The sequence below is a fragment of the Janthinobacterium sp. 1_2014MBL_MicDiv genome, from assembly GCF_001865675.1.
Classification (GTDB): domain Bacteria; phylum Pseudomonadota; class Gammaproteobacteria; order Burkholderiales; family Burkholderiaceae_D; genus Janthinobacterium.
In genome coordinates, this window is sequence record NZ_CP011319.1 from 6,153,211 (window position 1) to 6,268,553 (window position 115,343).

Annotated in this window: 91 protein-coding genes, 5 tRNA genes and 6 rRNA genes; 49 read left to right on the top strand and 53 right to left on the bottom strand. The window is 62.6% G+C overall.

Annotated features, from left to right (window positions below):
• The first annotated feature begins 29 nt into the window (after positions 1–29).
• Together YQ44_RS26735 and YQ44_RS26740 are read left to right on the top strand one after the other, a co-directional pair.
• The gene (locus tag YQ44_RS26735; RefSeq protein ID WP_071326776.1) at positions 30–920 is read left to right on the top strand and encodes a helix-turn-helix transcriptional regulator; all 891 of its coding nucleotides are present in this window, start codon (positions 30–32) and stop codon (positions 918–920) included.
• 55 nt (positions 921–975) lie between these two features.
• Positions 976–1,380, top strand: a complete 405-nt coding sequence (locus YQ44_RS26740) for a VOC family protein (RefSeq protein WP_071326777.1) — start codon at positions 976–978, stop codon at positions 1,378–1,380.
• 60 nt (positions 1,381–1,440) lie between these two features.
• Here the strand turns inward: YQ44_RS26740 and YQ44_RS26745 are convergent, their stop codons facing one another.
• Positions 1,441–4,311: an insulinase family protein gene (locus YQ44_RS26745; RefSeq protein WP_071325960.1), complete on the bottom strand. Its 2,871-nt coding sequence runs from the start codon at positions 4,309–4,311 to the stop codon at positions 1,441–1,443.
• A 292-nt stretch (positions 4,312–4,603) separates the two neighbouring features.
• Here YQ44_RS26745 and YQ44_RS26750 point away from each other — a divergent pair, with 292 nt between their 5' ends.
• The 5 genes from YQ44_RS26750 (at position 4,604) to YQ44_RS26770 (ending at position 9,783) form a co-directional block, all read left to right on the top strand.
• Positions 4,604–6,016, top strand: coding sequence for a HAMP domain-containing sensor histidine kinase (locus YQ44_RS26750; RefSeq protein ID WP_071326778.1), 1,413 nt, complete (start codon positions 4,604–4,606; stop codon positions 6,014–6,016).
• Positions 6,013–6,555, top strand: a complete 543-nt coding sequence (locus YQ44_RS26755; RefSeq protein WP_071325961.1) for a hypothetical protein — start codon at positions 6,013–6,015, stop codon at positions 6,553–6,555. The genes YQ44_RS26750 and YQ44_RS26755 overlap by 4 nt, the downstream gene beginning before the upstream one ends.
• Entirely contained in the window at positions 6,552–7,925 is a 1,374-nt protein-coding gene (locus tag YQ44_RS26760; protein ID WP_071325962.1) for a sigma 54-interacting transcriptional regulator, read from the top strand. Before YQ44_RS26755 ends, YQ44_RS26760 begins: the two co-directional genes overlap by 4 nt.
• A gap of 267 nt (positions 7,926–8,192) precedes the next feature.
• Positions 8,193–8,555: a BON domain-containing protein gene (locus tag YQ44_RS26765; protein ID WP_034752546.1), complete on the top strand. Its 363-nt coding sequence runs from the start codon at positions 8,193–8,195 to the stop codon at positions 8,553–8,555.
• 214 nt (positions 8,556–8,769) lie between these two features.
• Positions 8,770–9,783, top strand: coding sequence for a bile acid:sodium symporter family protein (locus YQ44_RS26770; RefSeq protein ID WP_071325963.1), 1,014 nt, complete (start codon positions 8,770–8,772; stop codon positions 9,781–9,783).
• On the opposite strand, the gene YQ44_RS26775 is transcribed toward YQ44_RS26770, so the two are convergent.
• Both YQ44_RS26775 and YQ44_RS26780 read right to left on the bottom strand, forming a co-directional pair.
• Positions 9,735–11,204, bottom strand: a complete 1,470-nt coding sequence (locus YQ44_RS26775; RefSeq protein WP_071325964.1) for a UdgX family uracil-DNA binding protein — start codon at positions 11,202–11,204, stop codon at positions 9,735–9,737. The two genes, YQ44_RS26770 and YQ44_RS26775, sit on opposite strands and share 49 nt — an antisense overlap.
• On the bottom strand, positions 11,201–12,433 hold the full coding sequence (locus tag YQ44_RS26780) for a putative DNA modification/repair radical SAM protein (protein ID WP_071325965.1): 1,233 nt from the start codon (positions 12,431–12,433) through the stop codon (positions 11,201–11,203). The genes YQ44_RS26775 and YQ44_RS26780 overlap by 4 nt, the downstream gene beginning before the upstream one ends.
• 141 nt (positions 12,434–12,574) lie before the next feature.
• Between YQ44_RS26780 and modA the strand changes: the two genes are divergently transcribed.
• The 4 genes from modA to YQ44_RS26800 are packed head-to-tail and all read left to right on the top strand — an operon-like array spanning position 12,575 to position 15,530.
• Positions 12,575–13,333: a molybdate ABC transporter substrate-binding protein gene (gene modA / locus YQ44_RS26785; RefSeq protein ID WP_071325966.1), complete on the top strand. Its 759-nt coding sequence runs from the start codon at positions 12,575–12,577 to the stop codon at positions 13,331–13,333.
• 16 nt (positions 13,334–13,349) lie between these two features.
• Positions 13,350–14,021: a molybdate ABC transporter permease subunit gene (gene modB, locus YQ44_RS26790; RefSeq protein WP_071325967.1), complete on the top strand. Its 672-nt coding sequence runs from the start codon at positions 13,350–13,352 to the stop codon at positions 14,019–14,021.
• 5 nt (positions 14,022–14,026) lie between these two features.
• The gene (locus YQ44_RS26795; protein ID WP_071326779.1) at positions 14,027–14,722 is read left to right on the top strand and encodes a sulfate/molybdate ABC transporter ATP-binding protein; all 696 of its coding nucleotides are present in this window, start codon (positions 14,027–14,029) and stop codon (positions 14,720–14,722) included.
• Between the two features lie 40 nt (positions 14,723–14,762).
• Complete coding sequence (locus YQ44_RS26800; protein WP_071326780.1) at positions 14,763–15,530, top strand: TOBE domain-containing protein; 768 nt, start codon at positions 14,763–14,765, stop codon at positions 15,528–15,530.
• A 95-nt stretch (positions 15,531–15,625) separates the two neighbouring features.
• Here YQ44_RS26800 and YQ44_RS26805 read toward each other — a convergent pair whose 3' ends face one another.
• On the bottom strand, positions 15,626–18,700 hold the full coding sequence (locus tag YQ44_RS26805) for a response regulator (protein WP_071325968.1): 3,075 nt from the start codon (positions 18,698–18,700) through the stop codon (positions 15,626–15,628).
• A gap of 250 nt (positions 18,701–18,950) precedes the next feature.
• On the opposite strand from YQ44_RS26805, the gene fnr reads away from it, so the two are divergent.
• Entirely contained in the window at positions 18,951–19,709 is a 759-nt protein-coding gene (fnr, locus tag YQ44_RS26810; protein WP_071325969.1) for a fumarate/nitrate reduction transcriptional regulator Fnr, read from the top strand.
• A gap of 125 nt (positions 19,710–19,834) precedes the next feature.
• On the opposite strand, the gene YQ44_RS26815 is transcribed toward fnr, so the two are convergent.
• The 11 genes from YQ44_RS26815 to YQ44_RS26865 all read right to left on the bottom strand — a co-directional run bounded on the left by YQ44_RS26815 (position 19,835) and on the right by YQ44_RS26865 (position 31,732).
• Positions 19,835–20,359 (bottom strand): FixH family protein, encoded by a 525-nt coding sequence (locus YQ44_RS26815; protein WP_071325970.1) that lies wholly within the window; start codon positions 20,357–20,359, stop codon positions 19,835–19,837.
• A gap of 55 nt (positions 20,360–20,414) precedes the next feature.
• Positions 20,415–21,797: a cytochrome c oxidase accessory protein CcoG gene (gene ccoG, locus YQ44_RS26820; protein ID WP_083412060.1), complete on the bottom strand. Its 1,383-nt coding sequence runs from the start codon at positions 21,795–21,797 to the stop codon at positions 20,415–20,417.
• A 3-nt stretch (positions 21,798–21,800) separates the two neighbouring features.
• On the bottom strand, positions 21,801–22,721 hold the full coding sequence (ccoP, locus tag YQ44_RS26825; RefSeq protein ID WP_071325971.1) for a cytochrome-c oxidase, cbb3-type subunit III: 921 nt from the start codon (positions 22,719–22,721) through the stop codon (positions 21,801–21,803).
• Positions 22,714–22,914: a cbb3-type cytochrome oxidase subunit 3 gene (locus YQ44_RS26830; RefSeq protein ID WP_071325972.1), complete on the bottom strand. Its 201-nt coding sequence runs from the start codon at positions 22,912–22,914 to the stop codon at positions 22,714–22,716. The genes ccoP and YQ44_RS26830 overlap by 8 nt, the downstream gene beginning before the upstream one ends.
• Before the next feature lies 1 nt (position 22,915).
• Positions 22,916–23,530, bottom strand: coding sequence for a cytochrome-c oxidase, cbb3-type subunit II (ccoO, locus tag YQ44_RS26835; RefSeq protein ID WP_071325973.1), 615 nt, complete (start codon positions 23,528–23,530; stop codon positions 22,916–22,918).
• Positions 23,531–23,545: 15 nt separating this feature from the next.
• On the bottom strand, positions 23,546–24,973 hold the full coding sequence (ccoN, locus tag YQ44_RS26840; protein ID WP_071325974.1) for a cytochrome-c oxidase, cbb3-type subunit I: 1,428 nt from the start codon (positions 24,971–24,973) through the stop codon (positions 23,546–23,548).
• A 214-nt stretch (positions 24,974–25,187) separates the two neighbouring features.
• Positions 25,188–25,367 carry a cbb3-type cytochrome oxidase assembly protein CcoS gene (ccoS, locus tag YQ44_RS26845; protein ID WP_071325975.1) on the bottom strand — a complete coding sequence of 60 codons (180 nt, stop codon included), beginning with the start codon at positions 25,365–25,367 and terminating at the stop codon, positions 25,188–25,190.
• 3 nt (positions 25,368–25,370) lie between these two features.
• Positions 25,371–27,797: a heavy metal translocating P-type ATPase gene (locus YQ44_RS26850; protein ID WP_071325976.1), complete on the bottom strand. Its 2,427-nt coding sequence runs from the start codon at positions 27,795–27,797 to the stop codon at positions 25,371–25,373.
• Between the two features lie 10 nt (positions 27,798–27,807).
• On the bottom strand, positions 27,808–28,578 hold the full coding sequence (locus YQ44_RS26855; RefSeq protein WP_071325977.1) for a sulfite exporter TauE/SafE family protein: 771 nt from the start codon (positions 28,576–28,578) through the stop codon (positions 27,808–27,810).
• Between the two features lie 10 nt (positions 28,579–28,588).
• On the bottom strand, positions 28,589–30,037 hold the full coding sequence (hemN, locus tag YQ44_RS26860; protein ID WP_071325978.1) for an oxygen-independent coproporphyrinogen III oxidase: 1,449 nt from the start codon (positions 30,035–30,037) through the stop codon (positions 28,589–28,591).
• A 24-nt stretch (positions 30,038–30,061) separates the two neighbouring features.
• On the bottom strand, positions 30,062–31,732 hold the full coding sequence (locus YQ44_RS26865; RefSeq protein ID WP_071325979.1) for a methyl-accepting chemotaxis protein: 1,671 nt from the start codon (positions 31,730–31,732) through the stop codon (positions 30,062–30,064).
• 256 nt (positions 31,733–31,988) lie between these two features.
• Between YQ44_RS26865 and YQ44_RS26870 the strand changes: the two genes are divergently transcribed.
• Positions 31,989–33,206 (top strand): hypothetical protein, encoded by a 1,218-nt coding sequence (locus tag YQ44_RS26870; RefSeq protein WP_071325980.1) that lies wholly within the window; start codon positions 31,989–31,991, stop codon positions 33,204–33,206.
• A gap of 12 nt (positions 33,207–33,218) precedes the next feature.
• Here the strand turns inward: YQ44_RS26870 and YQ44_RS26875 are convergent, their stop codons facing one another.
• The 3 genes from YQ44_RS26875 to YQ44_RS26885 all read right to left on the bottom strand — a co-directional run bounded on the left by YQ44_RS26875 (position 33,219) and on the right by YQ44_RS26885 (position 36,842).
• On the bottom strand, positions 33,219–35,327 hold the full coding sequence (locus YQ44_RS26875) for an EAL domain-containing protein (protein ID WP_071325981.1): 2,109 nt from the start codon (positions 35,325–35,327) through the stop codon (positions 33,219–33,221).
• Between the two features lie 50 nt (positions 35,328–35,377).
• Positions 35,378–35,809 carry an inner membrane protein YiaA gene (gene yiaA, locus YQ44_RS26880; protein WP_071325982.1) on the bottom strand — a complete coding sequence of 144 codons (432 nt, stop codon included), beginning with the start codon at positions 35,807–35,809 and terminating at the stop codon, positions 35,378–35,380.
• A gap of 85 nt (positions 35,810–35,894) precedes the next feature.
• The gene (locus YQ44_RS26885) at positions 35,895–36,842 is read right to left on the bottom strand and encodes a DUF808 domain-containing protein (protein WP_071325983.1); all 948 of its coding nucleotides are present in this window, start codon (positions 36,840–36,842) and stop codon (positions 35,895–35,897) included.
• 192 nt (positions 36,843–37,034) lie between these two features.
• Between YQ44_RS26885 and YQ44_RS26890 the strand changes: the two genes are divergently transcribed.
• The 3 genes from YQ44_RS26890 to YQ44_RS26900 all read left to right on the top strand — a co-directional run bounded on the left by YQ44_RS26890 (position 37,035) and on the right by YQ44_RS26900 (position 40,288).
• Positions 37,035–37,676 carry a LysE family transporter gene (locus YQ44_RS26890; RefSeq protein ID WP_071325984.1) on the top strand — a complete coding sequence of 214 codons (642 nt, stop codon included), beginning with the start codon at positions 37,035–37,037 and terminating at the stop codon, positions 37,674–37,676.
• Between the two features lie 103 nt (positions 37,677–37,779).
• Entirely contained in the window at positions 37,780–39,627 is a 1,848-nt protein-coding gene (locus YQ44_RS26895) for a DUF6600 domain-containing protein (protein WP_071325985.1), read from the top strand.
• Positions 39,628–39,991: 364 nt separating this feature from the next.
• Positions 39,992–40,288 carry a DUF493 family protein gene (locus YQ44_RS26900; RefSeq protein ID WP_034752493.1) on the top strand — a complete coding sequence of 99 codons (297 nt, stop codon included), beginning with the start codon at positions 39,992–39,994 and terminating at the stop codon, positions 40,286–40,288.
• Here YQ44_RS26900 and YQ44_RS26905 read toward each other — a convergent pair.
• The gene (locus tag YQ44_RS26905) at positions 40,281–41,486 is read right to left on the bottom strand and encodes a multidrug effflux MFS transporter (protein ID WP_071325986.1); all 1,206 of its coding nucleotides are present in this window, start codon (positions 41,484–41,486) and stop codon (positions 40,281–40,283) included. The two genes, YQ44_RS26900 and YQ44_RS26905, sit on opposite strands and share 8 nt — an antisense overlap.
• A gap of 129 nt (positions 41,487–41,615) precedes the next feature.
• Between YQ44_RS26905 and pdxR the strand changes: the two genes are divergently transcribed.
• The 4 genes from pdxR to ung all read left to right on the top strand — a co-directional run bounded on the left by pdxR (position 41,616) and on the right by ung (position 45,736).
• Positions 41,616–43,085 carry a MocR-like pyridoxine biosynthesis transcription factor PdxR gene (pdxR, locus tag YQ44_RS26910; RefSeq protein WP_071325987.1) on the top strand — a complete coding sequence of 490 codons (1,470 nt, stop codon included), beginning with the start codon at positions 41,616–41,618 and terminating at the stop codon, positions 43,083–43,085.
• A 75-nt stretch (positions 43,086–43,160) separates the two neighbouring features.
• Positions 43,161–43,877, top strand: a complete 717-nt coding sequence (gene lipB / locus YQ44_RS26915) for a lipoyl(octanoyl) transferase LipB (RefSeq protein WP_071325988.1) — start codon at positions 43,161–43,163, stop codon at positions 43,875–43,877.
• 37 nt (positions 43,878–43,914) lie between these two features.
• The gene (gene lipA / locus YQ44_RS26920; RefSeq protein WP_034782748.1) at positions 43,915–44,931 is read left to right on the top strand and encodes a lipoyl synthase; all 1,017 of its coding nucleotides are present in this window, start codon (positions 43,915–43,917) and stop codon (positions 44,929–44,931) included.
• Between the two features lie 142 nt (positions 44,932–45,073).
• On the top strand, positions 45,074–45,736 hold the full coding sequence (gene ung, locus YQ44_RS26925) for a uracil-DNA glycosylase (protein WP_071325989.1): 663 nt from the start codon (positions 45,074–45,076) through the stop codon (positions 45,734–45,736).
• Positions 45,737–45,804: 68 nt separating this feature from the next.
• Here ung and YQ44_RS26930 read toward each other — a convergent pair whose 3' ends face one another.
• Both YQ44_RS26930 and YQ44_RS26935 read right to left on the bottom strand, forming a co-directional pair.
• Complete coding sequence (locus YQ44_RS26930; protein ID WP_071325990.1) at positions 45,805–47,967, bottom strand: TonB-dependent receptor; 2,163 nt, start codon at positions 47,965–47,967, stop codon at positions 45,805–45,807.
• Between the two features lie 92 nt (positions 47,968–48,059).
• Positions 48,060–48,404, bottom strand: a complete 345-nt coding sequence (locus YQ44_RS26935) for a hypothetical protein (RefSeq protein WP_071325991.1) — start codon at positions 48,402–48,404, stop codon at positions 48,060–48,062.
• 155 nt (positions 48,405–48,559) lie between these two features.
• Here YQ44_RS26935 and YQ44_RS26940 point away from each other — a divergent pair, with 155 nt between their 5' ends.
• On the top strand, positions 48,560–49,717 hold the full coding sequence (locus YQ44_RS26940; RefSeq protein WP_071325992.1) for a PepSY-associated TM helix domain-containing protein: 1,158 nt from the start codon (positions 48,560–48,562) through the stop codon (positions 49,715–49,717).
• A gap of 90 nt (positions 49,718–49,807) precedes the next feature.
• Positions 49,808–50,230, top strand: coding sequence for a PaaI family thioesterase (locus YQ44_RS26945; RefSeq protein ID WP_071325993.1), 423 nt, complete (start codon positions 49,808–49,810; stop codon positions 50,228–50,230).
• 65 nt (positions 50,231–50,295) lie between these two features.
• Here YQ44_RS26945 and YQ44_RS26950 read toward each other — a convergent pair whose 3' ends face one another.
• From YQ44_RS26950 to YQ44_RS26980, 7 genes are all read right to left on the bottom strand, one after another.
• The gene (locus YQ44_RS26950; RefSeq protein WP_071325994.1) at positions 50,296–50,991 is read right to left on the bottom strand and encodes an anti-sigma factor; all 696 of its coding nucleotides are present in this window, start codon (positions 50,989–50,991) and stop codon (positions 50,296–50,298) included.
• The gene (locus tag YQ44_RS26955; protein ID WP_071325995.1) at positions 50,988–51,578 is read right to left on the bottom strand and encodes a sigma-70 family RNA polymerase sigma factor; all 591 of its coding nucleotides are present in this window, start codon (positions 51,576–51,578) and stop codon (positions 50,988–50,990) included. Before YQ44_RS26955 ends, YQ44_RS26950 begins: the two co-directional genes overlap by 4 nt.
• A 96-nt stretch (positions 51,579–51,674) precedes the next feature.
• Positions 51,675–52,196 carry a peroxiredoxin family protein gene (locus YQ44_RS26960; protein ID WP_071325996.1) on the bottom strand — a complete coding sequence of 174 codons (522 nt, stop codon included), beginning with the start codon at positions 52,194–52,196 and terminating at the stop codon, positions 51,675–51,677.
• Positions 52,197–52,290: 94 nt separating this feature from the next.
• On the bottom strand, positions 52,291–52,977 hold the full coding sequence (locus tag YQ44_RS26965; RefSeq protein ID WP_071325997.1) for a BON domain-containing protein: 687 nt from the start codon (positions 52,975–52,977) through the stop codon (positions 52,291–52,293).
• Positions 52,970–53,566, bottom strand: a complete 597-nt coding sequence (locus YQ44_RS26970; protein ID WP_071325998.1) for a phosphoheptose isomerase — start codon at positions 53,564–53,566, stop codon at positions 52,970–52,972. Before YQ44_RS26970 ends, YQ44_RS26965 begins: the two co-directional genes overlap by 8 nt.
• Before the next feature lie 57 nt (positions 53,567–53,623).
• Positions 53,624–53,998 carry a YraN family protein gene (locus tag YQ44_RS26975; RefSeq protein ID WP_071325999.1) on the bottom strand — a complete coding sequence of 125 codons (375 nt, stop codon included), beginning with the start codon at positions 53,996–53,998 and terminating at the stop codon, positions 53,624–53,626.
• A gap of 12 nt (positions 53,999–54,010) precedes the next feature.
• Positions 54,011–55,225, bottom strand: coding sequence for a penicillin-binding protein activator (locus YQ44_RS26980; RefSeq protein ID WP_083412061.1), 1,215 nt, complete (start codon positions 55,223–55,225; stop codon positions 54,011–54,013).
• Between the two features lie 165 nt (positions 55,226–55,390).
• Here YQ44_RS26980 and rsmI point away from each other — a divergent pair, with 165 nt between their 5' ends.
• Complete coding sequence (gene rsmI, locus YQ44_RS26985; protein WP_071326001.1) at positions 55,391–56,299, top strand: 16S rRNA (cytidine(1402)-2'-O)-methyltransferase; 909 nt, start codon at positions 55,391–55,393, stop codon at positions 56,297–56,299.
• A 39-nt stretch (positions 56,300–56,338) separates the two neighbouring features.
• Here rsmI and YQ44_RS26990 read toward each other — a convergent pair whose 3' ends face one another.
• Positions 56,339–56,980 (bottom strand): hypothetical protein, encoded by a 642-nt coding sequence (locus YQ44_RS26990; RefSeq protein ID WP_156894984.1) that lies wholly within the window; start codon positions 56,978–56,980, stop codon positions 56,339–56,341.
• Between the two features lie 166 nt (positions 56,981–57,146).
• On the opposite strand from YQ44_RS26990, the gene YQ44_RS26995 reads away from it, so the two are divergent.
• Positions 57,147–57,223, top strand: a tRNA-Pro gene (locus YQ44_RS26995).
• 185 nt (positions 57,224–57,408) lie between these two features.
• Here YQ44_RS26995 and YQ44_RS27000 read toward each other — a convergent pair.
• The 12 genes from YQ44_RS27000 to YQ44_RS27055 all read right to left on the bottom strand — a co-directional run bounded on the left by YQ44_RS27000 (position 57,409) and on the right by YQ44_RS27055 (position 71,638).
• The gene (locus YQ44_RS27000; protein ID WP_071326003.1) at positions 57,409–58,332 is read right to left on the bottom strand and encodes a hydroxymethylglutaryl-CoA lyase; all 924 of its coding nucleotides are present in this window, start codon (positions 58,330–58,332) and stop codon (positions 57,409–57,411) included.
• Position 58,333: 1 nt separating this feature from the next.
• Complete coding sequence (locus tag YQ44_RS27005; protein ID WP_071326004.1) at positions 58,334–59,266, bottom strand: 2-hydroxyacid dehydrogenase; 933 nt, start codon at positions 59,264–59,266, stop codon at positions 58,334–58,336.
• 21 nt (positions 59,267–59,287) lie between these two features.
• Complete coding sequence (locus YQ44_RS27010) at positions 59,288–61,315, bottom strand: acetyl/propionyl/methylcrotonyl-CoA carboxylase subunit alpha (RefSeq protein ID WP_071326005.1); 2,028 nt, start codon at positions 61,313–61,315, stop codon at positions 59,288–59,290.
• Positions 61,316–61,471: 156 nt separating this feature from the next.
• Positions 61,472–62,518 (bottom strand): biotin synthase BioB, encoded by a 1,047-nt coding sequence (gene bioB / locus YQ44_RS27015; RefSeq protein ID WP_071326006.1) that lies wholly within the window; start codon positions 62,516–62,518, stop codon positions 61,472–61,474.
• A gap of 44 nt (positions 62,519–62,562) precedes the next feature.
• Positions 62,563–63,354, bottom strand: a complete 792-nt coding sequence (gene bioD / locus YQ44_RS27020) for a dethiobiotin synthase (RefSeq protein WP_071326007.1) — start codon at positions 63,352–63,354, stop codon at positions 62,563–62,565.
• Entirely contained in the window at positions 63,344–64,540 is a 1,197-nt protein-coding gene (gene bioF, locus YQ44_RS27025; protein WP_071326008.1) for an 8-amino-7-oxononanoate synthase, read from the bottom strand. Before bioF ends, bioD begins: the two co-directional genes overlap by 11 nt.
• A gap of 1 nt (position 64,541) precedes the next feature.
• Positions 64,542–65,870: an adenosylmethionine--8-amino-7-oxononanoate transaminase gene (gene bioA / locus YQ44_RS27030; protein ID WP_071326009.1), complete on the bottom strand. Its 1,329-nt coding sequence runs from the start codon at positions 65,868–65,870 to the stop codon at positions 64,542–64,544.
• Between the two features lie 31 nt (positions 65,871–65,901).
• Entirely contained in the window at positions 65,902–66,690 is a 789-nt protein-coding gene (locus tag YQ44_RS27035) for an enoyl-CoA hydratase/isomerase family protein (protein ID WP_071326010.1), read from the bottom strand.
• 22 nt (positions 66,691–66,712) lie between these two features.
• A complete protein-coding gene (locus tag YQ44_RS27040) occupies positions 66,713–68,335 on the bottom strand; it encodes a carboxyl transferase domain-containing protein (protein ID WP_071326011.1) in 1,623 nt (540 codons plus the stop codon).
• 40 nt (positions 68,336–68,375) lie between these two features.
• Complete coding sequence (locus YQ44_RS27045) at positions 68,376–68,825, bottom strand: YchJ family protein (protein WP_071326012.1); 450 nt, start codon at positions 68,823–68,825, stop codon at positions 68,376–68,378.
• A gap of 91 nt (positions 68,826–68,916) precedes the next feature.
• The gene (locus tag YQ44_RS27050) at positions 68,917–70,203 is read right to left on the bottom strand and encodes a D-amino acid dehydrogenase (protein WP_083412062.1); all 1,287 of its coding nucleotides are present in this window, start codon (positions 70,201–70,203) and stop codon (positions 68,917–68,919) included.
• Between the two features lie 91 nt (positions 70,204–70,294).
• The gene (locus YQ44_RS27055; RefSeq protein WP_083412196.1) at positions 70,295–71,638 is read right to left on the bottom strand and encodes a serine hydrolase domain-containing protein; all 1,344 of its coding nucleotides are present in this window, start codon (positions 71,636–71,638) and stop codon (positions 70,295–70,297) included.
• A 222-nt stretch (positions 71,639–71,860) separates the two neighbouring features.
• On the opposite strand from YQ44_RS27055, the gene YQ44_RS27060 reads away from it, so the two are divergent.
• Entirely contained in the window at positions 71,861–72,610 is a 750-nt protein-coding gene (locus YQ44_RS27060; protein WP_071326014.1) for a GntR family transcriptional regulator, read from the top strand.
• Between the two features lie 91 nt (positions 72,611–72,701).
• Here the strand turns inward: YQ44_RS27060 and YQ44_RS27065 are convergent, their stop codons facing one another.
• From YQ44_RS27065 to YQ44_RS27075, 3 genes are all read right to left on the bottom strand, one after another.
• On the bottom strand, positions 72,702–73,835 hold the full coding sequence (locus YQ44_RS27065) for a nuclear transport factor 2 family protein (protein ID WP_083412063.1): 1,134 nt from the start codon (positions 73,833–73,835) through the stop codon (positions 72,702–72,704).
• A gap of 142 nt (positions 73,836–73,977) precedes the next feature.
• Positions 73,978–75,036: a helix-turn-helix transcriptional regulator gene (locus YQ44_RS27070; RefSeq protein WP_071326016.1), complete on the bottom strand. Its 1,059-nt coding sequence runs from the start codon at positions 75,034–75,036 to the stop codon at positions 73,978–73,980.
• 94 nt (positions 75,037–75,130) lie between these two features.
• Entirely contained in the window at positions 75,131–75,388 is a 258-nt protein-coding gene (locus tag YQ44_RS27075) for a hypothetical protein (RefSeq protein WP_156894985.1), read from the bottom strand.
• 11 nt (positions 75,389–75,399) lie between these two features.
• Here YQ44_RS27075 and YQ44_RS27080 point away from each other — a divergent pair, with 11 nt between their 5' ends.
• The 7 genes from YQ44_RS27080 to YQ44_RS27110 all read left to right on the top strand — a co-directional run bounded on the left by YQ44_RS27080 (position 75,400) and on the right by YQ44_RS27110 (position 82,842).
• Positions 75,400–76,281, top strand: coding sequence for an N-acetylmuramic acid 6-phosphate etherase (locus YQ44_RS27080; RefSeq protein ID WP_071326018.1), 882 nt, complete (start codon positions 75,400–75,402; stop codon positions 76,279–76,281).
• A 45-nt stretch (positions 76,282–76,326) separates the two neighbouring features.
• Positions 76,327–77,625, top strand: a complete 1,299-nt coding sequence (locus YQ44_RS27085) for an MFS transporter (RefSeq protein WP_071326019.1) — start codon at positions 76,327–76,329, stop codon at positions 77,623–77,625.
• Between the two features lie 91 nt (positions 77,626–77,716).
• Positions 77,717–79,378 carry a glycoside hydrolase family 10 protein gene (locus YQ44_RS27090; protein WP_071326020.1) on the top strand — a complete coding sequence of 554 codons (1,662 nt, stop codon included), beginning with the start codon at positions 77,717–77,719 and terminating at the stop codon, positions 79,376–79,378.
• A gap of 94 nt (positions 79,379–79,472) precedes the next feature.
• Positions 79,473–80,411: an N-acetylglucosamine kinase gene (locus tag YQ44_RS27095; protein WP_071326021.1), complete on the top strand. Its 939-nt coding sequence runs from the start codon at positions 79,473–79,475 to the stop codon at positions 80,409–80,411.
• Between the two features lie 30 nt (positions 80,412–80,441).
• On the top strand, positions 80,442–81,242 hold the full coding sequence (locus YQ44_RS27100; protein ID WP_071326022.1) for an N-acetylmuramoyl-L-alanine amidase: 801 nt from the start codon (positions 80,442–80,444) through the stop codon (positions 81,240–81,242).
• Between the two features lie 83 nt (positions 81,243–81,325).
• Positions 81,326–82,228 (top strand): LysR family transcriptional regulator, encoded by a 903-nt coding sequence (locus tag YQ44_RS27105; protein ID WP_071326023.1) that lies wholly within the window; start codon positions 81,326–81,328, stop codon positions 82,226–82,228.
• On the top strand, positions 82,228–82,842 hold the full coding sequence (locus tag YQ44_RS27110) for a M15 family metallopeptidase (RefSeq protein WP_071326024.1): 615 nt from the start codon (positions 82,228–82,230) through the stop codon (positions 82,840–82,842). Before YQ44_RS27105 ends, YQ44_RS27110 begins: the two co-directional genes overlap by 1 nt.
• On the opposite strand, the gene YQ44_RS27115 is transcribed toward YQ44_RS27110, so the two are convergent.
• On the bottom strand, positions 82,843–84,222 hold the full coding sequence (locus YQ44_RS27115) for a sodium-dependent transporter (protein WP_071326025.1): 1,380 nt from the start codon (positions 84,220–84,222) through the stop codon (positions 82,843–82,845).
• A 484-nt stretch (positions 84,223–84,706) separates the two neighbouring features.
• Here YQ44_RS27115 and YQ44_RS27120 point away from each other — a divergent pair.
• From YQ44_RS27120 to YQ44_RS27170, 11 genes are all read left to right on the top strand, one after another.
• Positions 84,707–86,237: ribosomal RNA gene (locus YQ44_RS27120) — 16S ribosomal RNA — on the top strand.
• A 98-nt stretch (positions 86,238–86,335) separates the two neighbouring features.
• Positions 86,336–86,412: transfer RNA gene (locus tag YQ44_RS27125), tRNA-Ile, on the top strand.
• Between the two features lie 18 nt (positions 86,413–86,430).
• Positions 86,431–86,506, top strand: a tRNA-Ala gene (locus YQ44_RS27130).
• Positions 86,507–86,759: 253 nt separating this feature from the next.
• Positions 86,760–89,635, top strand: a 23S ribosomal RNA gene (locus tag YQ44_RS27135).
• Positions 89,636–89,784: 149 nt separating this feature from the next.
• Positions 89,785–89,897: ribosomal RNA gene (gene rrf, locus YQ44_RS27140) — 5S ribosomal RNA — on the top strand.
• A 690-nt stretch (positions 89,898–90,587) separates the two neighbouring features.
• Positions 90,588–92,118 (top strand): 16S ribosomal RNA (locus tag YQ44_RS27145).
• Between the two features lie 98 nt (positions 92,119–92,216).
• A tRNA-Ile gene (locus tag YQ44_RS27150) sits at positions 92,217–92,293 on the top strand.
• Positions 92,294–92,303: 10 nt separating this feature from the next.
• Positions 92,304–92,379, top strand: a tRNA-Ala gene (locus YQ44_RS27155).
• Between the two features lie 259 nt (positions 92,380–92,638).
• A 23S ribosomal RNA gene (locus YQ44_RS27160) occupies positions 92,639–95,528 on the top strand.
• Between the two features lie 149 nt (positions 95,529–95,677).
• Positions 95,678–95,790 (top strand): 5S ribosomal RNA (gene rrf / locus YQ44_RS27165).
• Together the 16S, 23S and 5S rRNA genes with 4 tRNA genes alongside form the textbook arrangement of a ribosomal RNA operon.
• Positions 95,791–96,206: 416 nt before the next feature.
• On the top strand, positions 96,207–97,079 hold the full coding sequence (locus tag YQ44_RS27170; protein WP_071326026.1) for a CPBP family intramembrane glutamic endopeptidase: 873 nt from the start codon (positions 96,207–96,209) through the stop codon (positions 97,077–97,079).
• Between the two features lie 11 nt (positions 97,080–97,090).
• Here the strand turns inward: YQ44_RS27170 and dacB are convergent, their stop codons facing one another.
• Together dacB and YQ44_RS27180 are read right to left on the bottom strand one after the other, a co-directional pair.
• The gene (gene dacB / locus YQ44_RS27175) at positions 97,091–98,593 is read right to left on the bottom strand and encodes a D-alanyl-D-alanine carboxypeptidase/D-alanyl-D-alanine endopeptidase (RefSeq protein ID WP_071326027.1); all 1,503 of its coding nucleotides are present in this window, start codon (positions 98,591–98,593) and stop codon (positions 97,091–97,093) included.
• 8 nt (positions 98,594–98,601) lie between these two features.
• Positions 98,602–99,840, bottom strand: coding sequence for a nucleoside recognition domain-containing protein (locus tag YQ44_RS27180; protein WP_034753725.1), 1,239 nt, complete (start codon positions 99,838–99,840; stop codon positions 98,602–98,604).
• A 219-nt stretch (positions 99,841–100,059) separates the two neighbouring features.
• Between YQ44_RS27180 and YQ44_RS27185 the strand changes: the two genes are divergently transcribed.
• The 4 genes from YQ44_RS27185 to YQ44_RS27200 all read left to right on the top strand — a co-directional run bounded on the left by YQ44_RS27185 (position 100,060) and on the right by YQ44_RS27200 (position 107,011).
• Positions 100,060–101,877: an ABC transporter substrate-binding protein gene (locus tag YQ44_RS27185; RefSeq protein ID WP_071326783.1), complete on the top strand. Its 1,818-nt coding sequence runs from the start codon at positions 100,060–100,062 to the stop codon at positions 101,875–101,877.
• A 218-nt stretch (positions 101,878–102,095) separates the two neighbouring features.
• A complete protein-coding gene (locus tag YQ44_RS27190) occupies positions 102,096–104,849 on the top strand; it encodes a TonB-dependent receptor (protein ID WP_071326028.1) in 2,754 nt (917 codons plus the stop codon).
• Between the two features lie 88 nt (positions 104,850–104,937).
• On the top strand, positions 104,938–106,017 hold the full coding sequence (locus YQ44_RS27195; protein ID WP_071326029.1) for a S66 peptidase family protein: 1,080 nt from the start codon (positions 104,938–104,940) through the stop codon (positions 106,015–106,017).
• A 73-nt stretch (positions 106,018–106,090) separates the two neighbouring features.
• A complete protein-coding gene (locus YQ44_RS27200) occupies positions 106,091–107,011 on the top strand; it encodes a YihY/virulence factor BrkB family protein (protein WP_232251004.1) in 921 nt (306 codons plus the stop codon).
• A gap of 477 nt (positions 107,012–107,488) precedes the next feature.
• Here the strand turns inward: YQ44_RS27200 and YQ44_RS27205 are convergent, their stop codons facing one another.
• The 6 genes from YQ44_RS27205 to YQ44_RS27230 form a co-directional block, all read right to left on the bottom strand.
• A complete protein-coding gene (locus tag YQ44_RS27205) occupies positions 107,489–108,616 on the bottom strand; it encodes an acyl-CoA dehydrogenase family protein (RefSeq protein WP_071326030.1) in 1,128 nt (375 codons plus the stop codon).
• A 38-nt stretch (positions 108,617–108,654) separates the two neighbouring features.
• On the bottom strand, positions 108,655–109,323 hold the full coding sequence (locus YQ44_RS27210) for an SDR family oxidoreductase (protein WP_071326031.1): 669 nt from the start codon (positions 109,321–109,323) through the stop codon (positions 108,655–108,657).
• Between the two features lie 72 nt (positions 109,324–109,395).
• Positions 109,396–110,592 (bottom strand): acetyl-CoA C-acyltransferase, encoded by a 1,197-nt coding sequence (locus tag YQ44_RS27215; protein WP_071326032.1) that lies wholly within the window; start codon positions 110,590–110,592, stop codon positions 109,396–109,398.
• Positions 110,585–112,426, bottom strand: coding sequence for a bifunctional isocitrate dehydrogenase kinase/phosphatase (gene aceK, locus YQ44_RS27220; RefSeq protein ID WP_071326033.1), 1,842 nt, complete (start codon positions 112,424–112,426; stop codon positions 110,585–110,587). Before aceK ends, YQ44_RS27215 begins: the two co-directional genes overlap by 8 nt.
• A 54-nt stretch (positions 112,427–112,480) precedes the next feature.
• A complete protein-coding gene (locus tag YQ44_RS27225; RefSeq protein WP_071326034.1) occupies positions 112,481–113,665 on the bottom strand; it encodes an isovaleryl-CoA dehydrogenase in 1,185 nt (394 codons plus the stop codon).
• Positions 113,666–113,800: 135 nt separating this feature from the next.
• Complete coding sequence (locus YQ44_RS27230; RefSeq protein WP_071326035.1) at positions 113,801–114,229, bottom strand: MerR family transcriptional regulator; 429 nt, start codon at positions 114,227–114,229, stop codon at positions 113,801–113,803.
• Between the two features lie 208 nt (positions 114,230–114,437).
• Here YQ44_RS27230 and YQ44_RS29215 point away from each other — a divergent pair, with 208 nt between their 5' ends.
• Together YQ44_RS29215 and YQ44_RS28505 are read left to right on the top strand one after the other, a co-directional pair.
• Positions 114,438–114,833 carry a hypothetical protein gene (locus YQ44_RS29215; RefSeq protein ID WP_156894986.1) on the top strand — a complete coding sequence of 132 codons (396 nt, stop codon included), beginning with the start codon at positions 114,438–114,440 and terminating at the stop codon, positions 114,831–114,833.
• Between the two features lie 88 nt (positions 114,834–114,921).
• A complete protein-coding gene (locus YQ44_RS28505) occupies positions 114,922–115,329 on the top strand; it encodes a hypothetical protein (RefSeq protein ID WP_034753756.1) in 408 nt (135 codons plus the stop codon).
• Positions 115,330–115,343: the final 14 nt, after the last annotated feature.

A 115,343-nucleotide genomic window follows, 5' to 3' on the forward strand; every position in this document is an offset into this window, starting at 1 on the left:
CGACGGCGCACCAGGACAGGGGGGAAGCGATGATGGAACACGACAGGGAAGCGGCTGGCTGGACGCGGCGCCAGCTGGATCCGGGGATGGGTGCCTGCCGCGCCGACCAGCGGCAGGTGGATGACGGCTTGCTGCTCGTGCATTCCGACTACCGTCCGCGCCTGGCGCTCGTCGAACAGTCGAACCATGCCGATGCGGGCGGCCTCGTGATCACCATCGGCCTCGAAGGCGCGTCCGCCTACGCCACGCGCGATGGCGGGCAATTGCGTTTCCAGGGCGGCCATACGACGGTGACGGTGTTTCGCCATACGCGCGGCGAGCGCCGTTTCGAGGCGAAGCACAGGGCGGCGCAATTGCGCGTGCTGGTCGACGAGCACGCGCTGGCGCGCTATTGGCAGCCGGGACTGTCTTCGCTGCTGCCCCACGGCGGCGCGCGCCAGCTGGCGCATGCGGCCACCACGGCTGCCTCCGCACTGCACGCCCGCTCGCTGCTGCGCGCGACGGACCCGCTGGCCGTGCATATCGGCGTGCTCAGTCTGTTGGCGGAGCAGCTGGAAGCCTTGCGCCCGGCGCCCGTGCGCGTGCCGCGCTGGCGCGAGGACGATATCGCCCGGCTCGAGCGCGCATATGCGCTGATGCAGGAGCAGATGGCGCAGGAACTCACGCTCGCTTACCTGTGCGCGCAAGTGGGCCTGAGCTTGTTCAAGCTCAAGCAGGGGTGGCGCTACCGTTACAACGACAGTCCGCAGCGCACCCTGCTGGCGCTGCGCATGCAGCGGGCCAAGTTGCTATTGGAAAATGGTTACCAGGTGGCGCAGGCGGGCTGGCAAACGGGCTATCGCCACCCTGCCAATTTCAGCACCGCCTTTGCGCGCTATTTCGGCTATACGCCGAAGAGCGTGGGACGCGCGGGCACGTAAAAAGCCGGTGTAGAATCGGCGGGCAGCATTTTTCATCTCACCTCAAGGAGACATGATGGCCCGTAAAATCTTTGTCAATCTGCCCGTGCAGTCGCTCGAGCGTTCCGTGGCGTTTTTCACGGCGCTGGGCTTCAGTTTCAACGCCCATTTCACCGATGAAACGGCGACGTGCATGATCGTTGCCGACGATATCTTTGTCATGTTGCTGACAGAAGATAAGTTCAGACAATTCACGCCCAAGCAGCTGTGTGATACCAAGGTGGCGACGGAAGTGCTGGTGTGCCTGTCGGCCGAGAGGCGCGGCGAAGTCGATGAGCTGGTGGCGAAGGCCGTCAAGGCGGGCGGCAGCATCTACAAGGAGCCCATCGATTTCGGCTTCATGTATGGCCACAGCTTCCAGGACCCGGATGGGCACCAGTGGGAACTGATGTACATGGAGCCGAGCGCAATACCGCAATAGCGGCGCAGGTCGGATTAGCGGCGGCGCGCCGCGTAATCCGACATGATTCGCCTGGCCAGTTTAGGACGCCAGCGCCAGCAGGTCGACCACTTCCAGCCCGGCCAGGTCTTGCGTCGTGTTGCCCGCAAACGCGGCGCGGCTAGGCTGGCCGTTTTTCAGCCAGGTGCGTGTGACATCCTTGATCTGGCTCAAGGTGCAGTTCAGCACGCCGCTGCGGAACTGCTGGCGCACGGCTTCCGTCGTGCCCCGTTGCTGCATGTTCCACGCCGTCAGCGCTTCCGCGTAGGGCGAATGCGGCTTGTCGAGGCCCTTGATGACGCAGATGATGGCTTCTTCCACCTGCTCTTGCGAGAAGTCGCCGTCGAGGATCTGTTCCAGGGTCGTGCCGAAGTCGGCGAACGTGCCGGCCAGGCGCGGATCGCGGTAGGAGCTCAGGGTGAACGTGCCGGCGCCGGCCGCATAGCTGGCGCTGCCGCCATATGCGCCGCCTTTTTCGCGCAGGGCCGTATGCAGCACCTGGTTCGTCATCAGTTCGGCCGCGACGGCCAGGGCCGAGGCGTCCGGATTGTGCACGCCGGGCACGGCCCAGGAAACGAAGCAATGGTTGATCTGGCTCGTCGCATGCAGCGCCGTATTGGCCAGCGGCAATGCTGCTGGCGTCGGCACTTCCACTGGCGCGGCCGTGTCGGCAGTGGCGGCCGGCAATTCCAGCAGGCGCGCCAGGACTTCGCCATCCTGCTCCAGTCCCGCACACAGCACGGTCGGCGGCTGGGCGATGATGTGGGCGTGCAAGGTGTCGAGCTCGCGCGCGATTTCCTGCAAGCCCGCCGACGTCTTGCTCAGCTGCTGCAAGCGGCGGTAGAACGGCAACGCGGCCGGGCCGCCGACGATGTCGTCGAAGCGGCGCGTGGCCGACAGCGGCGCCGTCGACGCCAGCATGGCGTAGCGGTTGCCCGATTCGGCCAGGCTCGAGAGTTTGTCCTGCACCAGGCTTTCGATCAGGAAAGCCAGACGTTCTTCTTCATCGAAGCGGGGCTTGGCGATCCACGCCGACAGCACGGCGGCAATCGCCACGTGTTCTTCGCGCAAGCCGCTGGCCGAGAACGACAATTCCACGCGCATCGCCTGTTGCGGGCGGGGAATGGCCTCCAGGCCGATGTGGAACGATGGCACCATGCTCTGGCGCCAGGCGCTGGCGTCGTCGAACGACATGTCGCCCACGCCCAGTTCCGGCGCCAGGTCCGTGTACAGGCGCAGCCATGGCCACGACGCTTCCGGCAGGCCCGACACGTCGTACAGCACGTTGGCGTAGCTGATGCCGTTCGAGGCGATACTGAACGCCACGGCGCCGTCGACGGCCGGGGGAATCGGCAGTGCCGGGCGCGGCAGCGCACTGACGTCGCCGGGGCGGATGCGCGGCAAGACTTCCGAATTCGACGGCAATTGCTGGTGCGCTTCCAGCGCCGCCGATTCGGCGATGATGTGTTCGCGTTCGGCATCCGTCAGGCTCGCCTGCAGGGCCGCCAGCTTGGCGTCTTCCTGCGCGGCGCGGTCCGTGAAGAAGGCGCTATCGGGCACCACGCGCGTGGTCAGGCGGGTCGGGTTGGCGATCAGCTCGCGCACCAGTTGCTTGAAGAATGCCGGATCTTCAATTTGCTGTTCCAGGGTTTCCAGGATGGCCGCATTGTCGAAGGCGTCCATCACGTCGCCGCCATACATGGCCAGCGGCAAGGCGTGCAGCAAACGGCCCAGGCCGTAAGGCATGCGGCCGCTGCTGATTTCGCGCTGGCTGTACTTGATGTCGCGCAAGGCCGCGTGCAGCACGGCGGCCGGGATGCCCTCTTCCGCCGTTTCTTCCAGTGCCGTCCAGATGCGCTGGTGCGCATCGGCGATCTGTTCCTCGGTCAAGCCTTCCATGCCGATGTGGAACACCATCTGGCGGATGCCGGCGTCGCGGCCATTCATGTCCGACGGGCGGCCATAGCCGGCCGATTCCATGGCGCGCATGACGGGCGCCGACGATTCGCCCAGCAAGCCGTGCGACAGCAGGTGCGCGTGGTAGTAGGCGATGGGGTCGCTCGACTCGCCCATCAGCCAGGCGAACTGCAGGCCGAATTCATCGTCGCGTGCTTCCTGCGATGGAATTTTCACTTCGTTTTCCTGCGGCGCCGTCCAGGCCGGCGCCAGCTGCGGCAGGCGGCGCGGGCTAAAGCCGCTCAGCTTGGACAGCACGCGCTCGGCCACCTGCTCCTGCACGGCCGACGCTTCGATATTGCCGGAAGTCATGATCACGGCTTGCGACGGGTGGTAGTGGCTGGCGTGGAATTCCTTCAGCATGGCATGCGTGAGTTCCGGGATCACCAGGGGATCGCCACCCGATTCCACTTCATACGTCGTGCCCTTGAGCAAGGTGCTGGCGATGCCGCTGTCGAGCGCGCGCATGGGGCTGTTGAAGGCGCCCTTCATTTCATTGAAGACGATGCCCTGGTACACCAGCTTGTCGCCTTCGAACGCATGGCGCCAGCCTTCCTGGCGGAAATTCAGGTAATCGAGGTTCGGGAAGAAGGCCGCATCGAGGTACACGTCGAGCAGGTTGAAGAAATCCTTGCGGTCCGTGCTGGCGAACGGGTACACGGTGCGGTCCGGATACGTCATCGCATTCATGAAGGTGGCCGTCGAGCGGCGCAGCATCGAGAAGAAGGGATCGCGCACCGGATAGCGGGCCGAGCCGCACAGGGCCAGGTGCTCGAGGATGTGGGCGCGGCCGTCGCTTACCTCAGGCACAGTGGGAAAGGCCACCAGGAACACCATTTCAGCCTGTTCGGTATGCATGTGGATATGGCGCATGCCCGTTGCCGGGTCGACGTATTGCTCGATGGTCGCCTGCAAGACTGGAATGAAGTTGCTGCTGACTTTTTCAAATGTGCTCATGCGGTATGGGATCTCTGCGGTAGGTGATTCGGAAATTCGGATTGCGGTGGGCATGCATCACATCTGGGGACAAAGTGGCGAAACGCCAGGGCTAGCCAGCCACGTTGATGCCTGTGTGAAGTTTTTCCCTATTGTACTAGGAGTAGTCCTGCGCCGCCGTGGAAGGCCGCCAGGCGCCGTGTAGCGCTGCAATATTGTAAGATAGGCCACTTTGGGGTCGGTGGCTCCCCGCATGGAAGGCTTAGCGTACCATGCGCCTTTTGCTCCGCAGACCGCACCGAAGGCCGTTACCGTGTCCAGACTTTCCTTTCGCCAACTGTTATTCGCCGCCTTCATCCTGACGGCCGGCATCTTGACGGCCACCTCCGTGCAAGCCTTGCTGACCCTGGAACACCTGGCGCGGCTGGGGCGCGAGACGGCGGCGCAGGCGATTACCCTGACGGAACAGTCGCAGCGCCTGTCCGAGCGCACGCTGGCCATGGAGCGCAGCGCGCGCCAATTCCTCGTGCTCGACGACCCCGTCTTCCGCGAGCGTTATGCGGCGGCCCGCGACGAGGCCACGGCGGCCCTGCAACTGCTGAACCGCGCCACGCCCGAGTTCGCCCCGCAGCTGGCCGACGAGTGGACGGCGCAGGCGCAGGCGGCGTGGGAGGTGTTGCAGGCGGGAAAGCGCCGCAAGCGCGATGGCCATGCCGTCGTGTACCGCGCGTTTGCCCGCATGACGCAGATCAATGACACCCTGGCGCGCGAAAGCAAGACGGAAATCGGCAGCCGCAACGACGCCTTGCTGGTCGAACTCGAGCGCCAGCGCCGCCTGCTCGGTGCGCTGGTGATCGGCGCCGTGCTGCTGGCGGCCGTGCTGGCCACCTGCTTCGGCTTCTTGCTGTCGCGTCCGTTGCGCCGCATCGAGACGGCCATCGAGCGCCTCGGCGACAAGCGCTATGACCAGCGCATCGTCGTCGGCGGCCCGGCCGACACGCGCCGCCTGGGCCAGCAGCTGGACTGGCTGCGCCAGCGCCTGGCCGACCTCGATGCCGACAAGGAACGTTTCCTGCGACATATCTCGCACGAATTGAAAACGCCGCTGGCGGCCCTGCGCGAAGGCGTGGCCTTGCTGGAAGACGAGGTGGCGGGCAAGCTCAGCGATGGTCAGCGTGAAATCGCCGGCATCCTGCAACAAAACACGGCGTCGCTGCAAAACCAGATCGAGGACTTGCTGCGCTACAATACCGCCGCCTTCGACGCCCAGCACCTGGCGCACAGCAAGGTGGACTTGCTGGTCTTGCTGCAAGAGGTGGTGGCGGAGCAGCGCCTGCAATGGCAGGCGCGTCGCCTGAGCGTCGAGGTGGCGGGCGCCTCGCTGATCGTGCAGGCCGACCGCGACAAGCTGGCCACGGCCCTGGCGAACATCCTGTCGAACGCCGTGCGCTTCAGCCCGGAAGGCGGCACAGTGCGCTTCAGCCTGTCCCGCGAGGCGGGGCGTGCGCGCATCGACTGCACCGACGAGGGTGCCGGCGTGGCGCCCGAGGATGTCGCCCGCATCTTCGAACCGTTTTACCAGGGGCTGCGCCAGGCGGCCGGCGCGCGCAACGGCAATGGCATCGGCCTGTCCATCGTGCGCGAATATATCGCCGCCCACGATGGCAGCGTCACTCTTTTACCGCGCCAGGCCGGCGCGCATTTTCGGATAGAACTGCCCTTATGATGACGAGAATTTCCCTGGCCGGCATGGCCGCCTGCGTAGTGCTATTGGGCGCTTGCGCCGCCAAGCCCGCCCAACAGACGCCCGTGCTGGTGCAGACGCCGCCGCGCGTGGTGGTGGTGACCGATCCCAAGCTGGGCGAGTTGCTGGCATACCAGAATGCCTTGCGCCTGATGACGCCGTCGGAACTGGTGAAAGCCCAGCTCGACCTGGCGAAGGCCGATCACGCGCCGTATAACACGCTGCGCCGCGCCATGCTGCAGGCAACCCTGCGCGGCCCCGGCGACCTGGCCCGCGCGCAAGCCTTGCTCGAGCCGCTGGCCACGGCGACGGGCAGGGACGAGCAGGTATTGGCACCGCTGGCGCAAATGCTCAGCAGCCAGTATGCGGACTTGCGGCGCCAGGAAGACAGCATCGAGAAACTCAATGGCCAGCTGCGCGACGCCCAGCGGCGCATCGACCAGCTCAATGAAAAACTTGAAGCGCTGAAGAACATCGAGCGCAGCCTGTCCGTGCGCCCCGCCGCGGGAGCGCCGAAATGAATGCCCAGACGCATGCCCACATCCTGTTGGTCGACGACGACCCCGACCTGCTGCGCCTGCTGACCATCCGCCTGCAGGCCGGCAACTACCGCGTCACGGCCGTCGGCAGCGCGGAAGCGGCGCTGGCGCGCCTGGCCGTGGAATTGCCGGCGCTGGTCATTACCGACGTGCAACTGCCGGGCCGTGACGGCCTGGCCCTGTTCGATGAAATCCGCCGCCAGCATTCGGCCCTGCCCGTGATCCTGCTGACGGCGCACGGCACCATTCCCGACGCCGTCGAAGCGACGGCACGCGGCGCGTTTGCCTACCTGACGAAACCGTTCGACGGCAAGTTGCTGATGGAAAAGGTTGCCTACGCCGTCAACCTGTCCACCGTCATGCCGGCGGCCGCCTCGAGCGACGAGAGCTGGCGCGCCGAACTGATCAGCCGCAGTGCGCAGATGGCCGAGCTGCTGGCCGAAGCCAAGCTGGTGGCGGGGTCCGATGCCAGCATCCTGATCCGCGGCCCCAGCGGTACGGGCAAGGAGTTGCTGGCGCGCGCGCTGCACAACGCCAGCCGCCGCGCCAAGGCGCCGTTCATCGCCGTCAACTGCGGCGCCATTCCCGAGCAACTGCTGGAATCGGAACTGTTCGGCCACGTGAAGGGCTCGTTTACGGGCGCCGTCGGCAACCGCGAAGGCTTGTTCCTGGCGGCCGATGGCGGCACCCTGTTCCTGGACGAGATCGGCGACATGCCCTTGCCGCTGCAAGTGAAGTTGCTGCGCGTGCTGCAGGAGCGGGCCGTGCGTCCCGTCGGCGCCGACCAGACGCGTCCCGTCGACGTGCGCCTGCTGTCGGCCACGCACCGCGACCTCGACGTCGCCATGGCGGAAGGGCAATTCCGCGAAGACCTGTATTACCGCCTGAACGTCGTCACCCTGACCCTGCCGCCGCTGGCCGAGCGCCGCGAAGACATCGCCTTGCTGGCGAACCATTTCCTGCACAAGCTGGCGGCCAAGTACCAGAAACCCCTGAACGGCTTCGCGCCCGACGCCTTGACGGCGCTGGTGGCCGCGCCGTGGCCCGGCAATGTGCGCCAGCTGGTCAATGTGGTCGAGCAAGTGTGCGCGCTGGCGACGGCGCCGCTGGTGCCGTTGACCCTGGTGCAGCGCGCGCTGCGCGTGCCGTCGCTCGAGGCGCTCAGCTACAACGAGGCCAAGCAGCGCTTCGAGCGCGATTACCTGATCCAGTTGCTGCGCCTGACGGATGGCAACGTGGCCGATGCGGCCCGCCTGGCCGACCGCAACCGCACGGAGTTCTACCGTTTACTGCAGAAATACGAGCTGACGCCGGCCCTGTTCCGCACGGATGGCGACCCTGTCGCTGAATAGCGACAAAAATAAAGCCTGTTAAATCAGGGGCTTAGTCAAAAACATTGCCATTGCTGCCATAAGTTGTCGCCGCCTGGCGACAAAAAGCCCCGATTTTCGCGCCGGCGCGCCGCGAAATGGGCCGGAAAAATCGAATGTGATGCTAAGTCATTGATTTTGAATGGGTTTTAAAAGCTGGCACGGTGCTTGCTGTATGGGTAGATGTAACGCTTCAAAGTGTTGCTTTATCCAAGTAAGAAGCTTTTAACTTCATTGAGAGGAACTACCATGCAAACATCGAAACTGTTCAATACCCTGGTTGCCGCTATCGTACTGTCGGGCGCCTCGATCACCGCTTCGCATGCAGCTGACTCCGCACCAAAAGCACAAGCTCCTGCTGACACCGTGGTTGCCGCGAATGCCGCCGCTGCCGTGCCTGATGAAACCATCACTTCCTCGGCCAAGGCCGCCCTGAGCGCCGATGCGCAAGCCGCTGCCCTGCCAGTCAAGGTAGCAACCCAGCAAGGCGTCGTGGTCCTGTCGGGCGACGTGCCGAGCGCCGAAGCGGGTGACCGCGTCGTGCAGATCGTCGCTTCCGTGAGCGGCGTGAAAGAAATCAAGAACGAGCTGAAAGTCAAAGCCGCCGGTTAATTCCCTCGCGCTGTACTTTACTCCGGGTTGCCCTGTCTGCGGACAGGGCATTTTTTTTGCCCGCCCGGTTTGCACGGGAAGTCATACCGCCAGGCAAGGAGCTGGGCAAGGAACCGGACAATGCAGGTAGAATAGCCAGCACTGGCGCCGCTCCTGGCGCTGTTTGTCATCCACGGCACAGTGCTGCACGGCTGCGCCGCTACCAGGCTACTGCATGTCTTCTTTCTCTCCCGCTGCCCTGTTGCGCAATCTGAAACCCGACTCTTTCACCATCGCCCTGCTCGTCACCGTGGCGCTGGCCAGTTTCCTGCCCTGCACGGGCCAGACGGCCGTGGTGTTCGGCAATATCACCACCGTCGCCATCGGCGCCCTGTTCTTCCTGCACGGCGCCAAGCTGTCGCGCGAAGCCGTGGTGGCCGGCGCCATGCACTGGCGTCTGCACCTGCTGGTGCTGGCCAGCACCTTCGTCCTGTTCCCCCTGCTCGGCCTGGCCCTGCGCCCGCTGGCGCTGACCTTCCTCACGCCCGACCTGTACATGGGCATTTTGTTCCTGTGCGCCCTGCCGTCGACCGTGCAATCGTCGATCGCCATGACGGCCATGGCGCGTGGCAATGTGCCGGCCGCCATCTGCAGCGCCTCGGCCTCGAACTTCATCGGCATCTTCCTCGCCCCCATCCTGGTGGGCTTGCTGGTGGCCAAGGGTGCGGAAAGCAAGTCCTCGGTCGACGCCGTGCTGTCCATCGTCATGCAACTGCTGCTGCCGTTCCTGGCCGGCCAGTTCCTGCGCCGCTGGATCGGGCGCTGGGTCGACCGCCACAAGGCCACCTTGAAATACGTCGACCAGGGTTCCATCCTGCTGGTCGTCTACACGGCCTTCAGCGAAGCCGTCAGCGAAGGCCTGTGGCACACGATTTCGGTGGAAACCCTGGTGGCGCTGGGCCTGATCAGCATCCTGCTGCTGGCGCTGGTGCTGGGCATCGCCACCTTCGTCAGCCGCCGCCTGGGCTTCAACAAGGAAGACGAGATCGCCATCGTCTTTTGCGCCTCGAAGAAAAGCCTGGCCAGCGGCGTGCCGATGGCCAAGGTGCTGTTCTCCACGCGCTCGCTGGGCATGGTGATCCTGCCGCTGATGCTGTTCCACCAGATCCAGCTGATGATCTGCGCCGTGATCGCGCAACGCTATGCGCGGCGCGACGAGGGGCAGGAAGTGCCGGCCTCGACGCTGTGATGGCTATCCTGCCCTAGCAGCAGCGCCTGCCGCAGCCCCGCCACGATCACTGCGTAAGCCTGGCGCCGGCTTGCCGCATCGGGCGCGCGCAGCACATACGCGGGGTGATATACGGTAATCACCCAGCGCCCGTCGTGCAAGACGGGCGTGCCGATCAGCGGTGTCATGCTCGCCGCGCCATCTTGCAATAGCGCCTTCAATGCCGTGCTGCCCAGCGCCACGATCACCTGCGGTTTCACGCTTGCCAGTTCCTGTTCCAGCCAGCCATGGCAGGCGAGGATTTCGCGCTGCGCGGGCGTCTTGTGCAGGCGGCGCTTGCCGCGCGGTTCCCACTTGAAATGCTTGACGGCATTGGTCAGATACACGCTGTCGCGCGCCATGCCCGCTTCATGCATGGCTTGCTGCAGCAGCGCGCCGGCCGGGCCGACAAACGGCAGGCCCGCCAGGTCTTCCTGGTCGCCCGGCTGCTCGCCGATGAGCATGATGCGCGCCTGTTCCGGCCCCGTGCCGTGCACGGCTTGCGTGGCGGTCTTCCACAGTTCGCAGCGGCGGCACTGGTCCAGGGTGGTGGGCAGGTCGCGCGCGGGCTGGGCGCGTTCGGCGGAGATCGGGATCATGGTCGCGCCGCTGCGCTGGCCCACGCTGGCCGTCTGGCCCGTGCGCCGTTCGCCGTTGGCGGCGCCGCTCAGCATGGCGGGCACGATGGCGCCTTCCGGCAGGTTCTTCCAGAAGCGCGAGGGGATATGGCTGTGCAGCAAGCCGGCATTCACGCGCGCGGGGTTGAAGATGCTGCGGTAGTAGGTCAGCCACAGGGCTTCGCCCGCATCGTCGATGTCGGCCGCGCCACGCAGCAGCGCCGGTCCCGCATGCAGGGTGGCGCCATCCCACAGCATGCTGGCCCGGGGCGTGGCGATCAGCCAGCTGATGGCGCCCATGCGGCGCGCAAAGTGGCGCGCCACTTGCGGCAGCACCTCGTGCGCGGGCTCGAACCAGGCGACGAAGCGCGGCGCGCCAGCCGCTTCGTCGCGTTCCCTGAAGCGTACATAGGCCTGCATGTCGTGCTCTTCGCGGCGCACGGCCTTGGCCATGGCGTGCAGGCGCGCGCCGTCCGCATCGGCGGGAGACAGTACGTCGTGCTGGCCCAGCTGCCAGCGCCACAGCACCTGGTACAGAAAGGCCCAGCGGTCGGCGGCGTTGAAACAGGCGGCCGCTTCCAGCAGTTCCACCAGCTGGCGCGGCAGGCGCAAGGCGGGCGCCGACATGACAGCGTCGGCAGGCGCGGGGGCGGACGAAAACAGGTCGCCATCGCCCGCTTGTGCGTGCCAGGCGACATCGGCAGGTGGCACTTTGCGCGCGATCAATTCGCGGGCGGCCGCGCGCCACTCGTCGAACGACTGTGCCAGCCGCGCCACGGCGTTCATGCTGCCTGCAATTCCGGCCACAAATGCATCTGCCGCGGCGCTTCCGCCATGGCCTGGCGCAGGTGTTCGGAAGCCGTGGTGTCGCGCGCGGGGAAATAATCGGCCGTGATGATGAAGGGCGCGATTTTCTTCATGCTGCAGCGCAGGCGCGACAGGTCGGCGTAGCGCACTTGCCGCAGCCGGCGCAGGTCGACGATGCGCTGTGCGTTGCGCAAGCCGATGCCGGGCACGCGCGCGATCATGTGCTGCGCCGCGCGGTTCAAGTCCAGCGGAAAATGTTCGCGGTGCGCCAGCGCCCACGCCAGCTTGGGGTCGATATCGAGCGCCAGGTTGCCGCCCGTTGCCGGCAGCAGTTCGCTGGCCTGGAAACCATAGCTGCGCAGCAAAAAATCGGCCTGGTACAGCCGGTGTTCGCGCAGCATCGGCGGCGGCGCCAGCGGCACGCTTTTCGGGCTGTCGGGGATGGGGCTGAAGGCCGAGTAGTACACGCGCTTGAGCTTGTAGCTGCCGTACAGGGTCTCGGCCGTGGAGAGGATCTGCTGGTCGTCGCTGGCGTCGGCGCCGACGATCATCTGCGTGCTTTGCCCGGCCGGCGCGAAGCGCGGCGACCTTGGTTCCTCTGCCTTTTCATCGAGCTTGCGGCGGATGGCGCCCATGGCCAGCTTGATCGTGTGCACGCTTTTTTCCGGCGCCAGTGCTTGCACGCTGTCCTGCGTCGGCAGTTCGATATTGACGCTGAGCCGGTCGGCATAGCGGCCCGCCTGCGCGATCAGGGCGGGATCGGCGTCGGGGATGGTTTTCAGGTGGATGTAGCCGCGGAACTGGTGCACTTCGCGCAGCTCGCGCGCCACCTGCACCAGCTGTTCCATCGTGTAGTCGGCCGACTGGATGATGCCGGAACTGAGGAACAGGCCGTCGATGTAGTTGCGCAGGTAAAAATCGGCCGTCAGCCTGACCACTTCGGCCACCGTAAACCGCGCGCGCGGCACGTTCGAGCTGCGGCGGTTGACGCAGTACTGGCAATCGTACAGGCAGTAATTGGTCAGCAGTATTTTCAGCAGGGAGACGCAGCGCCCGTCCGGCGTGTAGCTGTGGCAGATGCCCATGCCCGAGGTGGCGCCAAAGCCGTCCTTGCCGATGGAGTCGCGCTTGGGCGCGCCACTGCTGGCGCAGGACGCGTCGTACTTGGCTGCGTCGGCCAGGATTTCCAGCTTGTCCGTCAATTCCATGGCTCACCTCGATATACTGTGTTTATATACAGTATATCAGGGAATGCATGCTGTGCTGTCTTGACTTGTGCGATGGCAGAACGTTATATATAAGTGTATATTACGCTCCTTGTTCACCGTTCACTTTACAAGGATACGACCATGCGCCTCACCCCTCTCGCCCAATTCTTCGGCGCCGCCCTGCTTGCCACCGTCGCCTCGTCCGCCCTGGCCGGCGAAGTGGTGGTCTCGGCCGCCGCCAGCCTGACGAATGCGTTCAAGGATGCGGCGCAGGGCTATGAGGCGCAGTATCCGGGTAGCAAAGTCTCGCTGAACTTCGCCGCCTCGGGCGTGCTGCTGCAGCAGATCGTCAAGGGCGCGCCCGTCGACGTGTTTGCCTCGGCCGACCAGGAAACCATGGATGCGGCGCAAAAGCAGGGCCTCGTATTGCCGGCCGACCGCCAGGATTTCGTCGGCAACAGCCTGGTGCTGATCGTGCCGCACGACAGCAAGCTCGGCATCAAGAGCCTGACGGACCTGACGCACAAGGGCGTGACCCGCGTCGCCATCGCCAACCCGGCCAGCGTGCCCGTTGGCCGCTATTCGGAAGGCGCGCTGAAGAAGGCCAAGCTGTGGGACGCCGTGCAGACCAAGGCCATCGGCACGCAAAACGTGCGCCAATCGCTCGATTACGTGGCGCGCGGCGAAGTCGATGCGGGTTTCGTCTATGCCACCGACGCGGCCATCATGAAGGATAAAGTGAATGTGGTGCTGGAAGTGCCGCTGGACGCGCCCGTGCTGTACCCGATCGCCACCATCAAGGACAGCGCCAACCAGGCCGAGGCGAAGCGTTTCGTCAGCTACCTGCAGACGGCGCCGGCGCAAGCCATCCTCGCCAAGTACGGCTTCAAGAAACCATAGTTAGCCAAGTTCCCGCATGGATATCGCCTGGACCGCGCTGGCCCTGTCGCTGAAGGTGGCGGCGTGGGCCACGGCGCTCAATTTGTTGCTCGGCATCGGCACCGGCTATCTGCTGGCGCGTGCCCGCTTTCCTGGGCGTAACCTGCTCGATGCGCTGCTGACCTTGCCGATGGTGATGCCGCCCACCGTGCTCGGCTACTATTTGCTGGTCTTGCTGGGCCGGCGCGGCACGCTCGGTATCTGGCTGCAGGATACCTTCGGCATCAACCTGATCTTCACCTGGCAAGGCGCCGTGATCGCCTCGACGGTGGTGGCCTTCCCCCTCGTCTTCAAGCCCGCGCGCGCCGCCTTCGAGGCCGTCGATGGCCAGCTCGAGCAGGCGGCCCGCGTGCTGGGCATCTCGGAGCTGGCGATTTTCTTCCGCGTCACCCTGCCGCTGGCGTGGCGCGGCATCCTGGCCGGCGTGCTGCTGGGTTTTGTGCGCGCGCTGGGCGAATTCGGCGCCACCCTGATGGTGGCTGGCAGCATTCCTGGCAAGACGCAGACCCTGTCGGTCGCCGTGTATGAAGCCGTGCAGGCGGGCCAGGACGATGCGGCCAACATGCTGGTGCTGATCACTTCCGTCGTCTGCATCGTGGTGCTGCTGGCCGCCGGCCGCCTGGCACCGGGACGCATCGCTCACAAATGACCGCCATGCAACTCGACCTCGACCTCCGCGCCACCTTGCGCTCCGGCAAACGCCGTTTCGACATGCACGTGCAGTGCACGTCCAGCAGCCAGCGCATCGCCATGTATGGCCCGTCCGGGGCCGGCAAGAGCATGACCCTGAAAGCCATTGCCGGCCTCTTCACCCCGGACGCAGGCCATATCCGGCTGAACGGGCGCACCCTGTTCGATTCCGCCGCCGGCATCAACCTGCCGCCGCAGCAGCGCAATGTCGCCTATCTGTTCCAGGACTACGCGCTGTTCCCGCACCTGACGGTGCGCCAGAACGTGGGCTTTGGCCTGGCGCGCGGCTGGTTCAATCCGCGCGCGCGCGAAAAACTGGCCAAGGTCGAGCACTGGCTCGACGCGTTTCACCTGCAGGAACTGGCGCACCAGTTCCCCGACGAGTTGTCCGGCGGCCAGCGCCAAAGGGTGGCGCTGGCAAGGGCGCTCGTGGCCGAACCGGCCGCCCTGCTGCTCGACGAGCCGTTTGCCGCCCTCGATCCGGCCCTGCGTGTCAAAATGCGCCTCGAGTTGAGCCAGTGGCAGCAGCGCCTGGACGTGCCCATGATCCTGATCACGCATGATCCGGAAGATGCGCGCATCCTGGGCGAACATGTGCTTTACTTGCGCGACGGACAAATTGACAGCATGGAAGAGGCATTGGGTGAACGCATTGGATAAATCGGCGGCAGCGGAAATCGGCCTGCAAGGCTCGGTATGGATGACGGTGGGCGGAGAAAATCTGGGCGGCGCCGGACGCGTGGAATTGCTGGGCGCCATCGCCGAGTGCGGTTCCATCACGCAGGCGGCCAAGCTTGTGAAGATGAGCTACAAGGCGGCCTGGGACGCCATCGACGCCATGAACAACCTGGCCGGCGAGCCGCTGGTGGAGCGCTTGACGGGCGGCAAGGGCGGCGGCGGCACGCGGCTGACGCAAAGGGGGCGCCAGCTGGTCGACAATTTCCGTATCATCGAGCGTGAGCATGCGCGCTATCTGCGCCAGCTGGGCAGCCAGGCGGAAGGCATCGCCGACGATCTTTTACTCATACGGAGAATGGCCATGAAAACCACGGCACGCAATCAATTCCTCGGCAAGGTAGCCGACATCAAGGTGGGCGCCGTCAACGACGAAGTCACGCTGGAATTGCCGGGTGGCCAGCAGATCGTCGCCATCGTCACGCACGACAGCAGCGAAAGCCTGGGCCTGGCCGCCGGCGTGGAAGCGTTCGCGCTGATCAAGGCTTCGTCGATCATCCTCGTGGCCGACAGCGAGGGCGCGCGCTTTTCCGCGCGCAACCAGCTGGCCGGCACCGTCACGCGCGTGCAGACGGGCGCCGTCAACACGGAAGTGGTGCTGGACCTGCCGCGCGGCGGCACCATCGCCGCCATCATCACGAACCAGAGCAGCACGGACCTGGGCATCGAGATCGGCAGCAGCGTGACGGCGATCTTCAAGGCCTCCAGCGTGATTTTGGGTGTGCCGGCATAAATTGCGTAGGTCGGATTAGCGCGGCAACGCCGCGCGTGATCCGACAACATTGTCGGCCGATCATGTCGGATTACGCGCCTGCGCGCTCATCCGACCTACTCTTTCAATCGTGCCAGCCACTCGCGCGCTGCCGCCAGCGCCTGTTCCAGCTCGCTTCCCACCGTCGCCAGCAGCGCCGCCACTGCGTCGAAACGGCCGGCATCGATGGCTTCCTCGGTGGCGAAGGCGGCGCGTATCAGCCGCTTCGTGCCCAGGGTCCCGACGGAGCCGCGCAAGCCGTGCAGGATGCGCGCCACGTCGCTGTGGCGTCCCGCCTGCAAGGCCGTTTCCGCCTCGCGCACGGGCGTCATGCCCTTGTTCAGCGCGTCTTCGACCATGCGCCGCAGCACGCCGCGGCCCTTGGCGTCGCGTCCCATCACGCGCATCAGCGGCGCCATGGAAAACACCTCGTCATCGGCGGGCGGCGCCGCTTCGGCGGCCTGCGCCTGCGGGCGTTTCGGCAGGTGGCGCAGGATGACGTCCATCATCTCTTCCACCACCACGGGCTTGGCGATGAAATCGGTGATGCCGGCCGTCATGCAGCGTTCGCGTTCGGAAGCGAGCACGCCGGCCGTCATGGCGATCACGGGCAGCTGCAGGCGCAGTTCCGTGCGGATGATGTGGGTGGCGCTGAAGCCGTCCATGATGGGCATCTGCATGTCCATCAGCACGATGTCGTAGCGCAGCGCTTCCGTGCGCAGCCGTTCCACGGCCTGCAAGCCGTCGCCCACCACGTCCAGCGTGGCGCCCATGTGCTCGAGGATGCCGCGCGCCACGGCCTGGTTCAGATGATTGTCTTCCACCAGCAGGAAATGCACGCCGGCCAGTTCCGTGCCCAGCGGCTGCTGCAGCATGCGTTGCTCGCCGCCATCGTTCTTGGCGATCAGCGCCTGGTGCAGGGCGTCGAACAGGCTCGACCCCGTGATCGGCTTCATCAGCACCACGTCGGCTTCGGCCGCGCTGGAGATTTCTTCCAGGTGGTTGCGCGCGAAGGCGTTGACCATCACCACGATGGGCTGGCGCTGGCCGGACGCGGCCTGGCGGATGGCCTTGGCCGTGGCCAGGCCATCCATGACGGGCATGTGCCAGTCGGCCAGCACCACGTCGTAGGGCTGCTGCTGCGCCAGGCGTTCGCGGTACAGCTCGATGGCGGCAAAGCCCGAGTCCACTTCGTCGGCGGCCCAGCCCCACGCTTCGATCAGCTTGACGATCAGCTCGCGCGTGGTGCGGTTGTCGTCGGCCACCAGCAGGCGCAGCGGCCCCAGCGACGGCGTGCGGCGCGCCTCGGCGGGCAGGGCCAGCACGTCGAACGGCACGCTGAACCAGAAGCGGCTGCCCTTGCCTTCGCTGCTGGCCACGGCGATCTCGCCGCCCATCATATGGATCAAGTGCTTGCTGATGGCCAGGCCCAGGCCCGTGCCGCCGAAGCGCCGCGTGATGCTCTGGTCGCCCTGCGAGAAGGCCGTAAACAGCTGGGCCTGCTGCTGGGCCGTCATGCCGATGCCCGTGTCGCGCACTTCGAAGCGCAGCCAGGCCCGCTCGTTCCTGCTTTCGGCCAGGCTGACGGCCACCACCACTTCGCCGCTCTCGGTAAACTTGATGGCATTGCCGGCCAGGTTGACGAGGATTTGCTGCAGCCGCTGGGCGTCGCCGACGAGGCGGCGCGGCACGTCGGGTTCGACGGCGATGGCCAGCTCGAGTTCTTTCTCGCCGGCATTCATGGTCATCGTCGTGGCGAGGGTATTCATGACTTCATCGAGGTCGAACTCGACGGGAGACAGATCCATGCGGCGCGCCTCGATCTTGGAAAAATCGAGCACATCGTTGAGGATGCCCAATAACGACTGGCCCGCCACGCGTACCATGGTCAGGTACTTGCGCTGCTCGGTGTTGAGCTTGGTATTGCCGAGCAAATACACCATGCCCAGCACGGCATTGAGCGGTGTGCGGATTTCATGGCTCATGTTGGCCACGAAATCGCTCTTCGCGCGGTTGGCCGCCTCGGCCCGGTCGCGCTCCTGCTCCAGCTCCGCCGCGCGCGCCTCGAGCTCGTGCTGCAGCCGGTCGCGCTCGCCCATCAGGCCGTTGAACGCTTCCGTCAGCTCGCCGATCTCGTCGCGCTGCTGCACCGGCACGGGGGTGAAGCGGTTGCCCGAGGCGCGCAGCGACAGCAGGGTGTCGCGCAGGCGCACCAGCGGCGACAGCAGGCGCACGGTGACCCAGCCCAGCACGGCCGCGGCCAGCAGCGAGGCGCAGATGCTCCAGAGTACCAGCCGTGACAGTACGCCGTTGAACGGCTCGAACGCGTCGGCCACGGGCAACGAGGCGGCCAGCAGCCAGTTCACGGATTTCAATCGCTTGAAGCTGTTGACGGCCGTGATGCCGCGGCTGTTGGTGCTGACCATGCTGCCTTCGCCGTCTTCTTTCAGCAGCTGCGTGGTGGTCTGGTTGGCGTTCGGCGCGCGCGGCTGCAGCAGGCGGCTGGTATCGGGGTACAGCACGTAGCGCGGCACGGCTTCGCGCGTGAGGATGAAGTAATAGCCGCTCTTGCCCACCTTGGCCGTGCGCAGGTGGCCCAGCATATTGTCCTTGTACAGGCGCAGCACGCCGATCACGATGCCGGCCACGGCGCCGTTCTTGTCCAGCACGGGCGCGACCATCTGCACGATGGGCAAGTGGCTGGTCTTGCCCAGCATCGGTTGCGTGATCATCGCCTGTTTCGTGCGCATGACGGTATGGAAGTAATCGCGGTCCGTCACGTCGGTGCCGTTGCGTCCCGGCACCTCGGGCACGTTGGCCACCACCTTGCCCTGCGTGTCGAGCACCAGCACGTCGTCGAACAGGGCCAGCATGGCGCGCTGCGTGTAGTACTCGCGCAATGCGCCGGCGTCGGCCATGAGGGCGGGCGGCTGGTGGCGCGCCGTCTGGGTGATGATGTCGAGCAGCATCGCCAACTTGTCGTCGAGCTCTTCGGCCGTGCGCTCGATCAGGGCCGTTTGCTGGACCAGCAGCACTTGCGTGAAATCGTCGCGCATGTGCTTGACCTGGATCATGGTGACCAGGGCGATCATGGCGATCGAGGTCAGGCTGGTGGCCAGCGCGACTTTTGCTTTAATGCCGAGAGGCTTCATGATTTCCTTTTCAGTCCCCGAAGGGACAGGCGGCAGATAATGCTGTCAGGAATTTTCCTATCAATACAGCAACTTGGCAAGCGCCGGCCGCGTAAATTCCCGCCGTCAAAGCAGCAATTGACGATGTTGCCATAAAATTAAATGCAGGACGTCGTTTATTCAGCGAAATTAGCGTGAATGACGGGGAAAATGGCACAGGCAAGCGCGCTATGCAGTAAACTTGTTATTGCATTTTCAAAAAGGTAATGACATGACAGAAGCGCTACTCTCTCCAGCCTTGCCCGCCGTGAACGTGGAAGCGTTGCGTGCGCGCTGCTCGACGTGCAGCATGCATCAATTGTGCCTGCCGATGGGCCTCGACGTGGGCGACATGGACAGGCTGGACCAGATTATCGGCCGTCGCCGCAAGGTCGCGCGCGGCGCCTCGCTGTTCCGCATCGGCGACTCGTTCCAGAACCTGTACGCGATCCGCCTGGGCCACTTCAAGACTTACCAGATCAATCCGGGCGGCGAAGAGCAGGTGACGGGCTTCCAGATGGCTGGCGAACTGCTGGGCATGGACGCCATCAGCGCCGACCGCCACCACTGCAATGCCGTGGCGCTGGAAGACAGCGAAGTGTGTGAAATCCCGTTTTCCAGCCTGGAACAATTGCTGGGCAATATGCCCACCCTGCTGCGCCATTTCCACCGCATGATGAGCCAGGAAATCACGCGCGAGCAAAGCGTGATGCTGTTGCTGGGCAATATGCAGGCGACGCAGCGTTTTGCCGCCTTCATCGTCAACCTGGCGTCGCGCTACGAGGCGCGCGGCTATTCGGGCAGCAACTTCCAGTTGCGCATGTCGCGCGAGGAAATCGGCAACTACCTGGGCCTGACCATCGAGAGCGTCAGCCGCTTGCTGTCGAAGTTCAAGAAGGAAGGCTGGCTGCGCGTGTCGAACCGCGAGATCGAGATCCTGCAGCCGGCAAAATTAAAAGCCATTACGGCCGGCACCGACACCTGCAAATAACGGCACTGTCAAAACCTGCTGCGCGTCGCGCTTTGTGGCTTGCGCTGCGCGCTGTACACCGGCACAGCTGCGCTGCTCGGCCGCCCATCACTGGCGCCCGCCACGGTTTTCCCCGGCGCAGTGCCTTACAGTTCCTCGTCCGCATGCAGCGCGATGCTGCGCTGCGCGGGCCAGGTCCAGATGCCCGACAGGCGCCACTCGCGCGTATTGTTTTCCACCAGCACCTGCCAGCGGCTGCGCTCGAGCATCGGCAGCGCCACCGAGAAGTTGCCCATGGCGTCGGGCTGCACCAGCAGCTTGATATCCTTTTCCGGCAAGGTCGCGTGCGCCAGGTGCAGCTGCAGCGGCGCCTGGTAAGCCTTGCCGAAGCTGTGCACGGAACCCGTCAGGCGTGCTTGCGCCACGTCGTACGCCAGGCTGGTCGACATGGCCAGGTTGCTGGCGGCCGTATCGCGCCGCAAGTCCTGGTTGATGGCCTTGCCCTGCTTGTAATAGTCGCCCACCACCAGCGCGTCGGGTTGCGTAAACGCGATATAGCCCATGAAGCTGCCGACGACGACGGACAGCCCGGGACCGATCATCAGCAGCCATGGCCAGCGGTGCTTGTACCAGGGCGCGGCGGGGGCTTGCAGTTTCAGACTGTCGGACATTGTTTTCTCCTTGTGACGGCGGCAAGAACACGGGGATTCCTGCCGCCTTTCCTGCTTAACGTGGCACGATGAACACGGCGCTTTCGCGCACGTGCAGCGACGGGTCGTCCAGCGACTGCAGCTCGATCGTGATCTTGTTCGAGCCCTTCTCTCCCACGCCGTGCGGCACGCGCAGGCGGATCGGCCAGCCCAGCGTTTCCGTTGCCTGCAAGGTCACTTCATCGCGCGTCAGCAAGGTCAGGCCCGGCAAGCCGGCAACGCTGATCCTGAAGCTCTGGCTTTGCTCCGAAGTGTTCATGATCTGCAGGCGGTAGACGTTCTCGATCATGCCATCTTCCACTTCGCGCCCCATCGAGCCGCGGTCGCGGATGACGTCCATCTTCAGCGGCGTGCGCAGGGCCAGCGAGGTACACACGGCGATGATGATCAGGGCCAGGATGGAGGTGTAGATCAGCACGCGCGGGCGCATGGCGCGCTGGCGGATCTGCTTCGAGTCGAAGTTGTTTTCCATCGCATGGTCGGTACTGTAGCGTACCAGTCCGCGTGGCCGGTCGACCTTGTCCATCACGCTGTTGCAGGCATCGACGCAGGCGGCGCAGCCGATGCATTCATACTGCAGGCCGTTGCGGATATCGATGCCGGTCGGACACACCTGCACGCACAGGGTACAGTCGATGCAGTCGCCCAGCTTGTCGTTGTTGCCGGCCTTCTTGCTCAACGCACCGCGCGGTTCGCCCCGCTTGGCGTCATAGGTGATGATCAGGGTGTCCTGGTCGAACATGGCGCTCTGGAAGCGCGCGTAGGGGCACATGTATTTGCACACCTGCTCGCGCAGCCAGCCCGCGTTGCCATAGGTGGCCAGGCTGTAGAACAGCACCCAGAACCATTCCCACGGGCCGAAGTTCAGCGTTTGCACGGAATGGGCGAGTTCCTTGATCGGCGTGAAGTAGCCGACGAAGGTAAAGCCCGTCCACAGGGCGATGGCGCCCCACACCAGGTGCTTGGCCGTCTTCTTGGCCGTCTTGCGCAGCGACGGGCCCTGCTTGTCGAGGGCCATGCGCGCGCTGCGCGTGCCCTCGATCTTGCGTTCGACCCACAGGAAGATTTCCGTGTACACCGTTTGCGGGCACGAAAACCCGCACCATACCCGTCCGGCGATGGCCGTGACGAGGAACAGCAGATACGCACAGATGATCAGCAGGGCCGCCAGGTAGATGAAATCCTGGGGCCACAGCACGACGCCGAAAATGTAGAACTTGCGCGTGGTCAGGTCGAACAGCAGGGCTTGCCTGCCATTCCACGTCAGCCACGGCAAGCCGTAGAACGCGAGCTGGGTAAGCCAAACGCATACCCATCGCCAGGTAGCGTAGCGTCCTTTGGCCTCGCGAGGGTAGATTTGCTCGCGGGCCGCATACATCTTGATGACTTGAGGTTCCATTGTTTACTTCGCGGGCGCCTGCGGATTCGACAGGCTCCAGACATACGCCGACAGCACGTGCACCTTCGATTCGCCGAGGAAGTCGCTGAAGGCCGGCATGGTGTTGCTGCGGCCCTTGCGCACGGTTTCCATGATGGTATCGGCGCTGCCGCCGTACAGCCAGGTCTTGTCCGTCAGGTTGGGCGCGCCCAGCATCTGGTTGCCCTTCGCATCGGCGCCGTGACAGGCCATGCAGGCGCCGAACTTGGCCTTGCCCAGCACGGACTTGACGGGGTCCGACGTGGAACCGGACAGGCTCAGCACGTAATGGGCCACGTTCTCGACATCCTTCTCGGAACCGAGGGCGGCGCCCATCGGCGGCATCTGGCCGCTGCGGCCGTGCATGATGGTGGTCTTGATGACGTCAGGTTCGCCGCCATACAGCCAGTCCTTGTCGGTCAGGTTGGGGAAGCCCTTGTTGCCGCGCGCATCCGAACCGTGGCATTGCGCGCAGTAGGTGAGGAACAGGCGCTGGCCGATGGCTTGCGCCTGCGGATCGGCGGCCACCGTCTTCAAGTCCTGGCTCAGGTACTTGTTGAACAGGGGGCCGTAATCGGCTTCCGCCTTTTTCAGCTCTTCCTCGTACTGGCCCGTCGATTTCCAGCCCAGGCTGCCGGCATAGTTGCCCAGGCCCGGATACAGGAACAGGTAGGCCAGCGCGAAGACGATGGTGATGTAGAACAGCCACATCCACCAGCGCGGCATCGGCGTGTTGAGTTCCTTCAAGTCCTCGTCCCAGACGTGGCCCGTGGTGCCGTCGGCGGGGGCGCCGGCGGCCACTTTCACTTTCGACTGCGAGTACAGCAGCACGCCGCAGCCGATGATGCCCAGCAGGGACAGCACGATGATGTAGATGTTCCAGAAGCCATTCGTAAAGTCAGCCATGGTTGCGCTCCTCCTGTGCTTGCGCGGCCGGGGCCGGATGGTCGAGCGCGTCGTCGGCGAACGGCAAACGTGCCGCCGCGTCGAAGTCGCTATTGCTGCGGCTGAACGTCCACCACAGGATGCCCACGAACGTCGTAAAGGAAACCACCGTCATGACGCTGCTGGCGCTGTCAAACAGGTTTTCGATTGCCATGCTAATTCCTTGTTTTGATTAATGTACCGAGGCCTTGCAGATAGGCGACCAGGGCGTCTTCTTCCGTCTTGTCCTGCAGCTGGGCCGGCGCGGCGGCGATTTCCGCGTCGCTGTACGGATCGCCCAGGCGGCGCAGCGCGCGCATCTTCGGCATGATCTCGTCCGGCACCAGCTTGGTCTTCGCCAGCCAGGGGTAGGACGGCATGTTCGACTCGGGCACCACGTCGCGCGGGTTGTTCAAGTGCGTGCGGTGCCATTCGTCGCTGTAGCGCGCGCCCACGCGGGCCAGGTCGGGCCCCGTGCGCTTCGAACCCCACTGGAACGGACGGTCGTAGACGAACTCGCCGGCGACCGAATAGTGGCCATAGCGTTCCGTTTCCGCGCGCAGCGGGCGCACCATCTGCGAGTGGCAGTTGTAGCAGCCTTCGCGCACGTAAATGTCGCGCCCCGCCAGGCGCAGCGGCGAGTACGGCTTCAGGCCGGCGATGGGCTCCGTCGTGCTCTTCTGGAAGAACAGGGGAACGATTTCGACGGCGCCGCCGATGCTGATCACCACCGTGACCAGGGCGATCAGCAGCCAGGGGTTTCTTTCAATCCATGCGTGTGAAAATTTCATTTGCTTTTGCTCCTATCAGGCGTGCGCCGCGTTCAGTTCCGGAATGCGGGCGACGGGGAGTTTGCTGCCGCGCAAGGTCATCCAGGTGTTGTAGCCCATGATGCACATGCCCGACAGGTACAGCAGGCCGCCGGCCACGCGCACCACGTAGTACGGATACGTGGCTTTCACGCTCTCGACAAAGGTGTAGGTCAGGGTGCCGTCAGGATTGACCGCGCGCCACATCAGGCCCTGCATCACGCCGGCGATCCACATTGCGGCGATGTACAGCACGATGCCGATGGTGGCCACCCAGAAGTGCACGTCGACCAGGCGCGTGCTGTGCATCTGCGTGCGGCCCGCCAGGCGCGGCAGCAGGTAGTAGATGGAACCCATGGTGATGAAGCCGACCCAGCCCAGGGCGCCCGCATGCACGTGAGCAACAGTCCAGTCCGTGTAATGGGACAGCGAGTTGATGGTCTTGATCGACATCATCGGACCTTCGAAAGTGGCGATGCCGTAGAACGACAGCGAGACGATCATGAACTTCAGGATCGGATCGGTGCGCAGCTTGTGCCAGGCGCCCGACAGGGTCATGATGCCGTTGATCATGCCGCCCCAGCTTGGCGCCAGCAGCACCAGCGAGAAGACCATGCCGATCGATTGCGTCCAGTCAGGCAAGGCCGTGTAGTGCAGGTGATGCGGGCCGGCCCACATGTAGGTGAAGATCAGCGCCCAGAAGTGGACGATGGACAAGCGGTACGAGTACACGGGGCGCTCGGCCTGTTTCGGGATGAAGTAGTAGACCATGCCCAGGTAGCCGGCCGTGAGGATGAAGCCCACGGCGTTATGGCCGTACCACCACTGGATCATGGCGTCCTGCACGCCGCTGTAGGCGGAGTACGACTTGCCGGCCGATGCCGGCATGACGGCGCCATTGACCACGTGCAAAATCGTCACGGCCAGGATGTAGGCGCCGAAGAACCAGTTGGCCACGTAGATATGCTTGACCTTGCGCTTGATCAAGGTGCCGAAGAACACGATCGCATACGCGATCCAGACGACGGCGATGAGCAGGGCGATAGGCCACTCGAGTTCGGCGTATTCCTTGCCGCGGGTCAGGCCCATCGGCAGGGTGACGACGGCGGCCAGGATCACGGCTTGCCAGCCCCAGAACGTGAAGGCGGCCAGCTTGTCGGAAAACAGGCGCACCTGGCACGTGCGTTGCACGACGTAGTACGAGGTGGCGAACAGGCCGCAGATGCCGAAGGCGAAAATCACGGCATTCGTGTGCAGCGGACGCAAGCGTCCATACGTCAGCCATGGTATGTCGAGGTTCAGGGCAGGCCATGCCAGCTGCGCGGCGATGATAACGCCAACCAGCATGCCGATGATGCCCCATACCACAGTAGCGACCGCGAATTGCTTCACGATCTTGTAGTTATAGTTCAGCGATTGATCCACAAAGACTCTCCCTGGAATTACTATTTATGATGGTGGCCAGAGAGTAAGTGTTTGACCGCTAAAAAACTTTGATGTGGATCAAAATTCCCCAGATGAAATAGGCGTAGTTAACTGACATCAAAATAAAACGCGATTCAGCTAAAAAAAGCCATGCAAGATCCCTGCAACACGGGCTGGATGGGGGGCTGAAAGCAGCGCCGCCAGGCAGGCGCAATCAGGCGTGCGGCGCTTCGTCGGATGCCGTCGTCTCGGTCGCGTCGTCGTCCTGCAGCACGCGCAAGCCCGGTCCCACCAGGTCGTCGAACTGGCCGCCGTCCGAGGCCGTGAAGAAGACCCACAGGGCGATGAAGACGACGACGATGCTGAGGGGGATGAGGAGGTAGAGCGCTTCCATGGTTCAGGCTTTCCGCAGGCGCAAGGCGTTGGCGATGACGACGGCCGAGCTGGCGGCCATGCCGACGCCGGACAGCCACGGGTTCAAGAAGCCCAGCGCGGCGGCGGGGATGGCCGTCACGTTGTACAGGGTGGCCCAGCCCAGGTTTTCGCGGATGATGCGCATGCTGCGCGCGGCCGTTTTGGCCGTGTCGAGCACGGAGCGCAGCTGGCTCGACAGCAGCACCGTGTCGGCATGCGCCTGCGCCAGCGCGGCGCCCGAGCCCATGGCGAAGGAGACGTCGGCCGCGCTCAGCACGGCGGCGTCGTTGATGCCGTCGCCGACCATCGCCACCACGGCGCCCGTCGCCTGCAGCTGCTGCACGAAATCGAGCTTTTCATCGGGCAGGCACTCGCCGCAGGCCGTGCCGATGCCCAGTTCCGCCGCCACGCTTTGCGTCAGCGCTTCCTGGTCGCCGCTGAGCAGCACGACCTGCTTGCCGCGCCGGTGGAAATACGCGACGACTTCGCGCGCTTCCGGGCGCAGCGCGTCGCTGAGCAAAAAGCGCGTCAGCCAGCGGCCCTGCATGCCCAGGTACAGCGGCGTCATGCCCTGCACGCCGACGGCCGTGTCGCCCAGCGGCGGCCCGGCGATGGCGGCGACGAAGGCTGCATTGCCCAGCCGGTAGCGCACGCCGTCGATCACGCCTTCGAGTCCCTGCCCCTGCACTTCCTGCAGGTTTTCCGCATGCGCGCGCGGCTGTTCCTTGGCCGCATCCATGATCGCTTGCGCCAGCGGATGGGCGCTGCCCGCTTCCAGCGCGGCCGCCACCTGCAGGCAGGCGTCGTCCGTCATGCCGCCCAGGCCCTCGACCTGCTGCAGCACGGGCCGGCCCAGGGTCAGGGTGCCCGTCTTGTCGAAGACGATGTGGGTGGCGCGGTGCAGGGTTTCCAGCACATGCGGCTGGACGATCAGCACGCCGCGCCGCAGCAGGCTGTCGGTGGCGGCGGCCAGCGCCGTCGGCGTGGCCAGCGACAGCGCGCACGGGCACGACACGACCAGCACGGCGATGGCCACGGGCCAGGCCTGCGACGCATCGTGCCAGCTCCAGAAGGCGAACACGGCGCCGGCGAACAGCAGCAGGCCCAGCACGAACCAGGCGGCCACCTTGTCGGCCCACTGCGCGATCTGCGGCTTGCCGCTGCCGGCCCGTTCGATGAGCTTTAACAGGTCGGACAGGGTGCTTTCGCGCGCCGGTTTGAGCACGCGCAAGATGATCGCCGCGCTGGCGTTGATGGCGCCGCCCGGCACCCGTTCGCCTGTTTTCCTGCGCTGGGCCGCGCTCTCGCCCGTCAGCAGCGATAAATCGAGCGCGCTCGTGCCCTCGACGATGACGCTGTCGGCGGCGATCGCCTCGCCCGGTTTGACCAGAATCACGTCACCGACGGCCAGGCTGCCGGCCGGCACCAGGGTGGTGGCGCGGTTGTCCGGGAAGCCCGCCATCAGCGAGGCCGAGGCGGGCAAGGCGTGCTGCAGGCGCTCGAGGGCTGAGGCGGCCTTGCGGCGCGCCTGTAATTCGAAATAGCGGCTGCACAGCAGCAGGAAGATGAACATCGTGGCCGAGTCGTAATACACCTCGCCGCGGCCCGTAAACGTCGCCACCACGCTGCCGCAGAAGGCCGCGAGGATGCCCAGCGCCACGGGTACGTCCATGCCCAGGGTGCGCGCGCGCAGGCTGGTCCAGGCGCCCTGGAAAAACGGCATGGCCGAATAGCAGATGGCCGGCAAGGTCAGCAGCAGGCTGGCCCAGCGCATCAGGCTGGCCATATTGTCGTCCAGCGTGCCATCCTCGGCCAGGTAGGCGGGCGCCACGTACATCATCACCTGCATCATCGACAGGCCGGCGACGAACAGCTGGCGCCCCAATGTCTTGCTGGCTTTCTGCAGGCGCTCGCCATGGCGCACGGCATCGTAGGGATAGGCCGTATAGCCGACTTGCCGCACGGCTTGCAGGATGTCGCCCGGTTCGCACTGCGCGCGGCTCCAGCGCACGTACAGGCGTTCCGTGGCGACGTTCAGGCTGGCCGCCTGCACGCCGGGCAGGCGCGTCAGCTGGCGCTCGATCAGCCAGACGCAGGCGGCGCAGCGTATGCCTTCGACGGACAGGGTCGCTTCGCAGCTGCTGGCGTCGCGCGCGAATTGCGCGTCGTCATTGCTGTACAAATGCAGTTCGGGCGGCATCAGGGTGGCATCAAATGCGTTGACGGCGTATTCGTCGCGGTCGCGGTAATACGCGCTCTGGCCGATGTCGACGATGGTCTGCGCCACCGCTTCGCAGCCGGGGCAGCACATGGCGCGCGGCTCGTCGCCTATGGTGACGTACCAGTGGGAACCGGCGGGCACGGGCAAGCCGCAATGGAAGCAGGCGGCGGGTTTCAGGACAGCATTCATACGTTTCTCTTCATGGATGGCCCGTGACGCACAGGGCGTCGAGCCAGCCCAGCGATACGCCATGGGCCGCGCGCAGCAAGCCCAGCACGCCAAAGCCCAGCACCAGCACGCCGCTGGCGATGCGCACGGGACGGCGCTGCAGCTGCGCGCGCAGCCGCGTGCCCAGCAAGCCCATGCCCAACAGCATGGGCAGGGTGCCGAGGCCGAAGGCGCCCATGGCGGCCGCGCCGCTCAGGGCCGAGCCTTGCAGCATGGCCGTCAGCAAGGCGCTGTAGACCATGCCGCACGGCACCCAGCCCCACAGCCCGCCCACGGCCAGCGCCTTGCACGGCGTATCCATCGGCATCAGGGGTTTCAATAAGGGGCGCACGCGGCGCCAGATCAGGTTGCCGGCGGCCTCCAGGTGCGCCAGGCCGCGCCAGGCATCCATCAGGTACAGGCCCAGGGCGACGAGCATCAGGTTGGCCAGCCAGTAGCCGGCCACTTGCAGCGCGGCGAGGTGCAGCATGCCGGCGCCGGCCAGGCTGCCGGCCACGGCGCCGGCCAGCATGTAGCTGCCGATGCGCCCGCCGTTATACACGAGCACGCGCAGCACGTTCGAGTGCGAGGTTGTCTGCCATGCGGGGCGCGCCACGGCGATGGCGATCACGGGGCGGGCGGCCTGTGCCGGTGCAGCGCCGCTGAGCGACAGCGCGCCGACGATGCCGCCGCACATGCCGATGCAGTGCACGCTGCCGGCCAGGCCGACCAGGAACATGGGCACGAGGCTGAGGGCGTTCATCGGCGCTGCGTTACACGGTTTTCGAGTAGCGCAACGGCTGCACGGCGTCCAGCGCGGCGTTGGCGCGGGCCAGGGTCAGGTAGCGGTCGAAGACCATGCAGATATTGCGGATCAGCAAGCGCCCTTTCGGCGTCACCGTCAGCCAGTCTTCCTCGATGACGAGCAGGCCGTCGCGCGCCAGCTCGCGCAGTTTTTCCAGCTCGGCGGCGAAATAGCTGCGGAAGGTCACGGGATGGGCCTGTTCGATGGTGGCGATCGACAGTTCGAAATTGCACATCAGCATCTGGATGATGATACGGCGCAATAAATCGTCCGTATCGAGCTTGATGCCGCGCGCGATCGGTAGCACGCCTTCGTCGAGTCTTTCGTAGTACGCGTCCAGCGTCTTTTCATTCTGGCTGTAGACGGCGCCCACGGAGCTGATGGCCGACACGCCGCAGGCGATCAGGTCCGCTTCCGCGCGCGTCGAGTAACCCTGGAAGTTGCGGTGCAAACGGCCCTGGCGCTGCGCCACGGCCAGGTCGTCCGTCGGCTTGGCGAAATGGTCCATGCCGATGTAGACATAGCCGGCCGCCGTCAGGCGGGCGATGCACAGGCCCAGCATGGCCAGCTTGGTGGCGCTGTCGGGCATGTCGGCGTCGAGGATGCGGCGCTGCGGCTTGAACAGGTGCGGCATGTGCGCGTAGTGGTACAGGGCGATGCGGTCGGGACTGGCGGAAATTACCTTGCGCAGGGTTTCCGTCATCGTTTCCAGGTTTTGCTTCGGCAAGCCGTAGATCAGGTCGATGCTGATCGAGCGGAAACCGGCGTCGCGCGCGGCCTGCATGATGGCCACCGTTTCCGCTTCCGGCTGGATGCGGTTGACGGCTTTTTGCACGTCGGCGTCGAAATCCTGCACGCCCAGGCTGATGCGGTTGAAACCCTGTGCGCGCAGCGAAAACACGCGTTCGCGCGATACGCTGCGCGGGTCGATCTCGATCGAATACTCGCCGTCCTCATCGGAGGCGAAGTCGAAATGCTGGCGCAAATGGGCCATCAGTTCGTCCATCTGCTTTTCGCTCAGGTACGTCGGCGTGCCGCCGCCGAAGTGCAGCTGCTCGATCTGGTTCATGCCGGCAAACAGCTTGCCCTGCATGGCGATTTCCTGCTTCAGATAGCTGAGGTAGGTGGCGGCCTTGCTGCGGTCTTTCGTGATGATCTTGTTGCAGGCGCAGTAGTAGCACAGGGTGTCGCAGAACGGCACGTGCACGTACAGCGACAGCGGACGGCGGCCGCCGCGCATGCGCAGCGCGGCCAGGGCTTCAAGGAAATTACCGTAGCCAAATTCTCCGTTGAAACGGTCGGCGGTCGGGTAGGACGTGTAGCGGGGGCCGGACTGGCTCATCTTGCCGATGATGACCGGGTCGAATTCGACGACCGCATCCAGTTCGGCGGAAGCACTGCTGAGTAGTGTAGGCATGATATGTTTTAAGTCTTGAAAGGTTTAGGCGGCCAGGCGTTTCAGGCCGCTGGGCTTGCCGGCTTGCGTAGCGCTTGCGGCGCCCGATTTGCCGCCTGGCATGGCGACACGGCGCGGCGGCGGCATCTTGCCGAAATTGAACAGGCTCACGGCTTGCGACAGGCTGGCCGCTTCTTCCGCCAGGCGCGTGGCGGCCGCGGCCGCTTCTTCCACGAGGGCCGCGTTTTGCTGCGTCACCTGGTCCATGTGGGCGATGGCCTGGTTGACCTGGTCGACGCCGATGCTCTGCTCGCGCGAGGCGATGGAGATTTCCTGCATGATGGCCGTCACCTGCTGCACCGAGCTGACCACTTGCTCCATGGTGGCGCCGGCGCGGTTGACCTGCAGCATGCCGGCGCCCACCTTGCCGACGGAAATTTCAATCAGCTGCTTGATGTCCTTGGCCGCCAGCGAGGAGCGCTGCGCCAGGTTGCGCACCTCGCCCGCGACGACGGCAAAGCCCTTGCCCTGTTCGCCGGCGCGGGCCGCTTCCACGGCCGCGTTCAAGGCCAGGATGTTGGTCTGGAAGGCGATGCCTTCGATCAAGCCGATGATGTCGACGATTTTCTTCGACGAGGTATTGATGTCGTCCATGGTGGTGATCACCTCGGCGACGATTTCGCCGCCCTGCACGGCCACTTTCGAGGCGGCCACGGCCAGCTCGTTGGCCTGCACGGAATTGTCCGCATTCTGTTTCACGGTCGACGAGAATTCCTCGATGCTCGAGGCCGTTTCTTCCAGGCTGGCCGCCTGCGATTCCGTGCGGCCCGACAAGTCCATATTGCCGACGGCGATTTGCTTGGTGGCCACGGCCATGGTTTCCACGTTGATGCGCACGTCGCGGATGGTGGCGATCAGGTTGCTGTTCATCTGCTGCAGCGCGCGCAGCAATTGCCCCACTTCATCCGTGCTGTCCGTTTCAAAACTGCCCGACAGGTCGCCGGCGGCGATCGCGCGCGCGCCGTTCAGGGCCTTGCCCAGCGGTTTGAGCACGGACATGCGCAAGGTGTACCAGAGGAAGACGTTGATCAGGAAGCCGAACAGGGTGGCGCCGAAGATGGCGTAGTTGGTGATCTCGCCGCCGCTGGCGAACAGGCTGATGATGCACACCAGCAGTTGCAGGCAGTTGACGATGGAGGTGGCGGCCCAGATGCGCAGGTTCAGCGACATGTGCGTCAGGCTGTGCAGCAGGTGCGCCAGGCCGGGGCGCACGATCTGCCCGTGCTTGATGACGATCTTGCCGTCTTCCTGGTTGCGGATGGCCGCGTACGCTTCCTCGGCCACCTTCACCTGGTCCTTGTCCGCCTTTACGCGCACGGACATGTAGCCGATGGTCTTGCCCGCTTCGCGGATGGGCGTGACGTTGGCGCGCACCCAGTAAAAGTCGCCGTTCTTGCAGCGGTTCTTGACCAGGCCCGTCCACGGCGTGCCGGCCTGGATCGAGGCCCACAGGTCGGCAAACGCCTCGGCCGGCATGTCCGGGTGGCGCACGATGTTTTGTGGCGAGCCGAGCAGCTCTGCCTCGCTGAAGCCGCTGACCTGGCTGAAGTAGGGGTTCACATACACGATATTGCCGTTCATATCCGTTTTCGACACGATGGCCTGATCGTCCAAGACGAGGACTTCACGGTTAGTCACTGGCAAATTTTGGCGCATGGTCGCGGCTTCCTGATCAGTTGAATAAGTAATTGGTGGGTAAGACTTGCACGATTGCAAGAACGGAGATCAGTGTAAGGAGTCGCCTACGCAAATTTATTGATGTAGATCAAAATCCCCCAGATTGGTTCGGCTAATTTGCCGTGGCTCCACTGCGTGTACTGGTTTCCCCATGGCAGGTTTTCGTTTACAGTATCAATTTGGCTATTTCTTTTGCCAGGTATCATCTTTTTCGTACGGTCATCACTGGAGCAGCATGGGTTTTTTCGATTTCTTCCGCGCCCGTCCCACGCCTGACGGCTTTGCGGACCTCGTCCTGCGCCAGATCGGCCAGCGCGGGCCGGCGCGGGCATGCCATTACGAGGCGGCGCCATTTCGCATCGTCTTCGACGGCGATGCCCAGCAGATTTTCAACCTGGACAACGCCTACCGCGATTACTGCGCCGCGCCGCGCAAGCAGCGGCCGCACGTGCTGCAAAACTACCTGGCCGGCATCGACGTGCCGGGCTTGCCGGCGACCTTTGCCGAGGCGCGGGACAGCTTGATGCCCGTGATCCGCAGCCGCAGCCAGGGCGACTATCTGCGCCTGCTGGCCTTGCGCCAATCGCCGCGCCCGGCCGTGGCCGATGCCTGGCAAGCCCTCGACGACGATGCCCTGATCCTGCTGGCCTACGATACGCAGGCGTCGATGTCGACCATCGGCCAGGCCACCCTGGCGCAATGGGGCGTGACCTTCGAGCAGGCGCTGGCGGTGGCCATGGACAACTTGCGCGAGCGCACGCCGCACAGCTTCGTGGCGCTTGGGGATGGGCTGATGATGGGCGAATGGCACGATGCCTACGATTCCTCGCGCCTGCTGCTGCCCGACCTGCTGTACCGCGCCTGTGCCGGCGGCGAGCCGCTGGTGATGATCCCCACGCGCGGGCGTTTCCTGCTGGCCTCGTCGCACAATGTGGCGGGGCAATTGGCGATGGTCGCCCTGGCCGACCAGCTGATGCAGGACGAGGGCCGGCACGTGTCGCCCGCCATGTATGGCGTACGGCACGGAAGAATCGTCGCCTGCCAACCCACGGACGGGGCCGTTGCTGCGGCCCTGGCGCGCCTGCAAACGATGATACGGGCCCATCACTATGGCGAGCAGAAGCAGGAATGGGATGAACTCAACGACAGCATCGGCGAGGATGTGTTCGTGGCTACCTGCATGCTGTTCCAGCCGAAGGAGAGCGAAGGCGTGGTGTCGCTGGCGACGTGGACGCGCGGTGTCGACACCTTGCTGCCGCGCACCGATATCGTTGCCATGGTGGTGCCCGACGCGGCTGGCGGCGACAGCGTCACGAAGATGCTGGCATGGCACGAGGCGCTGGCCATCGGCGGCGAGCTGATGCAGGAAGTCGATTGCTACCCGGTACGCTATCGCGTGCGCGACTTTCCCGACCCGCAGCGCCTGGCGGCGGCGCCGCCCTGGGACAGCTAAGGGCGCCAGCGCCTAGTCCGCGCCGGCCGTCAGCGGGCGCAGCTTGCCCACGGCGTAGCCTTGCGCATAGTCAATGCCCAGGTCGCGGATGATGGCCAGCGTCGCCGCGTCTTCCACGTACTCGGCCACCGTTTGCAGGCCCATCACGTGGCCCACTTCATTGATGGCCTTGACCATGGCGCGGTTGATGGCGTTGCTGGCGATGTCGCGCACGAAGACGCCGTCGATCTTCAGGTAATCGACGGGCAAGGCTTTCAGGTAGCCGAACGAGGAAAAGCCGCTGCCGAAGTCGTCGAGCGAGAAGCGGCAGCCGAGGGCCTTGAGCTTGTGCATGAAGGCCTGTGCCTTGGGCAGGTTGGCGATGATGGCCGTTTCCGTGATTTCAAAGCAGATCTGTTCGGGCGCGATCGCGTATTGCACGAACTGCTCGGTGATGTAGTCCTGCAAGCCCGTGTCGGCCAGCGACATGCCCGACAGGTTGATCGAGTACAGGGCCGGCGCGCGGCGGCGGCTTTCCACCAGTGCGGCGAGCGGCGGCAGGCTGTCGCGCACGCTCTGGATATGGTGGCAGACGGCGCGGATCACCCAGCGGTCGATGGACAGCATCATGTCGTAGCGTTCGGCGGCGGGAATGAAGGCGCCGGGCAAGATCAGGTCGCCCTTGCTGTTGCGGATGCGGATCAGCACTTCGTCGTGGTGTTCCGCGCTGTCGCGCAGGTGCACGATGGGCATGGCGTACAGGCGGAAATAATCGTGCGTGAACGCTTCGTTCAGGCGCGAAATCCACAGCATTTCGCCATGCCGCTGCGCCAGCATGACATCCGATTCCTGGTACACGTGGATGCGGTTGCGGCCCTGCTCCTTGGCCAGGTAGCACGCCTGGTCGGCCGCGCTCAGCAGCTCGCTCATGGATTTGCTGTCCTGGTTGATTTCGACGATGCCGATGCTCACGCCCAGCTCGAAGCTGCGTTCGTCCCAGGCGAAACGGAATTCGCGGATGGACTGGCGCAGCTGCTCGCCGATCAGGCGCGCATGCTCGAGCGGACAGTGCGGCAGCAGCACGCCCAGTTCGTCGCCACCGAGGCGCGCCAGGATGTCGCTGTCGCGCATCTGTCCCTGCAGCATTTTCGCGAGCAGCTGCAGCAACACGTCGCCGGCGCCGTGGCCGCAGGTATCGTTGATGACTTTGAACTGGTCGAGGTCCAGGTACAGCAGCGCATGCACGTGGCCATCCTGCTTGGCCGTGCGCAGGGCGCCGGCCACCAGGTGTTCGAACTCGCGCCGGTTGATCAGGCCCGTCAGGGTGTCGTGCGTGGCTTGCCACGACAGCTGCTGGCTCAGCTTGCGCTCGTGGCTGACGTCGCGAAACACGACGACGGCGCCGAGGATGTCGCCGTCGCGCGACCAGATCGGCGCGGCCGATTCCTCGACGGCGATGCGTCGCCCTTCGCGCGTGATCAGCTGCGTGTGCGTGGACATGCCGATGGCCTGGCGCAGGCGCAAACACTTGATGGCCACGTGCTCGGGCGCCTGGCCCGTGTGTTCATCGACCAGGTTCAGCGTTTGCGCAATGTCGAGGCCCTCGGCCATCGGGTGGCTCCAGCCCGTCAACTGCTCGGCCACGCGGTTCAGGTAGCGCGTCTTGCCCTGCGGGTCGGTGGTCATCACGCCGTCGCCGATGGAACTGAGCGTCACTTCGGCCAGTTCCTTGCGCTCGGCAATCATGAGTTCGCGCGCCCGGTGTTCGGTGACATCCCAGATGATGCCCAGCGTACGCTCGGGCCGGCCTGCCGCATCCATGAACACTTGCGCCTTCGCCGCCAGCCAGTGTTCGCTGCCGTCGGGCCAGACGACGCGGTATTGCAGCGCATAGCCGTCGCGCCGGCGCACGCCTTCCTGCAGCACGGCCACTACCTTGTCGCGGTCGGCGGCATGCACGCAGTCGAGGAAGGCGTGGAAGGAATGCGTGAGCGCGCGCTCCTCCAGGCCCAGCAGGGCCGCGCCCCTGGCCGACCAGCTCACCGAGCCGTCGATGACCCGGCCCGCGACGATGCGCGAATCCCAGATCGCCATGTGCGCCGCTTCCAGTGCCATTTGCAATCGTTTTTGCTGGTCGCTCATCGCCCTTTCCCGACATGGATATGCTCATAGCATAGACTCGCCGGCGCGCATTAGGTTCCCGTCGCCTCGGCCGGCGTGGCCGCCGTGGCGCGCGCCACGTCGCGCACGTTCTTTTGCACGGCCACGGCGGCAAACAGGCTCAACAGGAAGGCCATCGCATAGAAGCCCTTTTCGCTGTTGTGCAGGGTGGCATTCCACAGGCCGGCCGTCAGCAGCAGCAAGGCCAGCAGCACGGAAATCCAGCACAGGCCAAAGTAGATGCCGGTGACGGCGATACCCTCGGCGCGGTCGCGCACGGATTTTTGCAGCGAGATGGCGGCGAACAGGCCGTACAGGAGGAGGGTGAAATAATAGCCCTTCTCGTTGAGCGCCATGGTGGCGTTCCACAGGCCCGACAGGTAGGTGATGGCGCCGATCAGCAGGGCGGCCCAGGAAGCGCCGATAAAGGCGCTGCTCGGGCGTTGGACGGGGGATGGCAGCATAGGATCTCCATGGACGGGCTGGCGCCGCCGGCATGGCCGGAGCGGCAGGCACGGATGCGCCTGCCGCTCCATGAGAACAGAAAGCTTACTTGCCCGATTTGACCAGGCGCAACAAAGCCGAGACGGCCGTGACGCCGGCCAGCACCAGGCCGCCGGCGATGACGCCGGCCACCGCGTTGATCAGGCTCGGCGTGACGGCCGCCAGCACGGGACCGATGCCGGCCACGCCGCCCACGGCCGCCTCCGCGTGGTGCAGCATGGCGCTGGCCCACGGCCAGCCGTGCGTCAAAATCCCGCCGCCGACCATGAACATGGCCAGGGTGCCCACCACGGAGAGAAACTTCATCAGTTTCGGCGCCGCCGACACCAGCATGCGGCCAAAGCCGCGCACGCCATCCATCAGCGCGCCCGCGCCCTTGCGCGCGGCCAGGTAAAAGCCCGCGTCGTCGAGCTTGACGATGCCGGCCACCAGGCCATACACGCCCACCGTCATGATGATGGCGATGCCGACGACGACGGCCACCTGCTCGGCGAAGGTGGCCGCGGCCACCGTGCCCAGGGCGATGACGATGATTTCCGCCGATAAAATGAAATCGGTGCGGATGGCGCCCTTGATCTTGTCCTTTTCCAGCGCCACGAGGTCCACCTGCGGGTCGCGCAGCGCCTGCGCCAGCTCGGCCTTGTGGCTGTCGTCCGGGTGCAGGTATTGATGCGCGATCTTTTCGAAGCCTTCGAAGCACAGGTAGGCGCCGCCCACCATCAGCAGCGGCGTGATGGCCCACGGCGCAAACGCGCTGATGGCCAGCGCGGCCGGCACGAGGATGGCCTTGTTCTTCATGGAACCGACGGCGACGGCCCATACCACGGGCAACTCGCGCTCGGCGCGCACGCCGGCCACCTGCTGCGCGTTCAGGGCCAGGTCGTCGCCCAGCACGCCGGCCGTCTTCTTGGCGGCTACCTTGGTCATCAGGGAAACGTCATCGAGGATGCTGGCGATGTCGTCGAGCAGGGCCAGCAGACTGGAGCCGGCCATCTCAGCGCGCTCCCATGGTGGCGGCGGGGAATGGTTGGGCTAGGAAAGTGTTGTTTTTCATGATGTTATTCTTGGTTGTACGGCAAGGGATGACGTCGGTAAGGCATGACTGCGATCTTACCCCAGGCATGGCCGGCAGCGCCGCACGGGGCGGGGTAAAATTGCTTTTATTCACCATTTTCTGGACGCCGCATGCATTTTGCCACCTGGATCGCCTTTGTCTTCGCCGCCACCATCATCGCCGTCTCGCCCGGCTCGGGCGCCGTGCTGTCGATGTCGCACGGCCTGTCGTACGGGGTGAAAAAGGCCAGCGCCACCATCCTCGGCTTGCAGCTGGGGCTGCTGGTGGTGCTGTTCATCGCGGGCGCCGGCGTCGGTTCCCTGCTGCTGGCCTCGGAAGTGGCCTTCAATATCGTCAAGACGGTGGGCGCGCTGTACCTGATCTACCTGGGCCTGTCGCAGTGGCGCGCCAAGGTGGCCGTGGCCGGCGACCTGCATGCGGCCAGCGCGCTGCCGTCGCTGCATCGGCGCGTGCTGACGGGCTTCTTGACGAACGTGACGAATCCGAAGGGCATCATCTTCATGGTGGCGGTGTTGCCGCAATTCATTAGCGCCACGGCACCCGTGCTGCCGCAGCTGCTGATCCTGGCCGTCACCATGTGCACGATCGACTTGCTCGTCATGCATGGCTACGCCTTGCTGGCGTCGTCCATGCAGCGCTTCTTCCGCGATGCCCGCGCCGTGAAAAAGCAGAACCGCTTCTTTGGCGGCCTGCTGATGGCCGTCGGCACGGCCTTGTTCTTCGTCAAGCGGGGCGCGCACGCGGCTTCCTGAGCCAGGTCAACATGCAAACATTTGTAAGCCTGCTTGCGATGCCGGCCGAAGAGGGCTGTAATCCAGTCATGTCATCATTGTAAGTCTTGCCTGGAGCGCTGCCATGCGTCCGACCCTGTCCTTCCCCCTCCTGAAAATCGTGTGCGCCGTACTGCTGTCGTCGGCGTGCGCGCTGGCCCTGGCCGACGACCCGCCCGCCCGCGTGGGGCGCCTGTCCACCGTCGAAGGGCAGGTGCTGGTGCGCGCCGGCGATGGCGAAGCGCAGGACGCCCTGCTGAACTGGCCCGTCACGACGGATAACCGTTTAAGTACCATGCGCGGCGCCCTGGCCGAGTTTCGCGTCGGCGCGGCCGCCGTGCGCCTCGATGGCGATTCCGAGCTGGAAGTGAGCGAACTCGATGACGACAGTTTCAAGCTGCACCTCAGTTATGGCAGCGTTAGCGTGCGCGTGCGCAACCCGGACGCGCTGCGCGGCCTCGAACTGACGACGCAGCAGGCGCGCGTGACCCTGGCCCAGCCGGGCTGGGTGCGCATCGATGCCGGGCGCCAGCCGGGCACCAGCGTCGTCAGCGTGCTCGAAGGCGTGGCCGACGTGGATGGCGCGACGGGCAGCGTGACCTTGCGCGCCGGCAAGCGCGCCGAACTGACGGACGAGGAGCTGCGCACGGGCGCCCTGCAGCGCGTGGCCTTCGACCACTGGCCCGAAGCCTTGCCCGCCGCCGCGCCGGCCCTGCGCTATGTCACCGAGGACACGACCGGCTATGAAGAGCTGGACCGTTACGGTGCCTGGCAGGACGATGCCGAGTATGGCCCGCTGTGGCTGCCCACCACGGTAGCTGCCGGCTGGGCGCCGTACAGCGACGGGCGCTGGACGTGGATCGCGCCGTGGGGCTGGACCTGGGTCGACAACGCGCCGTGGGGCTATGCGCCCTCGCATTACGGCCGCTGGGTACTGCTGGGCCACCGCTGGGGCTGGGCGCCGGGGCGCGACCGCGCGCGCGTGCCCTGGGCGCCGGCCCTGGTGGGCTGGGTCGGCGGCGCGCATGGGCCACAGCATGGTTCGCAGCATGGATCGCGCCCCGGCGTGGGCTGGTTCCCCCTGTCGCCGCACGACCGTTACGTGCCCGGCTACCGCGCCAGCGCCGACTATGAACGCCGCATCAACCGCGTCGCCGATGGCCGCCGCCCCGTGGCGGGCGAACGCGAACGCCGTCCAGGCATGACGATGCTGCCCGGCGAGCGTTTCGGCACGCAGCGCACGGTCGACGTGCCGCGCCGCAACCGCACCACCATGCCGCCGCCCGTCATGCAAAGTTTGCCCTTGAGCACGGCGCCTCCGCCGGCCGGCAACTGGCAGCGCCCGACCGAACGGCCGCGCATGGACAACCGCACGGACAACATTCCCCGGCGCGACTGGGTCAACCGCCCGGGCCGCCTGCAGACGGACGACGGCCAGACGCGCGTCGCGCCCCGTCCGCTGATGCCGCAGCGCCCGCCCGTGCCGGCCGCGCCGCCCATTCCGCCGCAGCCATCCGCGCCGCCCGTGCCGGCACAACCCGTGATGCCAGCCATGCCGGCCTTGCCGCCCGTGCAAGACCAGGTGGGCCGCCAGCCCGGCTGGCGTGGCGAGGCGTATCCGCGCCATGAGCGGGCGCCGCGTCCTGTGATGGAACGCCCGGCCGATGCGCCGCGCCAGGACGGTGGCCGCTGGGAGCGCGGCAACCGCCGCGAGGTGTTGCAAACGGCGCCGCCGCCTTCACCGCCGCCGGTAGCCGCGGCACGCCCGGCACCGCCAGCGATGCCGGCGCCGGCACCGCGTCCCGCGCCGGAAGCGCGCGGCGGCGAGCGCGGTGCCGAGCGCGCCAGTGCCGCGCGTGAACGGGCGCATGAGCGGGGCAGCGAGCGCGGCGGTCCCGGCCGCAGCGGCCGCGTGCAGGAACAGGAGCGTTGAACGAGGCATTGGCGCCGGGCCGATTCCCGTCTGGTCGCGCCGTATGGACGTTCAGGCCGTCAAACCGGCAGTTCGTCACATGCCGGAGGCAATGCCGCGGTGTTTTCTCTACAGTAGGGGCATTGCAGAACAGCGCAATGCCGCACGTAGTGACAGCACCGATTTTTTCCCGCTATTTTGTCCAAACGAAATAGTTTTAAGCCAGCTTGCATAGCTGGCTTTTTTTTTCGCCATGCGGGCGCCATCGCCGGCGCCATGGCAACGGGCGCATGCGTCCCCAAAGTTGGCTACAATACGCTTTTATGCAGCCGCCGCGCGATGTATGCTGCGCCGCCTGTCCTTACCGGCACTGATTGGATTTCCCATGCAAACCACCCCTCCTACCGAAGTCACGATTCCTCCCAGCGAATCGCTGATCGAATACCCGAGCGATTTTCCCATCAAGATCATGGGCCCGACGCATGTCGACTTCGCGCCGACCATGCTGGAACTGGTGATCAGCCACGATCCGACCTTCCACGCGGGCCGCATGGAAGAGCGCCCATCGGGCAAGGGCAATTACACGGGCCTGACCGTGACCGTGCGCGCCATCAGCCGCGAACAGCTCGACGCCCTGTACACGGCGCTGTCGGGTCACCCGATGGTGAAGATCGTCATGTAAGCGTTGCCGCCGTCACGCTGGCCCGGCTCTTCGTGAGCAGCCAGACGGCGGCAAAGGCGCAGCTGGCGGCCGCCGTCACCCACAGCAGGGGCTTTTCGCTGCCGTCGGTGATGGCGGCCAGCAGCGCGCCGCAGGCGGCCGTGATCGCCATCTGCACGAAGAAGAACAGGCCCGAGGCGCTGCCCGCCTGGGCGCCATACGGCTGCAGCACGGCCAGCTGGCAGGCCGGGATGGCCATGCCCACCGACACCATCACCAGCAGCATCGGCGCCACCAGCGACGCCACGTGCTGCGGCGCCAGGCTGCCTGCCAGCAACAAGCTGGCCGCCCCCGCCACATTGATCAGCACGGCCACGCCCAGCATGTGCTCGGCGCCCAGGCGCGGTCCCAGCGCGCGGAACAGGCTCGACCCCGCGATATAGCCGCTCACCGTCAGCGCGAACACCAGCGCATACGCGCCGGGCGACAGCTGCATGCCCCTTTGCAAGAGCACGGACGATTCCGCGATGAACGGGAAGTACGTGCAATACACGCAGCCGATGGCCAGCGCATAGCGCAGGAAATAGGCATCGCCCAGCAGGCGCCGGTACAGCGCCAGGGTATTTGCCTGCGGTGCGGTGTCGACGGGCCTGGTTTCCGGCAAGTAGGCGGCGATCAGTCCCAGCGACAGCGCCCCGAGCAGGCACAGCACGCCAAACACGGCGCGCCAGCCGAATGCCGCGTCGAGCATGCTGCCGGCCAGCGGCGCCAGGATCGGCGACAGTCCCATCACCATCGAGATGCGTCCCAGCATGCGCGCCTGCGTGGCGGGGTCGAAGCGGTCGCGCACCATGACGCGGCCGATGATGGTGCCGCTGCAGCCGCCGAACGCCTGCAGCACGCGCGCGGCGATCAGCACGTGCACATCGGAAGTCACCGTGCAAACGATGCTGGCGAGCACATAAATGCCCGTGCCGGCCAGCAGCACGGGGCGGCGTCCGTAGCGGTCGGCCAGCGGTCCGCAGGCGAGCATCGAGGCGGCCGAGCCGGCCATGAACAGGCTCAGCGTCAGTTGCAACTGCGCATCGCTGGCGTGCAGCGCATCGGCCATGGCCGGCAACGACGGCAGGTAAATGTCGATGCTGATGCGCGACAGGCAGACCAGCAGCAGCACGATGCTGCCCCAGGCCCACAGCGGCAGGGATGTGTTTTTACTCATGTTTTCCAAACGCAAGATGGCATGGCGCGCCACGCTGGCGCACCGGAACGGTGAGAGTAGAATGGTTGTGGTGTAATGCGAAGTGCCAGTCATCACTTATTTCATTGGACCACTTGGACGACCATCATCATGCCGCGAGGAAAATCACCGCACGCCCTGGACTTGCCCCGCCCTACCAGCTGGCTCGACAAGGCTGGCGTCAACAAGCAGGATGGCGCGTATGAAGCGCTGCGCGCGGCCATCCTGACGAAGATGCTGCCGGCGGGCAGCCGCCTGCCTTCCAGCCGCACCCTGGCGGAACGGTGGGAGTTGTCGCGCGGCACCATCGAAACCGTGTTCGACCGCCTGCACGCGGAAGCGTACGTGACGCGCGTACCCGGTTCCGGCACGCGCGTGTGCGCCGTCGTGCCGGAACGCTTCCTGATGGCCGGCCTGGATGACGCCCTCCCCGCCACGCTGGCCGCGGCGCCGGCGCCCGCCTCGGACACGGGCGTGCGCGACGGCTTGCCCTTCGTGGCCCGGCGCGCCGACGCCAGCCTGTTTGCCATGGCCGCCTGGTCGAAGTGCGCGGCGCGGGCGCTGGCCGCCGCCACGCCGGAGCAGCTGTGCAGCGCCGATCCGGCCGGCCTGCCCCGGCTGCGCCAGCAGATCGCCGATTTCCTCGGCAAGTACCGCGGCATCCGCTGCGACCCGCAAGACATCGTCGTCACCACCGGCATCCGCCACGCGATCGACTTGCTGGCGCGCAGCATCGTGCGCGATGGCGACAAGGTGTGCCTGGAAGAACCGGGCTACCCGGCCGCGCGCGCCCTGTTCGCCCTCAGCGGCGCCGTGCCGGTGGACATTGCCGTCGACGCCGAGGGCATCGATTGCGCCGCCCTGCGCGCCCACACCGACGCCTGCCTCGCGTATGTGACGCCGGCGCACCAGTCGCCGCTGGGCGTGACCATGTCCGTCACGCGCCGCCTGGCCCTGCTGGAATGGGCGAACGACAGCGGCGCCTGGGTGGTGGAGGACGATTACGACAGCGAATTCAATTACCACAGCGCGCCGCTGGCGGCCCTGAAGGCGCTGGACCAGTACCAGCGCGTGATTTATTGTGGCAGTTTCAATAAGACCCTGTTTGCCGGCCTGCGCGTGGGCTTCATGGTGCTGCCGCCCGGCTTGCGCGCGCAGCTGCTGCGCACCTTGCAGTTGACGGGCCGGTCCGTCGGCGTGACGGAACAGCTGGCGCTGGCCGCCTGGATGGAGGAAGGCGCCTTCGTGCGCCATTTGCGCCAGGCCAGGCTGGCCTACAAGGAGCGGCGCGACCTGCTGCTGGCCGTCCTCGAGCAGACCGCGCCCGGACGCTACGCCATTTCCGGTCAGCAAGCGGGCTTCCATTGCGTGCTGTGGTTGCCAGCCGGCAGCGACGAGCGCGCATTTTGCGCGCGCGCCGCGCAGGAGGGGCTGGCGCTGCAGCCGCTCGGCGACTTTTGCCACAGCGCCAGGCTGGCGCCGGCCGTGCTGCTCGGCTATACGGCCCTCAGCGCCGCGCAGATACGCCATGCTGCCCAAAAGTTAGGCAGGCTGCTGCTGCCGGCCGCCGCGCCGGAATGAAACGGCGGCCTGGCTTATAATCACGGCTTCGCCGCAGCGTCCGCAGGGCGCCGGCAGCTGACCACAGAATCTGTCATGACCACCACCCGAACCGAAGCGGCGCTGATCCGCGAGCTGGGCCGCGTCGATTACGAGCCGACCTTTGCCGCCATGCGCGCCTTTACCGACGCGCGCACGACGGACACGCGCGACGAACTGTGGATCGTCGAGCATCCGCCCGTGTTCACGCTGGGCCTGGCGGCCGACCGCGGCCATTTGCTGGCCGGCGCAGCGATTGAAGAAAATTCGATCCCCGTGGTGCAGACGGACCGCGGCGGCGAAGTCACATTCCACGGCCCCGGCCAGGTGGTGATTTACCTGCTGATGGACTTGCGCCGCAACAAGCCGGGCGGCAAGCTGTATGCGCGCCAGTTCGTGCATAAAATCGAGCAAGCCATCATCAACGTGCTGGCGGCGTATAATCTCGCTGGCGAGCGCATCGATGGCGCGCCTGGCATTTATATTGCCGGCGGGCCAGACAAGGGTGCGAAGATCGCCGCGCTGGGATTGAAAGTGCGCGGCAATGGCTGCACCTACCATGGCGTGTCGCTCAACGTGGCGATGGACCTGGCGCCGTTTTCCTGGATTAACCCCTGCGGCTATTCCGGCCTGAAGACGGTGGACATGCGCAGCATGGGTGTGGTGGCGCCGCTGGCCGACGTGCAGCGGGCCCTGGCCCGGGAATTGACCGTATTACTCGATGTAACCGAGGTAAACAGCGCCGCAGGCGCGCCTCAGGCAGCGGATGCCTGAGCAAACAAACCAACATCGCCCGCAAGGGCTTGCAGCCATGACTTCTGAGACCATTTCCAGCACCGCCCCCGCCGCGACCGCCGCTCCCGCGTACAACCCGAGCGAAAAGCAAAAAGGCGCCAGCAAGACTTCGCGCATCCCGATCAAGATCATTCCGATCGAGCAAGTCGAGCGCCTGAAAAAGCCGGACTGGATCCGCGTCAAGGCCGCCTCGGCATCGACACGCTTCTATGAAATCAAGGACATCCTGCGCGAAAACAAGCTGGTGACCGTGTGCGAGGAAGCCAGCTGCCCGAACATCGGCGAATGCTTCGGCAAGGGCACGGCCACCTTCATGATCATGGGCGACAAGTGCACGCGCCGCTGCCCGTTCTGCGACGTCGGCCACGGCCGCCCGGACCCGCTGGACAAGGAAGAGCCGGCCAACCTGTCGAAAACCATCGCCAAGCTGCGTTTGAACTACGTCGTCATCACCTCCGTCGACCGCGATGACTTGCGCGACGGCGGCGCCGGCCATTTCGTCGAGTGCATCCAGCAAACGCGCGCCCTGTCGCCGAACACCCGCATCGAAGTGCTGGTGCCCGACTTCCGCGGCCGCCTGGAAAAAGCCCTGAACCTGTTCAAGGATGGCTTGCCGGACGTCATGAACCACAACCTGGAAACGGCGCCGCGCCTGTACAAGGAAGCGCGTCCCGGCTCCGACTACATGCATTCGCTGAAGCTGCTGAAGGATTTCAAGGCCATGTATCCGGACGTCAAGACCAAGTCCGGCATCATGGTGGGCCTGGGCGAGACGGACGAGGAAATCCTGCAAGTGATGCGCGACATGCGCGAGCACGACATCGACATGCTGACCATCGGCCAGTACCTGGCGCCATCGAACAGCCACCTGCCCGTGCGCCGCTACGTGCACCCGGACGTCTTCAAGATGTTCGAGGAAGAAGCGTACAAGATGGGCTTCACCCACGCCGCCGTCGGCGCCATGGTGCGCAGCTCGTACCACGCGGATGAACAGGCGCACAGCGCCGGCGTGGAATCGGCGCTGAATTTCTAAGCACCTTGCGCTGCATCAAAGCCGCCTGCTGGTGCTGGCGGCTTTTTTTTGCCTGTTCGAATCGTATGCGCCTCATCCGGCCCGGCGTTCTATACTGTCATGTTGAAAAAGCATGGTTGACGGATAAGCTATGAGGTGAGGCATGGACGTACGCATCGATGCATCGTGGAAGGCGCGGCTGGCAGCTGATTTCGCCGAACCTTACTGGGAACGCCTGGCCGCCTTCGTGAAGGCGGACTATGCGGCGGGGCAGTGTTTTCCCCCGGGTAAATACATCTTCCGCGCGTTCGACTTGACGCCATTTGAGCAAGTGAAAGTCGTGATCCTCGGCCAAGACCCGTACCACACGCCGGGCGCGGCCATGGGCCTGTGCTTTTCCATACCCGAAGGCACGCCGCCACAGCCCAGCCTGCAGAATATCTTCAAGGAGTTGCATGGCGACGTGGGCGTGGCGCGCACGCGCACGGATTTGTCCGACTGGGCGCAGCAAGGCGTGTTCCTGCTCAATAGCGTGCTGACGGTGCGCGCCGGCGTGGCCGGCTCGCATGCGGGCAAGGGCTGGGAAAAGCTGACCGACAGCGCCATTCGCCACCTGTCCGCCGAGCGCAGTCATCTCGTCTTCATCCTGTGGGGCGGCTATGCGCAAGCCAAGCGCAGCCTGATCGATCCCGGCAAGCACCTGGTGCTGGCCGCGCCCCACCCGTCTCCCTTGTCGGCCAGTAAAGGTTTCTTCGGCAGCAAGCCGTTCAGCCAGGCCAATGCGTATCTGCAGGCGCATGGCCAGGCGGCCATTGCCTGGGGATAATTTTTGGAACCGGACGGCAACCGACAGCGGCAGGCGTTGCTCCCTGCCGCTGTCTTCGCGCGTAACTCTTAGAAACTCGTCGACAGGCCGGCGTAGAGGCTGCGGCGGGCGCCATACTGGGGCGCCCCCACGCCGACGCCGGAACCGTCGCGCAGCAGGTACGATTTATCGAACAGGTTGATCAGGGCCAGCCGTCCTTCCACCTTGCCGAGCGGCGTGTTTTTCCACGTATGCGTGAGCGCCGCATTGACGGTAAAGTAGCTGGGCAAATGGCCGGAATTCGGCGCGCCGCCCTCCGGAGTCATGCGCAGGCCGCTACCGTAGAGGAAGTCAGCGCTCACTTGCGAATCGCCGAAGTGATAATGTCCGCCGCCCGACAGCGTGTATTTCTGGTCATGATCGAGGTAGACATAGTTCTTGCTGATGTAGTTCAATTCATCGGCGCCAAACAGGGCCTGGCCCGAATTGATGTTGCGTCCCTGCGCTTTTTGCGTGCTGGCGTTGAGGAACAGGCCCCAGTTTTTCTCGCTGTAGATGGCCGACAATTCCAGGCCCTTGGCGTAGCCGTCCGCATAGTTGAATGGCGTGAGGATCAGCGCCTGGCCGAACTGGCCTTCGTCGAGCAGGTTGTTGATCTTTTTATAGTACACATCGGCCGTCACGGTCAGTTGCGCATTCACCTGATGGCTGATGCCGACGTCGTAGTAATGCGTGCGCTCGGACTTGACGTTGTCGGACTGGCCGATTTCCGGCGCGTTCGTCGTGTTCGCGTACAGGTCGATGCTGCCCTGCGCGGCCAGTTCCTGCGGCGGCGGCGTGAAGTAGCGCGAATAGCCGGCGTGCAGGGCCGTGCCCGGCGCGAGCTGGTAGGCCAGGTTCACGCGCGGGCTCCATTGCTGCTCGCTCGTGTAGGCCGAGACCTTGTCGAAGCGCGCGCCGTAGTTCAGGGTCAGGGGCTTGCTGATATGCCATTCATCCTGCAGGTAAAAGCTGGCCAGCGTGCCCGTCTTGCCGCTGTTGTCCCGCACCGTGATGGGTGTGGTGGACGTTTGCGCGCCGTCCATGGCGGGGAAGACGGCCACCGTGTTGTCGCTCGTCGTCTTCTGGCGCGTGTAGGCCAGGCCCGCGCGCACGGTGTGGTCCGGGAGCAATTTGTAGCTGGCGTCGAACTGGGCGCCCGAGGCGCTGTTCGAGCGGCGCGAATCCGACGCCACGCCGTTGTAGATCAGGTCGCCAATGGCATCGGGCGTGAAGTGCAGTTCCGAATACTGGTGGAAGGCCGAGACCTGGTAATTGAGGTCGCCCAGGCTCTTTTGCAGCGACAGCACGAGGAAGCGGTTCACCTCGCGCTGGTTTTCATTCAGCTGCGACGACGGCAGGCTGGACGTGCCCGCCTGCGCATCGCTGTGGCCATCGAGCGAGAAGGCCGGTGCCTGGTTCGGATTGTTCGGGATCTGGAAGCGGCCGTTGTAGGTGCCGAACATGGCGCCCAGGCGCGTGTTGTCATCGAGGAAATACGACAGGCTGCCGAAGGACTTGTTCTGGCGCGTCTTGTCGTGCAGGGCGCTGCGCGTGTCTTGCGGGTTTTCCACGCCCAGGGCGTTACCCAGATAGCTGCCGGACAGGTAGTAATTGAACTTGCCGACGCTGCCGAAAAATTCGGCACTCGGTTCCACATGGTCGTGGCTGCCGACGAGGATGCCGATGCGCCCGCCCGGCGTCATGCCGCCCTCCTTCGTTTCGATATCGACGATGCCGGCCGTGCGCAGGCCGAACTGGGCCGGCAAGGCGCCCGTCATGAAATCCGTATGGTCGATCAAGCGCGTGTCGATGGACTGGCCGAAGCCGCTGATGCTTTCCGGCAATTGCACGCCATTGATGCGGTATTGCACGTTGGCATGGTCGTCGCGCACGTGCAGGGCGCCGGAACCCTTCGAATCCTGCGACACGCCTGGCAGGCGCAGCAGCACTTCATTGAACGGCGTGTTGTCGCCCTGGCCCAGCATGCCGACCATGTGGCTGTCGATGCTGTAGATGGTGGTGCCGACTTTCGGCGACAGCTCGATGCGCGCGCTTTTCAGGTGGGCGGACGTGACTTCGACCTTTTGCATCTCTGGCGGCGCGGCATCGGCGGCCGTATCGGCAGGAGTGGCATCGGCCGCATGGGCGGACACGGTAAACAGGCTGGCAAGGGCGAGCGACAGCGCGCTCAGACGGGGAGTGTGTTGCATGGTAAACCTCAAAGATAGTCAACGCCAGGCGGCCCGGCGCGCATCGAAGCGCGGCAAGGGACCGCCTGAAAAAAAGAAAAACAGCGTGGGAACTACAACGAGGCGGCAGGCGGGCCGCGCACTGGCGGCAGCAGGATGGCGGCGACGGGCGCCAGGGCGGCCGGCGCGGCGGCCAGCAAGCGGTACGGCAGTAATTGGGCGGGCGGCTCGGCGATGGCCGGCGGCACGGCGAAATCGGCCACCTTGTCGATGACCGTGGCGCACAGCGCGCACTCTTCCGCGTCGAGGCTGGTCTTGTGCAGGTGCGAGGCGGCCGTCGACAGCAGGAACACGAGGGCCAGCGCACTGAACAGTGCCACGCACAGCCGCCACGGCGTGCGCGCGAGGACGGCGGCGCCGTGATGAGCAAGCTTGCGGGTGGGCTGGCGGGAAGACATGGGCGCATAGTAGCAAGAAAATCGCCCCGCTGTCAGCGCCTGTTGCAATTCATTTGCGCTACGGGGGCAGGACAGGATGCCAGCTGATAATGATTTTCACTCCGGGCCTTTCATGCTATCGTTCCGCAGCCCAAAATTCCCAGAGTCCCCCCTTCATGTCCAAGCGCCCGATCAAATGGCTGTTAGCCAAGCTGCACCTGTATGCGGGCCTGTGGTTCGGCGCCCTGTTCGTCCTGCTGGGCTTGACGGGCTCGGCCATCGCCTGGATGCCGGAACTCGACGCCTGGCTGAATCCGACGTTGTTGCAGGCGAGCACACCCGCGCCTGGCCAGGCCTTCCAGGTGACGCCGCGCAGCGTGCAAACGGTGGTGGACCAGCTCACGGCCGACCCCGCCTACGGCAAGCCTACGCAACTCAATCCGCCGGCCGACGCGCGCGACGTGTATGTGGCGTCGTACCGCCAGCCAGCCAAGCCGTCCATGTTCAGCCAGGCCATCGTGCGCCAGGTGATGGTCGACCCCTACACCCTGCAAGTGAAGGGCGAGCGCGACTGGGGCCGCTTCGGCCTCACGCGTCCGCTGTTGATGTCAGGCATGTTTCATTTGCACCGCTATCTGCTGTCGGGCGACGCGGGCAAGACGGTCACGGGGATTTCCGGCGTGCTGCTGCTGATGATGGCCCTCAGCGGCATCTATCTGTGGTGGCCGCGCCTGCAGTGGAAGGCGATCAAGCGCGCCCTGACGGTGTCGCATGGCGGGTCCTGGCCCCGTTTCAATTATACGTTTCACAAGGCGGCCGGTTTCTTTGCCGCCCCCGTGCTGGCCGTGCTGGCCTTTTCCGGCATCTATTTCAATTTGCCGCAGCTGGTGGTGCCGCTGGTGGCGCTCGTGTCGACGGCGCCGGACACGGCCAAACTGAAAAATCTGCAGAACGATGGCGCCGTGCTCGATGCGGGCCAGGCCATGGCCGCTGCGCAGACGCTGTATCCGCAGGCGCGCGTGTCGCGCATCGTGTTGCCGGCCAAGCCAGACCAGCCGTATGACGTGCGCGTGCGCCAGCCTGGCGAAATCGCCGACGGCGACGGCGCCACGCGCATCACGCTGGACGCGCGCAGCGGCTTGCCCCTGCGCATCCGCGATCCCTTGCGGGCGCCGGCCGGCGACGTTTTCCTGGGCTGGCAATTCCCGCTGCATTCGGGCCAGGCGTTTGGCGCGGCCGGGCGCGCCTTCATCACCCTCTTCGGCCTGATGCCGCTGCTGTTCATGCTGACGGGAACCCTGGTGTGGTGGAAACGGCGGCGCGGCCGGAAATAGGCGGCCGCCAAACCGATGCGGGGAAAGTTGCTATCATCATAGTATTCTCCGGCAGATCCGCTGCCCGGATTCACCCGCACAAGGACCAGCATGAGCCATCCCGAGATCACCGTAGCACTGTTGAATGAACGCGGCACCGGCCGCCTGCCCGGCCACCTGGGCATCGTCATCACGGACGTGGGCGACGGCCAGCTGACGGCGGAACTGCCCGTGCTGCCGCATCTGCTGGCGCCGAACGGCTATCTGCACGCGGGCAGCGTGGTGACCCTGGCCGACACGGCTTCCGGCTATGGCTGCATCGCCAACCTGCCCGAAGGCGCGAGCAACTTCACCACCATCGAATTGAAGTCGAACCACCTGGGCACGGCCCGCGACGGCACCATCACGTGCACGGCCAAGGTAGAGCACAAGGGCCGCAACACGCAGGTGTGGGATGCCGTGGTGAAAAGCAAGGAAACAGGCAAGACCATCGCCCTGTTCCGCTGCACGCAGATGATTCTGTACCCTAAATAACCGCAAGAGCGACCTCCGGAGTCGTACCCTGCAGGATACGGCCCCAGCCCTCGCTTTTGCGCTGCTTAAATTTTCACCCAGTTACCCTTGTACAAGATTGGTCCCGTCGGTCCGTTCGGATCGGGCGAACCGCCTTTCGGCTCGAGGGTGACGGCCAGGAGGGCCACGTCGTCGCCGATGGCGCGCTGGGACAGGGCCAGTTTTATATTGCCCTTGTCGGCGAGTAAGCCGAGCGAACGGGGGTTGCCGCTCTTCGGCACGGCCCACAGTTCCAGGTCGCGGTCGGCAGGCACGGGCGCGTTGCCCACCATGCGCACGTCGAGCGCGCCGTGGCGGCTGTCGGCCGTCAGCAGCAGGGCCGTCTGCGCCTTCTCGTCCGTCAGGCTGGCCACATAGCTGATCTGCGGCGCGTCCAGCAGGCGCGTGGCCACGACGATCACCAGCAGCGCGGCGATGGCGCTCGAGGCCATGCCGAGGCTGCGCCAGAACGACAGCGAATCGCGCCACAGGGCCCAGCCGCCTTGCGGCGCCAGGTGCAGCCGCTGCTCGATCTGCTTCCAGACTCTGTTCGGCGGCGCCACGGGCGTGGCGAATTCCGCCATCGGTTCCAGGCGCTGGCGCCATTCGGCCGTGATATTGCGCAAGCCGGCATCGTTGTGCAGCCAGCCTTCGAAACGCCGCCGGGCGCCCCCTTTCAGCGTGCCCAGCACGTATTCGGATGCCAGTTTCTGGCGCAGCGCGTCATTGCCGCGGATATTCATGATGCCTCCCGTTTCGCCAGGCACGTGCGCAGCCGTTCCAGGCTGCGGCGTATCCACGTCTTCACGGTGCCGATCGGCAGCGACATCTGCTGCGCCACTTCGCTGTGCGACAGGTCGTGATAGAACGCCAGGGCGACCACCTGCCGGTGCAGCCCTTCCAGGGCCGACATGCAGAATGCCAGCGCCTTGGCGTCACCGCTCAGCTGCAGCGATTCGATGGGCGTGGCCTGGGGGTCTCGGAGTGCATTCATGACTTCGCTATCAAACTGTTCGGCATCGATTTCCACGGTATCGTCGCTGCGCCGCAGCACATCGAACGCCTTGTTGCGCACGATGGTGGCCATCCAGGTCATCGGCGCCGCCAGATGACTCTGGTAAGTGGCGGCGTTGTTCCAGATGGCGACGAACCCCTCTTGCAAGGCTTCTTCAGCGAGCTCTTGCTTATGCAATATACGCAGCGCGAAGCCAAACAGTTTCGATGAGGTGGAGTTATATAGTTGACGGAACGCCGTGGCGTCCTTGTTGCCGGCGGCAAGCAGCCAGGCTTTCAGTTGCTGCGGGTCGGGCGGTTGAGCGGCTAGGGACACGGCTGGCCTTCACAAGGTGAATGGGATCACGCAAGGGAAGGTTATAACAGATTGGCAACACCTGGCAACAGGGTTTTACAAGGTGTCTGAGGGGGATCAGCCGGCGATGGCCGTTTCCAGCAGCTTGTGCAGTTCGGCAAACTCGGGCTTGCCCACATAGCGCTTGAGGATCTTGCCTTGCTTGTCGAGCACGAAGGTTGTGGGCGTCAGCGCCACGTCGCCGTAGGCCTTGGCCGCCTCGCCCGTCACGTCGAGCGCCACCTTGAACGGCAACTGGCGCGTTTCGGCAAAGTTCAGCACGTAGTTGGCCGGGTCGTATTTCATGGCCACGGCCACGAATTCCAGTCCCTGCGCCTTGTACTTGTTGTAGGTGTCGACCATTTCCGGCATTTCCGCCACGCAGGTGGTGCACGAGGTGGCCCAGAAATTGACCATCACCACCTTGCCGCGCAGGCTGGCCGACGTGATTTTCTCGCCATGGATGCCGTGGAAGGTCACGTCCGGCGCGCTCTGCTTGTCGTTCAGCGACAGGTAGCCGGCCGCCGCCACGCCCGCCACGAAGACGGCGATGAGGGCTGGCTTCAGCCAGGATTTGCTTGCAGATGGCGAAGTTGACATGGTTTTCATTTCAAAAGCGCGGCGATGCGGCCACGATGCGACCATTATAGCCGTATCGCCGCGCTGGATCCGTAGGCCGGATGGGGGAGAACGCTTATTGCTGGACGGTATCGCTGACCGTGCTGGTGGTGCGCTGCTGCGGCGCTTCCGGCTGCAATTGCTTCAGTTCCGCTTCCGAGATGTAGTCGAACAGCTTGATCACTTTCTGCACGCCGCTCACGCCGCGCGCCACGTCGGAGGCGACCGTGCCTTCGCGCTGGGTGACGCGGCCCATCAGGAAGACGGTGCCGTTTTCCGTGACGACCTTGAACGAGGCGGCCGAGATGGTTTTCATGTCCACCAGGCTGGCCTTGACCTTGGCCGTGATCAGCGCATCGTTCGAGCGCGAGGTGTAGCTGGCCGGGCCGGCGATGATCAGCTCATTGGCCACCGATTCCACGCCTGCGATATTGCGCACTTCGCGCTCGACGGCATTTTTCATCGCTTCATCGCGCACTTCGCCCGTCAGCAGGACGCGGCGGTTGAAGCTGGTGACGTTCACGTGGCCCACGTCGCCGACGATGGAGGGGATGCGCGACTCGCCTTTCAGGGCGATCGACTTGTCTTCGGTCTGGGCGCCCAGGGTGCGGCGGTCGGCCGCGGCGACGCCGCCCATCACGGCGCCGCCGACCATCAGTTCGATGCAGCCGGTGAGCGAGGTGAGCATGGCGCCGCACAGCAAGGCGGTCGCCAACGGGCGTTGTACGCGTTTCCAGCCTGGGCCAGTACCGAATTTAGTCATTCACGTCTCCTCCGAACAAGGCGACATCGATGCCGTCGCAAATGCAGTGTATGGTTGTCAAATGTACTTCCTGGATACGCGCCGTGCGTTCGGCCGGCACGCAGATATGCACGTCGGCGTCCGTCAGCATCTTGCCGATGGCGCCGCCGTCCTTGCCCGTCAGCGCCACGACGCGCATTTCGCGCTCCAGCGCCGCTTCCACGGCCGCCATCACGTTGGCCGAATTGCCCGAGGTGGAGATGGCCAGCAGGATGTCGCCGGCCTGGCCGAAGGCTTGCACCTGCTTCGAGAAGATGTCGCGGTAGCTGTAGTCGTTGGCCACGGCCGTCAGGATCGACGTATCGGTCGTCAGCGCCAGCGCCGGCAGCGGAAAGCGTTCGCGCTCGAAGCGTCCCACCAGCTCGGCCGCGAAATGCTGGCAGTCGGCGGCGGAACCGCCGTTGCCGCAGGCGAGGATCTTGTTGCCGTTGGACAATGCATAAAACATCAGGTCGATCGCCTGCGCAATGGGTTGCGCCAGTACGGTGGCGGCCTGGATCTTGAGTTCGGCACTTTCGTGGAAGTGCGAGAGGATGCGTTGATTATTCATAGTCTGCCGATTATAGTGCAGGCGCGCGGCATGGCGGACAAGCACTGTTAAAAATGCTTACATATCGAGGATGTTCTTCAGCCAGGTGATGCGCCCGCCATCGATGGCCAGCGCATCGAAGCGGCATGGCGGCAGCGTTTCTTGCCCCTGCAGCCAGGTTTGCGCCGCGTACACCATGCGCCGCTGCTTGGCTGGCGTGATGCTGGCCAGGGCGCCGCCGAAGGCCCGGCTGGAGCGCAGCCGCACTTCGACGAAAACAATGGAGGGGCCATCGCGCATGATCAGGTCGAGTTCGCCGCCCCGGCACAGGTAGTTGCGTTCCAGCAGCACCAGGCCTTGCAACAACAGATATGCGAGCGCATCGTCTTCCGCCTGCCGCCCGTCCCGTCCCTGAGCGCGCTTGCGCTTGCCGGGGAAGGGCCAGGACGGCATGGCGCCTTGTTCCTATTGCGTCAACGGCAAGGCGGCCGGCACGGGCACTTCCTTCGGCGGCCAGGTGCCCAGCACGCCCTGCTGGTAGCTGGCTGCCTGTTCCGTGCGTTCGAACACGCTTTGGCCATGCTCGAAGCGCACGGCCAGGCGGCCCGTCACGCCATCGAGCGTAAACGGCGCGTTCGGCCGCAGCGCCACTTCGCGCGCCACGCGGAAGGCATCGATGCCCAGCGCATACAGGCGTTCCATGTCGGCCGTCAGGCGGCGTTCGGCCGGCTGCGGCGGCTGCGGATACACCATCACCTGCGGATGGTCGCGCTGCACCTGCCACGGCAAGTCCAGCAGGCGCGTACCGTCGAGCTCGGGGCCGCTGGCGCCGCGCCCCGTGCCCGGATTCAGCGAGGACGTGCCATACAGGGGCAGGTCGCTGCCGATGGCCACGCGCAGCTGGCGCGCCTGGTCGGCGTCGAGCGCGGCAAACAGCAGGCCCGGCGGCGTGGCGGCCAGGCGCGCGCGCAGCTGCACCATCTCGGCATCGCTGAGGTAGCCATTCACGGCCGACAGTTCCACCAATTCGACTTTACCGCCCTGGCGCAGCCATTCCTGCTTGAAGGCGGCGCTGGTGCGGCGCTGCGACGGCGAGCCGGCCGACAGGATCAGCGCGCTGGCGCCCGGCTGTTCGCTGGCGGCCCAGGCGGCGACCTGGCGCGCTTCGGCTTCGATCGACAGGCCCATGATGAGCATTTTTTCGGGCAGGCGCGCCTCGCCGCGGTTGTCGGGATGGTTCAGGGCGATGGTGGGCTTGCGCACCAGGTCGCTATTCGCCACGGCCGTGACGGCGGACCGCGACAAGGGCCCCACGACGATGTCCTGTTCCTCTTGCGCTTGCGCAAACTTGTCCAGGACGTCGCCGCTGCCGTCGCCCGTATCGATCACCGTCACTTCGAAGCCGCTGCGGTCGCGCTCGTACGCCGCCATGAAGCCGGCGCGCAGCAGTTCGGCGGCCGGACCCAGGGACGCCGAGCGCAGCGGCAGCAGCAGGCCGATGTGGCGCACATTGCCATCGGCTGGCGCCGGCGCCGTGGCGGCCGGCATGTCGAGCGGCGTGCCGGTGGCCGGCTTGCCCTTGACGGGCGCCAGCGGCGCGCCACTCTCGTCGTACGAGGTAATATTCGGCACGGCCACGGCAAATGTCACCGGTTCCGGCGCTGGCGGTTTCGGCGGCACGGGCGGCGGCAGCGGCTTCGGTGGCGGTAGTGGCCTTGTGTTAGATTCAATAGGCGCGCACAATTGCCCGGGCGCGTCGCAAGGCGTGCTGCAAGCGCTCAGCATGCCGGTCGCGGCACAAACAAGCAGTAACTTCACACTATTAGCAAGCATTTAACCTCCAAAATGACCGTACAAGAAATCAGTTCCATCGCCAGCCTGCCCATCATGACAGAGGCGGCGCACCAGGTCTATCCTAGCGCAACATTGTATATAGTGGCCACGCCGATCGGCAATGTGACCGATATCAGCTTGCGCGCGCTGCATTTGCTGAGCATTGCCGATGCCGTCGCCTGTGAAGATACGCGCAACACGGCGCACCTGCTGACGCGTTTTGGCCTGAACAAGCCCTTGATTGCGGCACATCAACATAACGAACGGGAAGTGGCGGAAACGCTGATTGCCCGCCTGCACGCCGGCGAACGCATCGCCCTCGTCTCGGACGCCGGCACGCCGGCTGTCTCCGACCCCGGCGCGCGCATCGTCGACGCCGTGCGCGCGGCCGGCCTGCGCGTGCTGCCCCTGCCCGGCCCGTCCGCGGCGATCACCGCCATTTCCGCCAGCGGCCTGTTGAATGACCAGTTTTACTTTGTCGGCTTCCTGCCGGCGAAAGCCAAGCAGCGTGAAAACATGCTGCACAGCCTGCGCGGCGTGACGGCGACGATGGTGTTTTATGAGGCGCCGCACCGCATCCTCGATTGCGCCACGGCCCTGGCGGCAGCGTTCGAGCCGACGCGCCAGGTGGTGTTCGCGCGCGAACTGACGAAAATGTTCGAGGAAATCCACCGCTGCCCGCTGTCCGAGGCGGAAAGCTGGATCCGTGCCGACGCGCACCGCGAAAAGGGCGAATTCGTCGTCCTGCTGGAAGGCGCCACCGAGGCGCAGGACGCGGAAGACGTGGAAGCGGAACGCATCCTGAACATCCTGCTGGCCGAATGCAGCGTCAAGCAGGCGGCGAATCTGACGGCGCAAATCACGGGCCGCAAGAAAAACGCCCTGTATGAGCGGGCGCTGCAGTTGAAGGGGCAGGAATAAGGGGATGGCAAGATACCCGGATGGGGTATGTTGTCAGGCTCACCACTTGCAGCCGCTATCCTTCTTGTCGAGCAACATCAGCACGGGCGCCAGCAAGCCCGCGCCCGCATAGTCTGTCCTGCAATCGCCGCGCTTGCCTTGCGCGATATCGCGCGCCAGCTGGGTTTCCGTGCGCAGCGGCTTGTCGGGGATCTGCCCCACGGCCGTGCCCACCTTGGACGGATCGCGTTCGCCGGCCATCTTGCGCGCCGTTTTCCTGGCCGCTTCCATGTCGAATTTCGGCGTCTCTTGCGTCAATGCATCGGGACTGGTCGCCGGCGCGGCCGGCGATGCCGGTACGACCGTGATGGCTTGCGGGCTGGCCGCTGGCGCCGTGGCCGCCACTGGCGTTTCCGTGGCAGTGGCGCGTTTCGGCTTGCTGACGGGCTGGGCTTCGCGTTTCGGCTTGACCTCGGCGACGGGTGGCGGGGGGGGCTTCGCCGCCAGCGGGCGTATCCACACGGCAATTGACTCGACCTTGGTGCCCGTTTCGGGCAAGACTGGCGGCTGGACGTGGCGCCACAGGTAAATCAGGGCGCCATGCAGCAGCAAGGACACGGCGATGCCCAGCGCGATACCGCGGCGATTCGAGACGGACCGGCCATCGCCGCCATCTGCGCGTATTCCTGTACTGAACTCCATTGCCGTCGTCGCCTTCATGTCTGATCGGGAAAACCTGCGTGTCGAGTGTCGCATACTTCAATCGTTTTGAAAAATACACGGCTTCCTGTGCCGCCCGTAAATAATTTACACAGAGTTTCACCTGACCCTTGACCGAAGTCGATACGGGCTGTATTATCTTGGTCTTCGGAGTGTGGCGCAGCCCGGTAGCGCACCTGGTTTGGGACCAGGGGGTCCAAGGTTCGAATCCTTGTACTCCGACCAAATTTGTAGAAAAAAACCCAAGAGTTTAGGCTCTTGGGTTTTTTTTCGTCTGTATGGTTCAGGCAGGACGGAATAAGCCGGCGTAGGTCGGGTTAGCGCCAGGCGCGTAACCCGATAACAGTGTTGGCCATGACCTCGGTGACGTCGGATTACGCGTGGCGTTGCCACGCTAATCCGACCTACGCTTAAACAGCGATGCGTTTTGCCGCGATGGCGTTGCCGGCGCGGCTGGAACCCTTGCGCCCCAGCTGCTGCGAGATGAACTGGCCCGCGTCCACCACCAGGTCGAGGTCGATGCCGGTGGCAATTCCCAGTCCCTGCATCATGTACAGCACGTCTTCGGTCGCCACATTGCCGGTGGCGCCCTTGGCGTAGGGGCAGCCGCCCAGGCCCGAGACGGACGAATGATAGATCGCGATGCCCGTTTCCAGGCTGGCGTAGATATTTGCCAGCGCCTGGCCGTAGGTGTCGTGGAAGTGGCCGGACAGGCCGCCGACATGGAAGGCCGCGATGGCGCGCGCCATCACCGCCTGCGTTTTGCGCGGCGTGGCCACGCCGATGGTGTCGGCGATGTCGATCTCGTCGCAACCGAGGTCGCGCATGCGAGCCACCACGTCGGCCACGGCGTCGAGCGGCACATCACCCTGGTAGGGGCAGCCGAAGGCGCAGCTGATGCTGCCGCGCAGGCGCAGACCGTGTTCCTTGGCCGCCTTCGCCACGCCTTCGAAGCGGGCGATCGATTCGGCGATCGAGCAGTTGATGTTCTTTTGCGAGAACGCCTCGGACGCCGAACCGAAGATCACCACTTCATCGGCCTTCGCCGCCAGGGCTGCATCGAAACCCTGCATGTTCGGCGTCAGCGCCGAATAAATGGTGCCTGGGCGGCGCGCGATCTTTTCCATCACTTCCGCGCTGGTGGCCATCTGCGGCACCCATTTCGGCGAGACGAAGGACGCCGCCTCGATATTGGCGAAGCCCGCCTGCGTCAGGCGGTCGACCAGCTCGATCTTGACGGCGGCGCTGATGGTTTCCTTCTCGTTCTGCAGGCCGTCGCGCGGGCCCACTTCGACGATCTTGACCTGTTTCGGCAAACTAGCTTGAGCGTTCATTTCAATATCCTTGCAAACGGTTGACGATGCCGGCGACCATGTCCCCGGCTTGCAGGCGGCGCATCTTGGCGGCGATCTGCGCCACGCTTTCGCGGCGCAGGGTGGCGGCCGAAATATGCGGCGTGATGGTGATGCGCGGTTCTTGCCAGAACGGGTGCTGCTGCGGCAGCGGCTCGTTGCGGAAGACGTCGAGGGTGGCGCCGGCGATGTGGCCGGAGCGGATCAGGGTCAGCAGATCCGGCTCGGCCACATGCGCGCCGCGCGCCACGTTGATGACATAGGCGCCCGGCAGCAGCATGGACAGGCGCGCGCGATCGAGCAGGTTGTGCGTCTCCGGCGTGAGCGGCAGCATGCAGACCAGCATGCGCGTGCCGCGCAGGAAGGCTTCGAGTCCTTCCTCGCCGGCGAAGCACGCGACGCCGTCGAGGTCCTTCCGGCTGCGGCTCCAGCCGCGCAGCGGGAATTCGAACTGCGCCAGCGTCTCGAGCACGCGCGTGCCCAGCACGCCCATGCCCAGCACGCCGATGGGGAAGTCCGCCTTGTCGAATGCGGGCAGCGGTTGCCAGATGCCGGCGCGCGCCTGCGCCTCGTAATCGTCGAAACGGCGGAAGTGGCGCAGCACGGCGTGACTCACATATTCGGCCATCTGCACACCCATGCCCGCGTCGTCGAGGCGCACCAGCGGCACGTGGCCGGGCAGCGCCTCGCCAAATTTCAGGAGGGCGTCGACGCCCGCGCCCGTGTTGAAGATGGCCTTGACCCCGCTCAATGCCGGCAGCATGGCGGCGGGCGGCTGCCACACGACGGCATAGTCGCATGGCGCGATCGTGTCGCCCTCGCGCCAGAAGACGATCTCGGCCTCGGGCAGCACGTCACGGAAGTCGGCGATCCACGCCGCTTCCTTGCCGTCCGAACGTTGTAGAAGAATGCGCATGGACGTTTCCAAGAGCGCTCCTTATGCGGCCGCCTTGAAGGCCAGCAGCGGCGCGCCATCGGCCACCTGGTCGCCGACCGCGTACAGCACGTCTTCCACCAGGCCGTCGTGCGGCGCGGCGATCGTGTGCTCCATCTTCATCGCTTCCATGATGACCAAGGGCTCGCCCTTCCTGACGTCCTGGCCCTTGTTTACCAGCACGGCGACGACCTTGCCCGGCATCGGCGCCGTCAGGCGGCCGCCTTCCGCTTCCGTTTCGCCCGCATGCGCCATCGGATCGCTGTAGTGCAAGGTGTAGTGCAAGCCGTGGGTAAACACGTGGAATTGCTCGCCGTCGCGGCGCACGGTGCCGTGCACGGCGCGCTCGCCGAGCTTGATGTGCAGTTCCCCGCCGGTGCGCGCCGTCAGGGTCAGGGGCTGGCCGTTGAACAGCCAGCCATCCGTCCGGTAGGCGATGCGCGCGGCGTAGGCCTGGCTGTCGCCGGCCTGGGTAAATTCGTCGGCAAACGCCAGGCTGCGTCCCAAGGTGCCGTTCAGGCGCCAGCCGAGGGCATTGCCCCACGGGTCGGCGCGGTGCTCCGACTGCGCTTCGGCGGCCGCTTTTTCTTCCAGCAGCAGGGCGACGGACGCCAGCGCCAGGGCCGTGTCGGGTGCCGCCTGAAGGGCGGGGAACAGGGCGTCGTGATTGCGCTCGATCAAACCCGTATCGAGGTCCGCGCTGGAGAATGCCTGGCCTTCGACCAGGCGCTTCAAAAAGGCGATATTGCTGGCCAGTCCCACGATCTGGTATTCGGACAGCGCTTGCGCCATGCGCGCCAGCGCCTCGCGGCGGTCCGCGCCCCAGACGATCAGCTTGGCGATCATCGGGTCGTAGAACGGCGAAATGGCGTCGCCTTCGCGCACGCCCGAATCGATGCGCACGGCGGCTGGCACGGATGTGCCACCCAGCTCGAACGTCACGGCCGATGGCGACTGCATGTGGCGCAGGGTGCCGATCGACGGCAAGAAGCCCTTTTCCGGGTTTTCCGCATAGATGCGCGCCTCGATGGCGTGGCCGTGGATGGTCAGTTCGTCCTGTTTTTTCGGCAGCGGCTCGCCAAAGGCGACGCGCAGCTGCCATTCCACCAGGTCGGTGCCGGTGATCATTTCCGTCACCGGATGCTCGACCTGCAGGCGCGTGTTCATCTCCATGAAGTAGAACGAGCCGTCCTGGTTGGCGATGAATTCCACCGTGCCCGCGCCCACATAGCCGACGGCCTTGGCGGCGGCGACGGCCGCCTCGCCCATGGCGGCGCGGCGTTCGGCAGGCATGCCCGGCGCCGGCGCCTCTTCCAGCACCTTTTGATGGCGGCGCTGTACCGAGCAATCGCGCTCGAACAGGTAGATGCAGTTGCCGAGCGTGTCGGCAAACACCTGGATTTCGATGTGCCGCGGGCGCGACAGGTATTTCTCGGCCAGCACCTTGTCGTCGCCGAAGGAGCTGATCGCCTCGCGCTTGCACGAGGCCAGCGCGGCCTTGAAATCATCAGAGTGCTCGATGACGCGCATGCCCTTGCCGCCGCCGCCGGCCGAGGCCTTCAGCAGGACGGGGTAGCCGATCTTGTCGGCTTGCGTGTGCAGGAAGTCCGCATCCTGTTCCTCGCCGTGGTAGCCGGGCACCAGGGGGACCTGGGCTTTTTCCATCAGCGACTTGGCGGCGGACTTGGAACCCATGGCGCGCATGGCGGACGCCGGCGGGCCGATGAAGACCAGGCCTGCAGCGTGGCAGGCGTCGGCGAAGTCCGCGTTCTCGGAGAGGAAACCATAGCCGGGGTGGATCGCCTGCGCACCGGTGGCCAGCGCCACGGCGATGATCTTGTCGCCGCACAGATAGCTTTCCTTGGCCGGCGCGGGGCCGATCAGCACCGCTTCGTCGCAGACGGCGACGTGCTTGGCGTTGGCGTCCGCCTCCGAATACACGGCGACGGTCTGGATGCCCATGCGGCGCGCGGTGGCGGCGACACGGCAGGCGATTTCGCCGCGGTTGGCGATCAGGATTTTAGTGAACATGGTCTCTCTCTATTCTCTCAAAGGTGCAGCGGTCTCTTGATGGACCTGGTCTGTTGGCTTGTCGGCTTACGCGCTGCGCGCTAAGCCGACCTACGGATGGTGAGGCGGTATTCGTAGGTCGGGTTAGCCGGCACGGCGTAACCCGACAGGGCTGGATCAGCAGCCGCACTTCTCTTTCTGCACCGAGTCGAGCATGGCGCCGCGCGTCTGCAAGCCCAGCTTGTTCAACAGGGTGCGGTCGTCTTCCGCTTCCGGATTGTCGGTGGTGAGCAGCTTGTCGCCGTAGAAGATGGAGTTGGCGCCGGCCAGGAAGCACATGGCCTGCACGGCTTCGCCCATCTGGCGCCGGCCGGCCGACAAACGCACGCGCGCCTTCGGCATGGTGATGCGGGCCACGGCGATGGTGCGCACGAATTCGAACGGATCGAGCGCCTCCAGGCCATACATCGGCGTGCCTTCCACCTGTACCAGGTGGTTGACGGGCACCGATTCAGGATACGGATTCAGATTGGCCAGCTGGGCGATCAGGCCGGCGCGCTGCAGGCGCGTCTCGCCCATGCCGACGATGCCGCCGCAGCATACTTTCAGGCCCGCTTCGCGCACGCGGCCCAGGGTGTCCAGGCGGTCCTGGTATTCGCGCGTGGAGATGACGTTGTCGTAGAACTCGGGCGCCGTGTCGAGGTTATGGTTGTAGAAGTCGAGGCCCGCGTTCTTCAGGCGGTCGGCTTGCCCCTCTTCCAGCATGCCCAAAGTAGCGCATGTTTCCAGGCCCAGCGCCTTGACCTTGGTCACCATCTCTTCGACTTTTTCCATGTCGCGCTCTTTCGGGCTGCGCCAGGCGGCGCCCATGCAGAAGCGCGTGGCGCCGTTGGCCTTTGCCTGGCGCGCCGCGTCGAGCACCGTGTCGATGTCGAGGATTTTCTTCGCTTCCACGCCCGTGTCGTAGCGGGCTGCCTGCGGGCAGTAGCCGCAGTCTTCCTCGCAGCCGCCGGTCTTGATCGACAACAGGGTCGCCAGTTCCACGTCGCCGTCCGGGAAGTTGGCGCGGTGGGTTTGCTGGGCCTTGAACATCAGGTCATTGAAAGGCAGGTCGAACAGGGCCAGCACATCGGCGACGGGCCAGGTGGCCGCTTCCGGCACGGTGATGCGCGCCGCAGGGCGGTGCAGTTCGACGGTTTTTGCTGCTTCTTGGACGTGAGACATGTGATTCCTTCGCTTCTATTTTTGAGTACGTTCAGTTGTTTGGTTTAATTCTGCGACCGCTGCGCCGGCCAGTTGGGCAGGCCGGTGAAATCGAGATACGCCGCCGCGGCTTCCGCGCTCGGCTGCGCCAGGCGCGGTACCTTGCCCAGCAGCGGCGCCGGGATGCGCTCGATCAGCGCATCGATGTTTTCGTCGAGGAAGCGCATTTCCACTTCCAATGTGTTGGCGACCCAGCCGACGACGCTCAAGCCGCGCGCTTCGATGGCTTCCACCGTCAGCAAGGCCTGGCTGATGCAGCCCAGGCGCATGCCGACCACCAGGATCACGGGCAGGTCGAGCTGCTGCGCCAGGTCGGCCGAGTCGAAACCGGGCGACAGCGGCACGCGGAAGCCGCCCACGCCTTCGACCACGACGGCGTCCGAGGCGGCGGCGATTTCCAGGTAGGCGGCCAGGATGGGCACCGATTCGATGCTCACGCCTTCGAGGGCGGCGGCGATGTGCGGCGCCGCCGGTTCCTTCAGCATGTAGGGCGTGGTCAGGCTGCGCAGCATGGTGACGTTGCCGGCGGCGATCAGGCTGTCGGCGTCTTCATTATGCAGCTCGCCGTCGCGCATCTCTGCGCCGGCGGCCACCGGTTTCATGCCGCAGGCGCGCACGCCGCGCGCGACCAGCGCGTGCAGCAGGGCCGACGAGGTCAGGGTCTTGCCGATTTCCGTGTCGGTGCCGGTGACGAAACAGGCAAAGTGCGATGGCAGGCCGCTGGCGGCGGGCGCCGGCTGCACGGCCGGCGCCAGGTCCGCCAGCACCTCGGCCACGATAGGATCATCAAGGCTCATGGCGAGTCCTTTCCAGGGTGTTGACTGCGTTGATCAATTGCGCCACTTCCTGCGCCGTGTGGCCGGCCGACAGGGTTACGCGCAGGCGCGCCGTGCCCAATGGCACGGTGGGCGGGCGGATCGCGCCGACCCACAGGCCCTGTTCGTACAGGGTGGCGGCGATGGCCATCATTTCCGCGTTCTCGCCGACGATGACGGGCTGGATGGCGGACAGCGACGGCAAGGCTTGCCAGCGTTGCAGCTGCAAGCCATCGTTCCATTGCGCCACCAGCGCCGCCAGGTGGGCGCGGCGCTGCCGGCCTTCGTCGCCGGCGATGATGTCCAGGCTGGCCAGCAGCGCATGCGCGAGCGCGGGCGCGGCTGCCGTGGTGAAGATGTAGGGGCGCGCCTTCTGGATCAGGGTTTCGATGACGGCATCGTGCGCGCAAACGAAGGCGCCGCCCACGCCGGCCGACTTGCCCAAGGTGCCTACATATACGAGGTGCGGCGAATGCAGGCCGAAGTGTTCCAGCGCGCCGCGGCCATGTTCGCCCAGCGCGCCGAAACCGTGCGCGTCGTCGACCACCAGCCAGGCGCCATGCCGCTCGCACAGGGCCAGCAGCGCGGGCAGCGGCGCCAGGTCGCCATCCATGCTGAAGACGCTGTCGGTGACGACGATCTTGTTTTTGGCTGTGCTTTCCGCCAGCAGCGCCGCCAGGGCATCGAGGTCGGCGTGCGGATACACGCGCGTCTTGACGCGCGCCAGGCGCGTGCCGTCGATCAGCGAGGCGTGGTTCAGCGCTTCCGAGAAAATCTCGGCATCCGGGTCGCCCGCCGACAGGGCGGTCAGCACGGCCAAATTGGCCATGTAGCCGGTGCAGAAATACAGCGCGCGCGCCTGTTCCAGGTTGACGCCGACAAAATCGGCCAGGCGCTCTTCCAGTTGCGCGTGGGCGCGGCCATGGCCGCTGATCAGGTGCGAGGCGCCGCTGCCGGCGCCATACAGGCCGGCGCCCTCTTGCAGTGCCGCCACGATGCGCGGATGCGATGCCAGGCCCAGGTAGTCATTGCTGCAAAAAGCCAGCATGGCGCGGCCATCGACCGTCAGGCGCGGCGCGCAAGGCGTGTCGACGGTGCGGCGGCGGCGGATCAGGCTACGCTCTTCCAGCCCTTGCAGTTGCCGTTGTAATCGCGCGATCAGTTCCATCTCAGGCCCCGATCACTTTGTTGAAGACGGCCAGGGTCTGCCGGCCCAGGCCCGCGATTTCGTCGTCGTCGAGGATATACGGCGGCATCAGGTAGACGGTGGCGCCGATGGGACGCATCAGCAGCTCGTGTTCCAGCGCCGTGCTGAAGAAGCGGCGCGAGAAATCGGGCGCCGCATCGACGGCGTCAAACGCCCAGATCATGCCCTGCTGCCTGAAGTTGTGTACTCTTTCGTGCTGCGCCAGCGGCGCCAGCGCTTGCGTGATTTTGGCGGCGCGTTCGCGGTTGGCCGCCAGCACATCGTCTTCCTCGAAGATGGCCAGCGTCGCCAGCGCCGCGCGGCAGGCCAGCGGATTGCCCGTGTACGAGTGCGAATGCAAAAAGCCGCGGCGCACGTCGGTGCTGTAGAAGGCCTGGTAGATGTCTTCGCGCGTCATCACCAGCGACAAAGGCAGGTAGCCGCCGCTGATGCCCTTTGAGAGACATACGAAATCGGGCCAGATGCCGGCCTGTTCGCAGGCAAAGAAGGTGCCCGTGCGGCCGCAGCCGACGGCGATTTCGTCGAGGATCAGATGGACCTGATAACGGTCGCACAGGGCGCGCACCAGCGCCAGGTACAGCGGGTCGTGCATGGCCATGCCGGTGGCGCACTGCACCAGCGGCTCGATGATGATGGCGGCGATCTTGTCGGCCTTCTGCTGGAACAAACGCTCGACGTCGGCGGCCGCGCGGCGCGCCACGTCCTGCGCCGATTCGCCCTCGGCCGCCTGGCGGAAGTCGGGCGACATCACCGTCTGCGACGCGCGCAGCAGGGGGCCGTAGGCATCCTTGAACAGGGCGACGTCGGTGACGGCCAGGGCGCCGATGGTTTCGCCGTGGTAGCTGCCCTTCAGGCAGACGAATTCCTGTTTCTCGCCCTTGCCGCTGTTGCGCCACGCGTGAAAGCTCATTTTCAGGGCGATTTCCACGGCCGAGGCGCCGTCGGACGCATAAAAGCTGTGGCCCAGCACGCCGCCCGTCAGGGCAGACAGCTTTTCAGACAGCTCGATCACCGGTTCATGCGTGAAGCCGGCCAGCATCGCGTGTTCCAGGCGGTCGAGCTGGTCCTTCAGTTCCGCATTGATGCGCGGATTGGCGTGGCCGAACAGATTCACCCACCAGGAGCTGATGGCGTCCAGGTAGCGTCTGCCTTCGTGATCGTACAGCCAGGCGCCGCGGCCATGGCTGACGGGGATCAAGGGGACCGTCTCGTGGTGCTGCATTTGCGTGCACGGATGCCACACGCTGCGCAGACTGCGTTCGACCCAGCCCGATTGTTTTTCTGCTTTCAAAACTGCTCCAATGATATTCTTAGTCCATGCGCTAGCCCATGAGCCAACTCGGCTTGCGCTTGTCGAGGAACGATTGCACGCCTTCGCGCCCCTGTTCCGAGGCGCGGATCTGCGCGATGCGCTCGGCCGTGTCCGCCAGCAGCGCGTCGTCGACCGGCAGGCCGGCGATCTCGCGCACCAGCGTTTTCGCTTGCGCCACGGCGTGCGGGCTGTTGCCCGTCAGCGCTTTCAGCACCTCGGCGGTTTTCGCGTCCAGTGCGTCGCCAGCGACTACCTCGTGGGCAAAGCCGATGCGCAGCGCTTCCTGTGCGGAGAATCGCTCCGCGGAGATAAAGTAGCGGCGAGCCGCGTTTTCGCCCATGGCCTTGATGACATACGGTGAAATAGTGGCCGGGATCAGTCCCAGCCGCACTTCGCTCAGGCAGAAATGCACGTCTTCCGCAGCCAGAATGATATCGCATGCGGCGACGAGGCCCATGCCGCCCGCATAACAGTCGCCCTGGATCTTCGCCACCACGGGCTTCGGACACAGGTAAATCGTGCGCAGCATCTGTGCCAGCTGCAGCGCGTCGGCCTGGTTTTCGGCATGCGTGTAGCCTGCCATCTTCTTCATCCAGTTCAGGTCCGCGCCGGCGCAAAAGGCCGCGCCATTGGCCGCCAGCACGATGGCGCGCACCATGTCGCTGCGGCCCAGGCCCTCGAAGGCGCGCGCCAGTTCGGCGATCGTCGTCTCGTTGAAGGCGTTGCGCACGTCGGGGCGGTTCAGGGTCACGGTGGCGACATTGCCCTCGATGACCAGCTTTAAGGTTTCAAATTCCATGATTTTTCTCCCTTATTGCCGGTTACATGCGGAAGACGCCGAACTTCGTGTCCGGAATCTCGGCGTTCAGCGCGGCCGACAGGCCCAGGCCCAGCACCATGCGGGTGTCGGCCGGGTCGATCACGCCGTCGTCCCACAGGCGCGCGGTGGCGTAATACGGGTGGCCCTGGTGCTCGTACTGCTCCTTGATCGGCTGCTTGAAGGCCGCTTCCTCGTCTGCGCTCCATGCGCCGCCCTTGCCTTCGATGCCGTCGCGCTTGACGGTCGCCAGCACGGAAGCGGCCTGGTCGCCGCCCATGACGGAGATGCGCGCATTGGGCCACATCCACATGAAGCGGGGCGAGAACGCGCGGCCGCACATGCCGTAGTTGCCGGCGCCGAAGCTGCCGCCGATGATCACCGTGAATTTCGGCACGGCGGCCGTGGCCACGGCCGTCACCATCTTGGCGCCATTGCGGGCGATGCCCTCGTTTTCGTATTTGCGGCCCACCATGAAGCCGGTGATATTTTGCAGGAACACGAGCGGGATCTTGCGCTGGCAGCACAGTTCGATAAAGTGCGTGCCTTTCAGCGCCGATTCGGAGAACAAGATGCCGTTGTTGGCGATGATGCCGACCTTCACGCCATAGATGTGCGCGAAGCCGCAGATCAGGGTGGTGCCGTAGCGCGCCTTGAATTCGTCGAAATCGCTGCCGTCGACGATGCGCGCGATCACTTCGCGCACGTCGAAGGGCTTGCGCGTGTCGACGGGGATCACGCCATACAGTTCCTGCGTCGGATATTTCGGTTCCACGGATTCGCGCAGCGCCATCTGCTGCGGCTTGGTGCGGTTCAGGTTCGAGACGATGGTGCGCGCCAGCGACAGCGCGTGCAGGTCGTTCTGCGCCAGGTGGTCGACCACGCCGGACAAGCGCGTATGCACGTCGCCGCCGCCCAGGTCTTCGGCCGTCACCACTTCGCCGGTGGCCGCTTTCACCAGCGGCGGGCCGCCGAGGAAAATCGTGCCCTGTTCCTTGACGATGATCGACTCGTCGCTCATGGCCGGCACGTAGGCGCCGCCCGCCGTGCAAGAGCCCATCACCACGGCGATCTGCGGGATGCCCTTGGCCGACAGGTTCGCCTGGTTGTAGAAGATGCGGCCGAAATGGTCGCGGTCGGGGAAGACGTCGTCCTGGTTCGGCAGGTTGGCGCCGCCCGAGTCGACCAGGTAGATGCAGGGCAGGTTGTTCTGGTCGGCGATTTCCTGGGCGCGCAAATGCTTTTTCACCGTCATCGGGTAATACGTGCCGCCCTTGACGGTGGCGTCGTTGCAGACGATGACGCATTCCTGGCCCGAGACCCTGCCGATGCCGGTGATGATGCCGGCGGAAGGCGCCGCATCGACGCCCTTGGCGTCCTGGTACATGGCGTAGGCCGCCATCTGGGAAAACTCGAGGAAGGGCGTGCCGGGATCGAGCAGCATCTGCACGCGGTCGCGCGGCAGCAGTTTGCCGCGCGCCAGGTGTTTGGCGGCCGCCGCCTCGCCGCCGCCGGCCGCGATTTTTTCCACCTTGTCGCGCAGATCGTCGACGATGGCTTGCATGGCCGCGGCATTGGCCATGAAATCTTCACTGCGCGGATTGAGTTTGCTTTCGATGTGCGGCATTGCGGTTCCTTTTTCTTATCGCCCGGTCTCTCGGGTCGCGCTATTCGGGAAAACTGCCGTCGAGATAAAACCAGCGCAGGGCGCCACCGCCCTCGCCCGCTTCGCGCACGAAACGGCTCACTTCATGCAGGCGGTGCGCGCGGCCATTGACCTTGTAGCGGGCCACGAATTCCACGCTGTCGCGGTGCATCTCTTCGGCTTGATCTGCTGATATTGCTTTACGTTGACGTAAACGTAAAGCAGATTTTACCTCAAGTCCCAGCCAGTGGACTTTTTCTTCTTCGGCAAATAAAGCGTCGGCGGGACGGGTGCTGGCATGCCAGGTGGCGCGCAGATACGCTTCGTCGCGCAAGGTGAAGGCCGTGTAGCGCGAGCGCATCAGTGCTTCGGCCGTGGGCGGCAAGGCATCGCCCGCGAGATACGGGCCGCAGCAGCTGGCGTAGGTGGCGCCGCCACAGGGGCAGGCGGCAGAGGTCGAGGGTGTGGGCATGCGGTGGCAGACAGGGAACGGGAAAGTTCCGCAATTATCCGCCATAAAGGCAGCGGCGCGTGCGCGCCGCCTCGCATCGGCCAGGCGCGTGCTACTTTTTCAGGCAGAGGAAGTCCAGCGCGAATGGCGGCGCCTTGCCGGCCATCACATCGGCGAGGATGCGCGCCGTGCCGGCGGCAAAGGTAAAGCCCAGCGGACCATGGCCCACGTTCAGCCACAGGTTGGCGTATTTGCTGGCGCCCACCAGCGGCGCGCTGTTCGGCGTGGCGGGCCGCAAGCCGGCCCATGCCGTGGCCTGGTCGTAATCGGCGCCGCGCGGCATGGCCTCGCGCGCCAGCCGCGTCAGGCCGGCGATGCGGTTCCAGTCGATGCTGTTGTCGGCGCCCACCATGTCGACCATGGCGGCCACGCGCAGGTCGTTGCCGATGCGCGCATACAGCACCTTGCGCTCGAAATCCGTGATGCTGATCTCGGGCGCCTTGTCCTGCGTGCGGATGGGCGCCGTCAGGCTGTAGCCTTTCAATGGATACAGCGGCAGGTAAATGCCCGCCGTGGCGGCCAGGTCGCGGCTCTGGATGCCGGCCGCCAGCACATAGTGATCTGCCTGCAACAGGCCCAGGCTGGTGTCGACGCCCGTGATCTTGCCGCGTTGCGTGACGAGGCGGCGCGCCTCGCCCTTGGGCAGCAGTGAAAAATTCGGGTGCTGCAGCAGGCGCGCCTCCAGGGCCAGGCAAAACGCGTGGCAATCGGCCACCGCTTCGCCCTCGGTAAAGATGCCGCCGGCCAGGGAGCCCTGCAGGGCGGCCAGCGCCGGTTCGCGTTGCACGGCTTCCAGCGGGGACAGCACGACGCGCGCCTCTTCCGATTCAGGCCGCGCCACGGCCCGCTGAAAGATGGCGGGCGAGCGGTAGACGATGAGCTTGCCCGCGTCGCGCCACGCATACGCTTCGGGCGGCACTGTCCATTCCAGCTGCGCCATGCCGGCGCGGCTTAATTCGCCGAGCTGCAGCAGCTTGGCCGTCGTGCGCGCATTGCTGGCCGCATTGCAATTGCGCAAGAAACTGGCCATCCAGCGCCATTGGCGCCAGTCGGCCTCGGGGCGGAAGCGCAGCGGGCCATCCTTCTGCAACAGCCACTGCAAGGCTTTCAGGGGCACGCCGGCGTCCGCCAGCGGCGCCACATAGCGATAGCTGAGCTGGCCGCCATTGCGGTAGCTGGCGGCGATGGCCACCTGTTCGTTACGTTCCAGTAGCGTGACCTTGTAGCCGGCCTCGGCCAGCCACCAGGCCGATGTCAGACCGACGACGCCGCCGCCGATGATGATGACTTGTTGCTGCATGTTGCCTCGCTGCGTTGCGCTCCCATGGTGCGGGAACATTCGGTGAGAGCTTAGAGGCTGGCCATCAAGGGAGCCAATGAAACATCATGGTGCAGCCATAACTTTCAGGAATGCACTATTTCAGTGCAAATTATTTATGATTGGCAATTGCACCACGGTATAAGGTGGTGAGGATTAATTCTTCGCTGCGCCCCATGGCGGAATACGTGCCCGGATACCGTGCGGGATCGCTGCCCGTGCCGCCGACGAGGCTGACCATGCCATTTTTGTTGGCAAAATCGAGCACGAAGGCCGAGACCAGGCCATACGCGTCGCCCAAATGGCCGACGGCCGTGAAGCTGGCGCCCTCGACCAGGCGGTTGCCCTGCCCCGTATCGGCATCGAATTGCTGGTTGCCCAGGCCCCATGCGCGGTACAGGCCCCGTTCGCTGTCGCCATTGCCGCCATCGGGCGCCAGCTGCCATTGCCGGCCAAACATCAAGGCGATGCTGGCGGGTTGCAAGAGCTGTTTCCCCTCGTAGCGGCCGCCGTCGAGCAGCATCTGCATGACCTTGCCCAGGCCGGCGGCGGAAATGCGCAAGCCGCCCGTGGGACTGAAGACGGTGGCATTGCTGCCGATCACATAGCGTTCGAGGCCGGCCGGTGCGGCTGGCGCCCGGACATGAAAATCGTCGACCTGCGCGATCCATGGCCCATGCGGCTGCCAGACTTCGGTGTCGGGCGCGCGCTTGCGGTATAGCGTGGCCGTGTCCGCCACCTCGCCGGCAGAGAATGTCGCCGGGTTATAGCCGCCGCGCAGTGCCAGCGGATCAAGCAGCAGGCGCCGCATCAGCAGGTCGAAGCGCTCGCCCGTGACTTGCTCCATGACGGTGCCGATCACGCCCCAGTTCAGGTTGGCATACGTAAAATAGCGGCCTGGCGCCGCAGCCGCATCCCACATGAGGTCGCCACCGGCCGTAAACACGTCGCGCAGGCTGCGCTCGGGTCCCCAGGCATAGCCGCCCGTGTCGCGCAGCGAGGAGGTATGGCTGAGCAGGCTGCGCAAGGTCACTGGCTGTTGCGGAAAGTGCGGGTTGCGCAGCGAAAAGCCCAGGTATATGCCCACATCCTGGTCCAGGCTCAGCTTGCCTTGCTCGACCAGCCGCATCAGTCCCAGCGTGGTCATCATCTTCGACAGCGAGGCGATGCGGAACAGGGTGGCGGGCGTCACGGGCAAGTTTTGCGCCGGCGCGGCGCCGAGATGCCGGTAGCCAAATTGTTGCTGATACGACAGCTTGCCATGGCGGATCGCCAGCACGGACAGGCTGGCCAGCGGATGCGCCCGGTCCTCGACGATGGCGGACAGGGCCGCATCGAGCGCGTGCTGCCGTGCGGGCAGGACGTTGCCGGCGCCGCTGTCCGATGGTGCGGCCAGCGCCGGCCAGGCGCTGCCCAGCAGTAGCAGGCCGAGCAGGCCCGTCATGTTCTTTTTCATGGTGTCACCGCCCTTGTTGGTTGCCCCGCCAGCATAGGGCGCGATGGTGTCGGACGCCAATGAATATTGCTTATTTATCTATAATGCAAAGCTATATGTATGGTAAAACATTGTTTTTTTAAGTGTATAACCGTTATTTATGGTCATTTTCCATTTATTCATGGGCGGACGGGATACGCGCAAGCGCCATCGCTATTACACTAGGAGGACAAGGAGAACTGTATGAGCCAGACCAGCGTAGAACTCAAGGTCGATTTAAATGACAATTCGCCTTTATATATGCAGATCGCCCGCAAGCTGAGCGATGACGTACGCAACGGCCGCTACCAGGTAGACCAGGCCCTGCCATCCGAACGTACCCTGTCCGAACTGCTTGACGTGTCGCGCGTGACGGCGCGCAAGGCCATCGACCAGCTCGTCGAGCAAGGCCTCGTCGTGCGCCGTCGCGGTTCGGGCAACTATATTGCCCCGCGCATCGAACAGCCGCTGTCGAATCTGTCGAGCTTTTCCGAGCAGCTGCAGCAGCGCGGCTACCGTCCCGGTTCGCGCTGGCTCAAGCGAGAAGTCGTCATCGCCAGCAGCGATGAACAGCTGAGCCTGGGCTTGGCGCAGAACACGAAAGTGGCGCGCCTGGAGCGCTTGCGCCTGGCCGACGACGTGGTGATGGCGTATGAAGTGAGCGTGCTGCCGTTCAGCGTGGTGCCGGACCCGGCCGCCATGGGCGATTCGCTGTATGAATACTTGAGCAGTATCAGGAAGGCGCCCGTGCGCGCCCTGCAGCATATCCGCGCCATGAATGCGACGGCCGTGCTGGCCAAGCAGCTGGGCATCCCCGATGGCCAGGCCGTGCTGTTCATCACGCGCATCGCCTACCTGGACTCGGGCGAAGCGGTGGAACTCACGCATTCGTATTGCCGCAGCGATCACTACGACTTCGTGGCCGAAATGCGCCGCGCCCCCAGTCCCCTGTAAACACCGCGCGCGTCTCCCTGACGGGCCCGCGTTGCTCACCGCACGTCGGTGCGGCGCCGCGGCCCGCCCCGCCCCGCCAGGAAAGCGCCCGCTACTGTTCGATCAGGCGGATCATGGATTCCGCCACGCCAACGGACGATTCCCAGCTCATGCCCGTCACCAGCCGGCCATCGACCTCGACGTGACTCTTGCCGTTGGCGCCGTGCCTGAATATGCCGCCATGGCGCTTGATGCTGGCTTCTGCCGAAAAGGGATAGGCCTTGTATACCGGCGATTCCTTGTTGAGAAACGCATCGGGGAACGAGGTGAGCACCTTGCCCTGGATGAGGAAAGTACCGTCACGTAGCTTCAGGTTCTTGATGCCCTCGGTGCCATGGCAGATGGCCGCGATCACCCCACCCTGTTGTTCGTAGATACGCAAGGCGATGTCCTGGAGCGCCTTGTTTTCCGGGATGCCGACGATGGCCGCGCCGCCGCCGACGAAAGCCATGCCTGCATAGTCGTCTGCCTTGACCTCGGAGACGGGCTTGGTATGGGCCAGTGCCCACATGAAATCACTGTCGTACAGATGCTTCTTGAGCAGCTCGTCCGACGTGACGATCATTTCCAGGGGAATGGCGCCCCCCTCGGGACTGACGAAGTCGACAGCATACCCTGCTTTGCGAAATGCATCATAGGTATAGGCCAGCTCGGGAAAATTATTGCCTGCATTAACCTTTGTACCGGGATATTGATGCACATTCGACACCACCAGCAGCACCTTGCGTGCCTGGCGCGGGGCAGCTGGCTCGCGATGGGCCGACTTGCTGATGATCTTCCAGTTGCCGGCGATCTTTTTTAAAAGAAACACATCGACATAGCGGACCCCTTGCTGGGGAATGTGGATCTCGGCCTTGGCGCTGGCCACCTTGCCGCTCACATCGACCTTGATCAGTCGCCCGTGGCGCCCATTGAATTGCCCTATTTTCTCTTGGGAAAAGAGTTTGGCGTATTCCGGACCGCTCAACTCCCATTCCGCATCGTTTTTACCGTCCAGGTAAAGGCGGGAGGTTGCGAGGAAGGCCTGGTTGATCTCGCTCTGCACGTTGTAGCTGGTGCCATGCAGATACAGGCGCACGGTCTCCCGGATGGCATTTTCGTCCTGGTCTGCGGTTGCGGCGGTGCCGGCGGCGGTGATGCTTAACAAGCAACAGGCGAATACCGTCCGCAATAAAAACTGAATCATGGCTTTACCCTGAATAAAGAACTACGTTTATCGGAGCAACGACCGATGCTGATCGCTGGTGCTCGATAAGTTATCGAAATACAGGGGAATTGATGTCGCCAAACATGATTTCAGACTCCGGAATGGCGATTCCGGAGAGGTTTTACGCGGACATGGCCCTGGCCGCCTGGCTGGATTGGGCCCGGAAGCTGGCAGGAGTCTGCCCAGCCACTTTCTTGAAGGTCGAGTAGAAGGTGGAGCTGGAATTGAACCCGCAGCGCTCGGCAACGATATCCATGTTCAATTGCGGCTCGTCGCTCAATACCTGTTTCGCTTCGGCGATACGGTATTCGTTGACGTAGGTAGTGAAGCTCTTGCCCAGCTTGTCATTCAGTACCTGCGACACCTGCGCCTGCGTGCATCCCGCCCGCTTGGCGAGTTGGGCCAGGGTCAGATTCGGATTCAGATAGGATTTCTGTTCGGTCATCAGTTGTTCCAGCGCAGCGAGCACGGCAAGCGTATCTTCGTGCGCCAGGCGGTTATTCCGGTACTTCTGCCTGGGCTCGGATGGCGTCAGGCTTTCCTTTCTCAGCAGAAAGACCATGACCGCCACATGCAGCGAGAAGGTGAACGACAAGGCGCCGACAATATAGGACGTGAATGGCGTGCTCGCGTACGCCACCAGCATGACGCAACTGCCTGCATAGACGCTGAGCGGGAGCACGGTGCTGGCCGCCATCCGGTGTCCGTCGTTCGACCATACCTGGCGGGTTTGCCAGAGCAACCTGGCGGTCGCCAGCAGGTAGCCTAGCCAGAACACATGGATGGCATGACTCGACAGGTTCCACGCAGCACGATACGCGGTATACGGAAAGGCAATGCCTATGCCGATCAGCAGGAAGGACAAGCCCAGATGCCAACGCCATTGTTGTCCAGCAGGCAGTTGCGCGAGCCCGGCGATGAAAGCGCGTACATAGAGATAGGTCAAGGGACCGATCAGCAGGCAGGCCGACAGGCCCAGCTGGCGGAATTCGAGGGCGATCGCCGGGTTGAAGAAGAGGAAGGCGGACTTGGCGGTGCGCACCCCGACGGCCAGCAGCAAGGCACCCAGCATGCAGTCGGCGAGGCAGCGGGGCCGGCGGCTGAAAAAATAGACAGCCAGGAAAATTCCGTTGATGGCGCCAAGGGCGCTAAACAAGAACAGCAATTGGCGAGCGATCATGGGGCGTGTCGTTGATTATGGCGTCGAACCGAAGTATAGACACAAACGGGGCCAAAACTTGGCCCTGGGCCCCTGAATTAATAATTATGATTATTTATTTCGCAACAATGACTTGCACTGCGGGCGGCGGCAGTGGCCCGTCGTATTTCGAGCGACACAGCCCGATGAGCTTGCCGTGAGCCGACTGGCTTGCCGCCACTGCGGTCAACATCGTTGCCAGCACCTTGCGCACCGGGGAATGGGCGGCGAACGGCCGCAGCGGCACTAGCCATAAACTCCCGTTATGCCCGCCCGCCATCCTTTCATGGCTGGCCGTGCTGGTTGGTATTAAACTGGTTTCACCTTCAACCATGTTCTGAAATCATGTTGAAAACTGAAACCCCGAGCCGGCGGCATCCGGACCTGGACCTGTATCCGGTGGAACAGCTGGTGGCGGCGCTGGTCGATGACCAGTTCTGGGCCGTCGAAGCCGTGCGGCTGGCGTCGCCGCAGATCACGGCAGCCATCACGGCCGCCCTGCCCCGCATCGCCGGCGGCGGACGCCTGCTGTATGTGGGCGCGGGTACGTCGGGCCGCTTGGGCGTGCTCGACAGCGTGGAACTGAATCCTACCTTTTCCTGGCCGCCGGAACGGGCCGTCGCCATCCTGGCCGGCGGCGCGGGCGCCATGTTTACGGCCGTCGAAGGGGCGGAAGATGATTTATCGCAAGGCGAGGCGGACTTGCTGGGCTTGCTGCCGCAAGAAAACGATGTCGTGCTGTTGCTGGCCGCTTCCGGCGCCACGCCCTATGTGCTGGGCGCCTTGCTGGCCGCGCGCAAGGCGGGCGCCTTGACCATCGGCATTGTCAACAACGTGGATGCGCCCGTGGCGCGCGAGGCCGCCTACGGCATCGTGCTCGACACGGGTACGGAAGTCATTTCCGGCAGCACGCGCCTGAAAGCGGGCACGGCGCAAAAAATCACCCTGAACACGATTTCCAGCGCCCTGATGGTGGGTTTGCATAAAACTTATGGAAACTTGATGGTAGACTTGAAGCCGACCAACGCCAAGCTGATCTGGCGGGCCGTGCGCCTGACCATGCATGCCACGGGCGCCAGCGAGGTGCAGGCCAGGATGGTGCTGGAGCAGTGCCAATTTCACGTCAAGGTGGCTATTGTTGCCTTGATCAAAAAAATTAATACAAACCAGGCACAGGCATTGTTGGCCGGCGCGAACGGCAGTGTGCGGGCGGCACTGGCGGCTTGATCCGATGGCGCGGCATTCTTCTGTCTGGCAGACGATGAAGGATGTATGGAGCTTGTGAAACAAACCGCCCCGGCGCGCGCGAAAAACCCGTGGCTGTGGATCCCCTCCCTGTATTTCGGCCAGGGCATCCCCTACGTGGTGGTCATGACACTGTCCGTGATCATGTACAAGAACTACGGTTTCTCGAATACCGATATCGCGCTGTATACCAGTTGGTTGTACTTGCCGTGGGTCATCAAGCCGCTGTGGTCGCCCTTCATCGACATGTACCGCACCAAGCGCTTCTGGATCGTCGGCCTGCAACTGGTGATCGGCGCCGCGCTGGCGCTGGTGGCCCTGACGACGTCCTTGCCGCACTTCTTCCAGATCAGCCTAGCCATTTTCTGGCTGATGGCCTTTAGTTCCGCCACGCATGATATCGCCGCCGACGGCTTTTATATGCTGGGCCTGGAACAGCACCAGCAGGCGGCCTTCGTCGGCGTGCGCAGCACGTTTTACCGTCTGGCCATGATCGCCGGCCAGGGCGGCCTCGTGTACCTGGCCGGCTACCTGACGCATGCGACGGGCAATGTGCAGCTGGCCTGGTCCGTCGTGTTTGCCATCCTGGCGGGCCTGTTCATCGCCCTCTTCCTGTACCACTATTTCATCTTGCCCAAGCCCAAGGATGACCGGCCCAGCATCCAGGCAGCGGGTGTTTCTCCGTTGCAAGAATTCGTAGCCACCTTTGCCGCCTTCTTCAAGAAGAAGGATATCCTCGTCATCCTCGGCTTTTTGCTGCTGTTCCGCCTCGGCGAAGCGCAATTGCTGAAACTGGCCGCGCCCTTTTTGCTCGACCCCGTCGCCAAGGGCGGCCTGGGCCTCAGCACGGAACAGGTTGGTCTCGTCTACGGCACCATCGGCGTGATTGCCCTGACCCTCGGCGGCTTGCTGGGCGGCTACATCATTTCCCGCTTCGGCTTGAAACGCTGCCTGTGGATCATGGTGCTGTCCGTCCACTTGCCCGACCTGGTCTTCGTTTACCTGGCTACGGCCATGCCCAGCAATATATACCTGATCGCCGGAGGCATTGCGCTGGAGCAATTTGGTTATGGCTTCGGCTTCGCGTCGTACATGCTGTACATGATCATGGTTTCCGATGGCGCGCATAAAACGGCCCATTACGCCATCTGCACGGGCTTCATGGCCCTGGGCATGATGTTGCCGGGCATGGCCAGCGGCTGGATACAGCAAATGTTGGGTTACCAGCACTTCTTCATCTGGGTTTGCATCGCCACCATTCCCGCCTTCATCATGGCCGCGCTGGTCAAGATCGATCCCGAATTCGGCAAGAAGGCGCCCGCCTGATTCTTTTATCGTGCGCGCCCGCAGGGAATGCGGGCGCACAGTAAAATGCCCGCACCGATAGACCTGCGCTCCACCACTGCAAGGAATTGTTTTGTTGTCTACTTTGAAAAAACGCCTGGGCGTCACGGCCGGCGTGCTGGCCGCGCTGGCCGCCGCCACTTTGCTCAGCAGTTGTACCAGCACCAGGATGCCATCCGCAGTGACGCCGGGCGAAGCGGGCTTGCCCGCCGTGCCGCCCGTGCAGCACATCACGGGCGAAGTGCCGCCGCCGGCGCCGCGCGAATTTCGCGCCGCCTGGGTCTCGACGGTCGCCAATATCGACTGGCCTAGCCGCAACAACTTGCCAGTAGCCAAGCAGCAAGCCGAGGCCATCGCTATCCTCGACCGTGCCAAGTCCTTGAATTTGAACGCGATTGTGCTGCAGGTACGCCCCAGCGCCGACACGATTTACCCGTCGCAGCTGGAGCCATGGTCGGAATACCTGACTGGCAAGCAAGGCCAGCCACCATTGCCCCTGTATGACCCGCTGGCCTTCTGGGTGGCCCAGGCGCATGCGCGCGGACTGGAATTGCATGCCTGGTTCAATCCCTACCGGGCCCGTCACGCGACGGCCAAATCGCCGCTGGCGCGCGACAGTTTTGCCTCGACCAATCCGGCGTCCGTCAAGCAATACGGCCGCTACCTGTGGATGGACCCGGGTGACGCCGCCGCTTCGAAGCACACGACGGACGTGGTGCTGGACGTGGTGCGCCGCTACGATATCGATGGCGTGCACATCGACGATTACTTTTATCCGTATCCGATCGACGCGCCCGGCGCCGGCGCCGGCGCCGAAACGGCCGCGCTGGACGCGGGCAATGGCGGCGCCAAGCGCGAACTGCCATTTCCCGATGAGCCTTCCTGGCAGCAATATCTGCTGGCCGGCGGCCAGCTGGACCGCCCTTCCTGGCGCCGCCAGAACGTCAACCAGCTGATCGAGGCGTTATACACAGGCATCCACCGCGAAAAGAGCTGGGTGCGCTTCGGCATTAGCCCGTTCGGCATCGGCCGTCCGGACCGCCGCCCTGCCGGCATCGTCGGCTTCAGCCAGTACGACAAATTGTATGCGGATGCGGAACTGTGGCTGGCCAAGGGCTGGCTCGACTACCTGTCGCCGCAGCTGTACTGGCCCGTGGCGCAGGCGCCGCAGGCGTTTGGCGTGCTGCTCGACTACTGGCTGGCGCAAAATCCGTATGGCCGCCATGTGTGGCCGGGCTTGTATACGAGTCGCATCGACAATTCCGCCAAGTCCTTCACGCCGCAAGAGATCATCAAGCAGGTCGAAGTGACGCGCACGCGCCCCGGCGCGAACGGGCAAGTGCATTTCAGCATGGTGCCATTGATGCAGAACCGCAAGGGTGTCAGCGAGCAACTCAAGGCCACCGTGTATCAAAGTCCGGCCCTGGTTCCCGCCACGCCATGGCTGGGCAAGGAAGCGCCCGGCACGCCGCAGCTGGCCTTGCGCCGCGATTCCACCAGCCTGAACATCAAATTGACGGCAGGCGGCGGCAAGCCCGTGGCCCAGTATGCGGTCTGGGCCCGCTACGGCGAAGACTGGCGCTTTACCGTGGTCACGGGCGTGCAAGGCGAACTGACCCTGGTTGACGATGCCATCGGTAAAGTCAATGCGGTGGTGGTCAGCGCCGTGGACCGCCTCGGCAATGAAAGCGCGCGCGTCACCGTGCGCGCCCCGTTTACGACCCCTGCCAAGTAGCTTTTTCCGCGTCACCGGCAGTCCATAACCTGCAGGCATGAAACATGCGCAAGCTTTCATGCCTGCCGGATGCGCTTGGCTTTACACTCATGCCATGATTTCCTTCCCTACAGTCAATAATGGCGCTGCCGTGCTCGGCCTGGGCATCGACGCGGGCGGCACGCAGACGCGCTGGGCCCTGGCCGGCGCGGACGGCGCCATCGTGGCCGACGGCGCCGTGGACGGCTTGTCTGCCTTGCAAATGAGCAGCGATGCGGGCCGCGCGGCCGTGCACGCCACATTTGCGCAATTGTGCCAGGCCGTGCTGGCTGTCGGCCAGCCGCGCGCCGTGGTGGCCGGATTGACGGGCTTTGGCGGCGACGATGTTGTGCTGGCGCAAGCGCTGGCCGGTTTGCTGGCGCTCGACGTTACGGACGTCCGCTTGTGCAATGATATTGAAATCGCATATCGCGACAGTTTTGCGCCGGGCCAGGGTTACCTGGTCTACGCGGGCACGGGGTCGATTGCTGCCTGGATCGATACGGATGGCGTGTTTCACCGCGCGGGCGGGCGCGGCGTGCTGCTCGACGATGGCGGCGGCGGTTACTGGATCGCCCGCGAAGCCTTGCGCCAGATCTGGCGCCGCGAAGACGAGGCGCCCGGCAGCTGGCAGGCATCGCCCATGGCCGAGGCCGTGTTTGCGCATGTGGGCGGCAGCGACTGGTCGCTGTCGCGCGCCTTCATGTATGGCCAGGATCGGGGTACCATCGGCCGGCTGGCGCTGGCCGTCGCCGCCAGTGCCGAAAACGACCCGCTGGCGCTGGACATCTTGCAGCGCGCGGGGCAGGAATTGGCGCGCCTGGCCCTGGCCCTGGTGGCGCGCCATGGTCCGCGTCCCGTGGTGCTGGCGGGCCGCGCGGCGCAGTTGCACCCGGCGATGGCGGCAGCCATGCGCGCCGCATTGCCGGTATCGTTGCAGATGGAACAAAGAATTGCCCGTCCGCATGACGCCGCGGCCAGGCAGGCGGCCAGCCTGGCGGCCGGCAAAGACTGAACATTTTATTAACCCGATCACGGATCTTTCATGAAAAAAATCGCCCTCGCCATGCTGGTGGCCCTGCTCTCCGCGTGTACCACGCCCGCGCCGCACCTCGACCATAGCTTGAACGCGCGCAGCCAGAGCCCGCGCGTGAAATTCATCGTCATCCATTACACGGTCAGCGACCTGCCCCGTTCGATCAAGATCCTCACGGAACAAGTGGTCAGCAGCCATTATTTGCTGACCGATACGGACAAGCCGAAGTTTTACGTGCTGGTCGACGAATCGCGCCAGGCCAATCACGCCGGTGTGAGTAACTGGAAGACGTATACACAGTTGAATGTCAGCTCGATCGGCATCGAGATCGTCAACCCTGGCTACAAGGACACGCCGGAAGGCCGCCTCTGGTATCCATTCCCGCAGGCGCAGATCGACGAGCTGATCCCGTTGCTGAAGGATATACAGGCGCGCTACAACATCGCACCGGAAAACATCCTGGGCCACAACGAAATCGCGCCGCAGCGCAAGCAGGACCCGGGTCCGCTGTTCCCATGGCGCCAGCTGGCCGATGCGGGCCTGATCGTCTGGCCCGACGCCAACCGCGTGGCCGCGCAGCGCATCATTTTTGATCAGCAAGTGCCGGATGCCGTCTGGTTCCAGAAAAAGCTGGCCCAGCATGGCTATGCGACGCCAAACACGGGCGTGTTCGACGAAGCGACGCGCAATGTGCTGATCGCCTTCCAGATGAAATACCGCAATAAGTTGTTCGATGGCACGCCGGATGGCGAAACGGCGGCCCTGCTGGAAGTGCTGACGACGCCGGCACCCGCTGTTGTAGCAAAGTAGCACGGCCGTTCCAGCCCATGACTTTTTCTTATATGCTGAACTCTTACGGCCTCGACGGTCAAAGCACGGTAAAGGAATAGCTCATGCGGCTGCGTCATATCGAAGTGTTTCACGCCATCATGCAAGTTGGCACCATCAGCGGCGCCGCCCAGGTGCTGCATATCTCGCAACCGGCCGTGACCAAGGTCTTGCAGCATTGCGAGTTGCAACTGGGCATGCCGCTGTTCGAGCGCGTGCGGGGCAAGCTGTACCCGAAGCCCGAGGCGCACCGCTTGTTTGTCGAGACGGAAAAGCTCAACCGTGATTTATTGGGCATCCGCCGCCTGGCGGCCAGCCTGAAGGGCCATGCGGTGGAAACCATCCGCCTGGTGTCCACGCCGACGATCGCCATCAGTGTTTTGCCGTTCGCCATGACCGAGTGGCGGCGGGACTTTCCCCACACGCGTTGCCAGCTGGCCACCCACCACACGGGTGAGATCGTCAATACCCTGCGCCTGGGTGAGGCGGACCTGGCCGTATCGTTGCAAGACCCGCGCCATCCGGGCATCGTGGCCGAACCGCTCGCGCACGGCGTCATGACGGTCATCGCTTCCGCGGGCACTTGGCATGCGGCCGATTGCGGCACGCCGCTGACGGCGCATGGCCTCAGCGGCGAGCTGATCGGCCATGCCGACAACGATCCGCTGGGCGAACTGGTGGTCGCCGCGTGCGAGGCGCAGGATATCCACCCCGTCTTTTCCACCGTGGTGCAGACCTATCAAATCGCCCGTTCCCTGGTGGAAGCGGGTGCCGGCATGGCGGTGGTTGACCCGTTTACGGCAGCGTCCGGTTCGCCCGAACGGCTGCAGCGCCGGCCCTGGGCGCCAGCCATCCCCATACAACTGTATTTATTGACGGCGAGCCACTCGCCGCTGTCGCATGGCGCGCGGCGCCTGGCCGACAGCATCGGCGTGGCCGCGCGTAACTGCCTGGAAAGAGGAGTCTGATGTCTGTTGCAAGTTTGCAATTGGAAGAGGTGGGCAGCGATCCGCAATTTCGCCACCTGAGCAGCATCGCCGGCATTGCCGTCGATTTGCGTTATGCCACGCCCGACAATTTCGTCGGCCGCGATTTATACAGCCCCATCGATTGTGCCTGGTTGCACCGCGCCGCCGCCGCCGCCCTGGAAAAAGCCGTGACCTGGCTGGCCGAGCGGCGGCCTGACCATCACCTGCTGGTGCTCGACGCCCTGCGCCCGCAACGGGTACAGCAGCAATTGTGGGATGCGTTGCAGGGAACGGAGTTGCTCGGCTATATCGCCGAACCGTCGCGCGGCTCGATCCACTCGTTCGGCATGGCGCTCGACCTCACCATCGTCGGGCCGGACGGCCAGGAACTCGATATGGGGACGGGGTTTGACGACCTGAGTGAGCGCTCGCACCCGGCACTGGAGCTGGCCTTGCTGGAACAGGGGGAAATTACGGTGGAACATGTGGAACATCGCCGCCTGTTGCGTGACGCCATGTTCCAGGCGGGCTTTTTCGGCATCAACAGCGAATGGTGGCATTTCGATTGCGGTGACCGGGTGCTGGTGCGCCAGACCTACACCCGGGTGCTCTGATTAAAAGACCTTTAATCCCTTCAGCATCACGATCAGGATCAGCACGGGCGAGACAAAGCGCAGCAGGAACAGCAGCACATGCGCCAGGGTTTTATTTTGCAACTGGCCGTGATTGCCGATCGCCTCAATGAAGTTCTGCTTGCCCCAGGCCCAGCCTGTAAACAAGGCGATGGCGATGCCGCCCACGGGCAGGAAGATATTTGACGAGACAAAGTCGAACAGATCAAACATATTCAAGTGAAACAGCTTGAAATCCGCCAGCGTGCTGTTACTCAAGGCGCACACGGAGCCGAGCACGGCCAGCAGCAGCATGGTCACGATGGTGGCTTTGGTACGCGTCCAGCCGAAACGCTCATGGAAAATCACCACTGGCACTTCCATCAGCGACAGCATCGCCCCCGTGGCGGCCACGGCGGCCAGGATGAAAAACACCACCATCAGGACTTGCCCTATGGGGATTTGCGAAAACACGGCCGGGATCGTGATGAACACCAGCGACGGTCCCGCGCTGGGGGCGAAACCAAACGTGAACACGGCGGGGAAGATGGCGATGCCAGCCAGCATCGATACACCGAGGTCGGCCGCCATCACGCGCAAGGTGGTGACGGGGATATTCTGGTCATCGCGGAAATAACTGCCGTAGGTCATCATCGTACCCATGCCGACGGACAACTTAAAGAAGGCCAGGCCCATGGCCGTCAGCACGACGGAGGCCGTCAGCTTGGAAAAATCAGGACGGAACAGAAAGGCCAGGCCTTCGCCGGCTTTATCGAGCGACAGGCTGACCGCGCAGAGCAGGAGCAGCAGCAGGAACAGCAGCGGCATCAGCTTCTTGGCGATCGCTTCGATGCCTTTGGTTACGCCCAGCATCAGGATGCCGCCGATAAACAACAGCACGCCCCATTGCCACAGCAGCGATTGCCATGGATTGCTGATCAGCGAAGCGAAGGCCGCTTCCGTCACCAGCTTGTCGCTGCTGAGGATGGAGCCATCGATGGCCTTGGCGATATAGGCAAACACCCAGCCCACGACTTCCGAATAGAACGCGACGATCAGGAAGGCGGCCACCATGCCGATGAAGCCGACCAGCCACCAGGGCTTGCCCTTGGGCGCCAGCTGTTCCATGGTGGAAATCGGATTGACCTTGGCCCGGCGTCCCAGGGTGATTTCCGCGATCATCACGGGCAGTCCTACTAACAAGGTGGCGAGCAGATAGATGAGCAGGAAGCCGGCGCCGCCATTGGCACCCGTCAGGTAAGGGAACTTCCAGATATTGCCGAGACCGACTGCGGAACCGAGGGTGGCGGCGAGTACGCCGAAGCCAGTGGTAAAGCCAGCTCGTTTCAGGGTCAGGCCTGATCCTTGAGCTTGTTGTTTCATGGTGAATCTTCTATGGATGGACGCGGATTTGCGCTGAGGGGGCGAAATTGTAGCAGCTGGCCGCAAATACCCCGGAAAAGCCTTGCTTCTACAGGGGCGCTTTGCTATAGTTCGCCTCCCCAATGAGACGCACTAGTTTGCGGCACAAAAGGGACAGTCTTCCGGGGCTGGGTAGTAAAAAGAAGGAGTTGACGGACGTAGCAAATTGCTTCATACTCTTCCTTCTTCGCAGCTGACAAACACAACGCTTTGTCGATAGCGCGAAAGCAGTAACCGAATACAGTTCTTTAACAATTAACAGTCGATAAGTGTGGGCATTTGATGTTAGTGCAGCGTCGATCTTCGGATTGGCGTAATACTTAAAATATCAAATGTTCACAAGAAATAATGAAATAGGATACTTCTTCGGAAGTAGCCTGTCAGTTTTTTGAGTGAGCGACCCGTCGCAAGACGGTGCCAATAAAATGGCAAAGTAACAGAGATTAAACTGAAGAGTTTGATCCTGGCTCAGATTGAACGCTGGCGGCATGCCTTACACATGCAAGTCGAACGGCAGCACGGAGCTTGCTCTGGTGGCGAGTGGCGAACGGGTGAGTAATATATCGGAACGTACCCTAGAGTGGGGGATAACGTAGCGAAAGTTACGCTAATACCGCATACGATCTAAGGATGAAAGTGGGGGATCGCAAGACCTCATGCTCGTGGAGCGGCCGATATCTGATTAGCTAGTTGGTAGGGTAAAAGCCTACCAAGGCATCGATCAGTAGCTGGTCTGAGAGGACGACCAGCCACACTGGAACTGAGACACGGTCCAGACTCCTACGGGAGGCAGCAGTGGGGAATTTTGGACAATGGGCGAAAGCCTGATCCAGCAATGCCGCGTGAGTGAAGAAGGCCTTCGGGTTGTAAAGCTCTTTTGTCAGGGAAGAAACGGTGAAGGCTAATATCCTTTGCTAATGACGGTACCTGAAGAATAAGCACCGGCTAACTACGTGCCAGCAGCCGCGGTAATACGTAGGGTGCAAGCGTTAATCGGAATTACTGGGCGTAAAGCGTGCGCAGGCGGTTTTGTAAGTCTGATGTGAAATCCCCGGGCTCAACCTGGGAATTGCATTGGAGACTGCAAGGCTAGAATCTGGCAGAGGGGGGTAGAATTCCACGTGTAGCAGTGAAATGCGTAGATATGTGGAGGAACACCGATGGCGAAGGCAGCCCCCTGGGTCAAGATTGACGCTCATGCACGAAAGCGTGGGGAGCAAACAGGATTAGATACCCTGGTAGTCCACGCCCTAAACGATGTCTACTAGTTGTCGGGTCTTAATTGACTTGGTAACGCAGCTAACGCGTGAAGTAGACCGCCTGGGGAGTACGGTCGCAAGATTAAAACTCAAAGGAATTGACGGGGACCCGCACAAGCGGTGGATGATGTGGATTAATTCGATGCAACGCGAAAAACCTTACCTACCCTTGACATGGCTGGAATCCCCGAGAGATTGGGGAGTGCTCGAAAGAGAACCAGTACACAGGTGCTGCATGGCTGTCGTCAGCTCGTGTCGTGAGATGTTGGGTTAAGTCCCGCAACGAGCGCAACCCTTGTCATTAGTTGCTACGAAAGGGCACTCTAATGAGACTGCCGGTGACAAACCGGAGGAAGGTGGGGATGACGTCAAGTCCTCATGGCCCTTATGGGTAGGGCTTCACACGTCATACAATGGTACATACAGAGCGCCGCCAACCCGCGAGGGGGAGCTAATCGCAGAAAGTGTATCGTAGTCCGGATTGTAGTCTGCAACTCGACTGCATGAAGTTGGAATCGCTAGTAATCGCGGATCAGCATGTCGCGGTGAATACGTTCCCGGGTCTTGTACACACCGCCCGTCACACCATGGGAGCGGGTTTTACCAGAAGTAGGTAGCTTAACCGCAAGGAGGGCGCTTACCACGGTAGGATTCGTGACTGGGGTGAAGTCGTAACAAGGTAGCCGTATCGGAAGGTGCGGCTGGATCACCTCCTTTCTAGAGTTTGCACGAATCAGTAATGATTCACGCATCAAATGTTCACACTTATCGGCTGTTAGTAAGAGAAGAAACAGTAGTCGTAGTAGCACCGCGTTGGGGCTGTAGCTCAGCTGGTTAGAGCACCGTGTTGATAACGCGGGGGTCGTTGGTTCGAGTCCAACCAGCCCTACCAGTTAAGTAGTAAATCTCAGGGGGATTAGCTCAGCTGGGAGAGCACCTGCTTTGCAAGCAGGGGGTCGTCGGTTCGATCCCGTCATCCTCCACCACGTTTTACCAAAAGCGCAAACGTAAATCAGTGTTGATCACAACACCAGGATTTAGGTTTGATCTTTTAGCGATCAAAGCTGTTTCGTTCTTTAACAATCTGGAAGAAGTAAAGATTATTTATTGATCGGTTTGCCGTAAAAAGCAAATCGATGGGTAATGATTGTATGTATCAACAAACAAGCAACAACGTTGTACTTTCTTATCCCTGTAGCGCTCTTTGATTATTTAGGTAATCAGAGGCTAACGTTATAGGGACAAGCGAATAAGTGCACATGGTGGATGCCTTGGCGATTACAGGCGATGAAGGACGTAGTAGCTTGCGATAAGCTGCGGGGAGTGAGCAAACACACTTTGATCCGCAGATTTCCGAATGGGGCAACCCACCCTTTTAGGGTATTGCATACTGAATACATAGGTATGCAAGGCGAACGCGGCGAACTGAAACATCTAAGTAGCTGCAGGAAAAGAAATCAACCGAGATTCCCAAAGTAGCGGCGAGCGAAATGGGAAGAGCCTGTACGTGATAGTCGGACCGATAACAGAATCCTCTGGAAATAGGAGCCATAGCGGGTGATAGCCCCGTATGTGAAATCGGACCGGTGATACTAAGCGTACGACAAGTAGGGCGGGACACGTGACATCCTGTCTGAATATGGGGGGACCATCCTCCAAGGCTAAATACTCGTAATCGACCGATAGTGAACCAGTACCGTGAGGGAAAGGCGAAAAGAACCCCGGAAGGGGAGTGAAATAGATCCTGAAACCGTGTGCATACAAACAGTAGGAGCGGACTTGTTCCGTGACTGCGTACCTTTTGTATAATGGGTCAGCGACTTACATTCAGTGGCAAGGTTAACCGAATAGGGAAGCCGTAGAGAAATCGAGTCCGAATAGGGCGATCAGTCGCTGGGTGTAGACCCGAAACCAAGTGATCTACTCATGGCCAGGATGAAGGTGCGGTAACACGCCCTGGAGGTCCGAACCCACTAATGTTGAAAAATTAGGGGATGAGCTGTGGGTAGGGGTGAAAGGCTAAACAAACTTGGAAATAGCTGGTTCTCTCCGAAAACTATTTAGGTAGTGCCTCAAGTATCACCATCGGGGGTAGAGCACTGTTATGGCTAGGGGGTCATTGCGACTTACCAAACCATTGCAAACTCCGAATACCGATGAGTGCGAGCTTGGGAGACAGACGTCGGGTGCTAACGTCCGGCGTCAAGAGGGAAACAACCCAGACCGCCAGCTAAGGTCCCAAAGATTGGCTAAGTGGAAAACGAAGTGGGAAGGCTAAAACAGTCAGGATGTTGGCTTAGAAGCAGCCATCATTTAAAGAAAGCGTAATAGCTCACTGATCGAGTCGTCCTGCGCGGAAGATGTAACGGGGCTAAGCCAGTCACCGAAGCTGCGGATATCCTTTATTGGATATGGTAGGAGAGCGTTCTGTAAGCCTGCGAAGGTGTCTTGTAAAGGATGCTGGAGGTATCAGAAGTGCGAATGCTGACATGAGTAGCGATAATGGGGGTGAAAAGCCTCCACGCCGTAAGCCCAAGGTTTCCTGTTCAACGTTCATCGGAGCAGGGTGAGTCGGCCCCTAAGGCGAGGCAGAGATGCGTAGCTGATGGGAAGCAGGTTAATATTCCTGCACCGTCGTATGATGCGATGGGGGGACGGATCGCGGAAGGTTGTCCAACTGTTGGAATAGTTGGTTTTTGGCTCATAGAAGGCGCTTAGGCAAATCCGGGCGCGGAATTCAAGGGGTTGAGACGAGTGCACTTGTGCACGAAGCAATCGGAAGTGGTTCCAAGAAAAGCCTCTAAGCTTCAGTCATACGAGACCGTACCGCAAACCGACACAGGTGGGCGAGATGAGTATTCTAAGGCGCTTGAGAGAACTCGGGAGAAGGAACTCGGCAAATTGGTACCGTAACTTCGGGAAAAGGTACGCCCCGGTAGCTTGATTGGTTTACTCCATGAGGGTGAAAGGGTTGCAATAAACTGGTGGCTGCGACTGTTTAATAAAAACACAGCACTCTGCAAACACGAAAGTGGACGTATAGGGTGTGACGCCTGCCCGGTGCTGGAAGATTAAATGATGGGGTGCAAGCTCTTGATTGAAGTCCCAGTAAACGGCGGCCGTAACTATAACGGTCCTAAGGTAGCGAAATTCCTTGTCGGGTAAGTTCCGACCTGCACGAATGGCGTAACGATGGCCACACTGTCTCCTCCCGAGACTCAGCGAAGTTGAAATGTTTGTGATGATGCAATCTACCCGCGGCTAGACGGAAAGACCCCATGAACCTTTACTGTAGCTTTGCATTGGACTTTGAACCAATCTGTGTAGGATAGGTGGGAGGCTTTGAAGCGGGGACGCTAGTTCTCGTGGAGCCAACCTTGAAATACCACCCTGGTTTGTTTGAGGTTCTAACCTTGGTCCGTTATCCGGATCGGGGACAGTGCATGGTAGGCAGTTTGACTGGGGCGGTCTCCTCCTAAAGTGTAACGGAGGAGTTCGAAGGTACGCTAGATACGGTCGGACATCGTGTTGATAGTGCAATGGCATAAGCGTGCTTAACTGCGAGACTGACAAGTCGAGCAGGTACGAAAGTAGGACATAGTGATCCGGTGGTTCTGTATGGAAGGGCCATCGCTCAACGGATAAAAGGTACTCTGGGGATAACAGGCTGATTCCTCCCAAGAGTTCATATCGACGGGGGAGTTTGGCACCTCGATGTCGGCTCATCACATCCTGGGGCTGTAGCCGGTCCCAAGGGTATGGCTGTTCGCCATTTAAAGTGGTACGTGAGCTGGGTTTAAAACGTCGTGAGACAGTTTGGTCCCTATCTGCCGTGGGCGTTGGAAATTTGAAGGGGGCTGCTCCTAGTACGAGAGGACCGGAGTGGACGAACCTCTGGTGTACCGGTTGTCACGCCAGTGGCATTGCCGGGTAGCTAAGTTCGGAAGAGATAACCGCTGAAAGCATCTAAGCGGGAAACTTGCCTTGAGATGAGATTTCCCAGAGCCTTGAGCTCTTTGAAGGGTCGTTCGAGACCAGGACGTTGATAGGCTGGGTGTGGAAGTGCAGTAATGCATTAAGCTAACCAGTACTAATTGCCCGTACGGCTTGTCCCTATAACCTTAGCAGGTACAGAGGATAAGAAAGTAACGTTGTGAGTTGTTGATACCACTCATTACCCAAGTAATACCTCAATATATAATCCGCTTCTTCCAGATTTCGACACCTGTCGCCCCATTGGGGACAGGCTGTCATACAAGTTATGCCTGATGACCATAGCAAGTTGGTCCCACCCCTTCCCATCCCGAACAGGACCGTGAAACAACTTTGCGCCGATGATAGTGCTGCAACCAGTGTGAAAGTAGGTTATCGTCAGGCTTGTTATACGCAGTAGAAGAAAACCCCGCCAGTGATGGTGGGGTTTTTTTTCGTCTGACGGTTTATTCACCAGGCATTACTGGCAATCCAGCCGTCGATCGGTATCAACTTTCCCTTGTCGATGCTCCTGCAGTTGCCTGGCCAGGTACGAGCTGGTGCAACAGCATGTGGGTCTGTCCGTTAATGCGCAAGCGTCAACGGGTACAAGGGTGTTCCGGATGGTATTACCAGGTCAATTTGATGGTGATATGGCATCGAGTAATTAAATTTCACACTTTCTTAGAATAAACCTTGCTGCCTGCGTGGAGCTTTGCTATAGTTCGCCTCCCCAATGAGACGCTGCGGTTTGCGAAACAAAGGGATCACTGGAAACGGTGAAGGTAGTAAAAAGAAGGTTGACGGATTTGGCGAAATGCTTCATACTCTTTCTTCTTCGCAGCTGACAAACACAACGCTTTGTCGATAGCGCGAAAGCAGTAACCGAATACAGTTCTTTAACAATTAACAGTCGATAAGTGTGGGCATTTGATGTAGTGCAGCAGCGATCTTCGGATTGCTGTAATACTTAAAATATCAAATGTTCACAAGAAATAATGAAATAGGATACTTCTTCGGAAGTAGCCTGTCAGTTTTTTGAGTGAGCGACCCGTCGCAAGACGGTGCCAATAAAATGGCAAAGTAACAGAGATTAAACTGAAGAGTTTGATCCTGGCTCAGATTGAACGCTGGCGGCATGCCTTACACATGCAAGTCGAACGGCAGCACGGAGCTTGCTCTGGTGGCGAGTGGCGAACGGGTGAGTAATATATCGGAACGTACCCTAGAGTGGGGGATAACGTAGCGAAAGTTACGCTAATACCGCATACGATCTAAGGATGAAAGTGGGGGATCGCAAGACCTCATGCTCGTGGAGCGGCCGATATCTGATTAGCTAGTTGGTAGGGTAAAAGCCTACCAAGGCATCGATCAGTAGCTGGTCTGAGAGGACGACCAGCCACACTGGAACTGAGACACGGTCCAGACTCCTACGGGAGGCAGCAGTGGGGAATTTTGGACAATGGGCGAAAGCCTGATCCAGCAATGCCGCGTGAGTGAAGAAGGCCTTCGGGTTGTAAAGCTCTTTTGTCAGGGAAGAAACGGTGAAGGCTAATATCCTTTGCTAATGACGGTACCTGAAGAATAAGCACCGGCTAACTACGTGCCAGCAGCCGCGGTAATACGTAGGGTGCAAGCGTTAATCGGAATTACTGGGCGTAAAGCGTGCGCAGGCGGTTTTGTAAGTCTGATGTGAAATCCCCGGGCTCAACCTGGGAATTGCATTGGAGACTGCAAGGCTAGAATCTGGCAGAGGGGGGTAGAATTCCACGTGTAGCAGTGAAATGCGTAGATATGTGGAGGAACACCGATGGCGAAGGCAGCCCCCTGGGTCAAGATTGACGCTCATGCACGAAAGCGTGGGGAGCAAACAGGATTAGATACCCTGGTAGTCCACGCCCTAAACGATGTCTACTAGTTGTCGGGTCTTAATTGACTTGGTAACGCAGCTAACGCGTGAAGTAGACCGCCTGGGGAGTACGGTCGCAAGATTAAAACTCAAAGGAATTGACGGGGACCCGCACAAGCGGTGGATGATGTGGATTAATTCGATGCAACGCGAAAAACCTTACCTACCCTTGACATGGCTGGAATCCCCGAGAGATTGGGGAGTGCTCGAAAGAGAACCAGTACACAGGTGCTGCATGGCTGTCGTCAGCTCGTGTCGTGAGATGTTGGGTTAAGTCCCGCAACGAGCGCAACCCTTGTCATTAGTTGCTACGAAAGGGCACTCTAATGAGACTGCCGGTGACAAACCGGAGGAAGGTGGGGATGACGTCAAGTCCTCATGGCCCTTATGGGTAGGGCTTCACACGTCATACAATGGTACATACAGAGCGCCGCCAACCCGCGAGGGGGAGCTAATCGCAGAAAGTGTATCGTAGTCCGGATTGTAGTCTGCAACTCGACTGCATGAAGTTGGAATCGCTAGTAATCGCGGATCAGCATGTCGCGGTGAATACGTTCCCGGGTCTTGTACACACCGCCCGTCACACCATGGGAGCGGGTTTTACCAGAAGTAGGTAGCTTAACCGTAAGGAGGGCGCTTACCACGGTAGGATTCGTGACTGGGGTGAAGTCGTAACAAGGTAGCCGTATCGGAAGGTGCGGCTGGATCACCTCCTTTCTAGAGTTTGCACGAATCAGTAATGATTCACGCATCAAATGTTCACACTTATCGGCTGTTAGTAAGAGAAGAAACAGTAGTCGTAGTAGCACCGCGTTGGGGCTGTAGCTCAGCTGGTTAGAGCACCGTGTTGATAACGCGGGGGTCGTTGGTTCGAGTCCAACCAGCCCTACCAGTCATACCCAGGGGGATTAGCTCAGCTGGGAGAGCACCTGCTTTGCAAGCAGGGGGTCGTCGGTTCGATCCCGTCATCCTCCACCAAGTATTTTGAAAGTGCAAACGTAAGCCGGTCAACAAGACTTGGGTTTAGGTTTGATCTTTTAGCGATCAAAGCTGTTTCGTTCTTTAACAATCTGGAAGAAGTAAAGATTATTTATTGATTGAGTCTATACATGTAGCAATACATGAGGCGGCTCAATGGGTAATGATTGTATGTATCAACAAACAAGCAACAACGTTGTACTTTCTTATCCCTGTAACGCTCTTTGATGATTTCGATTATCAGAGGCTAACGTTATAGGGACAAGCGAATAAGTGCACATGGTGGATGCCTTGGCGATTACAGGCGATGAAGGACGTAGTAGCTTGCGATAAGCTGCGGGGAGTGAGCAAACACACTTTGATCCGCAGATTTCCGAATGGGGCAACCCACCCTTTTAGGGTATTGCATACTGAATACATAGGTATGCAAGGCGAACGCGGCGAACTGAAACATCTAAGTAGCTGCAGGAAAAGAAATCAACCGAGATTCCCAAAGTAGCGGCGAGCGAAATGGGAAGAGCCTGTACGTGATAGTCGGACCGATAACAGAATCCTCTGGAAATAGGAGCCATAGCGGGTGATAGCCCCGTATGTGAAATCGGACCGGTGGTACTAAGCGTACGACAAGTAGGGCGGGACACGTGACATCCTGTCTGAATATGGGGGGACCATCCTCCAAGGCTAAATACTCGTAATCGACCGATAGTGAACCAGTACCGTGAGGGAAAGGCGAAAAGAACCCCGGAAGGGGAGTGAAATAGATCCTGAAACCGTGTGCATACAAACAGTAGGAGCGGACTTGTTCCGTGACTGCGTACCTTTTGTATAATGGGTCAGCGACTTACATTCAGTGGCAAGGTTAACCAGATAGGGAAGCCGTAGAGAAATCGAGTCCGAATAGGGCGATCAGTCGCTGGGTGTAGACCCGAAACCAAGTGATCTACTCATGGCCAGGATGAAGGTGCGGTAACACGCCCTGGAGGTCCGAACCCACTAATGTTGAAAAATTAGGGGATGAGCTGTGGGTAGGGGTGAAAGGCTAAACAAACTTGGAAATAGCTGGTTCTCTCCGAAAACTATTTAGGTAGTGCCTCAAGTATCACCATCGGGGGTAGAGCACTGTTATGGCTAGGGGGTCATTGCGACTTACCAAACCATTGCAAACTCCGAATACCGATGAGTGCGAGCTTGGGAGACAGACGTCGGGTGCTAACGTCCGGCGTCAAGAGGGAAACAACCCAGACCGCCAGCTAAGGTCCCAAAGATTGGCTAAGTGGAAAACGAAGTGGGAAGGCTAAAACAGTCAGGATGTTGGCTTAGAAGCAGCCATCATTTAAAGAAAGCGTAATAGCTCACTGATCGAGTCGTCCTGCGCGGAAGATGTAACGGGGCTAAGCCAGTCACCGAAGCTGCGGATATTGTTCTGTGATTTATCACAGATATATATGGTAGGAGAGCGTTCTGTAAGCCTGCGAAGGTGTCTTGTAAAGGATGCTGGAGGTATCAGAAGTGCGAATGCTGACATGAGTAGCGATAATGGGGGTGAAAAGCCTCCACGCCGTAAGCCCAAGGTTTCCTGTTCAACGTTCATCGGAGCAGGGTGAGTCGGCCCCTAAGGCGAGGCAGAGATGCGTAGCTGATGGGAAGCAGGTTAATATTCCTGCACCGTCGTATGATGCGATGGGGGGACGGATCGCGGAAGGTTGTCTGACTGTTGGAATAGTCAGTTTCTGTCTCATAGAAGGCGCTTAGGCAAATCCGGGCGCGGAATTCAAGGGGATGGGACGAGTGAGCTTGCTCACGAAGCAATCGGAAGTGGTTCCAAGAAAAGCCTCTAAGCTTCAGTCATACGAGACCGTACCGCAAACCGACACAGGTGGGCGAGATGAGTATTCTAAGGCGCTTGAGAGAACTCGGGAGAAGGAACTCGGCAAATTGGTACCGTAACTTCGGGAAAAGGTACGCCCCGGTAGCTTGATTGGTTTACTCCATGAGGGTGAAAGGGTTGCAATAAACTGGTGGCTGCGACTGTTTAATAAAAACACAGCACTCTGCAAACACGAAAGTGGACGTATAGGGTGTGACGCCTGCCCGGTGCTGGAAGATTAAATGATGGGGTGCAAGCTCTTGATTGAAGTCCCAGTAAACGGCGGCCGTAACTATAACGGTCCTAAGGTAGCGAAATTCCTTGTCGGGTAAGTTCCGACCTGCACGAATGGCGTAACGATGGCCACACTGTCTCCTCCCGAGACTCAGCGAAGTTGAAATGTTTGTGATGATGCAATCTACCCGCGGCTAGACGGAAAGACCCCATGAACCTTTACTGTAGCTTTGCATTGGACTTTGAACCAATCTGTGTAGGATAGGTGGGAGGCTTTGAAGCGGGGACGCTAGTTCTCGTGGAGCCAACCTTGAAATACCACCCTGGTTTGTTTGAGGTTCTAACCTTGGTCCGTTATCCGGATCGGGGACAGTGCATGGTAGGCAGTTTGACTGGGGCGGTCTCCTCCTAAAGTGTAACGGAGGAGTTCGAAGGTACGCTAGATACGGTCGGACATCGTGTTGATAGTGCAATGGCATAAGCGTGCTTAACTGCGAGACTGACAAGTCGAGCAGGTACGAAAGTAGGACATAGTGATCCGGTGGTTCTGTATGGAAGGGCCATCGCTCAACGGATAAAAGGTACTCTGGGGATAACAGGCTGATTCCTCCCAAGAGTTCATATCGACGGGGGAGTTTGGCACCTCGATGTCGGCTCATCACATCCTGGGGCTGTAGCCGGTCCCAAGGGTATGGCTGTTCGCCATTTAAAGTGGTACGTGAGCTGGGTTTAAAACGTCGTGAGACAGTTTGGTCCCTATCTGCCGTGGGCGTTGGAAATTTGAAGGGGGCTGCTCCTAGTACGAGAGGACCGGAGTGGACGAACCTCTGGTGTACCGGTTGTCACGCCAGTGGCATTGCCGGGTAGCTAAGTTCGGAAGAGATAACCGCTGAAAGCATCTAAGCGGGAAACTTGCCTTGAGATGAGATTTCCCAGAGCCTTGAGCTCTTTGAAGGGTCGTTCGAGACCAGGACGTTGATAGGCTGGGTGTGGAAGTGCAGTAATGCATTAAGCTAACCAGTACTAATTGCCCGTACGGCTTGTCCCTATAACCTTAGCAGGTACAGAGGATAAGAAAGTAACGTTGTGAGTTGTTGATACCACTCATTACCCAAGTAATACCTCAATACATAATCCGCTTCTTCCAGATTCATGACGCTGCTGCCCAATCGGGAGCAACCGTCAGTACAAGTTATGCCTGATGACCATAGCAAGTTGGTCCCACCCCTTCCCATCCCGAACAGGACCGTGAAACAACTTTGCGCCGATGATAGTGCTGCAACCAGTGTGAAAGTAGGTTATCGTCAGGCTTGTTATACGCAGTAGAGAAAAACCCCACCGGACTCCGGTGGGGTTTTTTTTCGTCTGCTGATTTCATATCGTACAACCACAAACGTCAAAGGCACCGCTGCGCGCGCTGCAATTCACTGATGTTGTCGTGATTGGCCATCCTTTTCTCCAGCGCTTTCCCTGCCGTATCCAGACACTTGCCTGGCACGTTGTGCATGAAATGCAACAGCTTCCATTATTTACATAAGCGCTTATATAAATGCTGCTACTATCGCTACATGAAACAAGCATGCGGCACCCAACGACGGCAGCTGACCGAATTGCTCGATGCCGCCGTTCAGCACGGTGTTTGAACAACGCTCCTTTGGCGAGTGCATGCGCAACACAAGCAAGCAGGTAAAAGTAATTCCCTGAATACTCTCTGAGGAAAGTGACAATGGAAACGACACTGAACATGGCAACCAAGAAATCCCCGCTGGCCCGCCTGACGGCCTATCCCCTGGTGCAGATCGTGCTGGGCATGGTGCTCACTTTTGCCGCCGTGCCGCTGACCATGATCATGGCCTCCAAGCTGGTGGACAAGTCCTATCGCATCGTATGGCCGCAACTGCTGGCGGCGGTACTGGTATGGTGCGGCTACCGTTTCCATGTCCGCCGCATCGAGAAACGCCAGCCCATTGAACTGGCGCTGCCTGGCATGGCGCGTGAGCTGGGGCGCGGTCTGTTGCTGGGCGCCACATTGGTCACCCTGACCTTTGCCGTGCTGGCCCTGCTGGGTGTGTATCGCTTCAGCGGCGTCAACGCCCTGAATATGCTGCTGTTGTTCCCGCTGGCCGAACTGCTGCTGGTGGGGATGGCTGAGGAGATGATGTTTCGCGGCGTACTCTTTGGCGTGACGGAACGTGCGCTGGGCAGCAAGCTTGCCATCGCGATTTCATCCCTGGTGTTCAGCCTGGCCCATTTGCCCAATGACGGTTTTTCGGTGCTGGCGATCGCCGGGCTGGTCGCGTACGGGGTGCTGCAGGCGGCGCTGTATATGCGGACGCGCCGCTTGTGGATCTGCATCGGCACGCATATCGGCTGGAATTACTGCGTTGGCCAGGTGTTTTCATCGACCGTGTCCGGCCATGCGGAGACCGGCGGCCTGCTGCGCGGCGAATTGGCAGGCAATGCCATGCTGACTGGCGGCGCCTTCGGCGTGGAAGGTTCGCTGGTGACCGTCTTGCTGATCAGCGTCGCCGCCGCGTACTGCCTGCGCCAGGTCTTTACCGGCGGGCAGGCGGTACGGCCGGCGGCGGCACCGGAATAAGTGCGCGGATCTTATTGGCCGGCAACCACCGGCGTCGCGCCACTCCTGGCCACCCACTCGATCAAGGCATCGACAGCGGCGCGGCCGTTGCCGTTACCCACCAGGTCGCTATTGATCATGGCGACCACCACGCACTGCTGGTTGTTGGCGTCGGGCACATAGCCGGCGACGGCCACTACATTCTTCAACGTTCCCGTCTTGATGCGGGCCCGCGCGGCGGCCGGACTGCCCAGCAGGCGCTTGCGCATGGTGCCATCGAGCGCGACGATAGGCAGGCTGGACTGGAACTCGGGCGCCCACGGGCTTTGCAGCATCGCTTGCAGCACGCCGGCCATTTGCGCTGGCGCAATGCGGCCCGTGCGCGACAAGCCTGAACCGTTATCGACCAGCATGCCTTGCGTCTCGATATTGTGCCGCTGGAACCATTCCTGGATCACTAGCCGCGCGCGGGCAGCCGTGTCTTCCGGCGCCGTCATGGCGACGGGGCGGCTGCCCAGCCAGCCATCGCTTTGCAGACTGCCCAGGCTCAGGAACAAGGTGCGGGCCAGGGTGTTATCGGAGGTTTTGTTGATATCGCGCAGTACTTCCGGCAAGGCGCGTGCCACATGGTCGGCCAGCATGCGCGTGCCGACCGGTTCGGCCGTCGGCGGCAACCCCGTAAACGGCGCTTCGCGCACAACGCCCGTGATGGTGCCGCCCAGGCGTTTCCAGGTGGCACGGAACAAGCGGTCCGCGTAATCGTTGCGGTCGAGCACATTGATGCTGGTGCCCTTGCTGCAATTCTGCGGGAACGTGCCGTGCAGTATCACCTGCAGCTTGCCGCCGGCATCGCGCCGGTATTCGGGCGGGCGCCAGCCGTCTTCCCATCTGGCGCAACTGCCCTTGACCAGTTTCATGTCGCTCGTGATGCTGACGTTTTCCAAGGGCGGCTGCATCAGGATGGTCAATTGCCGCTCCGTCGAACTCATGTCGATATCGAGCAGATTGGTGTTCAGCAATAAGGCATCGGGAATGACGTTGTAGCGGAACTCGGCCGACTCGTCGAAGGGCGCGGCGCCGATGTCGGGCCGGGCCGGCTGGAACAGCTGGCGGTCGAGGATCAGATCGCCCTTGATTTTCACGATGCCCTGGTTGCGCAGGGTTTGCAGCATGTGCGCGAGCACGTCGGCATTGAAATCCGTGTCGGCGCCGCCGCGCAGGATCAGGTCGCCCTTCAGTACGCCATTGATGACGTCGGCGCTGGTGCGCAACTCCGTGCGGCCGCGGAAGATGGGGCCCAGCTGTTCCAGGCCCACGGCCGTCGTCACCAGCTTCATGGTGGACGCCGGCTGCATGCTGCGCTCGGCCCCATGCGACAGCACGGTGGTGTTGCCGCGCAAGACGATGGCGCCCATGGCGTCTTCCGGGATATTCGCGCTGCGCAGCAGCAGGCTGACGGATTCGGGCAATTGCGCCTGTGCAGTCGACAGGCCGAGGCCGGCCAGCAGGGCGGCGATGATGACGGGACGGAACATGGCTCTCCTTAGTGGAAAAAGACGTAGGCGACGAAGACGGCGGTGATCACGCCGGCCAGGTCGGCGATCAGGCCGGCCGTGATGGCATAGCGCGTCTTGCGGATGCCCACCGAGCCGAAGTACAGGGCCACGATATAGAACGTGGTGTCGGCCGAGCCCTGGAAGACGCAGGCCAGGCGGCCGACGAACGAGTCGACGCCGTAAGTGTTCATGGCGTCGATCATCATGGCTTTCGAACCGGAGCCGCTGAGCGGCTTCATCATGGCCGTGGGCAGGGCGGGCACGAAGTCCGTATTGATGCCCAGGTTGGCGAAGAACCAGTTCATGCCGCTCATCAGGAAATTGAATACGCCCGCGTTGCGGATCACGCTGATGGCCACCAGCATGCCGACCAGGTAGGGAATCACGGTGATCGACGTCTGGATGCCGCCTTTCGCCCCTTCGATGAAGGCGTCATACACGTTCACCTTCTTGCGCAGGGCGCCGATGATGAAAATGGCGATGACGCTGATCAACACCAGGTTGCTGACCACTTTGGAGACCAGTTCGATTTCCTGTTTCGTCAGGTACTGGGTGAAGTACCAGATCATGGCGACGATGGCGCTCGTCATGCCGCCCATCCAGCCCAGCACGACCCGGTTGAGCAAGTTGATGCGCTGCTTGATGGAGACGGTGATGATGCCGACCATGGTGGCCACATAGGTGGCGATCATGCAGGGAATAAAGATGTCGGACGGGTCGGCCGCGCCGAGGATCGAGCGCTGCGCCATGATGGCCAGCGGAATCAGGGTCAGGCCCGAGGTGTGCAGCACCAAAAACATGATTTGCGCATTCGTCGCCTCTTCCTTGTTCGGATTCAAGGTTTGCAGGCTTTCCATGGCCTTCAAGCCGAATGGCGTGGCCGCATTGTCCAGGCCCAGCAGGTTGGCCGAGAAATTCATCACCATGTGGCCCGTGGCCGGATGGTCCTTGGGAATTTCCGGGAAGATCCGAGAAAAGAAGGGCGCGATCACTTTCGCCAGCCAGCCGACGATGCCGGCCTTCTCGCCGATGTTCATGATGCCCAGCCATAAGGTCATCACGCCCGCCAGCGGCAGGGCGATATCCATCACGCCCATGCGCGCCGTCTCGAACGTGCCGTCGATGATGCGCTTGAAGATATCGGTATCGCCGAGAAACAGCCACTGCAGCACTGCGGCCAGGAAGCCAACGAGGAAAAAGCCGGACCAGATGTAATTAAGTGCCATATGCGATCAGTTCTGTGTGTCGGGGAGGTGAAAAATATCTGCAAGCAAAGTATAGAGGTAGCCCGATACGAGTTGATGAAAGAATGCAGCAATCGCATGCCAAAAAGTTATAAGCTGGCAGTCTGTTTTCATTGGCGCCCCGTAGCTTGCCCGCGTAGTGTGGGGGATGCCTGTCGCTTGTCGCTGTTCTTTACCCTTGTCTGCACTGGATCACTGATGATGTTGTTATGCAAAACCGCCTGCGCCGCCGGCCTGGCCCTGTTGACGCTATTTACCGCGCCTGCCCATGCCGCCACCGATGCCGGCGCCACGGCTGCCCGCGCGGGCAAGACCTTGCACCTGTTCCTCAGCACCAGCGAGACGGGCCTGGATCCGGCCGTGGCCTCGGACCTGGCCAGCCTGAATTTGCTGGAAAACATCTTCGATCCGCTGTTGCGCTACGACTACCTGGCGCGTCCTGTGAAACTGCAGGGCAATACGGCGCGCGGCTTGCCGCAGGTCGAGGATGGCGGCCGCACGTATATTTTCCAGATCCAGCCCGGCGTGTATTTCACGCCCGACCCCGCCTTCAAGGGCCAGCCGCGCGAGGTGACGGCGCAGGATTATGTGTACAGCCTGACGCGACTGTATGACCCCAGCCTGAAGTCGCCGTGGCTGTTTTTGCTGGAAGATAAGCTGGTCGGCGATGCGGCCCTGAAAACCAGGTTCAGCTATGACACGCCGATCGCCGGCTTGCAGGCGCTCGACAAATACACCTTGCGCATCCGCCTCAACGCCGTCGACCCGAACTTCCTGTTTTACCTGGCCATGCCGGCTACCGGCGTGGTGGCGCGCGAAGTGGCCGAGGCGTATCCGGCGCCGGGGCAGATCGGCAACCATCCCGTGGGCACGGGACCGTTCCTGGTCAAGCAGTGGAAGCGCAGCGACAAGATCGTGCTGCAGGCCAACCCCACTTTCCGTCCTACCGTGTTCCATACGGAGGCCGCCGCGCTGGCCGCCTTGCCGGCGGCCGAACGGGCCGTCGCCACGTCGCTGGAAGGCAAGCAGTTGCCGCTGGTCGAGCGCATCGAGGTGCGCATCGTCGAGGAATATCAATCGCGCATGCTGGGTTTCCTGAAAGGCGAATTCGATTACCTGGAACAAGTACCGGAGTCGATGACGGACATGGTGCTGGCCAATGGCGCGCTGAAGCCGGAACTGGCCGCCAAAGGCATCGCGCTCGAGCGCTTCCCCGTGCTGCAGACGTATTACATGTGGATGAATATGGACGACCCCGTGCTGGGCGGCACGACCAAGGACAAGCTGGCCCTGCGCCGCGCCATCGCCCTCAGTTACAACGGCCGGGAAGATATTGGCTTGCTGAAAAAGGGCCTGGCCTTGCCGGCGCAATCGCCGCTGCCGCCCAACGTGCTCGGTTACGACAAGAGCTACCGCAGCCCCGTCGGCTACGACCCCGTGCTGGCGCGCGCCTTGCTGGACCGCTTCGGCTACAAGGTGGGGGCCGATGGCTTCCGCACCCAGCCGGACGGCACGCCCCTGATCCTGACCATGCACACGGAGCCGAGCACGGTGGGGCGCTTGCGCGATGAATTGTGGCGCCGCAACCTGAACGCCATCGGCGTGCGCGTGGAATTTAAAAGCGACAAGAAGACGGAAATCATCAAGGCATCGCGCCTGGGCAAGGTGCAGATGTTCGAGACCAACTGGATCGCCGACTTTCCCGATGGTGATAACTTTATGCAATTGTTGTACGGTCCCAACAGTGGTCGCGCCAACTATGCCCGCTTCAACTTGCCCGATTACAATAAACGCTATGAGGAGGCGCGCCTGCTATCCGATACGCCGCGCCGACGCAGTCTGTACTTCGACCTGTTTCAGCTGATCCATGCCTACACGCCATGGGTGTTGCTGACACATCCCATCTCTGCCGACCTGCGGCAACCGTGGCTAAAAAACTACAGGCGCCACCCTGTGGAATTCACGTCCTGGCGCTATCTGGACGTCGATACAGCCAAGGGCCGCCCCGCAGGCAAGTGACCATGTCGCTGAAAAGGGCATTCATTCCAAAAAGTTATGGTTAGGAAAGCATTTTTCATTGGCTGGCCGCGGATGCATCGCGCTACTCTGAAAATGAAAACAAATAAAGTAATGCGCTGGCGTCATAAAAAAATGTACTGCGAGACAGACGCCGTGACCTTACAAAACAGCCTGACTTGAGAATTCAAGTTTCGATTGCCCAAATAAAGGAGAGACCCGTGAAATTGAAGAAGCTAGCGCAATTGGTGGCATTGATGGGGGTGGTGGGGCCGGTAGTGGCACAGGAAGCGGCGCCGCCAGCGATGCAACGGGTCGAAGTCACGGGCAGCAGCATCAAGCGGGTGGCCAAGGAAGGCGCGCTGCCGGTGCAAGTCATCACGTTTGACCAGATCGAAAAGCAGGGTATCACGACGGCCGAGCAACTGGTGCGCACCCTGTCGGCGAATGGCACGGGCGCCGATAACATGACGTCGGGCAATAACGTGTTTGGCGCCGATGCCGACCGGGTCAGTGGCGGCGCCTCGTTCGCCTCGCTGCGCGGCCTGGGCCCATCGAGCACCCTGGTGCTGTTGAATGGCCGCCGCATCGCCACACACGGCGCCAGCGGCAAGTCGGTCGACCTGAACTCGATCCCGCTGGGCGCGATTTCACGCGTGGAAATCCTCAAGGATGGCGCCTCGGCCATTTACGGCACGGACGCCATCGGCGGCGTGATCAATTTCATTCTGAAAACCAATTACAACGGCGTGGAAGCATCCGTTTCCACCAACGACACGCAGGCAGGCGGCGGCGCCACGCGCCGCGCCTCCCTCCTGGCCGGCATGGGCTCGCTGGAAGAAGACCGCTACAACATCATGGCCAGTTTGACCGTCGACAAGGCGCAGCAGCTCAATGGCCGTGACCGTTCCTTCGTCAACGGCTACCAGCCTGGCCGTGGCCTGTCGCCCGATACCACGGGCACGCCGTTTGCCAACCAGCTGACGGGCGCCGGTACGGCGCTGGGCACGTCGTTCCAGCTGCCGGGCGATCCGAACAAATATTTGCAAGCCAATCCGCTGAGTTTCCAGGGCAAGTGCGACAGCATCGCCGGCATGTCGCAATACCAGACGGAGCTGTGGAAAGACGTGACGTCGCCGCTGCGCACCAAGTATTCGTGTGCGTACGACTATGGCGCCGACTATGTGCTGCAATTCCCCGTCGAGCGGGCCAATCTGCTGTCGCGCGGCACCTTCCAGCTGGCGCCCGACCACCGCATGTTTGTCGAAGTGCTCGGTTCGCGCACCAAGGCCACGGCCATTTTGACGCCGATGCAGGTGCAGGCGACCATCGCCAACAAGGCTGTGTATCCGGTCGGCGGCGCGTATTACCAGGACTTGTCGGCGTACATTCCCTCGTTCGACAAGAGCAAGCCGATTTCCTACAAATGGCGCGCGAATGACGTGGGCAACCGCACCCAGGAAAACACCACCGACAATGCCCGCGTGCTGGTGGGCTTCGAAGGCAACTTCGGCAAGTGGGATTACAAGGCCGGTATTTCGCGGGCCGAAAGCACCACCAAGACCAAGCTGACGGATGGCTATTCCTACACGGACAAGCTGTATGCCGCGCTGGCGACGGGCATCATCAATCCGTGGGTCGGTGCCGGTCAGAGCCAGACGGAGGCGGCCAAGCAATTGATCGAATCGACCAAGTTCCGTGGCGCCTTCCAGCATGGCAAGACGACCCTGACGCAGATCGACGGTTCCGTCTCGGGTGAGCTGTTCCAGCTGCCGGCCGGCGCGCTGGCGATGGCGGCCGGTTTTGATTTCCGCCGCGAGGGCTATAACTTTGCGCAAGACGTCGACGCCACGCAGATTCTGCTGGCGCCAGGCAATGCTGCACTGAAAGATGCCAGCCGTACCGTCAAGGCCGTGTATGCCGAGTTGCTGGTGCCGATCATGAAGGATCTGGAAATGCAGCTGGCCGTGCGCCGCGACGATTACAGCCTGGTGGGCGCGACGACCAATCCGAAGGTGGCCTTCCGCTACCAGCCAGCCGATTTCCTGCTGTTCCGCGGTTCGGCCAGCAAGGGTTTCCTCGCGCCAAGCTTCCAGCAGCTGTACTCGGGGTCGCTGAGCCAGGAATTGCCGAATGGCGTGGTGGACCAGGAAGGCTGCGCCAAGCACCCTGGCGTGCCTGAATATTGCGCCATCGACCGCCTCGATTACAGAACGGGCGGCAACACGAACTTGAAGCCGGAAACGTCGAAGCAGGGCAGCATCGGCTTTGTCATCGAACCGTTCAAGGGCTATTCCGCCTCCGTCGATTACTGGGCCATCAATACCAAGGACCGCATCCTGAACCGCACGCCGCAAATCGTGCTGGCCAACTACCAGGCGCTGAACCAGTACATCATCCGCAATCCGGACGGCACCATCGAGTACGTGCAGGCGGGCTGGATCAATGCCGCAGGCAGCCGCGTGCGTGGTTTCGACGTGGCCTTGCGCGGCGAAGGCAAGATCAAGGATGCGAAATGGACGGCCACCCTGGATGGCACGTATATGGACAGCTTCAAGTTTGCGGAATATCAAGGCCAGGAATACCAGGAGCTGGTCGGCAAGTTCTACACGCGCGACCTGTACCTGCGCTGGAAACACAATGCCAGCTTTGGCGTCTCGCGCGGCGACTGGAGCGGCTTGCTGATCCAGAGTTTTGCTTCCGGCTACAAGGACCAGTTGCCGAATGGCGGCAAGGGTACGCCGCCGCCAGGCTTCAAGTCCGACGTGTCCAGCCACACCACGTATAACCTGTCGGGCACGTACACGGGCTTCAAGAACACCACCTTGACCCTGGGCATCCAGAACCTGTTCGACCGCGATCCGCCGTTCACCGCGCACAACGTGGATGAAGTGGTGGGCGCAGGCTGGGATCCACGCGTGGCCGACCCGCGCGGCCGCGCCTTCACCTTCCAGTTGAAATACAAGTTCATGTAAGGCGGCCATGCCGGCGGCGACCCCGCTGGCGTGCTACTCTCGTGCGGCGGCGCCTGGCGCCGCCGTTTTTATTCCAGGAAAGGGCCGCATGTCCAGTCAGACCAATTTCAGCCGGCGCCGCTTCGGCGGCTTGCTGGCCGCCACCTTGGGGGCGGCAGGCGCACCGGCGTTGGCGGCGGCCGCGCAAGGGAAGGAAACCCGCATGCAACAGCAACATCCATTGATCAAGCCGGCGCGCCTGCGCCAGGGCGACCTGGTCGCCATCCTCGCGCCGGGCGGCTTTACCGATGACGAGGCCATCGCCAAGGCCGTGCGCAATATCGAAGCGCTGGGCTTGCGTACCACCCTGGGCGCCAACATTCGCGCCGTGCACGGCAACTATGCGGGCACGGTGCAGCAGCGCCTCGACGACCTGCATGCGGCCTTCGCCGACCCCGAAGTCAAGGCCATCTGGGCCATCCGCGGCGGCTCCGGCTGCATTTCGCTGCTGGCGCTGCTCGACTACGCCTTGATCCGCCGCAACCCGAAAGTGCTGATCGGCTATTCCGACATCACGGCCCTGCACCTGGCCATCGGCCGCCAGACGGGCTTGGTGACTTTCCACGGCCCCGTGGCCTCGTCGACGTTTTCCGACTACACCGTGACGCAGCTGCAAAACGTGCTGATGACGCCGCACGACAGCTACACGATCCCGATGGCGCTGGAGAACCACCGCCGCGCGCAGACGGAGCCGAACTTCGCCATCCGCACCGTGCATGGTGGCCAGGCCACGGGACGCTTGACGGGCGGCAACCTGTGCATGGTCAGCGCGCTGGCCGGCACGCCGTATGCGGCCGATTTCCGCGAGCACATCTTGTTCCTCGAAGAAATCAACGAGGTGCCTTACCGCATCGACCGCATGCTGTGCCAGCTCGACCTGTCCGTCGGTTTTGCCAAGGCGGCGGCCTTGATGCTGGGTATCTTCGAGCATTGCGAGGCGGCCGAGGGCGACACGTCGCTGACGCTCGACGCCACGCTGGACCAGCATCTGCAGCCCCTGGCCGTGCCTGCCGTCAGCGGCTATTCGTTCGGGCATATCCGCCACCAGTTCACGATACCGATGGGCATATTGGCCACGCTCGATGCGGACAGGCAAACCTTGACCTTGCTGGAAGCGGCCGTAAGCTAGTCTGTTCGTTCGCGCACGGCGCAGCGCGAGGATTGTCAGTATGCTAGAGGCATGTGCGGCAAGGCATTCAGCCATGCCGGCATCCTTGAACGGTTTGCCCATGATCAACCGCCGCGCCAGCGCCTATATCTTCAGCCATCCGCTGGCCTTCGTGCTGCAGGTGCTGAAGGCTTTCCGCGCCAACCAGGGCTTGCTGCTGGCGGGCGCCGTCGCGTATTACTCGCTGCTGTCCATCGTGCCCCTGCTGATGCTGGTGGTGGTGGCCCTGTTGCACGTGATCGCGCAAGACGAGCTGTTGCGCACCATCGGCCACTACCTGGAATGGCTGGTGCCGGGGCAATCGAAGGCCATCGTGGCCGAGGTCGCGCATTTCCTCAACAACCGGGGCGTGATCGGCTGGCTGCTGCTGCTGACCATGCTGTTTTTCAGCTCGCTGGCGTTTACCGTGCTGGAAAACGCCATGAGCGTGATCTTCATTCACCGCGTGGCCATCCGCCGCCGCCATTTCCTCATTTCCGCGGTGCTCCCCTACTGCTACATCCTGTGCCTGGGTGTGGGCATCCTGCTGATCACCCTGGTGGCCGGCAGCCTGCAGGTGATGGGCGAGGAAAGCGTGCGCTTTTTGCGCCACGACTGGGGGCTGGAAGGGGTCTCCGGCGTGCTGCTGTATCTGCTGGGGCTGGCGGGCGAAATTCTCGTGCTCAGCTCGATTTACCTCGTCATGCCCGTCGGCCGGCTGTCGATCACGCACGCGCTGATCGGCGGCGTGACGGCGGCCCTGCTGTGGGAAATCGCCCGCCACGTGCTAGTCTGGTATTTTTCCACCCTGTCGCAGGTCAACGTCGTGTATGGCTCGATGACGACGGCCATCGTCGTCATGTTCAGCCTGGAAATCGGCGCCACCCTGTTGCTGCTGGGAGCACAGGTCATCTCCGAATACGAAAGGGTGGCCCGTGGCGGGCAAGAGGATAAGCCGCTGGCGCTAAGGACTTGATTTAAAAAGATTATTGCAGCGCACAAAAAGCTGTGTTATACTACGTTCAGTGATTGAGGTTTGGCAACAAATTATCTCACCATCCAGTTTCAGCGCGGCGACCGACAGGTGTAATGTCGATGGCGTGACAGTGTGAAGAAATGGATTTTGTAATTCCGGATACGATGGTCGCTACACCTTGGAGTCACCATGCAGATAGCATGGGAGTCCGAAAATCAGGAGGCACTTTGCAGATAGCACTGGCGTCCATGACACGATTAAAGCATTGGTAATACATTGGAACAAGCCCGCGTTTTAGCGGGCTTTTTTTCGTCTGTGGCTGGCGCGTTGAGCAAGCCACTGCGCAGCCCGCTCTCGACTCGGCGTTACTCGCCGTACTTCAGTACGGCTGCGTTACTCAAGCCGATATCGAGCTTGCTCGCTACGGTTGCTCAAGGCGCCGGGACTTTTACCGCTTCACGCGCCTTCTTTCCCTGCTTATAAAGCTCTGGCGATGAGTATCTTCTGGATATCGCTGGTGCCCTCGTAAATCTGGCACACACGCACGTCGCGGTAGATGCGCTCGACGGGGAAGTCGGACACATAACCGTAGCCGCCGTGCACCTGGATGGCGTCCGAACACACTTTTTCCGCCATTTCCGAGGCAAACAGCTTGGCCATGGCCGCTTCCTTCAGGCACGGCAAGCCCGCATCCTTCATGGCCGCCGCGTGGCGTATGAGTTGCCGCGCCGCTTCGATCTGCGTGGCCATGTCGGCCAGGCGGAATTGCACGGCCTGGTGTTCATAGATGGGTTTGCCGAAACTTTCCCGTTCGCGCGCATAGCTTAGCGCCGCTTCGTACGCGGCGCGCGCCATGCCCACGGCTTGCGAGGCGATGCCGATGCGTCCGCCTTCGAGGCCGGACAGGGCGATCTTGTAGCCTTGTCCTTCTTCGCCGATCAGGTTTTCCGCCGGGATGCGGCAGTTGTCGAACAGGATTTGCGCCGTGTCCGACGAATGCTGGCCCATCTTCTGTTCCAGCCCCGCCACGATGTAGCCCGGCGTGTTCGTCGGCACCCAGAAGGCGCTGATGCCGCGCTTGCCGGCCGCCTTGTCGGTGACGGCCATGACGATGGCCACGTCCGCATATTTTCCGCTGGTAATGAACTGTTTCGTGCCGTTGAGCACGTATTCATCGCCGTCGCGCGTGGCCGTCGTGCGCAGGGCCGAGGCGTCGCTGCCCGTGTGCGGTTCCGTCAGGCAAAACGCCCCGAGCATGGTGCCTTGCGCCAGCGGGCGCAGCCATTGTTCCTGTTGCGCATCGTTGGCGTACATCATGGCGATGCTGCAGACGGGGCAATTGTTGACGGAGATGATCGTCGACGTGCCGCCATCGCCGGCGGCGATTTCTTCCAGCACCAGGGCCAGCGACACGTAGTCGAGGCCGGCGCCACCGAGCGCTTCCGGCACGGCCACGCCAAAGGCGCCCAGCGCGGCCAGTTCCTGCAGTTCTTCTTTCGGGAAATGATGTTCCTTGTCCCAGCGGGCCGCGTTGGGCGCCAGGCGCTCGCGCGAAAAACTGCGCAGCGCTTCCTGGATCATCGATTGTTCTTCATTGAGTATCATGGGACGTCGTCTCGTTTGTTTTTATAGGTGTGGTGGAATTACCAGGCTATGGGCTTGCCATCGTAATTGCGGAACACGGCCTTGTCCGTGGCCGGCAGGCTGGCCAGGGTGGCGCGGATGCCGGCAGCGCTTTCTTCCGGCGAAAGGTCGGCGCCGGCGCCGCCCATGTCCGTGCGTACCCAGCCCGGATGGAAGGCCACGCAGCTGACGCCTTGCGGGCCATGCACGAGGGCCGTGTCGATCAGCACGGAATTGAGGGCCGCCTTGCTGGCGCGGTACAGCGAACCGCTGGGATTGCCGCGTTCGCTCAGGGAACCCATGTGCGAGGACAGCACGGCCAGCTTGCCTTTGGCATTGGCCACCAGCGGCGCCAGGATGGGCAGCAGCCGCATGGCGGCCAGCACGTTCGTGTGCATGACCGTATCGAAATCTTCCTGCGCGGGAAAACCGTCGTGGCGCGGGCCATACACGCCCGCATTGAGGATGGCCACGTCGAGCTTTTCATCGTCGAGTTTCCAGCCCAGGCCGGCACAGCCTTCCACATCCGTCACGTCGAGCTGGTGCGCTTCGGCGCCCAGTTGCCGGAGGGCTGCGCAATCGTCCGGTTTGCGGGCCGTGGCGATGACACGCCAGCCATCGTGACGGTATTGACGGACCATTTCGTGGCCGATGCCGCGCGAGGCGCCGATGATCAATGCGGTAGGCATATCTTTCTCCCTGAAAATAAAATGAAAGGCGCGCACCGTGAACCGCGGTGCGCGCCCGTGCTCAGGAGTAGCTTATACCAGTTCGATCGCCATCGCCGTCGCTTCGCCGCCGCCGATGCACAGGGCGGCCACGCCGCGCTTGCCGCCAGTTTTTTTCAAGGCGCCCAGCAGGGTGACGATGATGCGCGCGCCCGAGGCGCCGATCGGGTGGCCCAGGGCGCAGGCGCCGCCGTGGATGTTGATCTTGCTGTGTGGAATGTCGAGGTCGTGCATGGCTGCCATCGGCACGGCGGCGAATGCTTCATTGATCTCGAACAGATCGACATTGCTGCTGCTCCAGCCCGTTTTTGCATACAGTTTTTTCACGGCGCCGATGGGGGCGGTGGTGAACTCGTTGGGCGCTTGCGCATGCGTGGCGTGGCCGTGGATCTTGGCGATGATGGTGCAGCCGAGTTTTTTCGCCGTCGATTCGCGCATCAGCACCAGGGCCGCGGCGCCGTCGTTGATCGACGAGGACGAGGCGGCCGTGATGGTGCCGTCTTTCTTGAAGGCGGCCTTCAAGGTCGGGATTTTTTCCAGGCGCGCCTTTTGCGGGCCTTCATCGATGCTGACGACGGTGTCGCCGCCGCGGCCGGAGACGGTGACGGGCACGATTTCCCATGCGAAGCTGCCATCCTTGGTGGCCGCCTGCGCGCGTTTCACGGATTCGATGGCAAACGCGTCCTGCGCTTCGCGCGTGAAGCTGTATTGGCTGGCGCACTCCTCTGCAAACGTGCCCATCGAGCGGGCATTGCCCTTTTCATCGCGACTGTAGGCGTCTTCCAGGCCATCCATCATCATGTGGTCGTAGATCATGCCGTGGCCGATGCGGTAGCCGCCGCGCGCCTTCGGCACCAGGTAGGGGGCGTTGGTCATCGATTCCATGCCGCCCGCCACCACCACGTCGGCGCTGCCGGCGAGCAAGGTGTCGTGCGCGAACATGGTCGTCTGCATGGCCGAGCCGCACATCTTGGACAGGGTCACGGCGCCGGTGGAGTCCGGCAAGCCGGCCTTGCGCAAGGCCTGGCGCGCGGGCGCCTGGCCCTGGCCGGCCATCAGGCAATTGCCGAAATACACGTGTTCGACGGCGTCCGGCGCGATGCCGGCGCGCTCGACGGCGGCGCGGATGGCGACGGCGCCCAGGTCGCTGGCGGTAACGTTGGCAAAGTCGCCCTGGAAGGCGCCCATGGGAGTGCGCGCGGCACCGACGATTACGACTGGGTCATTCATGGTGGATCTCCATTGTTAAGTGATTGAAAGGCGGTGCTGGCGCTGCTGGCGCCGGGCCTGGGTGCTGCGATTGGTAACAAAAACGGATGTGCTGCGGATAGGGAAAGACGTCCTCGATATGGCCATCGAGGATGCGCTGCTTGCGCGCCTGCCAGTAGGCGGCCGTCAGCAGCTCGGCATGGTGCTGCATGAAGTAGCTGCGGATGCGCGGATTGCCCAGCAGGAAGCGACCGAATTGCTCGGGAAACACATCGTTCTTGCCGATGGGATACCACGGTTCGGCCGACATTTCTTCTTCCTCCGTGCGCGCCTCGGGAATGACGCGGAACTGGCAATCGGTGATGTACTCGATCTCATCGTAATCGTAAAAAACGACACGCTGATGACCTGTCACGCCAAAGTTCTTGTACAGCATGTCGCCAGGGAAAATATTCGCCGCCACCAATTCCTTGATGGCGTTGCCGTACTCGACGATGCCATGCTCGACGAGGTCGGCGCGGCCGTCCTTTTCGGCATTGCTGAGCCACATGTTCAGCGGCACCATGCGCCGCTCGATGTACAGGTGGCGAATGATGATCTGCTCGCGGTCTTCCTCGACCAGCGACGGTGCAAAATGCTTGAGTTCAGCCAGCAGTTCCTCGGCAAAGCGCGCGCGCGGAAACGCCACGTTCGAATACTCGAGCGTGTCGGCCATGCGGCCCACCCTATCGTGGTGCTTGACCAGCAGGTACTTTTCCTTGACCTGCGCGCGCGTGGTTTCCTTCGGTGGCGGAAAGAAATCCTTGATCACCTTGAACACGTAAGGAAACGACGGCAGCGCAAACACCAGCATCACCATGCCGCGGATGCCGGGGGCGATCTCGAAGTGGTCCGAGCTGTGCTTCAAATGCTGCAGGTAGTCGCGGTAAAACAGCGTCTTGCCCTGCTTTTGCAAGCCCAGTATCGTATAAATTTCGCTGCGCGGCTTGCGCGGCAGCAAACTACGCAGGAATTGCACATAGGCTGACGGCACTTCCATATCGGCCAGGAAATAGGCGCGCGTAAACGAGAACAGCACGGCGATCTGCTGGTGCTCGAACAGCACCGTATCGAGGACCAGCTTGGCGTGCCGGTTGTGCAGGATGGGCACGACGAAAGGGTATTCGCGGTTGCCGTTGATGCCTTTGCCGACCAGATAGGCACCCTTGTTGCGATAGAACAGACTGGTCAGGACCTGGATCTGGTGGTTCGGTTCGAGCTTGTCGCCGCCGAACAGCTGGTGCAATCGCGCTTCCACCTGGGTCACGTCGCGGTCGAGGTTGGCAAACTCGCAGTTCAGCTGGAAATTCGTCACCATGCGCTTCAGGGTGTAGCGCAAGCCATCCTTGCTTGGGTAATACACGCGGTAAGTGGGGACCAGCTCTTCCGTTTCGATGTATTCCGTGGAAACGACGGGACGCACGAAAATGTAGTCATTGTGAAAATATGTGCGGTGCAGGATGTTGCAGCAGACGGAATTGAAGAAGGTTTCCGCCAGTTCCGGCTGCTTGTGGTCGCTCAGCATGCCGATGTAGTGCAGCTTGAGCTCGCGCCATACTTCGTCGCTCAACTCCGACTCTTCGTACTCATCTTCGAGCATCTGCACGCATTCCTGCACGCGCTTGTCGTAAAAGCCGATGCGTTCGCGGGCCGCCTGCTGTGCCGCGGCCCAGGCGCCTTGCTCGAAATATTGCTTGGCGTGCTGGCTCGTTTCACGGAACAGGCGGTAATGCTTGTCGAAGCCGTCGCGGATGGTGCGCGCGATATCGAATGCAATCTGCGAAGACAGCAGTTTGGGGAAGGCTATTTGCGTCATTGGTTTGCTCGCATGAATACACCATTACCCAGTCGACATCCGCGCACCTGTGCTTTACTTGGTTTCCGCAAACAGTTCGCGGCCGATCAGCATGCGGCGGATTTCGCTGGTGCCGGCGCCGATTTCGTACAGCTTGGCGTCGCGCCACAGGCGGCCGGCCGGATACTCATTGATGTAGCCGTTGCCGCCCAGGGCCTGGATCGCCTCGCCGGCCATCCAGGTCGCCTTCTCCGCACTATACAGAATCGCGCCGGCCGCATCCTTGCGCAGCTGGCGCACGGCTTCCGGCGTGGTGGCGCGGTCGCAGGCCTGGCCCACGGCGTAGACATAAGCCTTGCACGCCATCATGGTCGAATACATGTCGGCCAGTTTGCCCTGCATCAATTGGAATTCGCCGATGGGCTGGCCGAATTGCTTGCGGTCATGCACGTAGGGCACGACCAGGTCCATGCACGCCTGCATGATGCCCAGCGGGCCGCCGGACAGCACGGTGCGCTCGAAATCGAGGCCCGACATCAGCACGTTGACGCCCTTGCCCAGGCCACCCAGCACGTTTTCGGCCGGCACTTCGCAATCCTGGAACACCAGTTCGCCCGTGTGTGAACCGCGCATGCCCAGCTTGTCGAGCTTTTGCGCGATGGAGAAACCCTTGAAATTCTTTTCAATCAGGAACGCCGTCATGCCGCGCGGACCCGCTTCCAGGTCGTTCTTCGCGTACACCACCAGCACGTCCGCGTCGGGGCCGTTGGTGATCCACATCTTGGTGCCGTTCAAGACCCAGCGGTCGCCCTTGAAGTCGGCGCGCAGCTTCATGCTGACGACGTCCGAACCGGCGTTCGGTTCCGACATGGCCAGCGCACCGATGTGCTCGCCGGTGATGAGTTTCGGCAAGTACTTGGCTTTTTGCTCGGCCGTGCCGTTGCGCTTGATCTGGTTTACGCACAGGTTCGAGTGGGCGCCGTACGACAGGCCGACGGAGGCCGAGGCGCGCGAGATTTCTTCCATGGCGATGATGTGCGCCAGGTAGCCCATGCCGGCGCCGCCGTATTCTTCGCTGACGGTAATGCCGAGCAAGCCCATGTCGCCCATCTTGCGCCACAGGTCCATCGGGAACTGGTCCGTGCGGTCGATTTCAGCCGCGCGCGGCGCGATTTCGGCGGCGGCAAATTGTTGGATCGCTACTCTTAGCGCGGCGATGTCGTCGCCGTGGTCAAAGGTCAAGCCTGGGAGATGGAGCATGTCGTCCTCGTAATCTTCGTTATGGTGTGGCGGTCATGGATGCCGGGTCGTGGAAGCTATGATACTCAGTTGTGACGTTTACGTAAACGTAAAGTGAAGCGCGTCAAGCGGCACGGGCCAGCTTGCGCCCATGTCTTACAGCGTGGCCACCTTGCCATCGTTCAAGTCCGCCAGCATGCGCGCACAGGCTTCCTCGTGCGAACTGATTTCCGCCAGCGCCATTTCGATGTCGATGCGCTGCTGCTCCAGGGTCTGGCGATGCTGCGCCAGCACGCCGAGGAAGCGGTCCATCTGCGCGCGCGTGTCCTTCGGCGACTCATACATGTCGACCAGGCTCTTGATTTCCGACAGTGCCAGGCCCAGGCGCTTGCCGCGCAGGGTCAGTTTCAGTCGCGTGCGGTCGCGCGGCGTGTAGACGCGGCTGCGCCCGCCCGCGCCTTCGCGCTTCGGGCTGAGCAAGCCCTGGTCTTCATAGAAACGGATGGCGCGCGCCGTGATGTCGAACTCCCGCGCCAGTTCGGTAATGGTGTAGGTCGTCGTTGGTGCGGGCGGTGATGGTTGCATGGGTGGTCGGTAGAAAAGTCGGTGCGCTGCAAGGCAGGCTGGGCGGCAAAGTGCCGTTTACGTCAACGTCAATACTATTGTAGCGTGCCTTGCCCGTGCTGCAACAAAGAAAAAAGGGGGCGCTGGCGCCGTGATTTGGCGAATAAGGCAACAGTTACTGAAAATAAATTGATTCTTCCCGCACAAACGGGCTTAAGATCGAGAGTTGGTGGCCAACATGACACCAAAAAGAGCTTTCTTGGCGGTATGGCGACATTTTTTTCGCTACGATGGCAGTAAAATTTTTGCACGTTGCGCTATGCCAATATGCACGACCAAAAAACAACGTTTCACTATGAAAACGCCGACCTTATTGTTTCTTTATTGGAAACAACATGGCGCTTCTGAAAACTTTGTCTACAAGAAATTGTATTACATGAGCATTGCGCGAATCGGTAGAGGCGGGCATTATCCGATACCGTACGTTGTAGTGCCAAACCGAGGCTTTGAATCGTGCTGCAGTGCGAAAATCAAGGCCAGCCGCGAATTTGACCCGAAGCCACGCAGGATCACAAGAGAAAATTCGGCCCAGTTTTTCATCGGAAAAGCCAGGCTGGAGTGTTAATTGTTAATTAATGCAATTTTCAAATGTAACAATCTGTATGGTCATTCAAGAAACTGACTTTCATGTTACAACATGAAATAGTACACCTATGAATTCTTCTAACGAACGCGAAAGCTTCAGCCAGCGACTTCAGTTGGCTCTCAAAAACGCCCATTATTCTCCAGACAGCCCGACCAGACTGGCCCGGGAATTCAATATCCGTTTCGACGGGCGCCCGATTACCGTGCATGCAGCTAGGAAATGGTTAGTAGGTGAAGCAATTCCCACGCAAGAGAAATTGCGCATGATTGCCCAATGGCTGGGCGTGCCGGCGGAATGGTTGCGCTTTGGCGGGCCAGAAAGTGCCACGCCGAATGGTGAAGCGGGCAGCGCCTTGTCGCGTTTTGAGTCCGCCGATGTGAAATTAATTGCCGATTTGCAAAGATTAGATGAACATCATCGTCAAATCGCGCGTGAATTTATTCGCATGCTGGTAAGAGTCAACTACCAAAAGTAAGCCTTCAGGCCTTT

Coding starts and splice junctions, on each gene's coding strand:
- YQ44_RS26735 (WP_071326776.1), top strand. CDS start 30: ATGATGGAACACGACAGGGAAGCGGCTGGCTGGACGCGGCGCCAGCTG.
- YQ44_RS26740 (WP_071326777.1), top strand. CDS start 976: ATGGCCCGTAAAATCTTTGTCAATCTGCCCGTGCAGTCGCTCGAGCGT.
- YQ44_RS26745 (WP_071325960.1), bottom strand. CDS start 4,311: ATGAGCACATTTGAAAAAGTCAGCAGCAACTTCATTCCAGTCTTGCAG.
- YQ44_RS26755 (WP_071325961.1), top strand. CDS start 6,013: ATGATGACGAGAATTTCCCTGGCCGGCATGGCCGCCTGCGTAGTGCTA.
- YQ44_RS26760 (WP_071325962.1), top strand. CDS start 6,552: ATGAATGCCCAGACGCATGCCCACATCCTGTTGGTCGACGACGACCCC.
- YQ44_RS26765 (WP_034752546.1), top strand. CDS start 8,193: ATGCAAACATCGAAACTGTTCAATACCCTGGTTGCCGCTATCGTACTG.
- YQ44_RS26770 (WP_071325963.1), top strand. CDS start 8,770: ATGTCTTCTTTCTCTCCCGCTGCCCTGTTGCGCAATCTGAAACCCGAC.
- YQ44_RS26775 (WP_071325964.1), bottom strand. CDS start 11,204: ATGAACGCCGTGGCGCGGCTGGCACAGTCGTTCGACGAGTGGCGCGCG.
- YQ44_RS26780 (WP_071325965.1), bottom strand. CDS start 12,433: ATGGAATTGACGGACAAGCTGGAAATCCTGGCCGACGCAGCCAAGTAC.
- modA (WP_071325966.1), top strand. CDS start 12,575: ATGCGCCTCACCCCTCTCGCCCAATTCTTCGGCGCCGCCCTGCTTGCC.
- modB (WP_071325967.1), top strand. CDS start 13,350: ATGGATATCGCCTGGACCGCGCTGGCCCTGTCGCTGAAGGTGGCGGCG.
- YQ44_RS26795 (WP_071326779.1), top strand. CDS start 14,027: ATGCAACTCGACCTCGACCTCCGCGCCACCTTGCGCTCCGGCAAACGC.
- YQ44_RS26800 (WP_071326780.1), top strand. CDS start 14,763: ATGACGGTGGGCGGAGAAAATCTGGGCGGCGCCGGACGCGTGGAATTG.
- YQ44_RS26805 (WP_071325968.1), bottom strand. CDS start 18,700: ATGAAGCCTCTCGGCATTAAAGCAAAAGTCGCGCTGGCCACCAGCCTG.
- fnr (WP_071325969.1), top strand. CDS start 18,951: ATGACAGAAGCGCTACTCTCTCCAGCCTTGCCCGCCGTGAACGTGGAA.
- YQ44_RS26815 (WP_071325970.1), bottom strand. CDS start 20,359: ATGTCCGACAGTCTGAAACTGCAAGCCCCCGCCGCGCCCTGGTACAAG.
- ccoG (WP_083412060.1), bottom strand. CDS start 21,797: ATGGAACCTCAAGTCATCAAGATGTATGCGGCCCGCGAGCAAATCTAC.
- ccoP (WP_071325971.1), bottom strand. CDS start 22,721: ATGGCTGACTTTACGAATGGCTTCTGGAACATCTACATCATCGTGCTG.
- YQ44_RS26830 (WP_071325972.1), bottom strand. CDS start 22,914: ATGGCAATCGAAAACCTGTTTGACAGCGCCAGCAGCGTCATGACGGTG.
- ccoO (WP_071325973.1), bottom strand. CDS start 23,530: ATGAAATTTTCACACGCATGGATTGAAAGAAACCCCTGGCTGCTGATC.
- ccoS (WP_071325975.1), bottom strand. CDS start 25,367: ATGGAAGCGCTCTACCTCCTCATCCCCCTCAGCATCGTCGTCGTCTTC.
- YQ44_RS26850 (WP_071325976.1), bottom strand. CDS start 27,797: ATGAATGCTGTCCTGAAACCCGCCGCCTGCTTCCATTGCGGCTTGCCC.
- YQ44_RS26855 (WP_071325977.1), bottom strand. CDS start 28,578: ATGAACGCCCTCAGCCTCGTGCCCATGTTCCTGGTCGGCCTGGCCGGC.
- hemN (WP_071325978.1), bottom strand. CDS start 30,037: ATGCCTACACTACTCAGCAGTGCTTCCGCCGAACTGGATGCGGTCGTC.
- YQ44_RS26865 (WP_071325979.1), bottom strand. CDS start 31,732: ATGCGCCAAAATTTGCCAGTGACTAACCGTGAAGTCCTCGTCTTGGAC.
- YQ44_RS26870 (WP_071325980.1), top strand. CDS start 31,989: ATGGGTTTTTTCGATTTCTTCCGCGCCCGTCCCACGCCTGACGGCTTT.
- YQ44_RS26875 (WP_071325981.1), bottom strand. CDS start 35,327: ATGAGCGACCAGCAAAAACGATTGCAAATGGCACTGGAAGCGGCGCAC.
- yiaA (WP_071325982.1), bottom strand. CDS start 35,809: ATGCTGCCATCCCCCGTCCAACGCCCGAGCAGCGCCTTTATCGGCGCT.
- YQ44_RS26885 (WP_071325983.1), bottom strand. CDS start 36,842: ATGGCCGGCTCCAGTCTGCTGGCCCTGCTCGACGACATCGCCAGCATC.
- YQ44_RS26890 (WP_071325984.1), top strand. CDS start 37,035: ATGCATTTTGCCACCTGGATCGCCTTTGTCTTCGCCGCCACCATCATC.
- YQ44_RS26895 (WP_071325985.1), top strand. CDS start 37,780: ATGCGTCCGACCCTGTCCTTCCCCCTCCTGAAAATCGTGTGCGCCGTA.
- YQ44_RS26900 (WP_034752493.1), top strand. CDS start 39,992: ATGCAAACCACCCCTCCTACCGAAGTCACGATTCCTCCCAGCGAATCG.
- YQ44_RS26905 (WP_071325986.1), bottom strand. CDS start 41,486: ATGAGTAAAAACACATCCCTGCCGCTGTGGGCCTGGGGCAGCATCGTG.
- pdxR (WP_071325987.1), top strand. CDS start 41,616: ATGCCGCGAGGAAAATCACCGCACGCCCTGGACTTGCCCCGCCCTACC.
- lipB (WP_071325988.1), top strand. CDS start 43,161: ATGACCACCACCCGAACCGAAGCGGCGCTGATCCGCGAGCTGGGCCGC.
- lipA (WP_034782748.1), top strand. CDS start 43,915: ATGACTTCTGAGACCATTTCCAGCACCGCCCCCGCCGCGACCGCCGCT.
- ung (WP_071325989.1), top strand. CDS start 45,074: ATGGACGTACGCATCGATGCATCGTGGAAGGCGCGGCTGGCAGCTGAT.
- YQ44_RS26930 (WP_071325990.1), bottom strand. CDS start 47,967: ATGCAACACACTCCCCGTCTGAGCGCGCTGTCGCTCGCCCTTGCCAGC.
- YQ44_RS26935 (WP_071325991.1), bottom strand. CDS start 48,404: ATGTCTTCCCGCCAGCCCACCCGCAAGCTTGCTCATCACGGCGCCGCC.
- YQ44_RS26940 (WP_071325992.1), top strand. CDS start 48,560: ATGTCCAAGCGCCCGATCAAATGGCTGTTAGCCAAGCTGCACCTGTAT.
- YQ44_RS26945 (WP_071325993.1), top strand. CDS start 49,808: ATGAGCCATCCCGAGATCACCGTAGCACTGTTGAATGAACGCGGCACC.
- YQ44_RS26950 (WP_071325994.1), bottom strand. CDS start 50,991: ATGAATATCCGCGGCAATGACGCGCTGCGCCAGAAACTGGCATCCGAA.
- YQ44_RS26960 (WP_071325996.1), bottom strand. CDS start 52,196: ATGTCAACTTCGCCATCTGCAAGCAAATCCTGGCTGAAGCCAGCCCTC.
- YQ44_RS26965 (WP_071325997.1), bottom strand. CDS start 52,977: ATGACTAAATTCGGTACTGGCCCAGGCTGGAAACGCGTACAACGCCCG.
- YQ44_RS26970 (WP_071325998.1), bottom strand. CDS start 53,566: ATGAATAATCAACGCATCCTCTCGCACTTCCACGAAAGTGCCGAACTC.
- YQ44_RS26975 (WP_071325999.1), bottom strand. CDS start 53,998: ATGCCGTCCTGGCCCTTCCCCGGCAAGCGCAAGCGCGCTCAGGGACGG.
- rsmI (WP_071326001.1), top strand. CDS start 55,391: ATGACCGTACAAGAAATCAGTTCCATCGCCAGCCTGCCCATCATGACA.
- YQ44_RS26990 (WP_156894984.1), bottom strand. CDS start 56,980: ATGGAGTTCAGTACAGGAATACGCGCAGATGGCGGCGATGGCCGGTCC.
- YQ44_RS27000 (WP_071326003.1), bottom strand. CDS start 58,332: ATGAACGCTCAAGCTAGTTTGCCGAAACAGGTCAAGATCGTCGAAGTG.
- YQ44_RS27005 (WP_071326004.1), bottom strand. CDS start 59,266: ATGCGCATTCTTCTACAACGTTCGGACGGCAAGGAAGCGGCGTGGATC.
- YQ44_RS27010 (WP_071326005.1), bottom strand. CDS start 61,315: ATGTTCACTAAAATCCTGATCGCCAACCGCGGCGAAATCGCCTGCCGT.
- bioB (WP_071326006.1), bottom strand. CDS start 62,518: ATGTCTCACGTCCAAGAAGCAGCAAAAACCGTCGAACTGCACCGCCCT.
- bioD (WP_071326007.1), bottom strand. CDS start 63,354: ATGAGCCTTGATGATCCTATCGTGGCCGAGGTGCTGGCGGACCTGGCG.
- bioF (WP_071326008.1), bottom strand. CDS start 64,540: ATGGAACTGATCGCGCGATTACAACGGCAACTGCAAGGGCTGGAAGAG.
- YQ44_RS27035 (WP_071326010.1), bottom strand. CDS start 66,690: ATGGAATTTGAAACCTTAAAGCTGGTCATCGAGGGCAATGTCGCCACC.
- YQ44_RS27040 (WP_071326011.1), bottom strand. CDS start 68,335: ATGCCGCACATCGAAAGCAAACTCAATCCGCGCAGTGAAGATTTCATG.
- YQ44_RS27045 (WP_071326012.1), bottom strand. CDS start 68,825: ATGCCCACACCCTCGACCTCTGCCGCCTGCCCCTGTGGCGGCGCCACC.
- YQ44_RS27050 (WP_083412062.1), bottom strand. CDS start 70,203: ATGTTCCCGCACCATGGGAGCGCAACGCAGCGAGGCAACATGCAGCAA.
- YQ44_RS27055 (WP_083412196.1), bottom strand. CDS start 71,638: ATGAAAAAGAACATGACGGGCCTGCTCGGCCTGCTACTGCTGGGCAGC.
- YQ44_RS27060 (WP_071326014.1), top strand. CDS start 71,861: ATGAGCCAGACCAGCGTAGAACTCAAGGTCGATTTAAATGACAATTCG.
- YQ44_RS27065 (WP_083412063.1), bottom strand. CDS start 73,835: ATGATTCAGTTTTTATTGCGGACGGTATTCGCCTGTTGCTTGTTAAGC.
- YQ44_RS27070 (WP_071326016.1), bottom strand. CDS start 75,036: ATGATCGCTCGCCAATTGCTGTTCTTGTTTAGCGCCCTTGGCGCCATC.
- YQ44_RS27075 (WP_156894985.1), bottom strand. CDS start 75,388: ATGGTTGAAGGTGAAACCAGTTTAATACCAACCAGCACGGCCAGCCAT.
- YQ44_RS27080 (WP_071326018.1), top strand. CDS start 75,400: ATGTTGAAAACTGAAACCCCGAGCCGGCGGCATCCGGACCTGGACCTG.
- YQ44_RS27085 (WP_071326019.1), top strand. CDS start 76,327: ATGGAGCTTGTGAAACAAACCGCCCCGGCGCGCGCGAAAAACCCGTGG.
- YQ44_RS27095 (WP_071326021.1), top strand. CDS start 79,473: ATGATTTCCTTCCCTACAGTCAATAATGGCGCTGCCGTGCTCGGCCTG.
- YQ44_RS27100 (WP_071326022.1), top strand. CDS start 80,442: ATGAAAAAAATCGCCCTCGCCATGCTGGTGGCCCTGCTCTCCGCGTGT.
- YQ44_RS27105 (WP_071326023.1), top strand. CDS start 81,326: ATGCGGCTGCGTCATATCGAAGTGTTTCACGCCATCATGCAAGTTGGC.
- YQ44_RS27110 (WP_071326024.1), top strand. CDS start 82,228: ATGTCTGTTGCAAGTTTGCAATTGGAAGAGGTGGGCAGCGATCCGCAA.
- YQ44_RS27115 (WP_071326025.1), bottom strand. CDS start 84,222: ATGAAACAACAAGCTCAAGGATCAGGCCTGACCCTGAAACGAGCTGGC.
- YQ44_RS27170 (WP_071326026.1), top strand. CDS start 96,207: ATGGAAACGACACTGAACATGGCAACCAAGAAATCCCCGCTGGCCCGC.
- dacB (WP_071326027.1), bottom strand. CDS start 98,593: ATGTTCCGTCCCGTCATCATCGCCGCCCTGCTGGCCGGCCTCGGCCTG.
- YQ44_RS27180 (WP_034753725.1), bottom strand. CDS start 99,840: ATGGCACTTAATTACATCTGGTCCGGCTTTTTCCTCGTTGGCTTCCTG.
- YQ44_RS27185 (WP_071326783.1), top strand. CDS start 100,060: ATGTTGTTATGCAAAACCGCCTGCGCCGCCGGCCTGGCCCTGTTGACG.
- YQ44_RS27195 (WP_071326029.1), top strand. CDS start 104,938: ATGTCCAGTCAGACCAATTTCAGCCGGCGCCGCTTCGGCGGCTTGCTG.
- YQ44_RS27200 (WP_232251004.1), top strand. CDS start 106,091: ATGCCGGCATCCTTGAACGGTTTGCCCATGATCAACCGCCGCGCCAGC.
- YQ44_RS27205 (WP_071326030.1), bottom strand. CDS start 108,616: ATGATACTCAATGAAGAACAATCGATGATCCAGGAAGCGCTGCGCAGT.
- YQ44_RS27210 (WP_071326031.1), bottom strand. CDS start 109,323: ATGCCTACCGCATTGATCATCGGCGCCTCGCGCGGCATCGGCCACGAA.
- YQ44_RS27215 (WP_071326032.1), bottom strand. CDS start 110,592: ATGAATGACCCAGTCGTAATCGTCGGTGCCGCGCGCACTCCCATGGGC.
- aceK (WP_071326033.1), bottom strand. CDS start 112,426: ATGACGCAAATAGCCTTCCCCAAACTGCTGTCTTCGCAGATTGCATTC.
- YQ44_RS27225 (WP_071326034.1), bottom strand. CDS start 113,665: ATGCTCCATCTCCCAGGCTTGACCTTTGACCACGGCGACGACATCGCC.
- YQ44_RS27230 (WP_071326035.1), bottom strand. CDS start 114,229: ATGCAACCATCACCGCCCGCACCAACGACGACCTACACCATTACCGAA.
- YQ44_RS28505 (WP_034753756.1), top strand. CDS start 114,922: ATGAATTCTTCTAACGAACGCGAAAGCTTCAGCCAGCGACTTCAGTTG.